At 40.5% G+C, this 87,454-nt stretch carries 81 protein-coding genes and 2 pseudogenes; 51 read left to right on the top strand and 32 right to left on the bottom strand.

The features are described from left to right. Positions 1–484: 484 nt before the first annotated feature. Positions 485–715, bottom strand: a complete 231-nt coding sequence (locus H5164_RS18625; protein ID WP_182757301.1) for a hypothetical protein — start codon at positions 713–715, stop codon at positions 485–487. 550 nt (positions 716–1,265) lie between these two features. Here H5164_RS18625 and H5164_RS18620 point away from each other — a divergent pair. After that, positions 1,266–1,712 carry an Hsp20 family protein gene (locus tag H5164_RS18620; protein ID WP_124016047.1) on the top strand — a complete coding sequence of 149 codons (447 nt, stop codon included), beginning with the start codon at positions 1,266–1,268 and terminating at the stop codon, positions 1,710–1,712. Positions 1,713–1,873: 161 nt separating this feature from the next. On the opposite strand, the gene soxR is transcribed toward H5164_RS18620, so the two are convergent. Continuing rightward, positions 1,874–2,320: a redox-sensitive transcriptional activator SoxR gene (gene soxR, locus H5164_RS18615; RefSeq protein ID WP_124016046.1), complete on the bottom strand. Its 447-nt coding sequence runs from the start codon at positions 2,318–2,320 to the stop codon at positions 1,874–1,876. A gap of 102 nt (positions 2,321–2,422) precedes the next feature. Here soxR and H5164_RS18610 point away from each other — a divergent pair, with 102 nt between their 5' ends. Continuing rightward, entirely contained in the window at positions 2,423–2,845 is a 423-nt protein-coding gene (locus H5164_RS18610) for a VOC family protein (RefSeq protein WP_124016045.1), read from the top strand. A 164-nt stretch (positions 2,846–3,009) separates the two neighbouring features. Here the strand turns inward: H5164_RS18610 and pepE are convergent, their stop codons facing one another. Continuing rightward, the gene (gene pepE / locus H5164_RS18605; RefSeq protein WP_182757300.1) at positions 3,010–3,717 is read right to left on the bottom strand and encodes a dipeptidase PepE; all 708 of its coding nucleotides are present in this window, start codon (positions 3,715–3,717) and stop codon (positions 3,010–3,012) included. Positions 3,718–3,984: 267 nt separating this feature from the next. Here pepE and htpX point away from each other — a divergent pair, with 267 nt between their 5' ends. The 7 genes from htpX to H5164_RS18570 all read left to right on the top strand — a co-directional run bounded on the left by htpX (position 3,985) and on the right by H5164_RS18570 (position 12,051). After that, a complete protein-coding gene (gene htpX / locus H5164_RS18600; protein WP_124016043.1) occupies positions 3,985–4,848 on the top strand; it encodes a protease HtpX in 864 nt (287 codons plus the stop codon). Positions 4,849–5,149: 301 nt separating this feature from the next. Next, positions 5,150–7,666, top strand: coding sequence for a bifunctional diguanylate cyclase/phosphodiesterase (locus tag H5164_RS18595; RefSeq protein WP_182757299.1), 2,517 nt, complete (start codon positions 5,150–5,152; stop codon positions 7,664–7,666). A 707-nt stretch (positions 7,667–8,373) separates the two neighbouring features. Next, positions 8,374–9,246, top strand: coding sequence for a 6-carboxytetrahydropterin synthase (locus tag H5164_RS18590; RefSeq protein WP_124016041.1), 873 nt, complete (start codon positions 8,374–8,376; stop codon positions 9,244–9,246). A gap of 126 nt (positions 9,247–9,372) precedes the next feature. Further along, positions 9,373–10,197 carry a M23 family metallopeptidase gene (locus H5164_RS18585; protein WP_259396877.1) on the top strand — a complete coding sequence of 275 codons (825 nt, stop codon included), beginning with the start codon at positions 9,373–9,375 and terminating at the stop codon, positions 10,195–10,197. A gap of 145 nt (positions 10,198–10,342) precedes the next feature. After that, positions 10,343–10,744 (top strand): GFA family protein, encoded by a 402-nt coding sequence (locus tag H5164_RS18580; RefSeq protein WP_182757297.1) that lies wholly within the window; start codon positions 10,343–10,345, stop codon positions 10,742–10,744. A gap of 112 nt (positions 10,745–10,856) precedes the next feature. Next, positions 10,857–11,522: a DUF3047 domain-containing protein gene (locus H5164_RS18575; RefSeq protein ID WP_182698797.1), complete on the top strand. Its 666-nt coding sequence runs from the start codon at positions 10,857–10,859 to the stop codon at positions 11,520–11,522. 178 nt (positions 11,523–11,700) lie between these two features. Further along, on the top strand, positions 11,701–12,051 hold the full coding sequence (locus H5164_RS18570; RefSeq protein WP_259396874.1) for a hypothetical protein: 351 nt from the start codon (positions 11,701–11,703) through the stop codon (positions 12,049–12,051). A gap of 69 nt (positions 12,052–12,120) precedes the next feature. On the opposite strand, the gene cls is transcribed toward H5164_RS18570, so the two are convergent. Further along, entirely contained in the window at positions 12,121–13,575 is a 1,455-nt protein-coding gene (cls, locus tag H5164_RS18565) for a cardiolipin synthase (protein ID WP_182757296.1), read from the bottom strand. A 316-nt stretch (positions 13,576–13,891) separates the two neighbouring features. Between cls and H5164_RS18560 the strand changes: the two genes are divergently transcribed. Continuing rightward, positions 13,892–14,758: an endonuclease/exonuclease/phosphatase family protein gene (locus tag H5164_RS18560; RefSeq protein ID WP_259396873.1), complete on the top strand. Its 867-nt coding sequence runs from the start codon at positions 13,892–13,894 to the stop codon at positions 14,756–14,758. Positions 14,759–15,024: 266 nt separating this feature from the next. Here the strand turns inward: H5164_RS18560 and H5164_RS18555 are convergent, their stop codons facing one another. Then, positions 15,025–15,858: a LysR family transcriptional regulator gene (locus tag H5164_RS18555; protein WP_124016035.1), complete on the bottom strand. Its 834-nt coding sequence runs from the start codon at positions 15,856–15,858 to the stop codon at positions 15,025–15,027. Positions 15,859–15,966: 108 nt separating this feature from the next. Between H5164_RS18555 and H5164_RS18550 the strand changes: the two genes are divergently transcribed. Together H5164_RS18550 and lspA are read left to right on the top strand one after the other, a co-directional pair. After that, entirely contained in the window at positions 15,967–17,172 is a 1,206-nt protein-coding gene (locus H5164_RS18550) for a YbfB/YjiJ family MFS transporter (RefSeq protein WP_259396871.1), read from the top strand. A gap of 33 nt (positions 17,173–17,205) precedes the next feature. After that, complete coding sequence (gene lspA, locus H5164_RS18545) at positions 17,206–17,715, top strand: signal peptidase II (RefSeq protein ID WP_182757293.1); 510 nt, start codon at positions 17,206–17,208, stop codon at positions 17,713–17,715. Between the two features lie 202 nt (positions 17,716–17,917). On the opposite strand, the gene H5164_RS18540 is transcribed toward lspA, so the two are convergent. After that, positions 17,918–19,621: a diguanylate cyclase gene (locus H5164_RS18540; RefSeq protein WP_182757292.1), complete on the bottom strand. Its 1,704-nt coding sequence runs from the start codon at positions 19,619–19,621 to the stop codon at positions 17,918–17,920. A gap of 325 nt (positions 19,622–19,946) precedes the next feature. On the opposite strand from H5164_RS18540, the gene H5164_RS18535 reads away from it, so the two are divergent. Further along, the gene (locus tag H5164_RS18535; protein WP_182757291.1) at positions 19,947–20,420 is read left to right on the top strand and encodes a hypothetical protein; all 474 of its coding nucleotides are present in this window, start codon (positions 19,947–19,949) and stop codon (positions 20,418–20,420) included. A 139-nt stretch (positions 20,421–20,559) separates the two neighbouring features. Continuing rightward, positions 20,560–20,868 carry a hypothetical protein gene (locus H5164_RS18530; protein WP_182757290.1) on the top strand — a complete coding sequence of 103 codons (309 nt, stop codon included), beginning with the start codon at positions 20,560–20,562 and terminating at the stop codon, positions 20,866–20,868. A 490-nt stretch (positions 20,869–21,358) separates the two neighbouring features. Here the strand turns inward: H5164_RS18530 and H5164_RS18525 are convergent, their stop codons facing one another. Both H5164_RS18525 and H5164_RS18520 read right to left on the bottom strand, forming a co-directional pair. Further along, positions 21,359–21,964, bottom strand: coding sequence for a VOC family protein (locus tag H5164_RS18525; RefSeq protein WP_182757289.1), 606 nt, complete (start codon positions 21,962–21,964; stop codon positions 21,359–21,361). A 50-nt stretch (positions 21,965–22,014) separates the two neighbouring features. Beyond that, positions 22,015–22,497 carry a murein L,D-transpeptidase family protein gene (locus tag H5164_RS18520; protein WP_259395350.1) on the bottom strand — a complete coding sequence of 161 codons (483 nt, stop codon included), beginning with the start codon at positions 22,495–22,497 and terminating at the stop codon, positions 22,015–22,017. A gap of 209 nt (positions 22,498–22,706) precedes the next feature. Here H5164_RS18520 and H5164_RS18515 point away from each other — a divergent pair, with 209 nt between their 5' ends. Beyond that, positions 22,707–23,537, top strand: coding sequence for an ion transporter (locus H5164_RS18515; protein WP_124016027.1), 831 nt, complete (start codon positions 22,707–22,709; stop codon positions 23,535–23,537). 63 nt (positions 23,538–23,600) lie between these two features. Then, the gene (locus H5164_RS18510; RefSeq protein WP_259396870.1) at positions 23,601–25,229 is read left to right on the top strand and encodes an MATE family efflux transporter; all 1,629 of its coding nucleotides are present in this window, start codon (positions 23,601–23,603) and stop codon (positions 25,227–25,229) included. A 123-nt stretch (positions 25,230–25,352) separates the two neighbouring features. Here the strand turns inward: H5164_RS18510 and H5164_RS18505 are convergent, their stop codons facing one another. The 4 genes from H5164_RS18505 to H5164_RS18490 form a co-directional block, all read right to left on the bottom strand. Continuing rightward, positions 25,353–25,553, bottom strand: a complete 201-nt coding sequence (locus H5164_RS18505) for a DUF2986 domain-containing protein (protein ID WP_124016026.1) — start codon at positions 25,551–25,553, stop codon at positions 25,353–25,355. Positions 25,554–25,769: 216 nt separating this feature from the next. Continuing rightward, the gene (locus H5164_RS18500; RefSeq protein ID WP_182742784.1) at positions 25,770–26,219 is read right to left on the bottom strand and encodes a hypothetical protein; all 450 of its coding nucleotides are present in this window, start codon (positions 26,217–26,219) and stop codon (positions 25,770–25,772) included. Positions 26,220–26,405: 186 nt separating this feature from the next. Next, a complete protein-coding gene (locus tag H5164_RS18495; RefSeq protein ID WP_124016024.1) occupies positions 26,406–26,762 on the bottom strand; it encodes a glutathione S-transferase N-terminal domain-containing protein in 357 nt (118 codons plus the stop codon). A gap of 118 nt (positions 26,763–26,880) precedes the next feature. After that, positions 26,881–30,231: a DUF748 domain-containing protein gene (locus H5164_RS18490; RefSeq protein ID WP_182757288.1), complete on the bottom strand. Its 3,351-nt coding sequence runs from the start codon at positions 30,229–30,231 to the stop codon at positions 26,881–26,883. Positions 30,232–30,543: 312 nt separating this feature from the next. Between H5164_RS18490 and H5164_RS18485 the strand changes: the two genes are divergently transcribed. The 4 genes from H5164_RS18485 to H5164_RS18470 all read left to right on the top strand — a co-directional run bounded on the left by H5164_RS18485 (position 30,544) and on the right by H5164_RS18470 (position 32,443). Beyond that, on the top strand, positions 30,544–30,939 hold the full coding sequence (locus H5164_RS18485; protein WP_182723848.1) for a GNAT family N-acetyltransferase: 396 nt from the start codon (positions 30,544–30,546) through the stop codon (positions 30,937–30,939). Positions 30,940–31,074: 135 nt separating this feature from the next. Further along, on the top strand, positions 31,075–31,776 hold the full coding sequence (locus H5164_RS18480; protein ID WP_182723849.1) for a DUF445 domain-containing protein: 702 nt from the start codon (positions 31,075–31,077) through the stop codon (positions 31,774–31,776). Positions 31,777–31,905: 129 nt separating this feature from the next. Then, positions 31,906–32,256, top strand: coding sequence for a VOC family protein (locus tag H5164_RS18475; RefSeq protein ID WP_182698782.1), 351 nt, complete (start codon positions 31,906–31,908; stop codon positions 32,254–32,256). Next, positions 32,231–32,443 carry a DUF1289 domain-containing protein gene (locus tag H5164_RS18470; RefSeq protein WP_124016260.1) on the top strand — a complete coding sequence of 71 codons (213 nt, stop codon included), beginning with the start codon at positions 32,231–32,233 and terminating at the stop codon, positions 32,441–32,443. Before H5164_RS18475 ends, H5164_RS18470 begins: the two co-directional genes overlap by 26 nt. Before the next feature lie 41 nt (positions 32,444–32,484). On the opposite strand, the gene H5164_RS18465 is transcribed toward H5164_RS18470, so the two are convergent. Then, on the bottom strand, positions 32,485–33,003 hold the full coding sequence (locus H5164_RS18465; RefSeq protein WP_182698781.1) for a GNAT family N-acetyltransferase: 519 nt from the start codon (positions 33,001–33,003) through the stop codon (positions 32,485–32,487). A 109-nt stretch (positions 33,004–33,112) separates the two neighbouring features. Beyond that, on the bottom strand, positions 33,113–34,777 hold the full coding sequence (asnB, locus tag H5164_RS18460; RefSeq protein ID WP_182757287.1) for an asparagine synthase B: 1,665 nt from the start codon (positions 34,775–34,777) through the stop codon (positions 33,113–33,115). A gap of 529 nt (positions 34,778–35,306) precedes the next feature. On the opposite strand from asnB, the gene H5164_RS18455 reads away from it, so the two are divergent. Next, positions 35,307–35,702 (top strand): ACT domain-containing protein, encoded by a 396-nt coding sequence (locus H5164_RS18455; protein WP_182757286.1) that lies wholly within the window; start codon positions 35,307–35,309, stop codon positions 35,700–35,702. A gap of 137 nt (positions 35,703–35,839) precedes the next feature. Here H5164_RS18455 and H5164_RS18450 read toward each other — a convergent pair whose 3' ends face one another. Continuing rightward, on the bottom strand, positions 35,840–37,498 hold the full coding sequence (locus H5164_RS18450; RefSeq protein ID WP_182757285.1) for a M28 family metallopeptidase: 1,659 nt from the start codon (positions 37,496–37,498) through the stop codon (positions 35,840–35,842). Positions 37,499–37,765: 267 nt separating this feature from the next. Further along, the gene (locus H5164_RS18445; RefSeq protein ID WP_182698777.1) at positions 37,766–38,512 is read right to left on the bottom strand and encodes an HAD-IIA family hydrolase; all 747 of its coding nucleotides are present in this window, start codon (positions 38,510–38,512) and stop codon (positions 37,766–37,768) included. Positions 38,513–39,267: 755 nt separating this feature from the next. Here H5164_RS18445 and H5164_RS20125 point away from each other — a divergent pair. From H5164_RS20125 to H5164_RS18430, 3 genes are all read left to right on the top strand, one after another. Next, a complete protein-coding gene (locus tag H5164_RS20125) occupies positions 39,268–39,489 on the top strand; it encodes a hypothetical protein (protein ID WP_259396868.1) in 222 nt (73 codons plus the stop codon). Between the two features lie 117 nt (positions 39,490–39,606). Then, positions 39,607–39,906 (top strand): IS66 family insertion sequence element accessory protein TnpB, encoded by a 300-nt coding sequence (gene tnpB / locus H5164_RS20220; protein ID WP_182757284.1) that lies wholly within the window; start codon positions 39,607–39,609, stop codon positions 39,904–39,906. Positions 39,907–39,959: 53 nt separating this feature from the next. Beyond that, the gene (locus H5164_RS18430) at positions 39,960–42,206 is read left to right on the top strand and encodes a S41 family peptidase (RefSeq protein WP_182757283.1); all 2,247 of its coding nucleotides are present in this window, start codon (positions 39,960–39,962) and stop codon (positions 42,204–42,206) included. A gap of 128 nt (positions 42,207–42,334) precedes the next feature. Here the strand turns inward: H5164_RS18430 and H5164_RS20110 are convergent, their stop codons facing one another. Next, a complete protein-coding gene (locus tag H5164_RS20110) occupies positions 42,335–42,724 on the bottom strand; it encodes a transposase (protein ID WP_259395692.1) in 390 nt (129 codons plus the stop codon). A gap of 184 nt (positions 42,725–42,908) precedes the next feature. After that, positions 42,909–43,343, bottom strand: a pseudogene (locus H5164_RS20215) (diguanylate cyclase); the annotation flags it as partial. On the opposite strand from H5164_RS20215, the pseudogene H5164_RS18415 reads away from it, so the two are divergent. Next, a pseudogene (locus H5164_RS18415) lies at positions 43,344–43,568 on the top strand (transposase domain-containing protein); the annotation flags it as partial. A gap of 360 nt (positions 43,569–43,928) precedes the next feature. On the opposite strand, the gene H5164_RS18410 reads toward H5164_RS18415, so the two are convergent. Next, positions 43,929–44,276, bottom strand: a complete 348-nt coding sequence (locus H5164_RS18410) for a hypothetical protein (RefSeq protein WP_182698773.1) — start codon at positions 44,274–44,276, stop codon at positions 43,929–43,931. A 241-nt stretch (positions 44,277–44,517) separates the two neighbouring features. Here H5164_RS18410 and H5164_RS18405 point away from each other — a divergent pair, with 241 nt between their 5' ends. The 5 genes from H5164_RS18405 to H5164_RS18385 all read left to right on the top strand — a co-directional run bounded on the left by H5164_RS18405 (position 44,518) and on the right by H5164_RS18385 (position 49,181). After that, entirely contained in the window at positions 44,518–44,826 is a 309-nt protein-coding gene (locus H5164_RS18405) for a hypothetical protein (protein ID WP_182757282.1), read from the top strand. A gap of 476 nt (positions 44,827–45,302) precedes the next feature. Further along, the gene (locus tag H5164_RS18400; protein ID WP_182757281.1) at positions 45,303–46,238 is read left to right on the top strand and encodes a hypothetical protein; all 936 of its coding nucleotides are present in this window, start codon (positions 45,303–45,305) and stop codon (positions 46,236–46,238) included. Positions 46,239–46,375: 137 nt separating this feature from the next. Then, the gene (locus H5164_RS18395) at positions 46,376–46,627 is read left to right on the top strand and encodes a hypothetical protein (RefSeq protein WP_182757280.1); all 252 of its coding nucleotides are present in this window, start codon (positions 46,376–46,378) and stop codon (positions 46,625–46,627) included. 256 nt (positions 46,628–46,883) lie between these two features. Next, on the top strand, positions 46,884–47,891 hold the full coding sequence (locus H5164_RS18390; protein WP_182757279.1) for a S9 family peptidase: 1,008 nt from the start codon (positions 46,884–46,886) through the stop codon (positions 47,889–47,891). A gap of 429 nt (positions 47,892–48,320) precedes the next feature. Next, positions 48,321–49,181: a hypothetical protein gene (locus H5164_RS18385; protein WP_182757278.1), complete on the top strand. Its 861-nt coding sequence runs from the start codon at positions 48,321–48,323 to the stop codon at positions 49,179–49,181. Positions 49,182–49,345: 164 nt separating this feature from the next. Here H5164_RS18385 and H5164_RS18380 read toward each other — a convergent pair whose 3' ends face one another. The 4 genes from H5164_RS18380 to pdsR all read right to left on the bottom strand — a co-directional run bounded on the left by H5164_RS18380 (position 49,346) and on the right by pdsR (position 54,055). After that, positions 49,346–49,771: a hypothetical protein gene (locus H5164_RS18380; protein ID WP_124018427.1), complete on the bottom strand. Its 426-nt coding sequence runs from the start codon at positions 49,769–49,771 to the stop codon at positions 49,346–49,348. Between the two features lie 47 nt (positions 49,772–49,818). Further along, positions 49,819–51,027, bottom strand: coding sequence for a cystathionine beta-lyase (locus H5164_RS18375; RefSeq protein ID WP_182757277.1), 1,209 nt, complete (start codon positions 51,025–51,027; stop codon positions 49,819–49,821). Between the two features lie 163 nt (positions 51,028–51,190). Next, positions 51,191–53,362: a proteobacterial dedicated sortase system histidine kinase gene (pdsS, locus tag H5164_RS18370; protein ID WP_182757276.1), complete on the bottom strand. Its 2,172-nt coding sequence runs from the start codon at positions 53,360–53,362 to the stop codon at positions 51,191–51,193. A 3-nt stretch (positions 53,363–53,365) separates the two neighbouring features. Beyond that, complete coding sequence (gene pdsR, locus H5164_RS18365) at positions 53,366–54,055, bottom strand: proteobacterial dedicated sortase system response regulator (protein WP_124018430.1); 690 nt, start codon at positions 54,053–54,055, stop codon at positions 53,366–53,368. A gap of 247 nt (positions 54,056–54,302) precedes the next feature. On the opposite strand from pdsR, the gene pdsO reads away from it, so the two are divergent. From pdsO to H5164_RS18350, 3 genes are all read left to right on the top strand, one after another. Then, complete coding sequence (pdsO, locus tag H5164_RS18360) at positions 54,303–55,064, top strand: sortase-associated OmpA-like protein PdsO (protein ID WP_182757275.1); 762 nt, start codon at positions 54,303–54,305, stop codon at positions 55,062–55,064. Positions 55,065–55,250: 186 nt separating this feature from the next. Continuing rightward, the gene (locus tag H5164_RS18355) at positions 55,251–57,443 is read left to right on the top strand and encodes a marine proteobacterial sortase target protein (protein WP_182757274.1); all 2,193 of its coding nucleotides are present in this window, start codon (positions 55,251–55,253) and stop codon (positions 57,441–57,443) included. A gap of 11 nt (positions 57,444–57,454) precedes the next feature. Continuing rightward, positions 57,455–58,084, top strand: coding sequence for a class GN sortase (locus tag H5164_RS18350; RefSeq protein ID WP_310736206.1), 630 nt, complete (start codon positions 57,455–57,457; stop codon positions 58,082–58,084). Positions 58,085–58,268: 184 nt separating this feature from the next. Here the strand turns inward: H5164_RS18350 and ilvN are convergent, their stop codons facing one another. From ilvN to H5164_RS18335, 3 genes are all read right to left on the bottom strand, one after another. Then, the gene (gene ilvN / locus H5164_RS18345) at positions 58,269–58,763 is read right to left on the bottom strand and encodes an acetolactate synthase small subunit (RefSeq protein ID WP_182723813.1); all 495 of its coding nucleotides are present in this window, start codon (positions 58,761–58,763) and stop codon (positions 58,269–58,271) included. After that, a complete protein-coding gene (locus H5164_RS18340) occupies positions 58,763–60,481 on the bottom strand; it encodes an acetolactate synthase 3 large subunit (protein WP_182757272.1) in 1,719 nt (572 codons plus the stop codon). The genes ilvN and H5164_RS18340 overlap by 1 nt, the downstream gene beginning before the upstream one ends. A 790-nt stretch (positions 60,482–61,271) precedes the next feature. Beyond that, positions 61,272–62,438, bottom strand: coding sequence for a multidrug effflux MFS transporter (locus tag H5164_RS18335; protein ID WP_182757303.1), 1,167 nt, complete (start codon positions 62,436–62,438; stop codon positions 61,272–61,274). A gap of 305 nt (positions 62,439–62,743) precedes the next feature. Between H5164_RS18335 and H5164_RS18330 the strand changes: the two genes are divergently transcribed. The 5 genes from H5164_RS18330 (at position 62,744) to H5164_RS18310 (ending at position 68,678) form a co-directional block, all read left to right on the top strand. Beyond that, the gene (locus H5164_RS18330) at positions 62,744–64,651 is read left to right on the top strand and encodes a choice-of-anchor I family protein (RefSeq protein WP_182757271.1); all 1,908 of its coding nucleotides are present in this window, start codon (positions 62,744–62,746) and stop codon (positions 64,649–64,651) included. Between the two features lie 227 nt (positions 64,652–64,878). After that, complete coding sequence (locus H5164_RS18325; protein WP_124018443.1) at positions 64,879–66,618, top strand: SulP family inorganic anion transporter; 1,740 nt, start codon at positions 64,879–64,881, stop codon at positions 66,616–66,618. 228 nt (positions 66,619–66,846) lie between these two features. After that, positions 66,847–67,470, top strand: a complete 624-nt coding sequence (locus tag H5164_RS18320) for a 2OG-Fe(II) oxygenase (RefSeq protein WP_182723801.1) — start codon at positions 66,847–66,849, stop codon at positions 67,468–67,470. A 174-nt stretch (positions 67,471–67,644) separates the two neighbouring features. Then, positions 67,645–68,235: a GNAT family N-acetyltransferase gene (locus H5164_RS18315; protein ID WP_182757302.1), complete on the top strand. Its 591-nt coding sequence runs from the start codon at positions 67,645–67,647 to the stop codon at positions 68,233–68,235. A gap of 53 nt (positions 68,236–68,288) precedes the next feature. Next, positions 68,289–68,678 (top strand): hypothetical protein, encoded by a 390-nt coding sequence (locus tag H5164_RS18310; RefSeq protein WP_165870201.1) that lies wholly within the window; start codon positions 68,289–68,291, stop codon positions 68,676–68,678. 51 nt (positions 68,679–68,729) lie between these two features. Here H5164_RS18310 and H5164_RS18305 read toward each other — a convergent pair whose 3' ends face one another. The 5 genes from H5164_RS18305 to sbcB all read right to left on the bottom strand — a co-directional run bounded on the left by H5164_RS18305 (position 68,730) and on the right by sbcB (position 75,539). Continuing rightward, positions 68,730–69,062, bottom strand: coding sequence for a YdbL family protein (locus tag H5164_RS18305; protein WP_182698761.1), 333 nt, complete (start codon positions 69,060–69,062; stop codon positions 68,730–68,732). A 15-nt stretch (positions 69,063–69,077) separates the two neighbouring features. Then, positions 69,078–69,236: a YnbE family lipoprotein gene (locus H5164_RS18300; protein ID WP_124018445.1), complete on the bottom strand. Its 159-nt coding sequence runs from the start codon at positions 69,234–69,236 to the stop codon at positions 69,078–69,080. Between the two features lie 63 nt (positions 69,237–69,299). Further along, a complete protein-coding gene (locus H5164_RS18295) occupies positions 69,300–72,482 on the bottom strand; it encodes a YdbH domain-containing protein (RefSeq protein ID WP_182757270.1) in 3,183 nt (1,060 codons plus the stop codon). Between the two features lie 694 nt (positions 72,483–73,176). Beyond that, positions 73,177–74,073, bottom strand: a complete 897-nt coding sequence (gene cdd, locus H5164_RS18290; protein WP_124018439.1) for a cytidine deaminase — start codon at positions 74,071–74,073, stop codon at positions 73,177–73,179. Between the two features lie 44 nt (positions 74,074–74,117). Next, positions 74,118–75,539, bottom strand: coding sequence for an exodeoxyribonuclease I (gene sbcB, locus H5164_RS18285; RefSeq protein WP_182757269.1), 1,422 nt, complete (start codon positions 75,537–75,539; stop codon positions 74,118–74,120). A gap of 177 nt (positions 75,540–75,716) precedes the next feature. Between sbcB and H5164_RS18280 the strand changes: the two genes are divergently transcribed. From H5164_RS18280 to H5164_RS18260, 5 genes are all read left to right on the top strand, one after another. After that, entirely contained in the window at positions 75,717–75,839 is a 123-nt protein-coding gene (locus H5164_RS18280; RefSeq protein WP_182757268.1) for an Arm DNA-binding domain-containing protein, read from the top strand. Between the two features lie 838 nt (positions 75,840–76,677). Further along, positions 76,678–76,917, top strand: a complete 240-nt coding sequence (locus H5164_RS18275; RefSeq protein ID WP_182757267.1) for a hypothetical protein — start codon at positions 76,678–76,680, stop codon at positions 76,915–76,917. Positions 76,918–77,513: 596 nt separating this feature from the next. After that, on the top strand, positions 77,514–77,987 hold the full coding sequence (locus tag H5164_RS18270) for a hypothetical protein (protein WP_182757266.1): 474 nt from the start codon (positions 77,514–77,516) through the stop codon (positions 77,985–77,987). Positions 77,988–78,051: 64 nt separating this feature from the next. Beyond that, a complete protein-coding gene (locus tag H5164_RS18265) occupies positions 78,052–78,744 on the top strand; it encodes a hypothetical protein (protein ID WP_182757265.1) in 693 nt (230 codons plus the stop codon). A gap of 446 nt (positions 78,745–79,190) precedes the next feature. Then, positions 79,191–79,799 carry a transglutaminase-like domain-containing protein gene (locus H5164_RS18260; RefSeq protein WP_182757264.1) on the top strand — a complete coding sequence of 203 codons (609 nt, stop codon included), beginning with the start codon at positions 79,191–79,193 and terminating at the stop codon, positions 79,797–79,799. 115 nt (positions 79,800–79,914) lie between these two features. Here the strand turns inward: H5164_RS18260 and H5164_RS18255 are convergent, their stop codons facing one another. Then, positions 79,915–80,373 carry a Rha family transcriptional regulator gene (locus tag H5164_RS18255; protein ID WP_310736207.1) on the bottom strand — a complete coding sequence of 153 codons (459 nt, stop codon included), beginning with the start codon at positions 80,371–80,373 and terminating at the stop codon, positions 79,915–79,917. 370 nt (positions 80,374–80,743) lie between these two features. Between H5164_RS18255 and H5164_RS18250 the strand changes: the two genes are divergently transcribed. From H5164_RS18250 to H5164_RS18215, 8 genes are all read left to right on the top strand, one after another. Further along, on the top strand, positions 80,744–81,253 hold the full coding sequence (locus H5164_RS18250) for a hypothetical protein (protein ID WP_182757263.1): 510 nt from the start codon (positions 80,744–80,746) through the stop codon (positions 81,251–81,253). Positions 81,254–81,590: 337 nt separating this feature from the next. Beyond that, positions 81,591–82,493 carry a hypothetical protein gene (locus H5164_RS18245; RefSeq protein ID WP_182757262.1) on the top strand — a complete coding sequence of 301 codons (903 nt, stop codon included), beginning with the start codon at positions 81,591–81,593 and terminating at the stop codon, positions 82,491–82,493. 252 nt (positions 82,494–82,745) lie between these two features. Beyond that, positions 82,746–83,249 (top strand): hypothetical protein, encoded by a 504-nt coding sequence (locus H5164_RS18240; protein WP_182757261.1) that lies wholly within the window; start codon positions 82,746–82,748, stop codon positions 83,247–83,249. 105 nt (positions 83,250–83,354) lie between these two features. After that, positions 83,355–84,206 (top strand): hypothetical protein, encoded by an 852-nt coding sequence (locus H5164_RS18235; protein WP_182757260.1) that lies wholly within the window; start codon positions 83,355–83,357, stop codon positions 84,204–84,206. A gap of 401 nt (positions 84,207–84,607) precedes the next feature. Beyond that, on the top strand, positions 84,608–84,922 hold the full coding sequence (locus H5164_RS18230; protein WP_182757259.1) for a glycoside hydrolase family protein: 315 nt from the start codon (positions 84,608–84,610) through the stop codon (positions 84,920–84,922). A gap of 274 nt (positions 84,923–85,196) precedes the next feature. Beyond that, on the top strand, positions 85,197–86,000 hold the full coding sequence (locus tag H5164_RS18225) for a hypothetical protein (RefSeq protein WP_182757258.1): 804 nt from the start codon (positions 85,197–85,199) through the stop codon (positions 85,998–86,000). Between the two features lie 25 nt (positions 86,001–86,025). Further along, a complete protein-coding gene (rlmA, locus tag H5164_RS18220) occupies positions 86,026–86,847 on the top strand; it encodes a 23S rRNA (guanine(745)-N(1))-methyltransferase (protein WP_124018112.1) in 822 nt (273 codons plus the stop codon). Between the two features lie 253 nt (positions 86,848–87,100). Next, on the top strand, positions 87,101–87,307 hold the full coding sequence (locus H5164_RS18215) for a cold-shock protein (RefSeq protein ID WP_124018113.1): 207 nt from the start codon (positions 87,101–87,103) through the stop codon (positions 87,305–87,307). The last annotated feature ends 147 nt before the right edge of the window (positions 87,308–87,454 follow it).

Raw genomic sequence — 87,454 nt, 5'->3', positions numbered from 1 at the left:
AGTAGGTCATTTCCAGGCGCCAAATAAAACAGCAAGGCCACCTTAATCGGGTGGCCTTTTTGTTTTGTGCCTTAAACCTAAGCAATTGACCCGTGTGGATGATATGCCCATGCGAGAGTAGGTCATTTCCAGGCGCCAAATAAAACAGCAAGGCCACCTTAACCGAGTGGCCTTTTTGTTTTGTGTCTTAAATCTAAGCAATTAGTCAGTGTGGCCAGTATGCCCATGCGAGAGTGGGTCATTTCCAGGCGCCTAATTGACATGAAAGAGTCGTGAAACAGCCCGCTATTATGTAGGGGGCTATTTTACGTCTGTAACTTAAGATATTTAAGACTGGTAGGATACTACTGTGCGTAATTCAGAAAAATATCTGAATTTTATCTGTAAAACCAACTGACTATTAGTCTTTATAACTTATAACTGCTGCTTTGCTCGCATTAAAATAGTCTGCAATTGACTCGATGCTAATAGTGTTCAAAGCAACTTATGCATTATTAATTTTTTGTTTTAGATCGTATGCGTCTTCGGTTACAACACGCTCAAGCACTTCAATCCGTTTACGTAGGGCGCTTATTTCATCATGTAGGGCTTTATTGTTGCTTGCTTGGTCTGTTGTGGCACGAACCTGGCGCTCTCTAAGTTTCATTATGCTCACGATAAAACTGCCTAAAATAGCCAAAATTGGGATCAGTAATGCCATTGTTGCTGGGTTCATAAAATGTCCTTATTAGTCTTATTAAATAGCCTGTTACTTTGCTAACTTCGTTAAATTAACCTGCAATAGACCAGCTATTAACGCTTCAATTTGCCTTATGAGTAAAACAGATGGCTAGTTTGATAGTGGTCAACGTCTAAATTTATGATCTTTATCACCATATGCTCATCTCTTATCCCGAGTGCAGATTGATGTGTTTTGTTGTCTATTATTGTGACGACTTCAATCAAAATTACCAGTGACAAAAGTCATCATTGTGAAATCAACTTAATACCACTGATTATTATCTAAAATAGTTATTTTGTTAGTTCACTGATTTTACAATCTATTTTAAGATTTTTATGACTTAACTATTATTTTTTTCACCTGCGACACTTGTTATATTTTCAGTCATCCATATATATAATTATGTAGCAAGAATGATAAACGAAATGCTCGATAGAGGTTTCAGTAAACTTGCTAACACAGTGCCGAAAGGACTGTAAACTCGTAACACCACTAACATAAACAGTGGTCATTTTTACATATTGCTTTAGACAAGGGTATGAACATGCGTAATTTTAATATTTCTCCAGATTTAACTCCTCTTTATCGAAGTGCGATTGGTTTTGATCGTTTAGCGCAACTTGCTGAACATGCAGCAGCCAATAATGCTAACACTGGTTATCCTCCTTATAATATTGAGCTTTTAGGTGAAAACCGTTATCGGATCACTATGGCTGTTGCAGGTTTTTCTATGCCTGAATTAGATATCATGAGCGAAGGCGAAAAATTGTTAGTTAAAGGCAATAAGACTGCTAAAAGTGATGAACGAAAATATTTACATCAAGGCATTGCTGAACGAGGCTTTGAACGCACTTTCCAACTAGCTGATCATGTGCGAGTGATTGGGGCGGACTTAGAACACGGTTTACTCAATATCGATTTGATTCGTGAAATTCCAGAAGCGATGAAACCACGTAAAATTGATATTGTCGCAACAAACACGCTCGGCTAAACCTTTATTGTTAGCTTGGTGTATATGTGGCTTAAGTGTAATCTAATATTTAAGCCATATTCACAACCTTTAGTGTTATCTCCCTCCCCATTTTTAGCTCATTGCTTACGCCTAGTTTTTACACTAGGCTTTTTTGTGTTCAAAATTTATTAGTCTAATCGTTATTCTGTGTCTTGGTTGTTTAATAGCACCGGTCCTGGCCCTTGTTTAGCGAGCAAATCATCAGGATTATACAGTGGACAGTTTTTCATCGATAAACAACCACAACCAATACAACCTTCTAATAAGTCTTTTAATTTTTGCATCTTAATAATCCTTTGGGTTAGTGATTGTTTCCAAGCATTGGATAAATCAGCCCAATCTTCTTTAGTCGCTGTTCTTCCACTGGGTAGACTCGCGAAAGCGAGGTGTATTTCATCAAGTGATATCCCTAATTGCTGCGCCGCTTTAATGAGCGATATTCGCCTAATAACGTCTCGTGCATAACGACGTTGATTGCCTTGATTTCGCCAACTACTGATTAAGCCCTTTTGTTCATAGAAGTGGATAGCGGACACATTGATCCCACAACGCTTTGCAACTTGGCCAACACTTAATTCTGCTTCCATTATTATTCCAACTATTTTTTATCATTTTGGCAAAAATAACCCTTTACCTCAAGTTAACTTGAGGTATTAAGCTGTGTTGAATTATTAATAAGGAGATAAGAGATGCGATTAGAACATTTAAATTTAGTAGTGAATGACTTAGACGAGTCATTAGTATTTTATAAAGCCGCATTTCCGCATTGGCGAGTGCGTGGTGGTGGCGAATCTATTTGGCATGGTACACCAAGAAAATGGCTACATTTTGGTGATGATTATCATTATTTGTCGTTAAATGATTCGGGGACAGGGGAAGCTCGCGATCTTAAAAGTAATGCATTAGGTTTGGCACACTTTGCCTATGTAGTCGATAACATTGATGCATTAGTGGCAAGATTGGCCTTGGTCGGTTTTGAGGTGGCGATCATCGGTGGTCATGACCCCTTTTATAAAAGTCGCTACTTTATAGACCCGAACGGGTTTGAAGTCGAATTTGTTGAATACTTAACCGACATACCTAGTGAACGAAATCAGTATGATACTGAGTAACTAGTAACTGTTCATACTAAGTATTAATCAGCAAACAGCCGCCAGTAACTTTTAATGGCCAATCACTCAACATTAACTGCCATTGAGCTTATAGATAAAGCTCAATGGTTTAGGTTTAGTGGATTTTAGTAAGTTATCGATAAGTATCTGTACAGATAGCTCAATTATAAGTAATCAGATAAATCGCTATTAGCCGCTATCTCTACTTCTTGTTGCTTACCATGGAATAAGTAAGCTACTTCATTGCCAATTAACCGTAATGTTTCATCTTGACGCCATAGGGCGCTGCCTTCTTGGATTCCGATAACCGGCGTTAAAGGATCAACTAAGGTAAATTCTAACAAGCGTTGCGCGCGCGTTTCACCATTATGACCCGGCAGCTGGTAATTAGTGTAATGCGGATTTAATTGAAACGGCAGTATACCTAAGGCGGTAAATGATGGTGGTTCAACAATTGGCATATCATTGGTGGTACGAATGCTGGCTCCAGTAATGTTTGAGCCAGCACTCCAGCCAATGTACGGCATACCACTTTGTACTTGTTCACGGATTAAATGGACTAAGTCGTAACGATATAATTCGTTAAGTAATTGAAATGTATTACCACCGCCAACCAAAATTCCGGCCGCATCTTGAATTGCTTGTTTTGGGTCGGCAAATTGATGAATGCTATTAATGGTTATTGACAGAGGTTCAAGTGCAGTCTGTACTTTTGTCAAATAATCATCGTAGCTAACACTGACTCCCGCATAGGGAATAAATAGCCACTGTTGCCCAGGTTGGGTTAATGGACGAATAAGCTCGACAGCATGAGTTAAATAAGCAGAGTCACCGACGCGTGAAGCACTCAGCATTAACGCATTAATGGTCATAAAAAGTCCTTTTTGTTCATTGTTTTCGACAGTTTAACAAAGATTAACCATTGTCGACACAGAGTTTGTTTTTGGCGGTTATTTTTCAGTTTCAATTAATCAAACCTCCCTAGACTCAGCTCGCTTGAATTTCAAGTCTCTGTTTTGTCAGCTCATAAAAGAGTATAAATTTTTTTTAATACAACTAAGCTTGAATTTAAATTTTTTGGACATATTATGTCTTTAGTAACAATGAAAAATCGGCACTTTTGCCATACAGGAGCTTAAATGAAGCGTATATTTTTGTTGATCGCAACCAACTTTGCCATATTACTGGTTGCTTCAATTGTAATGTCTATTCTTGGGGTTAATACCTCAACAATGGGTGGACTGTTAGTATTTGCTGCCATTTTTGGTTTTGGTGGTTCGTTTATCAGTTTAGCCATTTCAAAATGGATGGCCAAGAAAACCATGGGTTGCGAAGTCATCACCCATCCTCGTGATAATATGGAGCGTTGGTTAGTTGAAACAGTTGCACGCCAAGCAGAAAAGTCTGGTATTAAGATGCCTGAAGTTGCTATATACCAGTCACCTGAAATGAACGCCTTTGCTACAGGCCCAAGTAAAAACAATGCCTTAGTCGCAGTGAGTTCAGGTTTGCTTTATGGCATGACTCAAGATGAAATTGAAGGCGTACTTGCACATGAAGTCAGCCATGTGGCAAACGGCGATATGGTGACTTTAACCTTAATCCAAGGCGTCGTGAACACTTTTGTTATTTTTGCTGCACGTGTTGTCGCTGGCATTATTAACAATTTTGTTTCTAGCAATGATGAAGAAGGTGAAGGCCTAGGCATGTTTGCTTATATGGCTGTGGTATTTGTGCTTGATATGTTGTTTGGCATTTTAGCTTCAATGATTGTGGCTTACTTCTCACGTATTCGTGAGTTTAAGGCCGATGAAGGGGCGGCGCGATTAGCAGGTAAAGGCAAAATGATTGCTGCGTTAGAGCGTTTACGCCAAGGTCCTGAATCTGGTGCTATGCCAGCTCAAATGTCGGCTTTTGGAATTAACGGTAAACGTTCAATGGCTGAGCTAATGATGAGCCACCCTCCATTAGAAAAACGTATTGCGGCACTGAAAAATAGCTAATATTCAGAAAATTATCGGGTTTATGTCGGTAAAATAGAAAGGGAGCCTTTGGGCTCCTTTTTTCGTTTTTTATGCATTAGGAATGATTGAATTGGGAGCCTTAATCGGTTACTTGTAGTGGGTTATTGCATTAATCACTCTAATCGATGACATATTGTTGTTTTATCACACCCAATAGGATAGTTTCAGATATGATCTGATCTCGCAATAATATTGCAAATAATGTCGATAAGCATACTCTTAATGGATACAAATATGCTTATAAGAACATGAGTCAACCAACACTATTCAGGAAATTGATATGCTGAAAAAAGCTATTTCTCAAGCGCAATTAAGAGAATGGCAGCTAGAAATAAACGATATTTCTGCCGAGTTTCGTCTTGCTATCATTTTTTATCAGGCCAATATTGAACTGAGTATTGATGTTATTTGCACAAGTCAAAATATTGATAAAAATACCCAGCAACAGCATGAGTCTAGTGTATTACAACATCTCAAAGCGACCCTCACGCATAATGTCACCACCCTCGATCAGCACTCGTGTGTCTACCACAAACTTATTCGTTCAGCCCAAGGTACTATTATTGGCGTGATAAGCTTTAGCACTCAAGAGAAGCAGCCGTCCGAAGAGGTATTAAGTCAAGCCTTATCGGCTATGCAAATACGCATAGCCGATATGCTAAGTAATGCAATCCGCTATTATATAAGCTCATTAACGATCGATTCTCATGCGAGTAAGCCAGTTTCTCTTGATGTTGATTTACAATCCTTTATTGATGCTTTTGAAGAGCATATTTGGGTAAAAGACACCAATGGGCAATATGTTTCATGTAATAAAAGTGTTGAGAGAGCTTGGAGAAAATCAAAAGAGCAAATTCTGGGGAAGACCGACTTTGATTTATTTGATCAACGCACTGCAAATGAATTTATTGAGAGCGATAAATTAGCCATCAATAGCGGAGCTTCCGTAGTGGTGTCTGAATGTGAAGAAGTCGACGTCAACTTTAATAAAGTCTGGCTCGAAACCATTAAAGCCCCAATTAGCAATGCTCAAGGCAAATTGACCGGGGTTATCGGAATGACCCGCAATATTGCCAAGCACAAAGAGGCTGAAGAACAACTTATTCTAGCCGCGAGTGTGTTTCAAAATGCTGTAGAAGGTGTAGTGATAACCAACAGTGATGGAAATATTACTGAAGTTAACCAAGCCTTTACTGATATAACGGGTTACAGTCGTGAAGAGGTATTAGGTAAAAATCCGAGATTACTTAATTCCGGTCGTCATCCAAAAAGCTTCTTTGAGCGTTTGTGGAATACGTTACTTGTTCAAGGTAAATGGCATGGTGAAATTTGGAATCGTCGCAAACATGGGGCGATATTTCCACAAAAGATCACTATTAGTGCCGTTTTAGATAAACAAAATATCATTCAGTATTATGTGGCAGTATTTGCCGATATTTCTGCTCAAAAACAAAATGAAGAGAAATTAAAAAATTTAGCCTATTTTGACCCGCTGACACAGCTCCCAAACAGAATGCAATTTATGTCATTGCTTGAGCAAGAGGTTAATCACTCTCATCGTGCTAAAAAGCAGCTGGCGATTGTATTTTTAGATATCGACTTTTTTAAGCACATTAATGACAGTCTAGGTCATGTTATTGGCGACGAAATTTTAGTTGAGTTAGCTAAACGTTTATCTTACGCCTTATCTGATTTTGATGTATTAGCCCGTCTAAGTGGCGATGAATTTGTCATCATGCTGCCTAGTATTATGGGCACTGATTCTGTCACCTCATCAATTGATCGCATTCGCAGCGTGTTTGAGCGTCCGTTTATACTGGATAATTCTCAATCTGTAAGGTTAACTGCCAGTATGGGCGTTGCTATCTACCCCAGTGATGGCGATGACCATGACAGCTTATTACGAAATGCTGACTCCGCTATGCACCGTGCTAAATTGGATGGGCGAAATAATTACGCTTTTTATACCGAGTCCATGACCAAACAAGCAGCAGAACAATTAAAACTGCAAACGGCATTGCATCAAGCATTAGTTAATGAAGATTTTTATTTAATGTATCAACCAAAGGTTAAGCTATCCGATTTAAAACCAAATGGTTTTGAAGCCCTTATTCGCTGGCACGATACGGCTTTAGGTCAAATTTCTCCTGCTGAATTTATTCCATTAGCCGAGAAGATTGGTTTGATTTGGGACATTGGTTTATGGGTATTAAAAACTGCCTGTTTGCAGGGGGTAGAGTGGTTAACACAAGGCAAAACATTTGAACGTATTTCCGTTAATGTGGCGAGCTTACAGCTACAAAGGAATGATTTTGTTGATAAAGTACGTTCTATTTTATTAGAAACGGGATTACCTGCGAAACATTTGGAATTAGAGGTCACCGAATCTTGTATGATGAATGATCCTGATGCAATTATTCGTGATTTGAAATTATTAGGTGCTATGGGAATAGCCTTGAGTATCGACGATTTTGGTACAGGTTACTCTTCTCTGAATTATCTCAAAAAGTTACCAATTGATAAGCTAAAAATCGATCAATCGTTTGTGCGAGACATTCCTCATGATACCAATAACACCGCCATAGCTAAGGCGGTAATTGCATTGGGTCATGCCCTGAATTTACAGATTATTGCAGAAGGGGTGGAAACCGTCGAACAAGCCGATTTTTTGCGGCTTAATGGCTGTGATTTGGTTCAAGGATATCTGTATAGCAAACCGCGACTACCACAAGATCTTAACGAGTTTTTACCTACGATCCGTAACAGCAATTTACCTAATGAAATTAAAGTAAAGTAACAAAAAAGCAGCTTACACAGTGTGTAAGCTGCTTTGCCATTAACATTACGACTTTTAGTACTGCATTAAGCGTAAATATCTAGGTTCACCGATGTTGAATCACTGTTGGCCATTTTGGTGTTATCACCATTATAAATACTGCTTGAAGCATCAGCTAAACGTGTTTATAGAGTAATTTTGTTGCAATTTATTAGTCTGTTAGAAGCTTGGTCTCTTTCATCCAACATTTGCGCTGCTCTGGTATATAAAATAAACCGTTTATCTCGAACAACCTGTGATCACCTGAGATAAAAAGATCCTAGTTAATGTTTTATGTAAATGCATTAATTCATTGCTCACTACATTAAAACATCCTCCTCCTTTGGGTGTCGTAATTCCCCTCGCAAGCTTTTATCTCGATTCAGGTCTATTACTACGATTAGACTAATTTATTACATTTATCTTCGATGTTTACTCGCTCATAGCTTGGCTTTTGTTTAGAATGTCGTTGATATCATTTAGAGTATCAACGTGACCTTTTACTGGCATTGAATCGATTGGCGGGTTATGACTCATTGCGAATAGCATGTGGTAATTCCCCCGTGAATATTAGACTAAGAGTTGATAGTCGGATAAATGCTGATCACGTAAGATAGACCTTCCACTGGCATGCGCCGTTAGGAATACATTTATACTGAGGTGGACTGTTTTTCTGCCTAGGAGCATTAATGCAACTGTTTGTAAAAGATTTAACTGTAATCGATTTTTCTTACCTTTGTCCTGTTCGAGGCATGGTTGGTGAAAGCTGGATTGTCGATGTGCTATTAGATGGTGGCTTGGATGAGCAAAATATGGTGCTCGATTTTGGCAAGGTTAAACGCATCATCAAAAACACCATTGATGATGTAGCCGATCATCGCCTGTTAATCCCTACTGCTTGTAGCGAAGTGCGCTGGCAGCAGAAGGGCGACCGTGTTTGGATGGATTTTAGCAGTGACAAAGGTGACATACATTTAGCCTGTCCTTCACAAGCATTTGCGCTTATTCCTTCAGAAGTGATCGACTATGAAAGCGTCAATGACTTTTTGAAGAAAGCCTTACGTGAAGTGTTACCGGAAAATGTCCAAGGCATCAGCCTCACATTACGCAGCGAAGTGCTCGATACCCCGTTTTACCATTACAGCCACGGATTACGCAAGCATGACGGCAACTGTCAGCGGATTGCCCATGGTCATCGTAGCCCAGTAACGGTATTTGAAAATGGTATTGCAGAGCCCAAATGGGACCAATATTGGGCAGAACGTTGGCATGACATTTACCTCGGCACCGAAGAGGATTTAGTGTCGGTAAAAACCCTAGAATTGTCTAAGCAGACTAAAATCAGCGACGAAACACACTATGGTTTTCATTATGTTGCGCCTCAAGGTGATTTTCAATTAGCAATGCCTAAGCATTGCTGTGACTTAATTCCTCACGACACTACTGTTGAGATGCTTGCTGAATACATGGCAAAGACATTGGCCAGTAAAGAGCCTAAAAGTCATTTTAAAGTGATTGCTTACGAAGGTATTGGCAAAGGGGCCATTGCGGTAAGGGGTTAATCAAGTATTATTAATGGGCTGCCTTAAGGTGGCCCTTTTTTTTATCTTTTTGTCGCGATTAACAAGGAATGCGTTTCGATTATGTTATTAAAAAATACCATTTTAAAATTGATATCAACTGCAGCAATGCTGGTGGTCAGCTTTTGTGGCTTAACGGCTAATTCGTTTGCCGCTGTGACCTTTCAAGGCCAGTTTGAACAAGGTGCTTTAGTGCGCGGGGCTGTGCCAGCCGGCAGTAAGGTTTTGTTGAATGATCAAGCAGTAAAAGTCACCCCAGACGGTCAGTTTGCTATAGGGTTTGATAGAGACGCGAAAAAAGACCAAGTATTTAAAGTGATCTACCCAGACGGATTAACAGAAATTAAGCCGTTAACAATAGCCGCAAGAGACTACAAAATTGATCGGGTCACCGGCATAAGCCAGAAAATAATGAAACCAGATCCCGTCGCTCAAGCGAGGGCTGCTAAAGATGCTAAACAGACTCGTGCAGCCAGAGACTTATTTAGTCAGCAAGATGCATTTATGCAAACCTTTATTTGGCCTGTAACAGGCAGAATTTCAGGGGTATATGGTAGTCAGCGCATATACAATGACGTACCCGGAAATCCACATTTTGGGGTTGATGTTGCCCGCCCAACAGGCACTGTAGTGGTTGCGCCTGCAGACGGCGTTATAACCTTAGCTGAACCCGACATGTTTTATTCTGGTGGCACTGTGATTATTGATCACGGCTATGGGGTGAGCTCAACATTTTTACATTTAAGTAAACTGTATTTAAAAGTGGGTGACAAAGTAGCGCAAGGCGATAAAGTCGCTGAAATTGGCGCGACAGGTCGAGTGACTGGGCCACATTTAGATTGGCGCTTAAACTGGTTCCAAATGCGCTTAGACCCTGTATCGATTGTGCCGTCTATGGCGACTGTGTTAGCCGCTCAGAAAGCGGCTAAGTAGTGTTTGCTGTATAGAGTCAGAGCCTTTTTGACTCTATAATCAACAGCTTTACGGGTATCTGTAGAGCATTATTTATGCCTCTTTGAGCCATAGCTTCAGCTGCGCGACTCACTATTTTCTGCTTACTGCATAAAGGAAGCTAGTTATGATAAAGCGAGTTGGCAACATCGAGATCCAACTGAAACACAAAGCGACATGTCATTGTGGTGCTGTTGAACTTGAACTTACGCTACCCAATGGTCTTGAAAATCCGAGACGATGCGATTGTTCAATTTGTCGTAGAAAGGGGGCGATTGTTGCTTCCGTTAAGCTGGATGGTATTCGAGTGGTAAAAGGTCAAGAGGTGTTGAGGCTTTATCAATTTAATACTCATACTGCAAAGCATTATTTTTGCTCACTCTGCGGTATTTACACTCATCATCAACGACGTTCAAACCCAACTGAATATGGCTTTAATATTGGGTGTTTAGAAGGTGTTAATCCATTTGAGTTAGGTCACATTGTCACTGGCGATGGTATCAATCATCCTGCCGATCGGAATGTTTAGTATTACGTCCATATTAGCCAGTAATTATCATGGATATCTCCATTGGTTATTAATGGTTATATTCGGTGAGCTTTAGACGTAATGTGACTGAGTGTTATGATAGGAGATCGCAATGCTGCGATGGTTTATATTATTGATTAGCGTCATCGTGTGTTTGAACGTGAATGCTACTATCAATCTGACGTCATTAAGTGAAAAGGGCATAGATAAGTGGCACCCTAAAGTGTTTTCCGGTAAATCAATTTACTCCATCGTTGAGTATAAAGGGCGTTTGGCACTAAAAGCACTTAGTCATAATGCCGCGTCAGGATTAGTGTTAGAACGCCAAATTGATCTTATGGTAACGCCTTACCTCAACTGGAGTTGGCTCGTCGAAAAGCAACTGCTGCAGTTAAATGAGCGCAGTAAAAAAGGCGACGACTTTGTTGCTCGAATTTATGTGGTTATTGATGGTGGTTTTATGGTGTGGAATACCAAATCATTAAACTACGTTTGGTCGAGTAATCAAGATCAGGGCTTGGTTTGGGACAACGCTTTTGCTGGCTCAAGTGTTAAAATGCTCTCTATTAGAGGTCAGGAAGCGCAGAAGGGCAGATGGTATCCACAAAAGCGCAATGTATACCAAGACTTGATTGAAACCTTTGGTGATAAAGGCAGTGATACCGCTAATCGTAAAGCCTATCAATACATCGATATCATCGCGATAATGACCGACACAGATAACAGTGGTAAACAAGCTGAATCTTATTATGCAGACATCATATTTAGTGAAGAATAGAAACTTATTAATTAGCTGTTTACATAAAATAAATTCAATAAATACAATGGTTCGCAGTGCATTATTGCTATTCATTAAGTCATTAAGTCACTTTAACGATTTTTGACAAGTATAACGTTCTGATTTACATGTTAAGGGTTAACTTATTTTAGCAAGGAAGATTGATGAACATGAAAAAATGGCTGTGGAAAATTACCGCAATATTATTTTAGGCGTATTTCTACTGCTTGGTCCTGAGTTAGCCGCTTTGGCCTTGTTTATTGATTTTGTCAGTCTTGATGTTTTCTTATTACTTATTGAAGTACAGATAGTGGCAGTGAGTGGTTATTATTTTCAAACCTGGTTTAAGCCAATATTGATGCCGATTTATCGCTTATTATTTAACTGTGATCCATATTTTTTTATTCCAACAAGGGCCCTAGTAAACAAGTATCCAATGATTTTGTGCCATACCGTTCCCTTTTTAATCTTGCCCATTATCGGTGTCACAGTTGCTAAGCCTATTATTGATATGAGTGACATTTACTAAGTTACAGTTACTGATAGCTCGTGCAGATTATATAGCCCTGATTCAACCGCAAACTTATCGTATCGACCGTTATAGCAGTGGACTAAAAAAGTAAAAAAATTGTTCCACTAATCGTTTGAACAACGGTCGTTTGCGCCACTCCCGCGCATCCATTTTAATTGAATTGGCCATATATTGATGTTGGACTTGACTGAGGGATTGAGTAAATTCTAAATTTTCTACAGAAAGCGTCACTTCGAAATTGAGCCACAAACTGCGCATATCAAGGTTAACCGTACCGATTAAGCAGTGGTGCAGATCGACTACCACTGATTTTGTATGCAAAAAACCGCCACAAAAACGATGAATATTCACCCCTGAATTGAGTAATTCACCAAAGAATGATCTGCTTGCCCATTCCACCATCAGTGAATCATTTTTATCGGGGATAATTAAGTTAACTTGCACGCCGCGCAATGAGGCAGCGGTTAATGCAAACAGTAGGTTCTCACTGGGTACAAAATAAGGGCTAGTGATGGTGATACTGTGTTTGGCTTGATAAATACTCAGTAACAACACCTGCTGGATCATGTCCTCTGGCATGCCGGGCCCAGAAGGAATAACTTGCACCATATCAGATTTTTTATGCCCATCTGGGTGATAATCTGGTGGCTCGGGTAAAATTCTTTGGTCAGTTTCAGTTTCCCAATCCCACGCAAAAATACAATTAAGCACTGGCACATTAGAACCGGTAATTCTTACCATGACATCGACCCATTCACCCACGCCAGCGCTTTGGTTAAAATATTTAGGGTCGACTAAGTTCATGGAGCCTGTATATCCGATTTGGTTATCGATCACCACTATTTTACGGTGAAGTCGCAGGTCGAGTCGGCGAAAGAACATCCGTATCGGAGAAACAGACAACGCGGAAACAATAATAATGCCGCCATCACGCATCTGTTTTGGCCACTGGCTTTTAAAAAATGTTCGACTGCCAGCGGCATCGAGCAATATTTTTACTGCAATCCCACGCTCTGCTGCATCAATCAGTGCTTGGGCAACCTGGTCTGCCAGTCCGCCTGGATACCAAATATAGAACTCGAAATGAATTGATGTCTGCGCTTGTTGGATATCTTGCAGTAAGGTCGTTAAAATTGTTTCTGGTGATGATTTAAGGGTTAGTTGGTTGTTTGACAACGTCGGAATACCAAGGCGGTTTTCGCATAACTGGCTAATGTTAATCGTATAGTCATTTACATTTTGCGGACGAAATTGATGAGTTGTAAACAGTCGACTGAACCATTTTCGATAGGGCGTGTACATTTCTTTGGCCCTGACGGCCCGCTTTTTCCCAAGGTTCATCTCACCCACGAGTAAGTAAAGCACAACGCCTAGGATGGGGATCACATAGATAAGCATCATCCAAGCTAACGAAACCCCGACGGATCGCCTTTTATAGACAATACGGGCGGTGATCCCGGCAATAATTAACCAATAGGCTAATACGCTGATTATCGTTAATATTTTGTAAAGCTCAACCATAGCTAGCCAGTAGACCAATCATGTAGAAAAAACATGCACTTATCATATCAGCTTTTTAAAAGATTTGATTTACCCTCATCCATCTGTCTAGCTGGGTATATTAAACCGTTTGTTTTATTATGGTGGGGCCTGTGTTAATGATATTAGCCTTGATTAAATCAGTAGCAATAAAATGAGCATTGTTGAAGCTCAGGTTATTTAAGTTGTTGTTAAGCAGGTTAATGTCATTCAAGCTCTTGTCGAGTTTTTAGACATTATTTCAAATCATTAGAGGGAGTTCGCAATCGCTATTTTTCGCTCAAAGTCAGCATCCCCATTGCAACCTAAGCATAAACTGCTCAGGCTTATTCTATGGAGCAGTATTGTTGTCGTCATACTTTCAATGGCGACAGCTAGCCTTATGGCACAGTTTATTCACTTGGCGACAGATCCCCGGGTGATTAACAGTCCACAAGGTTCATTTACGGCTCAATGCGTTACTGCCACTCCTGAAGCGACTTTGGATATTGATGGTCAATTGGCTGTCGCGAGCTGGAATATCTATAAACAACAAAATTCCGGCTGGCAAACGTTGTTAAGCCAGTTAGCCAGCCAGAATCAGTTATTGTTGCTGCAAGAAGTGAAGTTATCAGATGAGTTTGAGCAATGGCAGCAGCAAAGTCATCATCAATTGGCAATGGTACAAGCATTTCGTGAAGGTGAGACATCACTTGGGGTGATGAACCTGTCTGAGGTTTCTGCGAGTCAAAGTTGTGGCTATTTGACGGCCGAACCATTGATACAATTCCCCAAGTCGAGCCTGTTAAGTTATTTCCCTTTGTCTAATGGTGAGACTCTGCTGGTGGCCAATTTGCACAGTATTAACTTTGAGTATGTTCTAGACAGTTATGCGCAGCAGTTACAGCAACTTCTACCCACTTTGCAAGCTCATAAAGGGCCAATCATTTTCGGTGGTGATTTAAATACCTGGCGCCAAGCCAGATTGTCTATGTTAGCTCAAATAACCAACACATTAGGGCTTAAGGCTGTCATCCCTGTTAAAGATACTCGAACAACAGTGATGGGCTATCCCATAGATCATCTTTATTACCGAGGACTGACTTTAGAATCTGCTCGGGTAATCGATACCGAAACATCAGATCATCATCCTTTATTAGCGCAGTTTAGATTAGGCGAAAATTAACATTTTTTTAATGGCGACAAGTTTATTTGAACGTTAAACAAACCGTTTTTTGTGCATTTGGCTGTGTGATAGTTCTATCGTTCAGGAGTTAAGATCAATCCTTCCTTACTAGATTTTCAGAGCATAAGGTTGAGGACCATGGAATAGTGCAGTGATTGGTGTTACTGACTTGGTGTTTTTGGTTAAGTAATTGAGTTAAAGCATTTAATTAGTTAATTTATTTTTGAATTATCTAAGAGGCCCTTTGATTTAGGGCGGTAGCATCGCTATTTAGTTAACAGTTTTGCAAGAGTTAATATTCCAGCCTCTAATAGACTACCTTTACGATAGACAATCGACAACTGAACATGCTTTGGGCCATGGCTCACTGGCGTCATAACGAGTGACTTCTCATAGCGGCTTCCTGTCACCATATTCTTGCCAATAATAGTGTAGCCCAAACCCGCGGCAATACAACCTAAAACACCATCCGCACTGCTCATCACCATGAGCTCATCATGACCTCGCCCAGCCTTTTGTTGCCAAATAAGGGCGTGTTTTCTATAGCCACAGCCTTCATCTCTGACCAATAATACCGGATCATGTTCACTGTCTAGCGGCGTGACCATGATCAATTCTTCTTTCACTATAGGGATAACAACCAGTTTTTCATGTTTAGGTGCATTACCAATCGCGGCGCAGTCAACTTTATTGTTTAGTACCGAAAACACCAGTCTGTCGCTGGTATCGGTATAAATTTTGGTGCGAATTTGAGAATGATTAAGCTTGAGTTGTTTGAGGGCCAGAGGCATGTGAACCGCTGCGAATGTTTCTGGCATACCAACTCTTAACTCATAGCTTCCTTTATTGCGTAAGATGGCTGATGTGGCCTGATATTCTAACTGCAAAATTTGATCGGCATATTCGCAAAGCTGTTGTCCACTCGCTGTTAACTGTAACTTACGACCAATAATATTAAATAGTTTGGTATCCAGCTCTCTTTCGAGCTTTCTAATTCGGTTGGTGATATTAGATTGAACCGTATGCAGTTTATCCGCTGCGCCTTTAATACCTTCTTCATCGACTACCGCTTTGAAGGTTTTTAGTGTCAAAATTTCCATATAGTTCTCTTAATAAGAAGTATTTATTCTAAATAATTCAATTTTTAAGATTAGCAGGTTAACGTATTCTTTGTTAATTATTTATAATTCAAAGTGGTTAACATGCTAATGGCGTTAACAAAATTTCGAGTATATTTTGCCGGTATCAGTAGTTTAATTGTGACTGTTGGTGTGGCTAGATTCTCCTACAGCCTGTTATTACCGATAATGCAGGATGGTGCAGGTTTAACTGAACTCGGAGGCGGTTGGCTCGCTAGCACTAATTTTATGGGGTACATGAGTGGAGTATTGCTTGCTGCTAGCCTGCATAACATGAACTATAAATACAACTTGCACCGGCTGTATCTTATATTGAGTGTGCTCACTTCAGCAGCAATGGTAATGACCACGGATATGGTCACTTGGGCGGTATTACGATTTATTGCCGGAGTTTGCGCTTCTGGTGGCTTTATTATTGCCTCTGGTTTGATATTAAAATGGTTAGTTAAACATCATCACCGTGCTGAATTAGGGATTCACTTCTCAGGTGCTGGGCTAAGTATCATTATTACATCATTACTGGTTGAGTTCATGCTGACAATATCAGCCGAATGGCAGCAACAGTGGTTGGCATTAGCCGTTATGGCGGCAGTATTTGCCATCCCAGCATGGTTATGGATGCCACACCCTTTCATTGATGGTCAAGTAGGGGGTACGGCTAAAGATACTCCTCCAAGCAAGGTGTTTAAATCGCTGATGATGTTGGCTTATTTTTGTGCAGGTTATGGTTATGCTGTTAGCTCTACCTTTATTGTTGATATTGTCGAGAGGGTTGATGGCTTACAAGGGCAAGGGGGGGTGGCCTTTTTATTAGTTGGATTAGCAGCAACTCCAGCAGCACTTATTTGGGATCGAATTGCGCGAAGAACAGGCTATATCAAAGCGTTAATCATTGCGTATATTCTTCAGGCTATAGGGATTATTCTTCCAGCTATAAATGACAGCTTACATGTGGTGATCTTAAGTGCATTAATGTTCGGCGGGACTTTTATCGCATGCGTTAGCATGGTATTAACAATGGCGGGTAAGTTTTACCCTAGTAACCCGGCTAAGTTTATGGGGACTATGACCTTGGCTTATGGTGCGGCCCAAATTCTTGCGCCTGTATGTACCGGATATCTTACTGAAACTTTTGGCAGTTATGATATTGGGCTATATGTCTCTGCTGCGATAGTGATGATAGGCACGCTGTTCTTGTTTGGATTATTCAGGATTGAAATAAATGCTTCGGAAAAGAAAGACACCAATACACAAACTCGGTTTCTTATCGGTTAATTAGCCTATAGTCATCAATATTTTGGCGTAAACATGGACGTTAGGAAAAGACTGTTAACAATTTTTTCAGTGAGCTTTGCCTGTGTCGGCATTGATCAAGCGACTAAGTTGCTGGCATCAGAATACCTGACAAAAAATGCAATGGTCAGTTACCTTAATGACACCCTTAGAGTCGGTTTCGTTGAAAATATTGGCGCATTTCTTGGTTTGGGTAATAACATGTCGGAGCAAGCTAGGTTTTGGCTTTTTGTGGTATTGGTAGGGGCATTTTTATTAGGTTTATTGTGTTATTTGTTATCAAATAACAAGCTGAATCTACCATCTTTACTTGCACTATCACTTATTTTTTCAGGTGGTATTAGTAATTTCCATGACCGCGTGTTTAATCATGGTGCTGTGATTGATTTTCTCAATATTGGCGTTGGCAGTCTAAGAACGGGAGTTTTTAATGTCGCAGATATTGCCATTATGATAGGTGTATTTATGATTATTATTGTTCAAGGCAAAAAAGACAGCCCTGCGCTATTAACGCCTAACAAATGATCTTGCATAGCTAAGTATTGCGCTAGGCCTTGCCTGCATGTTACTTGGCTATTTTCAAGGACGCTTTGTAAGCGTTAATTAAAGACTATCAAGGTACTCAACCAAGCGGTTGAACTAAAAGACCCACTAATGAGTGTATAAGGCAATTGGATTGGTTAGTCTTAAGATTACACTTGCGCAGAGGCAGATGTCATTTAGCCAGCTAAATAGGCGTCATTTTATTAACTTCTTGGTTTTTAATGGTTTGGTTTTGTGGCATGTGACAAACAACATTACGGCCACTGTTTTTGGCTTTATACAAAGCAACATCGGCAAGTTTGATTAGGTCCTCTAATTCAGTCATTTGTTCATTGTAAACCGCGACACCAAAGCTGGCAGTTACTGATAGCGGGCCAGTGTCATGTGAAACTGTCATTTTTTGTATGTTTTTGCGAATGAGATCAGCGAGATTAATTGCATCTGATTGAGTGGTGTTAGGTAAGAAAATGATAAACTCTTCACCTCCCCAACGCGCTAAAATATCACTTTTTCTGATGTGTTGTTGCAATGTTTGAGCAATACTTTTAAGTACATCATCTCCAGCTGCATGACCATAATCATCATTTATTGTTTTAAACCAATCGATATCCAACAGGATTATTGAAAAGGCTTGTTGATCTCTTATACCTAAATTCCATAACGGGCTAACGGCTACAGTAAAAGCACGACGATTATATAATTCAGTTAAGTGATCTAATTGCGCGCTGACTTCAGCAGTAATACGAGCTTTATCTACCTTCTTTAAATTAAAGGCCAATGCTAAAGCTAAAATTGACATTTCAATTAACATACCTATTTCAATACTGTGAAATATCAGAGTGCTATAGGGAATAAAGCCCCAAGTAGTTGCTGCAGAGGTCGCCGCACCTCCAGCGCCGAGAAACACAGCAGGAATAAAAAACTTAACCGTATCGTGACCATTTTTTAAGACTAAAAACCCCAAAGATAAAAAAATAACCACTAATAGCGACGTCAGGGCGACACCTATATTAACGGCGAGTAATTGGTCTGCATTGAGAAATAGACTGGTGATTAACAGTATTAGGCCAGTATATACCCACTTTCTTATTTGATATATTTTAGGCGCAAACACTTTTAATTTAAGGAATTCAAAACAAAAGGCGATACTAAAAGCGATGTAACAATATAAAAACAATATCATTAACCATTGTTGTAACAATAAGCTATTGGGCCAAATAAATTTAAAGCCATGGCCGGTATAAGCAATATTTAAACAAAAAAATGACAATAAATACAAAGAGTAGAATACATAGCTGCTATCTTTTAAACTGATAAAAAGCGTAATGTTATAAACGAAAAGTATAAAAAATGCACCATATATAAAGCCATAAAAATAACTTGAGATAATTAGGTCATCTTGTATGACGTCGTGAGTTGTTAAGTACAATGGAATAAGCAGAGGGTCTTGTGATTCAAAGCGCATAAACACCTGAGTGGTGCCTGGCTTAAACGTATATTGCTGTGACAGCATACGGGTTTTATTTTCTCGTGCATTAAACGGTAGTGTGTCACCAATAAACGCTTTATCTTCAACCTTACCTTGACGCATAAAATAAAAATCAGCATGGTCTAGCCAAGCGGTATCGAGGTAAAGCACTTTTTTTATCTCTTTATCCGATGAATTATTGATTAACACAGATGCCCACAGCGCATCATGAATAAACCCAAAACTGGCTCTTTCATCGGCATTTAGCGTGAACTTACCTTGTTTATATTGTTTAAAAGCATTCTGGAACGACAAATCCGCACTACGGTCTTGTAGAATCGTTAAGTGTTTATTAATGAATAGTTCACTAGGAACATTCGTTAATTCAATAGGTTTGCTAATAGCACCAAGACTATACAAGCATAAAAACAACAGTAGAAAACGTATAGTAAATACTCGCAAAGGTAAGGTAATAATAGATTAGTCGCTCACATATCTTTTGTCTAACTAAAGGATGACAGCAGTTAATCATGTTATTGCTAAGAATATGACGTTGAATAGCATATTGAGTAATATTTCATCACTCAAGCATCTTTGCAAAAATGTGTGATGCTGATGTGTATAATGGCGTCGATATTTTTGTTATTACGCTTGCTTGGAGTAGTCGAAAAAGATATTCATTTATCCAAAATTCCAAAATCAGCAAGATTGCCATTTAAATGGTGCATGAAATAGGGATATAAAGATGCTTCATAAAATTGAGAAATGGATTGATCAAATCAATGTCGAATATAAACAACAACGAATTTGCTGTGCTAAATTTTTCAGTGAGTTTGAAGGTTTTTATCCTTTAGCGTTTCTTGAACAAGCTTATTTCGTTGTGGTAGACGAGATCCCAAAACCTGACTTCCCTGAGCTTCGCCAAATGGGATTCAGTAGCTTTATGGATATGCAAGCTGGTGGCATTACCTATAAGGATACCTATTACGTACTTCGCCATAATGTTTCGAGTTTGCGCTTACACTTTCATGAGTTAGTCCATGTGGCTCAATGGGCACATTTAGGCGCTCATGGTTTTATACTTCGTTACATGGATGAAATTCAAACCTTTGGCTATCACGAATCCCCTTTAGAGAAAATGGCTTACGCCTTAGATGCCAACTTCAGTGAAGGTGGGGCTAAAATTAATATACCCAGCTATGTTGTACGAAATATATAGTCATTTAATGTAAATTAGTAATAATGACATCGCAATCATATTAGACGTATTGCCTGTAGATTATTGATGTCATTACCAATGACATCAATCAAAATTGCTTGATAATTAAGCGCGCTTATACAATGGAACTGTAAAAAAAATGAATCAAACTCCAATAGATAATATTGCTGAATCAAATGAAATTGAAAGAATTAACCTATTACGCGCTAATTTAGATACATTGAGGCCTAAATCGTATAGCTGGCTTATCCAATGGGGAATTTTTGGTGCTACCATTGCCGCGATTGTCTATATTGCAGAATTTGATTTATTAGCAGAACAGAACTTTGTATGGTTCTTACTATTGCTTGTGACAGTTTGCTTTAATCGTTGCGAGGATTATTCAGCCCATAAGCGTATCGATCTCCTTATCAAACTGCTTGATAAAAGGGCATTTGATAAACAGTAATATTCTACGTACTTGATATGGCGAAGTGACGAGCTTATCGCTCGTCACACATTTCCAAGCAAACTTAACAGTTTTGAGATCCAGCAAGGTGAGGTTATCAACGATTGAAGGTTAAGCCTAATTGCCATAGTATGTTTTGCTTATGGCTAATTGAGCATAAAGCGCCAGCACTAAACTAAAAACTTAGTCATGGTGTGATATTTCGGTTTATTGTTGTGGCGGGATGAGCTTTAAAGGTGCATTTTGCCACAGTTTTGGGCAACTTTATTCACGACAGTGCTTATGCTATGTCGTTATTTCCCGTGACTAAGCAATAATGGTCTCGCTTCTTTTTATAGGATAACTTTGGTGTCAGCTAGTTACTTCAACTGGCTAGGTATCACATCTGATACCCCTGTTGAGAGTTCGCTTGAGCGGAATTTTACCTCGAAAGTTAGCCGCTACTAGTTAGTGCTAATAAGGTTAAGATAAACCATTACCAGTAAAGAGATTAGCTTGCCGATTCACTGGCTAGAATAGTTTGAATATCGTGCGGATGCACTTTAACGCAAATACCATTGGCTTTAAATGCGATGGTTGGATTTGCTAAGCGTTCGTTATCACCTTTAGGTGAACTTAGCTTTACCTTAATGTTATGCTCACTTTTACCGGTATGGGTACTTTTACCGGTATTGGCACTATCAGCGACAATAATCTCAGCTAATTGTGGGGCATGTTCCATGAGTTCTGCCACGAATGCTTCACTGGTTTTCGCTTGTGATGGAAACACTAATTCGATATGTTCCCAACCTTCAACGGGATAAACTTTGTCTGAAGGAAAGGGCAGTTCAACACACTGAATGTTCATTGCCCCCATAACTAATGGCTCAGCTAATTTAATAATTAAAATTGGCCGACCGTTAATCATGTTATTAGAGATAATGTCTCCATACTGACTAAATTCATCTGCTAGTAGCTGCGCCGTTTGGCTGTTATTCACTCGAAGAGCTGCGTGATCACAATGAAGGGATAAACCTTCTAAACCTAACTGATGTATGAATGCAATAATGCGTTGACTAAAATCTGGCCAAGTATGTTGTAAGTATTGGTAATTCATTTAATAACCCAAAAAACAAAGCAAAATGGTATGGTTGATAGCAGATCAACTTATGGCCATATCTCAATTGGCGTACCAGCATCAATCATTTGCCAAAGCTCATCCATTTCTTTGTTGGTGACAGCTATACAACCGTTGGTCCAGTTGTACTTTTGTGCTTCTTCTGGCGGTAACGATGAGCGAGGGTTTTCACCGTGGATCATGATCATACCACCGGCTCTTATGCCTAATGCGTCAGCACGCAATTTGTCTTCTTCATTAGGATATGAAATATGAATCGATTTATAAAATGCACTATCCGATTTTTTATAATCTAAGGTGTAACGACCTTGTGGAGTACGTTGATCACCTTCTTTAAGTTTATGACCACTGGGTACGTCACCCATAGCAATCAGATAACTTTTAATCACTTTTCCGTCACGCATAACAGACATGCGGGATTCAGATTTATTAACGACAACTAAATCGACTTTGGCCTTTAAAGATTGAGCTGATGATGCATTCGCCAACAAAGGGCAACAAAATATAACCATGAATAATATAGACAGCGTGCGCATGAAATCTCCGTAAACCAATGACCTTTTTATTTTTTATTGTAAAATGACCGATTGTGAATGTTAAATCTCGGCGGTCAATGTTAGATTTTAACGACATCAAGGGTTAATTGATATTAGTTGACCGAGTTATTTGCAAGTTTTTGCAAGTTTTTTGATAGATATAACCTAATACAGCGAAACCTAAAATGAATACCGAAGAAAAAGCCGACAGCCCACTAAAACAAACACTCAGAAGCGTGATATTTGGTACTGAAACGCCAGCAGGTAAACGCTTCGATATTGCACTGATGATTTGCATTGTACTGAGTGTGACACTGATTTTTATCGACACCATAGGAACTATTCATGCGCAATATGGTGATTATATTCGTATTGGAGAATGGACTTTTACGGTAATCTTTACCGTTGAGTACATATTAAGATTATATTGTTCATTGAATCGGTTACACTATGCCCGCAGTTTCTTCGGTGTAGTCGATTTAGTGTCTATTTTGCCCAGTTATTTAGGTTTGATATTCCCTGGTGCAAATTTAGCGTTAGCAATAAGAGTGTTAAGGCTATTCCGTGTATTCAGAGTGTTAAAGCTACTGCGCTATTTAAGTGACGGTAATATATTGCTCAAAGCCATGATACTGTCGAGCCGTAAAGTATTTCTGTTTTTCTTTTCGGTCAGCCTGATCATTATGGTACTGAGTGTGATTATGTATGTTGTTGAAGGCCCAGTGAATGGCTTTACTTCCATACCTAAATCAATGTATTGGACAATCGTAACGATTACCACTGTGGGTTATGGTGATATTACGCCGCAAACTACGTTAGGTCAGGGGATTGCTGCGCTAACCATGCTTATTGGTTATTCGATTATTGCCATTCCAACCGGCATTTTAACCGCTGAGATCTCAAATGAAATGGTCAGAACCCGTGATTTACGTAAATGTAATAATTGCGGTAAAAAAGGCCATGATAATGATGCCGAGTACTGTAATCATTGTGGCAGCGAGTTAGAAAAGCTGTAGTTTTACCTTTATTCATCGTCCAGTGACAATCTTGCGCAGGGTGATTTCATCTCAAGGATACCAATGACCACAGCTAAATTTGTCGAAGGCCCCATTTTACGCCACATCTTAGTGATGAGCTCGACCGCTGCGGTCGGTATTTCGGCGTTATTTGTTGTCGATTTACTCGACATTTTCTTCTTAAGCTTGCTCGGCGAAGTTGAGCTTGCCGCTGCGGCAGGTTATGCCAGCACCATTTCATTTTTTACCACTTCTATTGGTATCGGCTTATCCATTGCCCTTGGTGCCTTAGTGTCAAAAGCTGTGGGTGCTAAGAATATTAAGTTAGCGAAAAGATTATTCTTAAACAGTGCCATAGTCACATTAGTGACCAGTGTGTTGGTGGCTGCAGTGGTGATTACGTTTGTTCCAGAGCTGCTCGCATTAATCGGTGCAACAGGGCGTACTGCAGAGCTAGCCCAAAGCTATTTGTATATTCTACTGCCATCGTTACCGTTTATTTGTTTAGCCATGGCATTGGGGGGCGCTTTACGTGCCGTGGGTGATGCAAAATTGTCGATGATGTCAACACTCGCTGGTGGCGGTGTTAATGCGGTGTTGGATCCTATCTTTATTTTTTCTCTATCAATGGGCATCGAAGGTGCAGCGGCGGCGTCAGTTCTTGCTCGTATCGCAGTATTCATTATCTCCGCGCGCGGTGTGGTGATAAAACATAAGTTGTTAGGTCGATTCTCATTTGACGAGTTTAAACAAGATCTCAGGGTAATATTTGCCATTGCCGCCCCAGCAATGCTCACCAATGTGGCCACCCCAATTGGTAATGCCGTGGTTACGCGTGCCATAGCCGATTTTGGTGACAGTTATGTGGCCGGTTGGGCGGTATTAGGCCGCTTGATCCCTGTAACGTTTGGGATGATTTTTGCTCTGTCTGGCGCCGTTGGGCCGATTGTGGGACAAAACTTTGGCGCCAATGAAATAGAGCGTGTGAGATTAAGTTTGACCAACGCTATTCAGTTTTGTGTGGCTTACGTATTAGTGATGTCGCTAGGGCTGTATTTATTGCGTAATGTGATTGTCAGTAGTTTTGATATGGAAGGTGATGCTGCCGAGTTGATTTTGTTTTTCTGCCAATATATCGCGGTGTTCTTTATCTTTTCGGGTATCTTATTTATTGCCAATGCGTCATTTAATAATTTAGGTAAAGCCAAATATTCAACCTTTTTTAACGTCGGTAAAGCCACCATTGGCACTATCCCCTTTGTGTATTTTGGTGCGCAGTGGGGCGGGGTATTTGGGGTGCTCATTGGCCAGGTGATTGGATCAATTATCTTTGGTGTGATTGGTATTTTTTGCGCATATCGATTAGTGGATAAAATTAGTCGTCAAGGCTTAGTGTCCGCAGCAGCCAATCAACAAGTGTTAGAAAACGATGTGATTAACATTGATATGGTCGCGGCACCGTCACCTATGTCTGGGCGTACTCAGATGGCGCAATTGGATGAAGAGCCCTTGTGTAAACAGTTCGCCGAGCAGGCTCCTGTCGATAAAGAGAATACCGATAAGGACGACATTAACACCAGCTATGCAGAGCAATCTATTCCAGCATCATCGATTAAAGATCAAACCATTGACGATAAAACTCGTGCAAATAACGTTAATACTGACAATAGGCCTACAGACACAAGCAAATAATGGCATCAGGTTATTCCAATAACGGTTTAATCCCTATTGAGTCTATATTGAACAGCTAATAAAAAGCCCCTATTTTGGTTTGACCAAGATAGGGGCTTTTTGTTACTAACAGCTTAATAGGTGTTAGTCTTTGTCAGTTTCCGGGTTACTTGTCTCTGTGGCAGCAATTTGTTCTGCCGCTTCAGCTAACGCAATTTTTTCGCGTTCAGCTTTAGAAATATAACGCTCAACTGGCTTATTACTTGGATTCGCTGGCACGACTTTGTTCTGACGAGCCTTAGCTCGTTTTGCCAACTTTTTGATCATCTCTTGCTTTCTGTTCATCTGATTTCTTACTTTATAAACGATAAACTATTTATATCTTTGTAGACAATAAATAGCATATCAAAGCGTGATGACACTGGTCTTGGAGCCAACGGCACCATCACGAGAAAATTTGGAGGCTAATTTTAACTTAATTGCTTAGCTGGATATAGTGTTTTATCTAACTGTCGCATTATTAGTACTTTCAGTAGACTAAAAACATCACCGGATTAACGACTAATTAGCGAATTTTTTGATATCTTCAGCAGTAGCGCCATCGTTACATTCGCCACGAATTTCACCGCGTTCGGCTTCAACATAACGACTTAATTCAATAAAGCCAGCCTGACAATAACCGTTCATTTCGATGGTTTTTCTGACACCAATATCGATTTGTTGGTTCCATAGTTCGAGACGGTTTTCAGCATTACGTTGCTCAATGAGATAGCTTTGTGCATCTTGTGTACTGCGACGTATTATTCTGTCTTGCGGCGGATCACTGGGTATACTGCGATCAAGTGCGGTAGCCAACTTTGCCTTATAGACAAATAACTTAATCCCGTTGCCTTTAATTTCCGTGCTAAATGCATCGCGAAATTGGCCAACAAAATCCATTGGATCTGGTTCGCTCGCGCTACACGCGCTTAGCAGTATGATACTGCAGACGATTAAGCCGAATTTTGACACACATAACCTCATTAATTCTTGGTTAAAAAATTTTGGCATAAACGCTGCCAATCTCATATTCACCATTGATTAATAGCCCAATAACATGAGTAGCAAAGAGATCCGCAGACGTTTATTCGCCACAGTGTTGTGATGCACTGTGGCTACATATTCGCTAGGTTGTCGCTAATTTAAGCGGATAACGCTTTAAGCGAAACGTTCGTTAAGGTAACTCGTAATGGCTTTAGACTCATATAACCATTGGGTTTTACCGTCTTGCTCAATACGTAAACAAGGCACTTGTAGTTTGCCGCCTTGGCTAGTTAACACGCTTTTGTGTTGCTCTTGTTTAGCATCAACTAAATTAATGCTTAGGTTTTGACGACGCATTTCACGACGCACTTTGACGCAAAAAGGGCAGGCTGCGTATTGATACAAAGCCAGTGATTGAGTCTGTTGATCGACAGTCGCTTGTTGCTCTTGCGGACGTTGGCGCTTTTTAGGGGCAAACACAAAATTTAACAACAAAATAATTCGACCTAAAATCCAGCGAACGATAAACATAGATAACCTCAATCTTAGCTATTAATAATATGACATGATTGCAAACGCTTGTTATGACTCGTTTGCAATGTATGCGCAGTCTACCCGATGTCGATAGCGGTTAACAGCTAACAACAGGTTATTTTACTTGTAGTTCAAGCGATGCTTCAGCGGCATCTTCAGCTGTGTTGATACGGCTCTCAAGTACAAATACTTTACCCGCATCAATACCGGCTTGATCGATTAAATAGGCTTTTACGGCCTTCGCACGCTGTTGTGCTAATTCGCCTAAGTCATCACGAGTAGATTGCTGTTGGTTTTTAAGCATATTGTACAAGCCTATATGCCAGCGAGTGATCAATTCGGCTTCTGTGATTTCTGGTGTTTGCTGTTTGAGCGTTTGCTTGATGTCCTGTGGTGGTTGTGACAATTCTTGCTCCGCCAGTTGGTAGAGTGCATCAGCTATCGGCCCTGTTGCAGGAAACTGGCTAGCAGATAAACTTTTTGGGAAATCTTTGAATTTAATGCCCGCCGTTTTAGCCAGCTTTTTATGCAGTTGAGATTCAGCTAACGCTTGTTGGTCGTTAATTAAGTCGACACTGCCTTTGATATTAAGATTAAGTAGCGGTCGGTCAATTAACGCTTTAGCCAGCTTGTCTAATGTGGTTTTTTGTTTAAGCGTAATCGTGCTTAGTCCATAATCGAAACTGATTTTATCCATTTCTTCATCATCACCCACAAGACCTGCTAAAAACGAAAAAGGTGAGGTGACAACCTTGGTAATAACATTGCCTAACGCATTAATTATTATGCTACCAAAGCTAAAGCTTGGAGAATCAATGTCTCCAGAAACATCAACGCCCAAATCAATCACGCCGTTGCGATCTTGCAACAACGCAACGGCTAGCGTAACCGGTAGGCTGGTGGCTAGGCTGCTATTACTGGGTTTACCTAGCTTGAGTTGATCAATCACAACGTGATTACTACCGACCAAGGCATTATTTTTAAGTTGGTAGTTGAGGTCTAATGACAACAGGCCTTTATCAATATAATAGCCTGCATAAGTACCTGAATAAGGGTTAACCGAGGTCAGTTCAACTTTGTCAAAGTTTAAGTTAAGGTCGAGGTAAGGCTGCGCGAGTAACGGATTAACATCGCCTTTAAGGGTTACGGGTGCATATTTGTCTATTTTACCCGTTAAATCAACGGATGCTGTAGTTTCAGGATTCGATGATAAGTTGGTAATTTGGCCGTTAAGCATTTCAATGCCGGAAGCAAAATTAGGTGTTAAGGAGTTATCTGCAAAGAAGGCTGAGCTGTCCTTAAAACCAATTTTATTAATATTAAGCTGCATTTGTGCGGGCTTGGCTGTGGCGGGTGACTCATTGCCAGCCGATAATACAGCAGCTTCATCGGCGGGTGTCGCTCTGGCATTACTGGGTTCAACGCCAACTTGCTTAGGGGGGGGGGCAGAGTCAGTTGTGTTGATTAATGCACTGATATTGGTAGTGCGGTCAGCGGAAATAATCAGGCGACTAAATAGGGTATCGAAGTTTATTTCATCGATATCAATTTTAGCTTGTTGACGATCAAACGCTAATTGGTTGATGTCCATGGTTTCCCATGTCAGCAAAGGCTGTTTTAAGACATTATCGTTAATGTGTAATTGGCTGATGTTTGCGCTACCTGAGTAGGTCAGCATGTCCTTGGCATCGGCATGCAAACGGCCCTTAGTTGAAAACATCCCGTCTTCTATGGTCATATTTATGTACGGGGCGATATAGGGTTGTAAGCGTGATAACAACATGTTGCTAAAATCGATGTCCGCATCGACAGTTTGCGCGACGGCATCAATTTGCCCAACAGAGGTTAATAAGCTCTGAGCATTGATGCCTGCTGAAAGTTGATAATCAATTGGAGTTGATAGATCAGATTTCACTATACCGGTACTGATATCTATTGGGCCAATTTGCCATAGGATAATGTTATCACTGGCAATACCTTCACCCAGATCGACTAAATATTCTGCAATAGCGATTTTGTTGAGCGTCACGAGCCAAGGTGCGTCAGCGTCAACTGCTTTAGATACCGTTTGCGATTGAGGGGTTACTGAGGTCGTTTCTGCTGTAGACGCAGATAACGCTGTTGTTTCAGAGCCAAGAGAGGCTTGCGTGTGTTGGCTAGTGCTATTGACCATAATATCGTCAGCATCTGTAGTCTGTTCAGTGGCAACCTCTGTAGTGAGCTTGTTGACTACCGCAACCGCCTTGTCTGTCACAGGATCAGCTGGCTCTGAAGTGCTCGCTTTTGTGGTATCGCTATTTAATGCTTCTGATGGTGCGTCATCTGTGCGAGTGTTATTTACGGTATCAACCTCAGTCGTCAGCTCAGTATTTTTAGGTAACAACAACGCAACGAGATCAGCGCCTGTCGGGGTGATCTTGAGTTTGATTTTACCATTTTCAGTGTGGAACTCATCAATATTCACGCGTTTTTTAAGGCTATCAAGATTGATGTTTTTTAACGCTAACACATCAATCGCAATTTTCTCATCTTGTTGATACAAGGCTTTAAAACGATCAATTGTTATCTGCCCCTTGGTGACTTTTATATCAGTGATTGGGGCTAAGTTTTTATCTTGTAATATCACCTTGTATTGGCCGTTTAGGCTCAACATACCTTCCGCTAAATTCATGGCAAACAGTTGATCGACAACCGACCAATAGCGCGATAAATCAATGCCTGTAACATTAAGATCGCCTTCAATGGCCAATGGCGCTAATTGGAATTGTCCTTGAAGTGTCACTGAAGCTTTAAATTGATCTTCTATGCTTAAATTATAACGATTTACTTGCTCTTGCTTGTCGTTTAACGCGCTACTTAGGCTATTGAATTGGGCTAATGACACATTGATATTTGGATAATTAATGTGGGTATCTGTGACGTTGTCGTCTAGGGTAAATTCGCCTTGTTGGATCTGAATATTAGCAATGCTTATCGCGGGGATAACACTTGGTTCAGTACTGGTTGGCGTTGGCTGAGTATTTTGGCTCAGGCGGGTCATAATATCGCTAAAGTTAAACACCACTTGCTGATCAGCTGCTTGCGAACGCGCCACCTTAATGGTGGGTTTCATTAAGCGGATATCTTCAATCACCAATGACCAAGACGTAATGGATTCCCATAACTGGATATTGGCATACACATTAGCTAATGACGCAAATGTTTGTTGGCTATTAAATTCATTAATCACCAAGCCAGAGATGTTGAGTTCTAAGGTAAATGGATTGATTCGAACGTCTTGCAAGGTCACGCTTCTGCCTAACTGCTCGGCTAATATTGCGGGTGCTTGTTGTTTGGCTATGTACGGAATGACGCCACCAAGAACAGCACAGCCTAATAGATAAAGAGTTAATCCATAAAGAGCTAATTTTTGTATACGAAAGCGAGAATTAATCGCTGAGCGCATCTGAGAGAAATACGAGGTCATATGAGATAATCTTGATGTGAAACAGTGTCGACAGTGGTTTATTTTAGCAAAAAAACGATCTTAACGAATGATTATTTTGTGAGTAAAACGGATTAATTTACATTTGTGGACATAGATGTTAGATTTATATTTAAGTTAATGTAATTGATAGGTTTTATGCTTTTCTCATTTAAGAATGTTAAGCGCAAATGCCCTGTTAATGACTTGTGTCGATATAATGTTGTTAACCTTGATGTTGTGATTTCATCATTTAACTCACATTATAATGGCGATATCTAAGGTGATATTGAACCCTACTTTCAAGGATGATAAATGCAAATCCGTCTTGCCTCGAGCATTGATTTAGAACCGCTTAGCCTGTTATTTGATCAATATCGGCAGCAATTACAACAATCCGCTGACTATCCCGCGTGTCATTCATTTTTGAAAAACCGCTTGGCCGAAAACGATTCGATGATTTTTGTTGCCCTCATAGATGACAATATTGTGGGCTTTATTCAATTATATCCATCATTCTCCTCAGTGCGCCTGGCACCCGTATGGCATTTAGAAGATGTATTTGTCCTGCCAGACTATCAGCAACATAATGTGGTGAGTCAAATGCATACAAAGGCCCAATTACTGGCACACAGCATGGGAGTATTATTGATTAACCGTCACGATGACGAAGCCTTCGGCGAGTCTGAATCGGATAGTTGCTTGGTGTAAAGCTGATCAGTTAAACAGTGGGGTATTCAAGTCTTTGACGACATGAACGATGAATTATGTAGACCTCAGTTATTTTCTGGTAAAATAGCGCAGGTTTTTTATTTATTAATCATCATCTACGTTAAGGAAAAGAGATTGAATAAGAGCGTATTAACCAACCTTATTGCCGCCATTCTTATGGTGGTCGGGTATGTGTTACAGCAACACATTGTGATGACAATAGGTTTATTTGCATTGTCGGGCGCGTTAACAAACTGGTTAGCTATCCACATGTTGTTTGAAAAAGTCCCTGGATTGTATGGCTCTGGCGTGGTTCCGTCACGATTTGAAGAGTTTAAAGCGGGCATTAAACATCTCATGATGAAGCAATTTTTTACTCAAGAGAATATTGATCGCTTTTTGACAACCAGCAGTGCTAGCAGTATTGATTTAACACCTGTGATTGAAAAAATTGATTTAGCGCCATCATTTGATGCATTGGTGTCGACCATTGAAAAGTCATCGTTTGGTGGTATGTTAGCCATGTTTGGTGGCACCGAGGCGTTAATTCCGTTAAAAGAACCATTCATTGAAAAAATGAAGCTGTCTTTAGTGGAACTGGCCCAAAGTGAAGAGTTCAATGCAATTTTAGTTAATGAGCTTGAAAAACCGGATGTTATCGCCGATATGCAGGCGAAAGTGGCCAATATCGTTGACCAGCGTTTAAATGAGCTTACGCCAGAATTAGTCAAACAAATCATTCAAGACATGATTAAAACCCATTTAGGTTGGTTAGTGGTATGGGGCGGTGTATTTGGTGGCATTATTGGTGCCGTAGCGGCATTGCTACAACAATAGTATCAAACCACGCATTGTTTCATTAGCAGAGTGACCAGTCCGATTAAGCCATCCTTCTATATGGACGCTACAGGTTAATTGGTGCTAAGCGACTGAACTAAATTAAAAAGTGCAATAACAGAGGTGAGCATGAGTCAGCATCATAGTATCAATTATTTAGAAATACCTGTGAAAGACATTATTGCCACTAAAGCCTTTTTTACTCAGGTGTTTGCTTGGCAGTTTCAAGATTATGGACCGCAATACAGCTGTTTTTTACGAGTCGGTATTGACGGTGGCTTTTATCAAGCTGACAGTCAATTTACCTTGGCAAAGGGCAGCCCGTTAATCGTTATTTATAGCCAAGATTTATCGGCTACAGAAGCTAAAATTATTCAGTCCGGTGGACAGATAACCAAAGCGATATTCAGTTTTCCTGGCGGTAGACGGTTTCATTTCACTGACATTAATGGCAATGAATATGGCGTCTGGTCAGAATAAAAATAACAGCAATAACAACATTGCCTCACCGTGTGTGAGGCAATGTTGTTTAGATGAACAGGATGTCTGCTTAGGCTGCCATCGTACTCTCGATGAAATTTTAGCCTGGCATGCGATGAACGATCAGCAAAAAAGTGCCTTACTTGCTACATTACAACAACGCGCTAATGCAGGTAAAAAACGTTAGCTGAGTTAGTGTTGAGTCAGTGCTTCACTCATTGGGTTGACTCAGTCTGCAGTTATTTGATTGGTTCTTGGTTCAGTGTCGGTTCTAAACAGGCTAAATCCACGAGCTTGATAGTTTTGCAATGCACTAGGGTGATCTAAGGTGCAAGTGTGTACCCACACTCTACGAGTATTGGGTAATGCCCATGCTTTTTCAATTGCTTGGGTCAATAAATAGCCGCCAAACCCTTTACCAATAAAGCGTTCTCCTAAGCCAAAATACACAATCTCTACATTAGCCTCATCTTGTTGCTGCAGCTCAAAATATCCCGCGGGTGCGCCATCTTTATACGCCACAAACGAGTGTAAATTATCCGCTTCGCTATATGCCTGCCATTGGCTATTGGTCCACGGTAGTCTATCTGTCCATTCCCATCCAGCACCGACAAACTCATACAGAAAACGGTTGAATTGATATTGTTTTATTTGTACTTCAACCACGGTTAACCCGTTGGCATCATGCTTAGGCTTCAATTGGCTGCGGTCGGTCATTTCAAGATTAAAAATACTGATGTCTGTCATACAAAGCCTTATTATTTTTTATTATCTTCATAGAGTAAGGTTCAATATTACAAGATAGTGCTAAAAAAAAACACCACCCGATTGGGTGGTGTTTTTGTGTGGTTAAAGGTTAATACGCGCTAGCGTGAACGTTTTTAACCGCACGACCAGATGGGTCGTTAATGCCTTGTAAGCTAGCATCCCATAACAGTGCTTCTGGTGTTGAACATGCTACTGTTTTTCCACCAGGCACGGTTTCAGCTGCGGTGGTTAATGGGAAAAACTCTTCAAAGAAGCTGCGGTAGAAATAGGCTTCTTTCGATTCTGGCGTGTTGTATGGGAAACGGAATTTTGCGTTGGCAAATTGTACGTCATCCACGTTTGCCGCCGCGTGTGCCTTTAATCCGTCAATCCAAGAGTAGCCAACGCCATCACTGAACTGCTCTTTTTGACGCCATACCACTTCCTTTGGCAACTTGTGCTCAAATGCCTGACGTAAAATATGCTTTTCGATACGACCATCTTTGGACATTTTGGCTTCTGGATTGATGCGCATTGCAACGTCGATAAACTCTTTATCTAAGAAAGGCACCCGAGCTTCAAGTCCCCATGCTGCCATGGCTTTGTTGGCTCGCAAGCAATCAAATAAGTGCAGTTTATCTAGCTTTCGCACTAATTCTTCATGAAATGCCTGAGCGTTAGGCGCTTTATGGAAATACAAGTAACCACCAAATAACTCGTCAGCTCCTTCGCCAGATAACACCATTTTAATGCCCATGGCTTTAATTTTACGTGCCATTAGATACATTGGTGTTGCCGCACGAATGGTGGTGACGTCGTATGTTTCCAAATGGTAAATCACTTCTTTAATTGCATCTAGACCTTCTTGGAAGGTATACACAATAGGGTGGTGAATAGTGCCAATGGCATCGGCCACTTTTTGCGCCGCGACTAAGTCTGGAGACTCGGCTAACCCAACAGCAAATGAATGCAGTTGTGGCCACCATGCGCCGGTTTCGCCGTCGTTTTCAATACGGTGCTTTGCATATGTTTGTGTAATAGCAGAAATCACTGACGAATCTAAGCCACCAGAGAGTAATACACCATAAGGTACATCAGACATTAACTGGCGTTTTACTGCAGCTTCTAATGCTTCACGTAATTCTTCAATGCTGGCTGGGTTGTCTTTAACCGCATCAAAATCACGCCAATCACGCTGATAATACTGTGTTGGCTTACCATCGGCAGAATATAAGTATTGGCCAGGGTAGAACTCAGCAACTGTTTTACACACAGGCATTAATGCTTTCATTTCTGAGGCAACATAGAAGTTACCCGACGCATCATGACCGGTATAAAGCGGGATAATTCCCATATGGTCACGACCGATTAAGTAAGTGCCTTTGGCTTTGTCATACAGTACAAATGCAAAGATGCCGTTAAGTTTATCTAAAAAATCACAACCGTATTCTTGGTAAAGTGACAAGATCACTTCGCAATCTGAGTTGGTTTTATATTGGTATTTTTCACCTAGCTGTGCTTTTAACTGCTTGTGGTTATAAATTTCACCGTTTACGGCTAACACTAAGTTGCCATCAAAACTGATAAGTGGTTGTGCTCCATGGTCAACGTCAACAATTGATAAACGTTCATGAGCTAAAATAGCTTGGTCATCAGCATACACACCAGACCAATCTGGACCACGGTGACGCAGTAGTTTTGACATTTCTAACGCCACTTGGCGCAGTTGGCTTGCATCAGTTTTGATGTCTAAAATCGAAAATATTGAACACATAATACGGCTCCAGCAGCGTTGGCTAATCTTTATCTGGTTCCTACTCTGCCAGCATTTTCGTTAACTGCCAAGCTTGTTTTTTAAGATAACGTCATAAAAATGTCTATTTTAGTGATTTTATCTCTTTAAAATATCTTTTTAATTGATAAATATTTATTAAAAATGCTTTTTTGTTGATGTATATTTATTTTATTGGCTATTGTGGCTATTTTTTTTAAGATTTCACAATCAAATACCACTAAACACGATTATTGCACTAAGCTAGTGCGCTTGCTGTTTATTTGTGCAATAAAGGTCTAAGTTGTCCTTTCTGTTGCTTAATTTTATTGGTAAAAACGCCGCTTAGGATGTTTTATGATCTATATTACCCCTCTAGATTGAGCCTTTATGGTAATCATTCAGATCAATATCAGTGTCTAATAAGACTAAGCTGAGCGACACAAGATTAACAGCTGAATATATGAGTATGGCATTCGTTTGAACGTTTTGTTGTTAACGTAAGTTGAGTGATGGTTTTGAGGAGAATACCGTGGTTGGTGAAACAGATTTAGCTAAGTTACTGGCATCAATGTCGCCGATATTATTAGCAGATGAATACATTTTTTGTTCGGTACCGGGTCAATATGGTGATTATCAAACTTTATCGCCGCTGGCAACGTTTCGTGAAACGGAAGGGTTGACTTTAGTGCTAACCAAAGCGGCTGCTATTGCTGGTGGCTTAGCATTTGAATCCGTGTTTAAAGGTATTACCTTAACGGTGCACTCTAGTCTTGATGCCGTTGGATTAACGGCAGCGGTAGCCCATAAACTCTCAGAAAAGGGCATTAGTGCTAACGTGATTGCGGCCTACTATCACGACCATATTTTTGTGCAAACAGAAAAGGCCGCTTTAGCTATTGAGGCATTAAATGAGTTTGCTGTTTAGGGCTTTTATCTGATTGATGACCTTTGTTTTAAGTAGGTTAATAACAAAATAAGAATCATCATAAAAACCAGCATAAAAAAGCCCATCAAATAGATGATGGGCTAATCCTTTGGGGGGAAGGAACTGGGGTTATAGGCTTAATCTGCTGGGCGTAACTGATTAAATTCAGAAGCTGCAAAGTATCCTGGCCAATCTTGGTTATTGGCTAATTCAGCTGCAGCTTGGTAATACACACCTAAATCTTGTAACGCACCGGATAAATCCCATTCAGGGTGATAATAATCACACACGTTGTGGTAACAGCCTTTCATTTTCACCATCATTGACGCTTTGTATTGTGCCGTTGCATCATCAAGGGGATCATTTCCTCCTCCGGCAAACACGGCAGGTACACCTAACTTGGCAAAACTGAAGTGGTCTGAACGGAAAAAACCGCCTGATGCAGGGTTAAGTTCGCCTTGGCTGATGCGATTTTGTTTAGCAACGGCGCTGTCTAAATAGTTTTCTAATTCTGACTGGCCTTTACCGACGATAGTGTAATCTTTGGTTTTGCCGTAAACATTTGTGCTGTCGAGATTAAATACTGCCACCGTTTTATCAATAGGATAAATCGGGTTGGCCGCATAGTAGCGTGAGCCTAATAAGCCTTGTTCTTCACCAGTAGTGGCAATAAAGGTTAATGAGCGGGCTAAGCCTTGACCTTGTTTGGCGCGCTGGGCAAATTGGCGGGCGATTTCTAAAATACCTGCAGTACCGGAAGCGTTATCTAATGCACCGTTGTAAATTTGGTCACCGTCTTTGGTGTCATCTTTACCTAGGTGATCCCAGTGAGCGGTGAATAAAATCTGTTCATCGGTTTGAGTGGTGCCAGGTAAGGTAGCAACCACATTATAACTGTCGGCGAACTCCGCTTTATTAGCAAATTCAATACTAGCTGTTTGAGCTAAATCGACATTAAGTGAACTGTTGGCCGCACGATCCATTAACGAGGTTAACGACAGGCCTGCTTTGTCAAATAAGGCTGTTGCGCTGTCTAAGGTTAGCCAACCTTCAACTTGAATGCGCTGATCTTGCTCCGCCTGGCTCAATACTAGATCTTGTTGTGGACCGGTCCAGCTATTTTCGACAACCGACCAAGGGTAAGAGGCCGGTTCAGTTTCATGGATAATGATTGCGCCTAATGCACCTTGGCGACTGGCTTCTTCAAACTTATAACTCCAACGGCCATAGTAAGTCATCGCTTTACCATTAAACTTGGCCCCTTCAGGATGTGCAAAACCAGGGTCATTGACCAAAATGATGGCGATTTTGCCTTTCATATCGAGATCTTGGTAATCATTCCAGCCATATTCAGGCGCATTAATACCGTAACCAACAAACACCAATGGCGCATCTTTAATGCTCACTTGCTGGTTATTGTGACGACTGCTAAGCACAATATCCTGACGATATTGCATCTTAATACCTGCTAAATTAACCTGCTGTTTTTCGCTGGCGGTATAACTCACCATAGGCACAGGTTGCAGAAAACTGCCTTTATAAGCGCCTTTAAGGCCCATTTGGGTGAAAGCTGCAGATAAATACTCTAGGGTCAGTTTTTCGCCTTGAGTTGTGGGAGCACGGCCTTCAAATTTATCAGAGGATAATGTTTCGATATCCGTTCTAAAGCGTTGTTCATCGAAGGTAACAGCAGCGGTTTGGGTTGCGCTGACTTGCTCAGTCGAAGCGTGTTTAACATCTTCACTGTTACATGCTGTTAGTAAGGCAATGGCGCAAAAAGGAAACAATCGTTTCATGCTATGTCCTGTTATTATTTTTAGTTTTATTTCAGACATGCATAATGAGCCAAGCCAGTGCTTGAAAACAAGGTCACTGGCTTGGAAATATGTTACCTAATGTAAATTGTGATGACAGCAAGTCAGCTTATTAACTAATTGATCTTATTGGACTGGATCAAAAGTTTCTCGTGATAAGTCGCATAGATTAGTGATGAGAGATGTAGGCTTCTTGTCATTAAACATATGCTTAGACATGTGAGACGCAATCTTATAAATCAATTGTCACTAAACGATATCAATATCACCAGCACATGCAAACACATGATTTGGTCTGAAAGGTTCTTTATCAATATCACTCATTTGGCTTACACCACTGGTAACCAAAATGGTTTCTAGACCCGCTTGAAAGCCTGCTAAAATATCGGTGCGCATATTGTCGCCAATAATGACAGTGTTTTCAGAGTGTCCCTGAATATGATTTAACGCAGAGCGGATAATCCACGAGCTAGGTTTACCCACATAAAATGGCATTTTACCTGTAATACGCTCAATGGCTGCACACAAGGCGCCACAAGCAGGGCTAAATGCTGGGCCGTGGGTGTCTGGATTAGTGGCAATAAAGCGGGCACCGCCAGCAACAAAACGCGATGCTTTATGGATCATGTCCCAGTTGTACGAGCGAGTTTCACCGACTATGACAAAGTCTGGGTTAATATCGGTTATAGTGAAACCTGCATTATACAACTCATGGGTCAGCGCACCTTCACCGATCACATAGGCTTTGCTGCCATTTTGGTGTTTCAAAAAGTCGGCCGTGGCCATCGCTGAGGTATAAAAACAGGTTTCTGGTACATTAATACCTGCAGCGCCAAGTCGGTTTTGTAAGTCTTTACCCGTTTGAACGGGATAATTAGTGAGAATAACCAGCGGATTGCCTTGTTCAAGTACGCGATGAATAAACTTGTCGCTTCCAGGAATTAGCTTGTTGTCGTGCAGTAACACACCATCAATATCGCAAATAATATTTTTCATTCAGTCATTTCTTCCTTCAAATACAACCTGCTTACATCTAATGCTAATTCAATTAAGAAAACAACGATTAAATACAAAAAGTACCTGTTTGGTGATTGATTTACTGTGTTGTGAGTAGGGGAATAGATTATCGTATAGGAGGGGATTAGGCTTTTTGTTACACACTCGGCTAGCTGTTGATGGATATGGTCTGCGACCACTAACATAGTGATTTTCACTCAAACCAGAGCAAAAGGAAACCAACGGCTGTTATCTCTTTACTGTTTATAAAAGAATTAGCCCAGCCGCCCCGCAACATTTCTCAATTACTTAAATATTAGATGCGAAAAGGTCGTCATGGGGATTGATCCAGTTTTTTACTTCGTTTGAATCCTGCCTCGGTCCATCTTGTAATAAATAGTGAAAATGATAACGCTTCCGATAGTACATTCTGTAACGCGAAAGCTAGCTGGCCGTCCATGGCCAGTTCTCGTCATTTTCTTCAACGGCCTCAAGTTCAGAGTTGATGCTGAACATTTCATAGTCAAGATAACTAAATCGTTTTCTCAAAGTGAGTCAGCAAGGTATATCAGGGAGGCAATTACCGAGCAAAGATAAAGATAAAAACCATAAACTGACCTTAAAAGGTATAATCAAACAGGTAATTAGCCGAAAGGTTGTATAAAAAACAACGTATCCGTCTAGCGAACCACACCTCGCATAGTTAATCTGACTATCTGAAAATACCTGCTCAATGATTAAATTCGGAGCAGGTGATGAAAACTTACAGGACAAGTACACAGTGGCTTGAACTACTTCAGCAACGCAGCAATTTCAAAGGCACTAATATTGAATTCTGCCAACACCATAAAGTCGCTATTACCACTTACTATAAACAGCGTGCTTTACAGGCTGAGAACCAGCAAAGCCCAACCTTATTAAAGCCAGGCTTCTGCGCTACATCATCACGCTTTATTCAGATAAAAAACCACCACTGAAGGCAGCTCGCAAACTCATCAACATCCCTTACAGTTTGATACGCGTACGGGCCAACTCACATTTCCTGCCGATCTAGCAACGACCGATATCGTTGCCATCATTAAAGGGCTGATTGCATGAAGATGTTTGTTGATGTACCCACCGTTTATTTATGTGCCGATATGGTCGATTTTCGTAAATCCATTAATGGATTGGCAGCGTTGGTGGTAGCAGAGCTTGAACTGCCTGTGCTCAGTGGCGCGCTATTTGTCTTTTGTAATAAAGGCCGTGATAAGCTCAAACTGCTTTACAGCATTGTCGAAACCGCAAAGGTAAATGGTTTAATCTCATTTGATTACATCATGGCTTGCCTTAATGAACTGTGCCAACCAGCACCGGATATCGACAGCCTGTTACCATGGAATTTTAAAAAGTAGGTGTAGTTGCCCAGACGCTTACGAAGAAGTAAAGGATTCAGGAAGTTAATAAAATGGAAAAAAATATACGTATCATGGTTTTGCTGCTTTCTTTGTTAGCGGCTTTCGGAGGGATGGCTAAGCCTCGTTTACCTGACCTAGATTTCGAAACCTACGATAAGTTCCCCAGTAGTGGGTGGAGGGTATCTGGAGGGGAGGCTGGGTATAGCTTTTCGGTTGATGATAAGGTTTTTCAACGTGGGCAGCGATCAGTTTCGGTTGAGTTTAAAGGAAGTAAACCTAACGCTGGCTCCTTTGGTTATTGGTTGGCGCTCCAAGCGAAGGGGCAAAACATTAAGTTGAGGGGGGCTGTGAAAACTGAGGGTATTACTGATGGATGGGTGGGGTTGATGCTTAATGTTCACCCTGATCAAGCCTCGAGTAATATGCGAGAGCAGAAATTATTCGGTGACAATGATTGGAGGGATTTTGAGATTAGTTTGGATGTTGAACTCAAAAATGCCTCTGCGATTACAGTTGGTGGTGTGTTATCGGGTAATGGGAAAGTTTGGTTCGATGATCTTCAGATACTGATAGACGATAAACCATTAACAAGTTCTCAACTACGTGAGACTCCTCGCGCATATAAGGATGACGAATTTGATTCTGGTTCAATGTTGGTTTTGTCTGGGGTGGATGAGGCAACACTAATAAACTTAGACCTTTTAGGGAGGGTGTGGGGGTTTCTGAAATATCACCATCCAAATGTGGGAGGGGGAGATTATAATTTGGATTATGAATTGTTTAGGTTTCTTCCAGATTATCTTTCAGTTATGGATGTTCAGGAGAGAGACAAGAGTCTGGTAGGTTGGATCGATCGGTTAGGTAAGGTGACTCCGTGTATTGATTGTAAGGTGACAAATCAGAAGTCTGTTCTGAAGCCAGATCATAGATGGTTTTATGAATTCGGTCTATCAAAAGAACTAATCAAAAAATTGAACTCGGTTTATGAGGGGCGGAGACAAGGCGCGAGCTTTTATGTAACCACAAACAGTAGGCGGAGGGTCATTTTTTCAAATGAAAAAGCTTATTCTAATATGCCGTATCCAGATGATGGGTTTAGATTATTAGCTTTATACCGGTACTGGAACTTGGTTCAATATTTTTTTCCGTATAAGCATTTGACTGATAAGGAGTGGAGTAGTGTTCTCGCTGAATATATTCCATTGTTTCTAGGGGCAAAAAATCGGTTAGATTATGAAAAAGTGGCGCTATCTTTAATGGGTGAGCTTAAGGATACGCATGCTAATTTATGGGCTGGTCGCGGTGAAGTTGAAAAAATGCGAGGTGAATTTTACCCACCAGTTTTCACAAGGTTTGTTGAGGGTGAGCTTGTTGTGGTGGATTTTTACACGGAAAACAAGCGTGATATCAGCGATATGTCCCGCCTGAGCGGCCTGTCTATAGGCGATGTTATTACAGAGATCGATGGTGTCGCCGTGGAAGAGTTGGTTAGGGATAAGCTGCGTTATTACCCTGCATCAAATGAAGCTTCAAGGCTAAGAGATATTGCTCCTGATTTGTTGAGGTCGAATAAGGCTAAAATAGATATAAGCTTTAGGCGCGACAAGTTAATGGGTAATACGTCGCTAAAATTATTCAAAAAGGAAGAGTTGCACGTTTTCCAGTTGTATCGCAAACCTAAGGGTGAAAAAAGCTATAAAACTATCGATGGGGATATTGGTTACGTTACGTTGGCCACCATTGAAAAAAAGGATGTGGATTCTATAAAAAATCAATTCAAGGATGCGGCAGGCATTATAATTGATATTCGAAATTATCCTAACACTCCATCAATGTATAGTTTGGGTTCATTTTTCGTGGAAGATAAAAGAGCATTCGCGAAATTCACTTATCCAAACATAAATAACCCGGGTGAGTTTGGCGTTGGTAATGTAGCGGTTCTTAAACCGTCGGAAGTGACTTTTAAAGGAAAGCTAGTTGTCTTAGTGAATGAAAACACGCAAAGTCAAGCTGAGTTTACTGCGATGGCATTTAGGGCGGGTAGAGACACTGCGATAATAGGGAGTAAAACGTCAGGTGCAGATGGCAACATTGTGAGCTTTGCTCTGCCGGGTCTATTAAGGACGACTTTTTCCGGTCTTGGAGTTTATTATCCTGACGGTGGAGAAACTCAAAGAGTAGGTATTATTCCTGATTTAGAGGTGAAGCAAACCATAGAAGGAGTGAAAGAAGGTAGGGATGAGTTAGTGGAAAAGGCTATTGAGGTAATTAGAACTAGGGAAGCTGCGATTAAGTAGTCAGATTCTCCCTACATGAGCCCCAAGGCCATCATCATCGACGTCCTGTGGCTCTATTTTCCTATTTTCAGCTAAAAATCGTCTCTATGAGGCTGATTTTGGACCTGTTTTAGGTCGATTTTCCCATTTTAGGTAGATCTCGCCTGTGCGCTTATTAATTGGTCGACTCCCACTAGGTTCGCCAAGTTGAATAACATCATCAGCTGACTGTCGTTTTTAGCCAGTTCCTTGTACCTGGCTTTGACGAAACCAAACTGACATTTAACTATCCAAAATGGATGTTCAACCTTGGCTTGGATACAGGCCTTCAGGTATTCGTAACGGATGGTCAGCTTGTTCTTGCGTGGGAGCTTCTTCAACTCATTCACCTTGTCGGGGCCGTAGCGTTTAATCCAAGCATAAAGACTATGAGTGGTAGTCCCTAAACGCTGAGCAACGTCAGCAACGGAATGACCGGCAACAGTAACTTGCTTAACGGCTTCTTCTTTAAATTCTGGGGTATATCGTTGTCCGCTCATAAACATATCTCCTATGCAAAAAGCTTAGGTGAAATTTGTCCATAAGACTCGGGGCCGTCCATATCTAACTAAAAGGAGCCTAGGAAATCAGTGGCGATTCAGTCACTTCACAGTTTTATATCTTTGATAAAACTTAGGACAAAGAATTAGATTAAAGGGTATCACCATACTTTGATACGTGAATTCAAAACGGTGAACTAAAAGTTGAAACTACTTTTCCCTGAAACCACCGAGTAACTCAAATGACAGTGTTGCCGTAGGGCGTGAGCGTTCTATCGATACCAACTCTGTCAGATGTGATGGAATTTGCTCATCGAAGTAGGTGCTTCCTAATTTAAGTTCACTTATTGTAGTTGGTGGAATGTCTTTCGATAGCAAAGAAAGGGGCTTAACAAGGTCTTGTGTAACGTCAGCGTCTATAGATTGCCTAAATATCACTGGAATGTCAGGTATCTCTTCAGCTATGCGGTTTGCAAACTCGACAAGCTTCGGTGCGGCGAAGGTGTATAACCAGGCTTCTTGATTTTTGCTTCTATTTTTACGCAATACTCTGACTAAAATAGAGCTCTGTTTTGACTCTGCTCAGGTGACAACATACCGGTAGACGCGGGATGTCAGTGCAGAGCGGGCGGTGAAACCGTTTGTGATAGGCCGAAAGAATTGGTTATTTAGTCAAACGGCTAACGGTGCACATGCCAGCGCCACACTTTACAGCATTGCCGAAACCGCATAGGTAAATGGTTTAATCCCATTTGATTACATAATGGCTTGCCTTAATGAACTGTACCAACCAGCACCGAATATCGACAGCCTGTTACCATGGAATTTTAAAAAGTACGTGTAGTTGCCCAGACGCTTACAAAACAACTGCAAAAAAGCCAATTCCTATATCATCTAAATTGAGTAAGAAGAATGTTGATTACAGCAAAAGGGAAAACTAATAACGGGTGTTATCTGTTTTTTTAATGTTTGTTGGTACTTAATAAGTGAACATGGCCAAGACAGTTGGCTCCATCTTAATATCAATCAAGCAGCGAATGATGCTTTAAATCTAGCGTATTGCTCATCATTTTTTCATATGGAGCTCAGTTCTTTGATAATTTGCATCCAATTTATAGATTTAAAGAGTGCAGAGGACTAACGCAATCAATGCTAAAAGCAGTTATGTTAATTTATAATAAAATGAGTAACATGCTTAAATTAGCTATTCATGCTCTTTTTTTAAACGACTAATAATAGATGCAATAGTGTAGTCATCATGAGTAAGCGGAGCTATATTTTTGTCAGAGCTGTTATTTGAGCCCTTTGACTCCGCATATTTATTACCGAATAGCATATTGATAATAGGATCGGTGATATAGAACAAAGGAATGAACACCGCGGTATGAACCCCCGCTGAAATTAGTGCACCTGGATTAATCAAGGCCACGTAATGATCTTCTAAATAAATGTAAATGTTAGGCACTAATCCGTAGGTTAAAACAGTGGCTATAAAAGTTGAAATCATAGGGCTAAGTAACACCCCTATTTTCTCCATATTGATTTTTTTCACGCTAAAATCCCTTTAAGTGTCTCAAGTTCAACAAGTACCTTGAATAGCCGATCTTACAAGTTTATAAAACAGATAACTAGCCTATTGTAAAATGAGTGGCATGTTTAATCGATCGACGTGTTAGGTGATTTATGAATAATCAAATAATACTAGTATCAGTATTAACGGCTATTTTTGCTGTTATTTATTATCTAGCTAAATCAAGAATAGTACGACGGAAAGCAAGGTTAGTGACACAGAGATGCATCCCAAAAAGTACTCAACACAACAAGCGGTTGGTGATAGATGGAAACGTCAATACATTGTTATCAAGAAGGTGAAAGAGGGGCGGAGTGAAATGGCTGTGGTTAAGAGCCAAATCGGTACATTGCACTCTCATATTGACGACATTAAAGCTACTCAGAAAGAGATGAATGGAAAGCTTGATGAGCTATATAACTACTATCCGAGCTTGGTTATTTGGGATTTTTTACAAACTAAGAGAATGCTTTGCATAATAGAAGCGTTGTTAACGCTAGTAGGGATAGATCCACAAAAATTGCAAACCTAAGTTTAATATTAATAAAGCGCAGAGTAATATAATGGTGATGAAAACAACCAAGTTTTTGTAAAATACGATGTCGTTAAGAGCATTCATTTCCATTATGTTTATCTGAGTTGTGGCAAACCAGATTCCCGCAGGCAAAGAGAGTAGATTGGTTGCCATCGTGTCGAATACTGAATGAATTTTTGATATATACTCTGTACGTTTTTCTAAATATTCTTTTTTCACCTTGTCAAAAGTATAACTTTCAACGTAACTTTGATAGCTAAGTAAAACGTTAAAAATTAATGAGCTCATGCGTCTGAGTTAACAGATAAGCTTTTGTTTTATCGTAGTATATTTAGATAACCTAACAGTCTATCTACACCCCCTTGCACACCTCAACAAAGCTTGAACAACTGCATCAAATTTCACACAATTTCAGTTAGCTATCATGAAGAGAGCTTTAATTGTTGTAATAACATGGAATGGAGTTATCCGAAATGAAAAAAGTTTTGTATAGCACACTTTTGCTGTGCGGCCTCTTGTCTTTCTCCTCTCAAAGTCTGGCAATCACTAAAACTGAAGTCTGTAATGGTTGTAGTCACTCCGAAATGGAGCAAAAAGCAACTTTTGCACAAGTAAAATTTGGCACAAGGCATGTGGTTGTTGTGGATTTTGTTCATAAATATTCTAGGAAGTTCACCGTTGTCAACGACGAAGATGATCGTGGAGAACCAATCAGATATGCATATGAAAGCAGCCTCAGTAGTGGAGAAAGAGCAAGCGTCGCTTCCCTATTTGAATATAGAGGGCTTTTAGTCGAAACAGTAAAGCAGGCTGAGGAAATTAATAAGAAACTGTACCCTAATTATGTTTATGCTGCGCCACAAAAAGTTAGTATCCAATACTCATCGGAAGATAAGGCCAATGAAAGCCGCCTTTATGTTGGTGAAATTAAAACTAAAGGTGATCCTTATGATTTTTTAACTTTTAGTTCTATAAGAAATACGGTGTTTGACCGCCACATTCAAACAAATTCAGGCATATTGCAAGCTACTGCAAACAATGTGTTAAACACAATTAGCATCCCAAAAATACTGGACTTAGGTGTCTTTATAGATGTTAAGCTTTACTCAGATGATCTTGGCGAGCAACCTAACGGTGTTGTTCAAGTTGGCATTAATGCATTGGAGCTAGGCTTTGTCCCTGTATCTGGTAAAGATGCCAATAATAATGATATCCCTATGACTGCAAGCCAGGTGTTAGGTGGCGGTTTTTCATTAGGTGGGTCAGGTAATATTAAAGAAAAATTCGAACGGTATTCAAGTACGCTAGTGTACGGTTCGACTGCCGGCGTCTCTAGAGGTTGTCGCTTATACGTTAAAGAGACAATAGTAATCGACGGTAGATCCTACTTTATATACGCTTGCAAATAATACCATTCAGGGCCAATGTCTATCTTTGGCCCTCTTATCTATACAAACTTTTATAATGCTCTCTATCATAATGTTGTTTAAACCCCGTTTAAATCTATCCAGAAACACTTGACCATTACAGGACGAGGAAATTCCTTATGAACAATAAAAATGATATTGGATTTCTAATGCAAAAATATCAAAAGTTTTTAACTGCTAGCAGGTACAGAGCATTTCTAAATTCAGAAGATACTGATTTAAAAGATGATTGGTTAGAGGCTAATTGGGAACTTATTGTTGAATCACACTTCAATCTGGGTAACAAAAGAGTTAACTTGTCCCTCTATGGGGCTGGTGCTGAAAGAAAGTTTGATAGAGGAATTTATAGGAATTTAGTGGGGGCAGTGTGACTTGACCATTACAAATATAGTGGCCGGATTTTATTTGCCACTACACACCGTAATTAAATGGTATTGCGATTACCCAGAAAATATTCAATTGATGAGATTACTGCACTACTCCCCCTTAAACACAGTATCCGCAAAGCTTTAAAACTGGAATCCAAGTTTAATTCTCATACACAAAATTAACACTTGGATTAGTTGGGTATACAGCAATTGGATAGAGTCTATAAATTAATAATATAATCATGATATAAGGAAATTTATGAAATATTTAGTATTGATATTTTTATCAATTATAGGCACAACCCTTAGCGCCAACGAAGTTGAGCAAAATGGCAAGATATACAATGAGAGGGATTGTTTCTCAGGACCATTTACCAGTTATGATAATTGGATAAGTTTCATGGAGAGAAAATTTTCTAGAAAGATTAAAACTCCCGAGTTATTAAAAAATAAAATGGATGGCTTCAAGAAGCAATTTGATAAGGATGAATTTAATACCTACAGCAACAACCTTTCATGTACTAATTTTACATACAATGTCGACGGGACAGATGTTCTTGGTTTTGTCATAAGACCTAAAGAGTCAACTACTGACCTACCTGTAATAGTTTACAATAGGGGCGGGAATGGTAATTACGGTGGCGTTGTATTTGGTGCAATGATGAATAATCTTTTTCCTATAGCCATTAAGGGTTTTGTGATTGTAGGTAGCCAGTATCGAGGCACATTTGGTTCACCTGATAAAGGTGAACAAGATCAATTTGGTGGTACTGATGTCCAAGATGTTGTTGAACTAGTTAATTTGATTGCAGAGTTTGACGGAGCTGATACAAGTAAAATAGGTATGCTTGGAGCTAGTCGAGGTGGCATGCAATCATTTCTTGCACTAAAACAACTTAATAATATAAAAGCAGTTGCAACGATTGCACTAAATGCTGACCTAAATGCCGATTTAGCAATGAGACCTGAAATGGAAAAAGTGTATGAACACCGAATTCCAGATTACAAAGGAAACGAAAACAAAAAACTCGCTGAAAGGTCGGTTATCAATTGGGTGGACAAACTCCCTTCTAATGTTCCAATTTTATTAATTCATGGCGAAAATGATGTCCGAGTCTCGGCTTCTCACTCTAAAACATTTGCAACAGCACTAAAAGAAACTGAGATTGAGCATAAATTAGTAATTTATGATGACAATCACTTCATTTCATCTAACACCGCAAAAGCCCACAACGAAATTACCAAATGGTTTACAGAAAACCTGTAAAATCACGTGATCAATATGGTGTTAAAGTAATCTTCTTCCCAGTTTAGTGGACGCCTCCTCATAACACTGAGGAAGGCTAAAGTGCCTAAATATACCCAACCAAGAAAAACATTGTTTAACCTATTAACTTCAAAATCAAAGAATCATAGGATAGAGCCATAAACTAACTCACTTCTGTCCAAAAACGATTTAGACAGTAATCATATCGTCAGCCGCTGGTGAGTCGTGCTGACCAAACCGTAACCAATTAACGGCCTAATAGTTGAGCGGCTTCTAGTATGTTAAATTCAACTTTTTAATATCTGTTAATAACCATAGTGACTATTCAAAATAGTCTTTTTATTAATAACTTGTTATTGTTCGGTAGGGTTTTAAGGTTCCTTTATCGCTCATTGTAAAGGGCATTTTTATAAAAGATGTGGATAGCAAATGATTGATGCGGTTTGTACTTATGGTGGTGAAAGGCACACTTTCTCAATTTTGAAATTTCAGGTGTTACCTGAATCAGAGATTGAACAATTCAGGCAATTTTTAGAATGCCCTGAGTGCAAAGGGAAGGCGTATTATCGTAAGACAAGCTCAGACGGTAAAGCGGCCTGTTTTGGCTCTAGATACCATATTGCAGGATGTGACGAAGGCCATCCTTCAACTCAGCGAGACCGAGAGACTCGACATGCCGTTGAAGTGAATCAATTCATTGCAGATACGAATATTATCAGTATTGATTTCAGGTTATTAACCACCAAAAAGCCCATTTTAGAGGTGAAAACTGTCGCCTCTGGAGCAAACCTAATCCCAAGCCGCGCCCCAAAAATCGATAATGCCAGTCGCAAACCCGCTGGCAACAATCAACAACCCAAGGTCAAAGTATTGGGGCTGGAGAAAATTCTCAATAGCCTAATGCGTGGTAGCGACTTAGCCCAGTCGAGTACCTTGATTGAGCTTGATACTGGTTATCAATTCAAAGCGAAGAATTTATTTGTTAACTTTGCCGAGGCTGAGCCCAGTGCTAATGCCAAAGAGGCAAAGCCTAAAATGTATTGGGGGACGATTTCACACCTAGACAAAGCGCTTGATTGGTTAAACCCATCTGATTGTACTGATGTTGGTATTCCTATCGCTAAATATAAGTCGATATTATTAGAGCGTTTTAAAGTATCAGAAGGGCGTCAGTTAGAAGGTGCGGGGATTATTCTGTTTGGAAAATGTTTTTGGAACGCCAAGAAGACTCGCAAAATAATAGAACTGTGGAATGCAGACCGAATTTTCATTTCAGTACTAGAGGATTAATAACCTCATTATGGTTTGCGGATGCTAGTGTGATTGTGAGTTGCAGTGGTGGTAGACATTGCACTAAGGCTCATAGGCATTAACAAGCCCTGGGTCGATTATGACTCAGGGCTTTGTTAATCCTAACTGTTAACTGGGCTGCTATTTTGTATGCTTACTTTGGGCTAGACACGTGCCATACGTTTAAGCAGCATCAACCACAGAATAGGTAGCAGCAAGATATAGAAAAACAGCACTTTTGCACCGATATCACCGTAAAACAAGGTGTTGTTTACAAACCTGACGATGCCCATCGGATCCCATGGCATGTAATGCATATTACCGTGCAATAACATGGCAGCTAAAATCATAATGGTAATGGCAATCCATTGTCTTGCAGGCTCGTAACTTCTGATTATAAACGCAGGAATTAACGCTGCTATGCCGATACCAACAAAGTTCTGTGCAAGGTGCGCCAGCATTGGATATTCACTGCTATTAAACCACCACAATAAGTTGCCGGCAGCAGACTGGCCAATTGCCACGATAGTTAATGCATAATAGCCAATGCTAATGCACAGGCTGAGAATGACTAATTTGATGATATTCATTGATTTCCCTGTAGTTTGAACATTCCGTAAACGTTTTTTGCAAAGCGTTACAGCCACGAGTAGAGGCTATTTTGTAGTATTGCATTATATCGGCTAAATGCCGCATCAAGATCGGCAATTAAATCGTCGGCATCTTCAAGTCCAATGTGTAAGCGTATTAATGGCTTGCTGTTGTCCCATTGGGTAGCCGTGCGGATATTGTTAATACCAAATACCCCTAAAATTAAGCTTTCGAAACCGCCCCATGAAAAGCCCATTTTAAAATGGTCCATATTTTCAACAAAAGCCGTCACCGATGCTAAGTCGCCTTGCTTAAGCACAAACGAGAATAAGCCATTACCGCTGCTAAAGTCGCGTTTAAAAAATTCGTGACCCGGGCAAGTATCAAACGCTGGGTGACGCACATGATCGACTTCTGCACGAGTCGCCAACCAATTAGCCACTTTTAAGGCATTTTTATTATGCTGTGCCATACGCACCCCTAAGGTACGTAAGCCTCGCGCGGCTAAATACACGTCATCAGGCGAGGTGGTTTGGCCCATTAAGTAACTGTTTTCGCGCAGTTGCTCCCAATGCTGTTCATTGGCAGTAGCCGTGCCCATCATCACATCAGAATGGCCGACAATGTATTTGGTGGCTGCTTGAATTGAGATGTCGACACCCATATCAAATGGGCGAGAATTAATCGGTGAGGCCCAAGTATTATCCAGCATCACAATAACGTTATGTTCGTGGGCGATACGACTGAGCGTTGGAACATCCTGCACTTCCATGGTGATAGAACCTGGTGATTCCAAAAATAACACCTTGGTGTTTGGACGAATTAACTCACGAATGCCATCGCCAATCATTGGGTCGTAATAGGTGGTTTCGATACCAAAACCCGCGAGCATTTTATTGCATAAGTCGCGTGTCGGTTCATAGGCGGTGTCGACCATTAATAAGTGGTCACCACTTTTTAAAAATGCCAACAAAGCGCTGCTGATCGCGCCTGCACCAGAAGGGTATAATGCAGTACCCGCGCCGCCTTCAAGTTCGCATATGGCTTGTTGAAATGCAAAGTGAGTTGGGGTGCCGCGACGACCATAAAACATTTCACCGTTGGTTTTGTTTTTAATCGCAAAACGCATCTCGTCCATGGTGTCGAACACCACTGTAGAGGCTCTAAATACGGGTGGATTGATAATGCCTTTGGTGAATTTTTTTTCGCGACCAACGCTAACAATTTGGGTGGCGAGTTTATCGTCTTTGCTCATGTTGTTACTTCCATTATGTGTAGAGTCCACGGTTTATGCTTTAGCTAATTTTTATTAGAAAATATCAATGACATGGATAAATGCGCTACGGTGAGTGATATACCAAAGTTGATTATCCTAGCACCTACAAACGTAAATAAAAGCGCTTAAATGCTGTGGTTGACTATTTTTCATCACTTAATGGTAGCGTCAGGCATATTTCGACGCCTTCAATACCATTTTCTATCATGTTGCTAGCTTTAATCGTGCCATGATGGAAGTCGGTGACCAAACGAGCAATATACAAGCCTAAACCTAGATGTGGCTTGCCGTTTATACCTTGCGGCCTAATTGACACCATGGATTCAAAAATTTGGCTATTCATGTCTTTAGGCAATAAAGGACCAATATTACTGACTTTCAATATCGCCTGTTTATTGTATTGAGTCAGGCTGACAGTAATCGCGCTGGCGGGCTCATGAAACTCAATTGCGTTGTTGATCAGTTTATCCATTAATTGAGCAATATATTCCGGAACACCGTCGCAAAACAGGGTTTTATCTTCAATATGCACGGTAAATACTTGATCTGGATAGGTGATTTGATAGCCTTGCATGCAACCACTGATGACCTTCTTTAATGAAAAGTGGCAGCTTTCTGCTTGGGTTAAACTGGCTTCTAAGCGGGTAGCTTCGCTTAGGTTATTTAAAATAAGATGCAAGCGACTGACGCCTTCTTGAGCGCGATTAACATATTTTTGCGATTGATCATCAAGTTGTTGTAAACCCAAATGCTCAAGCGAACTGCGAACCACGGCAACTGGGGTGCGCAGTTCATGCGATAAGCGCGATGACATATTTTCCAAATAATGTGTGTACTGACCTAAACGACTGACAATACTCGAAAAGCTGCGAGACAAGTCACCGATTTCATCACGATTTTTTGAAGCGACAATTTGCTGCCTTACCCGGCCTTGGCTGTCGATGGCGAGTTCAGCCTGATCACGCAGACGACGGATGCGACTTGAAATACTGGAAGCAAAGATAAACAAGGCTAATGTGCCCATGCTCATAATGGTCAAGATAACGTTAAACAGCTTTTCTAATGCGCGGTTACGTAGGCTGCGAATACCGTGAGTGGTTTCCTCTGCTATTACTACGCCCATGACTTTATCGTCAATCCATATTGGGCTGGCTGCGGCCAGTACCACCGCTTTATTATCTGGGGTGAGGCGCCATGTTGAACCTTGCTTACCGCTTAAGGCTTTTTCAATGTGGCTGCCGGTGAGTTCGGTAGAGTCTTGCAGCGAATCGATAAAGTCTTGCGGTGGACGGGTTAATATTTTGTAGTACAGCGGCAATATATATTGCTGCTTGACGTGCTGCCAAAACGAGTCTGCTTGATTGACGTCTAGGTCATCCGCCCACGTATTGGATGATGAACGAATATCGCCAGATTTAGCCAGTACTCGGCCATGATTATCGACCACCCAAATGCGTGAGCTATTATGGCTCATGCCTTTAATAATGCTTTCAATTTCAGGTGAGGGCACAAGTACAGTGCCTAAACTGGCGACGGAATCGGTGGCTGATGTGCCGATGATATTCACTAATTGCCGGGTTTTGGCATCGTTGACATTATGAATCGCAAAACCTAGTTTACTGCCGACCATTTCCAGCGGCAGCCTGAATTCAATATTGTAACCTTGCTCTGTCTTGAGCCATTGTCCTTGAATACGCACTTCTGGACTGACGGGCATAGATTGGCTGGGATCAGCGGGTAATTCAAATGCACTTAACCAGCCACTTTGAGTGTTGGCAATAATATAACGCCTGAACTGACCATCGGGCGATTGAGTGGCCATGACTAAATGATCGTTTCTGTCGATGCGCAAACTTTTACGGCTACGAAAAATGACATGTTGATCAGTGACATTAAAAAATCCATACAGGTAACCGCCGTATTTACCCACCATATGGTTAAAGCTGATGTCAATTTGCTCGGATTTATTACGTTGATAAAGCACATGTTCATCAGAGTAGTTTAAGGTACGGTGTTGGTATAAGTCCCAATCTGTGAGTTTGCCATCAAGTTGGATCGGGCCCGCTAACGGGTATGCGTATAAGTCGCGACCTTCTTCAACTTGGTTTAAAAAGCTGGCTTGGTTGTCAAATAATTTAGGTCGCTCATGTAAGGCGGTGGCAAGTGCCTGAGTGGTACCTTCCAACGTTTTTTCTTGGCCATAGCGCAAGTACTTTTCCATTTCCCACACATATTCATACCCAAGCCAAGGTAGGCAGAGCAAAAACAGTGACAAAATGACAACTTTGGCGCGCAGTCCTATAGGTAAATTCATCGGTTAAATATTGTCCCAGCGATAACCCATACCATACACGGTATCGATACAGTCAAACTCGGAGTCGATAGCAATAAACTTTTTACGAATGCGTTTCACATGTGAGGTGATAGTACTGTCGTCTACGTAAATTTTGGCTTCTTGCATTAGATCTTGGCGACTGCGCACATGACCTGGATGTTTTGCCATAGCGTGTACCATCCAAAATTCGGTCACCGTCAGCTCTATTGGCAGCGATTTCCAATAAACCTGAATACGGTTGCCATCAATGGTGAGGTGACCACGCTCGAGTAAGTTGTCTTCAATGGGGCTTGAGCCTATGAGTTCAGAACGGCGAAACAGTGCTGCAATACGCGCCAATAAATGAGGAAAACTGACATCTTTGGTTAAGTAGTCGTCAGCGCCCAAACGTAGGCCACAAACGGTATCAAAGTCGCTGTCTCTGGCGGTTAAAAAGATAATCGGTAAGCTACTCGACATCGCCCGAAGTGACTGGCATAGGGTAAAACCACCATCAATTTCATGTTCCAAACCTATATCAATAATGGCTAGGTCAGGTAAACGACCATTAAAGGCGAGCATAGCTGCGGGGCGGTTTGCATAAGCTTGCACGCTATATCCTTGCTGTTGCAGGACATCTTTATAGTTTTCGCGGATAGCGGCTTCGTCTTCAACAATGGCAATTCGTTTCATGGGATGATTTCAATTAATGAGCTGATAAATAGATACAGTGCTGACTATACAGGATTTTATCAACCAAAAAAGCCGTCTACGGCAATTGCCATATTGTTGCCACATTTGATCGCCACATTGCCATTTTTGCTCCCCAATAAAGCCATCTATGAGGTGTTTAATAGCGACATAGCGTTAATCCGCAACGCATTAAATGATGCATTGATGATAACGAACGTTTTTCAAACAACCGCTAAAGGGATTCTTTATGAAAAAGCAACTTATTGCCGCAACGATGATCACTACCATGATGGTATCAAATGTCAGCTGGGCCAATGACACTGATATTACCGATGAACGCGAACATACCGAAGAGCTAGTGGGTTTGAGCTCTGGGATTTTACTCGGCGCTGTGATTGGTGGGCCTGTTGGGGCCATTATTGGTGCATTTACCGGTACTTTTATTGGTAAGTCGGTTGGTGATGATGCTGAGCTTACCGTGCAGAAACAGCAACTGGTAAAGCAAGAACAGCAATTGGCTCAAACCAATGAGCAATTAATGGCTCTGAATGCCAAGCAGCAATCCTTGGAGCAAGTGTCTGAAAAGTATTATCAATTACAGTCTAATTTAACCGAACAACAAGCCAACCAATTGCAGACGCTTAATGAGCTCACCATAGGTATGAACGTGCAGTTTAAAACCGGATCGAGCCACATTGAACCGCTATTTGAACAACAGCTAGATAATGTGGCTTATATGATGAACCTATCACCTGAATTAACCATTGATCTAACCGGTTATGCCGATCGCCGTGGTGATAATGATTTTAACCAAGCCTTGTCTGAGCAGCGCTTAGCTGAAGTGACGCAATACTTGGTGATACAAGGTATAGCACGTGACCGTTTGCATGGACAAGCTTATGGCGCGACATCGCCAATGCATCAAGAACAAAATTTTGAAAATGACTTTTTTGATCGTCGAGTAACGCTCAAGTTAATGGCGCCGGGTGCTGAACTCGCGGCCAACTAAACGCCGAGCACGGTTTTGCATATCTGTTTGCAAAACGCAGTGCCAAACAACGTAACTAAGTCGATTTTTCTTTTTGTTTTAATGATTACTCATGTCGGCGCAAACAATGATGTTGGCGCTTATACCCAAGCCTCCTGAAGTCAATATGAGCAGGTTGTTTGGGTATCTAAGGGTAAGGAGCTACTTATGCGCCCGTTTTTTTTGATGCCACATTTTTCTGTAAAGCATGTCTATAAATTACTGTGTTTCGGTTTGTTATTTGTCATTTATGCCTGTGTTACCAGGGCATTTGCCTCACCGTCTGGATATCAAGATAACGATATCAGCCAAGGAACCTTAGTCTATTCTACCCAAAACCAAGTTATACAAGCCTTAGCGCTGGATACACAAGTGAGCATGGATGTGTCGGGTTTGCTTAATCGTGTTACGGTTAAGCAAGTGTTTATCAATGATTCAGATCAATGGGTTAACGGGCGATATGTCTTTCCGCTACCCGAAAATGCCGCCGTTGATAGCATGCAGTTACGCATAGGTGACAAGATTATAGCGGGTAAAATCCAACCTAAAAAGCAAGCATTACAGACGTTTGAGACCGCTAAAAAACAAGGTAAACAAGCCAGTTTATTACAGCAACAGCGTCGTAACTTATTTTCATCAGATGTGGCCAATCTTGCTCCGCATGAGCAGTTAATTGTTGAGATCAGTTACCAGCAACGGGTTGAATACCGCGATGGGATGTTTAGTTTACGTTTTCCATTAGCGATTACGCCGCGTTATAACCCGCAAGGGGATCATAATAGCGAGCCGCAACAGCAAACCATGCCGTCTAGCCATAATGAGGTGAAGCCTATAGTTCAAGCCCATTCTCAACTGATGGTTAATATGCAAGTAAACATAGATGCAGGGTTTGAATTGAACTCGCTAAACAGTCTGTATCATCCAATTAAACAGTCAAGTCATGGTCATTATTACAATGTGAGCTTTGCAGGTAAACAAATTGCCGACCGTGATTTTGTGCTGCAATGGCAAGCCAATATTGGCGCATTACCGCAAGCGGCGACATTTTATCAAACCGGTAAAACCCATGTGACAGATAATAGCAACGACTTTACGGATGCTAAAAATGTTGCAGGGGCAGAGCAAAGACAAGCCAATCCCGTAGATAATAATTTGTACTCGTTAGTGATGTTAATGCCGCCCAGTGTCGAGGTGAGTGAGCAACATCTTATCGCCAGAGAACTGATTTTAGTTATCGACACCTCTGGGTCTATGTCTGGTCAATCGATTATTCAGGCCAAACAAGCATTACAATTTGCCCTCGCTGGGCTGCGTGATATCGACAGTTTTAATATCATTGAATTTAACAGTGACGTCAGTATGTTATCGGCAACACCATTGCCTGCCAATAGTCGTAATATCAATCGAGCAAATCGGTTTATTCAATCATTAGACGCTAATGGTGGCACCGAAATGCGCGGTGCATTACAAACCGCGCTGGTGGACAGTGTCCAAGCACAACAAAATGATCAAACTGCTAAGCATAACGAGTCCATGTTGCGTCAGGTTATTTTTATGACAGATGGTGCTGTGGGTAATGAACATGAACTGTACCAATTGATTAGTAATCAATTAGGTGACAGTCGATTATTTACTGTTGGCATTGGCTCTGCACCGAATTCAGACTTTATGCGCCGAGCTGCCACTATGGGCCGTGGCACATTTACCTATATTGGTGATGAGGCTGAAGTGCAGCAAAAAATTGAGCAGTTGTTACATAAAATTGAGCAACCTGTGCTTACCAATATTGGCTTGTATTACCTTGATGGCAGCGTACCGGATTACTGGCCGACAACCATTAGCGACCTGTACCAAAACGAACCACTTTGGGTCAGCATTAAATCGGCATCACACCAGCAGCAACCGATTATTGTCTCAGGTAATATCAATGGTCAGTATTGGCAACAACAGCTTGATTTTGATGATAATCAAGCAGCAAAAGGCATTGATCTATTGTGGGCGAATGCGCAAATCACCTCACTCGAATTGTATAAAGACAGTAGTAATCGTCAACGTGTTGATAAACAAGTGGAAGCGTTAGGCATGTTATATCACCTAGTGACCAGCCAAACCAGCTTAGTTGCAGTGGACGTGACACCGGTAAATCCATTAATTGATAGCCCTATTGACGTGCAATTACAGAATCATCTGCCACATGGTTTGCAAGCGGCACCATCGTCGCAAGTGCTGCCTCAAACGGGAACCGCCAGTCGCTTATGGTTATTAATCGGTTTTAGCTTATTAGGCTTGGGCTTACTGCACTATTTATGGTTAAGACAACGTTTACCAGGGCAGGTGTTAGTGATTGAATCAGATGATTAAACGGGAGCTAAATGATGCAGCGAACTATATCACCGACCAAACACTGGATTGTGATTGTGCTGATGAGCGTGCTGGGATGCGGACTATTAATACAGGGAGGTTATATGCAAGCTAAAGCCCATTTTGCGCAATTTTTGATTGAACGAGCCTTTGAGCAAACCTTAGTGGATAATCAACCACATAAACCCTGGTCGTGGGCCGACACTCATCCCGTGGCGAAAATGCGCGTATTGCAACAGCAAACTGATGGTTTTCAGCCCTTAGGTAGCGATCTGTATGTACTCGCTGGGGCCTCAGGGCGTAATTTGGCTTTTGGGCCAGGTTTGATGCTAGGCGGTGCTGGGTTAGGGGAGCAGGGGAATACCATTATAGCGGGTCATCGTGACAGTCACTTTATGCGTTTACAATATGTAAAATTGGGCGACATCATCGAGCTATACAGTACCGAGGGTGAACGAGTGTTATATCAAATAACGGCCACCGAAGTGGTGCATGAGACTGACATGAAGGTGCTTGCTCCTACGGCAGAAAAACACTTAACCTTGATCACCTGTTATCCGTTTGATCAACTTTCTGGTAATGCCGAATATCGTTATATTGTTGAAGCTAAACCTATCAATGCGCAGCCGTTATATAGCTAAGCTATTACCGTTTATAAGCTTATGGTCAAGATTGGCAAGCTTGACCCTCATGCAATGGTGATGAGTGTTAAATCTAAACTTGAGTCAGTAAGCTGTTGGGAGTATCTGGCTTTATCGCCCAAAAAAAAGCAGAGTCCACTATATATTATTAGTGACTCTGCTTTTTACTTCAGACAAGCTGCGGTTAGGCTCTCATGGATTTTTCACCACGGGCTAAACCTACTACACCAGAACGTGATATTTCAATCACCTTGGTCATGTCGGTGAGCGCGTGGATAAATGCATCAATTTTATCGCTGGTACCAACCATCTGCACGGTATAGATATTGGAAGTTACATCGACAATTTGACCACGAAAAATATCTGCAGTGCGTTTGACTTCTTCGCGTTGATCGCCTTGAGCTTTCACTTTTACTAAGGCAATTTCACGTTCAATGTGGGGTGACTCAGTAATGTTAGCCACTTTCAAAATATCAATAAGCTTGTGCAATTGCTTTTCAATTTGCTCGAGAATATTGGCATCTGCAATCACGGTAATATTTAAACGTGACAAGGTTGTATCTTCAGTTGGCGCTACAGTTAAGCTTTCAATGTTGTAACCGCGCTGAGAAAATAAACCTACCACTCGTGATAATGCGCCTGGTTGGTTTTCAAGTAATACAGAAATAATACGACGCATTAGCTTTTCTCCGTCTTGGTTAGCCACATTTCGTTCATTGCACCGCCACGAATGAGCATTGGGTATACGTGTTCAGTCTCGTCGACACTGATATCAACAAAGACTAATTTATCTTTCATTGCCAATGCTTCAGCTAGTTTTGATTCTAATTCATCAGGGTGATTGATATTCATACCAACATGGCCATAAGCTTCGGCAATTTTGGCGAAATTAGGCACAGAGTCCATATAAGATTGTGAATGACGACCGGAATAAATCATGTCTTGCCATTGTTTTACCATGCCAAGAAAGCGGTTGTTTAAGTTAATAATTTTCACCGGAGTGTCATATTGCAGTGCGGTAGAAAGCTCCTGAATATTCATTTGGATGGAACCATCACCTGTGACGCATACTACCGTTTCCTCAGGAAACGCCATTTTAACGCCCATTGCCGCAGGCAAACCAAAGCCCATAGTGCCTAATCCCCCCGAGTTAATCCAACGGCGAGGTTTATCAAAAGGGTAATACAAGGCAGCAAACATTTGATGTTGGCCGACATCTGACGCCACATAAGCATCGCCATTAGTCAGTTTGTATAAGGTTTCAATCACTTGCTGTGGTTTGATTCTGTCGCTGGTGCGATCAAATTCTAAACTTTGGCGTGAGCGCCAAATTTCAATATCGCTCCACCAAGCAGCCATAGCGGTCGCATCATTGGTGTCGTTCGTTTCATCGAGTAAATCTAACATAGCGTCTAGAATATTATCGGCAGAACCCACAATCGGAATATCGACCCGAACCGTTTTAGAAATAGATGATGGATCAATATCGATGTGTAAAATGGTTGCGTTTGGGCAATATTTTTCAACATTGTTGGTGGTGCGGTCGTCAAAACGGACCCCAATACCAAAGATTAAATCGGTATTATGCATTGCCATATTGGCTTCATATAAACCATGCATCCCCAACATGCCTAAACTTTGCTTGTGGGTGCCAGGAAATGCACCTAAGCCCATTAGGGTACTGACCACAGGGATGTTCAAGCGCTCTGCAAGCGCCAGAATTTGCGCGTCACAACCCGAAATTATCGCGCCACCACCGACATATAACACAGGTTTTTTAGCCACTAATAAAGCTTGCAAGCCGCGACGGATCTGGCCTTTATGACCAACAGTTGTTGGATTGTATGAGCGCATTTTTACGCTGTCGGGATAAATATAATCATGCAGTATATCTGGGCTTAAGCAGTCTTTTGGCAAGTCAATTACCACTGGGCCTGGGCGACCTGTTGCTGCAATAAAGAAGGCTTTTTTGACTGTTTCAGGAATGTCTTTAGCGTCGGTTATTAAAAAGCTGTGTTTTACGATAGGGCGTGAAATACCAATCATGTCACATTCTTGGAAGGCATCATTACCAATCAAATTACTCGGTACTTGACCAGACAGCACTACTAGCGGAATTGAATCCATGTACGCGGTGGCAATCCCGGTAATTGCGTTGGTCGCACCAGGGCCTGAGGTCACAAGTACCACGCCGACTTTTCCGGTAGCGCGTGCGTAGCCATCAGCCATGTGCACGGCAGCTTGCTCATGACGTACTAAGATGTGTTCGATACCGGATATTTTGTGCAGAGAATCGTAAATGTCTAACACCGAACCGCCGGGGTAACCGAAGATATGGCTGACACCTTCATCAATTAATGAGCGCACGATCATACTCGCGCCAGAAAGCTTTTCCATGAAATACATCCTTATTAAGTTACCGTATGGTAAACAGTATCTTGTATACAACGACGGTAATCGTTTTATCAATAAGCTTGAAGGATAATTCAAACTCGAAGATTGAATATTGCTGTCGTAATATTCAATGGCTGGTTTTATCGTTACTGAAGCAGTAACTTGCCTCCATCTTATGTAAATTTATTTTTACTGCAACCCATTTAGTTAATTATTTTTGTTTGTTGAAATAGTTTCATGTTTATGATTTTTATTTTGGGCTTGAAAGCAGTGGGTGTTTATCAATAAAGCGCTGCACTATTTATACTGAAGTTAACAGCTAAATATTAGCGACTTAGCAACCTAATTAGCGGTCGAATATGGCATTGCAGGCATGCACTTAAGTGTATGGAGATGAAGATCGAGTTCAACTGAGTTTCAATTCATATGTGAAAATAGCGTGTTTGATTTGCTTTACTTTTGCCGTGGTCATAACGATTTTGCTTGGTGCAGTCATTTAATCGTTGCTGAGCCAGGGATTGGTGAATCAAGATTACACACTTGAATGATGGCTATATATTGGGTGGTTTTTTTATTACTAGCTGGATGAGTGCTGCGATTTTCTTTGCTGTTTATTGATGAATATGTGCTAAACAACAAGGCAGAGAGTCACTGGGAAGTTGCCAGATTAGTACCTTGTTCTGATCATTATTAATCAATGAGTTAAGCGAAGGGGAGGGTTGACTGTTTTGGCACTCTCATAAGAATAAAGCCACCGATATCGATGACTTTATTTGTGGTAATACTTTATTGATTAAAGGGTCTTATTTTTCGATAAGGTACTTTGAAAAAACTGACATAGCCCGACTAATAAAATAGCGCCAAGCATCAAGGCTGCAAAAGGCACAGCGCTACCGTCATAAAAATACGCCAGCAGTGGCCCCGCGACGGCGCCAAAACCAAAGCGTAGCGTACCAATCACTGCGGTGGCAGTACCGGTTTCTTGCTTGAATTTCATTAATACGATGGCGTCGGCATTGACTGACATCACCCCTAGCGAGCCCATTAAAGGAATAAGCATTAACACGGTAAAGTGATAACTTAAATCGAGTAAATTAACGGCTAGCAAGCCAGTTGCGGCAATGACTCCGAAGAAAGTTGACACATGTAACATCCGTTTGGAGCCGAATCGGCTAACCACTCTAGAGTTGACAATGTTGGCGAGCATCAAGGCTCCCACATTGGTGCTAAATAAAATCGCAAACAGCGATTTATCTAAATTAAACACTTCCATATAGATAAAAGGCGAAGCGGTTAAGTAACAAAAGAAAGCAAATGAAGTTAATACGCCGCTGGATAAATTCAGTTTGACGCCATTGCGAGCAAAGACTGTGTAGTAGCCGCCTAAAAAGGTCTTTTGACTGCGACTGCCTAGGTCTTTATCGCTGGGCATTTTTAGTTTAAATAATACTAAGACTAATAATGTGATGGCATAACAACTTTGGCTTAAGAAGATAAGATGCCAATCGCCGAGTTCCATTATTAAACTGCCCAAAGTAGGTGCAAGTAATGGCGCTAACATCATAATAAGGCTGACATAAGACATGCCTTTGGCGGTATTGTCGCCATAAATCTCTTTAATGTAGCCCGGCACCACAACCGTGGCAGCAGCACCAATCAGAGCTTGTGCAAAACGCAATATCAAAAACTGTTCAATACTGGTACTTAATGCAATAAGTAAGCTGATAATCGTGAAGCCTAATAAGCCAAATATGACCAGTGGACGTCGGCCTATCTTATCGGCCAATGGGCCAAATATCAGCATGCCTAATGCATAGCCCGCCAGATAAATACTCAGCGATTGTTGCACTGTCGTGATGTCGGTATCAAACCCTAAGGCCAATGTAGACATCGCTGGTAAGTACATGTCGATGGCTAAAGGAGTGATGGCGACAATCGCGGCAAGCATAGGTATTAACATCGCTAAGTGGGGAATACCCGCTGATACTGGAAATGAGTTGGACTTTGATGGCGATACCACGGGAACCTCATGTGCTTTGTGCGTTTTTGCTGAAAATGGCGAAAAATTTTCGTTAGTTTACCACGCTATGGCGCATTTTCTGAGCCTGAATTTGTAATGAATAATTTAGCTAAATAGCATTTACATTAAGGCAATAGAGTGAATTCAAATAGAACAAAAATGCAACATTTTTGTCATTAAAACTTCACCTTGATTGTCTAAGTTGTTGGCATTATTTTGCATAACTTAATTCGGAACTTTAGTTTATGAAACGCTTCCCTCAAGGTAAAACGGCACTACTGGTTTCTTCAATCATGGCCACTATGTTGCTAACGGCATGCAATGGTGACGATGGACAAGCGGGGGCTCAGGGCATGGATGGCACCAATGGAGACGTTGGGTTGTCAGCCCTGGTTGCGTTAACCTCGCTTGCTGTCGGCGATGCACAATGCCCATTTGGCGGCCAGCAAATTGAAACCGGAGTAGACATCAATAGTGATGGTGTTTTAGATGCAAGTGAAGTTGATGCGACGCAAACACAAATAATGTGTAATCAAGCCCATAATACTCTGAGCGCTGATTTAGTGGGGCGTTATCAATCAGGTGTTTATGGTCTTAGTGCCGCAGAAATTGTTGATTATCATCCGGCAAGCCAAAGCGCATTTGTCGTTAATGCTCAAAGTGGCAAAGTCGATGTCGTTGATTTATCGATGTTAACTCAAGCGCCGGTTTACGCTGAAGCAGGTTACAGTTTAAATAATCTCAGCAAAAAAACGGACTTAAATATCAGTGTCGATACTGGCTTAACTTTATTAGGTGCAGTTAACAGCGTCAGTGTATCGGGTAATTTACTCGCCGCTGCCGTTGAACGAGCAGACGCATTAGGTAATGCGACCCAGGGTAATGGCATTGTTGCATTTTATCGTTTATCAGACAGTGAGTTACCCCAGTACTTGTCATTTGTTGACGTTGGAGCATTACCCGACAATGTCGTGTTCAGCCCTGACGGTAGCATGTTATTAGTCGCCAACGAAGGTGAGCCAAATAGTGCTTATGATATCGACCCTGAAGGTTCTATCGCGTTAATTGCAATCACTAATGGTGTGCCTGCCACAACCGCTACCCTAGTCGGTTTCAATGATTTTAATGTTGGTGGTTCACGTAATGCAGAACTGAGTCCATTGATTAAGATCAATGGCCCTGGAGCGAGTGTCGCGCAAGATTTAGAGCCTGAATATATTGCCGTGTCGCCAGACAGCCAAACAGCTTACGTCAGTTTACAAGAAAATAACGCCATTGCAGTGATTGATATCAAGGCGGCAGTGGTAAAAAGTATTATTGCTTTAGGGCTTAAAGACTTTGGCTTAGACGCCAATAAAATCGATGCCAGTGATAAAGATGATGCCATAAATATACAGGCTTACGCTGGGGTGTATGGTATGTATCAGCCAGATACGATAGCCAGTTATCGCTGGAATAATACTGATTTTATTGTCACCGCCAATGAGGGGGATTCACGAGATTACGCCGGTTTTTCCGAAGAGGCTCGTGCTGCAGATCTAAGCTTAGATCCAAACCATCCACAATTTGCCGCAGCGCAAGATAAAACACAGCTTGGGCGCTTAAAAGTCACCACCAGTATGGGTGATGACAACAATGATGGCTTAATGGATAAAATTGTTGCTTATGGCGGGCGTTCATTTTCGATTTGGACTGCAGATGGCCAGCAAGTATTTGACAGCGCTGGTGATTTTGAACGAATTACGGCTGCGATATTGGCAATGAACTTCAATAATAATAACGATGAAAACAAAGGTGATAGCCGCAGTGACGATAAAGGTCCAGAGCCAGAGGCACTCGCTCTTGGCCAAATAGGCTCACGTACTTATGCCTTTATTGGTTTAGAGCGTACCTCTGGATTTATGATTTACGATATTACTAATCCATTTGCCGTATCGTTTGTCGATTATGTCAGCAACCGTAACTTTGATGCTGATTATGTCATTGATACCGATACTGGTGAGGTTGAAGGTGATGCGACATTAGCAGGTGATTTAGGCCCCGAAGGGATGAAGTTTATTGCCAGCCAATATAGCCCGACAGGCTTGCCATTGTTACTGATTGGTAATGAAGTTAGCGGCACCACAACTGTGTATCAACTAAAATTACAGTGATGCATTGATGCTTTTTTATCGCCAAAGCGAATGACCGTGAAGCGATTGTGAGTATCTAACAAGCCGAGCATAATATGCTCGGCTTTTTTTGCTGCGTATGTCCCGTCCCGAAATATGTTTATTTATCGCAGGTGAATATGTCGTAATTAATTTGAAATAAAACTATGATAACAACCTAGATTATAAGTATTGAGGTTGTTGTGGTACTGAGTCGTTTGTATGATTTTATGCCAGGTTTAGAGACCTTCTCTCGTTACGAGCGAAGCTGGCTCAAGGATGATGTTCGCGCCGGTTTGTCTGTTGCCGCGGTTGCGTTACCTGTGGCAATTGCTTATGCGCAATTAACCGGAGTGAATGCCGCGGTGGGGTTGTACTCTTGCGTGTTACCTATGATCATCTACGCTTTATTTGGCACCTCAAGACAACTTATTGTTGGTCCCGATGCGGCAACTTGTGCGGTTATTGCTGCGGTAGTGACACCTTTAGCGGCCGGCGACAGCCTTAAACATTGGCAATTAGTAATGACCATGACCGTGATGACCGGTTTTTGGTGTTTAATCGCCAGTCGATTTAAATTAGGTGTATTAGCGGACTTTTTATCAAAACCTATTCTAATGGGACTACTCAATGGTGTCGCCATTACCATTATTGTCGGCCAATTTTCAAAAATATTCGGTTTTACCTTTGATGAAAAATACTTACTTGAACGCTTAGGTGGTGCGCCAAGCTATTTGTCGCAAACCCATATTCCGACGCTATTGATGGCCATCCTTACCGTGATTGTCTACTTTGCAATGAAACGCTTTAAACCGACTTGGCCTGCGTCGATGTTTGCTATTGCTGTTGGCGCCGCTTTAGTGTGGCTTTTCCACTTAACCGACTATGATATTGCGGTGATTGGAAGCGTGGCAGGAGGAATGCCATCATTTCAAACACCAGTGTTTAATATCGGTATCGCTCGTGAGTTAGTCATGCCGGCGCTCAATTTAGCGATGGTGAGTTTTGTCAGTATGATGCTTACCGCACGCAGCTTTGCTGCTAAAAATGGTTATGACATTGATGCCGATAAAGAGTTTAAAGCCTTAGGTTTAGCCAATATTGCTTCTGCTCTCTCGCAAGGTTTTGCCGTTAGTGGCGCAGATTCTCGTACGGCTGTAAATGATGCTAATGGCGGAAAAACTCAATTGGTGTCCGTGATTGCGGCGGTATTGATCGCCATTGTGGCGGTGTTTTTGACCACGCCGTTAGAGTTTATTCCCAGTGCAGCATTGGGCGTTGTGTTAGTGATAGCCTCAATACATCTTATCGATCTGAAAGCGCTGTGGGGATTACGTTTACGCGATCGCCAAGCATTTTATTTGGCCTTAACAACTTTCTTTGCTGTTCTGTTTATTGGCGTTATTCCCGGAATTACCCTTGCGGTGCTATTGGGATTATTTCAGTTTTTACGAACGGTCATGCGACCAACAGATCAAGTGCTCGGGCTTGATGCCAAAGGGATTATTCGTAGTGTTGATAGCAGTGATAAAGCCGCATCTGTGCCAGGTGTGTTCATTTATCGATTTAATTCTCCACTGACTTATTTTAATGCTACCTACTTTAAACGACGTTTACTTGAACGATTTGCTCGTCAGAATCAACAAGAAACCATTGAGTGCGTGATTATCGATGCGGTGCCATGTTTTACCCATTTAGATTTGAGCGTAATGGCCATGTTGACCGACATCAATGCGTTATTGCGTAAACGCGGAGTGAGTTTGGTATTGGCAGGGCGTAAACGACAATTAATTAGTTGGTTTGAACAAACCGATATGGTGTCTGGAGAAGAAGGCATTACAATTCATTCAGACTTATATCTCGCGTTAAAGATGCACCAAAGTCATGTTGCTGCTTATGAGTCTCAACGATTAGATGATGCTGATCAGGATGGTTCGACAGAGGTGATACTGTCACATAGCCAAATTTAACCATTAGGGTTCGCTGTTGTTGTGTGTTAGGTTTGATTAAGTTAATGAATTTAAATGCTTTTAATAAGTGTTGTTCAGAGCGTATTTATTATATAAAATCGCCAAAAATAACCAAGGTATGGCAATCATACCTTGTAATGACGCCCCCTCGAAAATCAGGCCCTTAATTTCCTTCCCGGGCCCTTGAGTAAAGTAAAAAGCGTAGTCTTTCTGTTGGATGTGGCATGTATGGTTTCGCAAGTAAGTGAAGCAATGCTGGATGTGATCGCAGATGCGTTAGTCGATAAAGGGTATATCCTCTTATCAGATATCATTCCTGATTATGTAAGTCTGGCCTTGCTTGAAAAAGTGCAAGCTCAGCGCGATATTGATTTTAAAAAAGCCGCCGTTGGTCGAGGTCTTGAGCAACAAATTAATCCTGATATTCGTTCGGATAAAATTAGCTGGCTAGACAATCAAGACCCTATTGACCGTGAATATTTGTCGATGATGAGTCAACTTAAAGATGGCCTTAATCGTCGTTTGTTTATGGGGCTATTTGACTTTGAAAGTCATTACGCAGTTTATGAGCCGGGGGCATTTTATAAAAAACACCTCGATGCGCTGCACGGCAGCCAAAACCGCATTTTATCGACAGTCTTTTTCTTAAATTCTGACTGGCAGGAAAACGACGGTGGTGAGTTGATTATTTATGATGAATCTGATTTAGCTCTAGAAGTGGTTAATCCTAAAATTGGAACCTTGGTGCTGTTTTTAAGTGAACGTTTCCCTCATGAAGTGAGACCGACAATGAAAACTCGCAACAGCATTGCCGGATGGTTTAGGGTTAGTCACGCTAATCATGGCTTTTAATCATATCGCTGTCAGCCTGGTGCTGTGATAAGCCCTTTTTAAGATAATCTTTTAGTCACAACAGAAAACAATGTTTTTAGAATATCAATAAAAACATTGTTGCCGTTGGCTGTATATCTATATGCAGTTAAGGTAATGTAACCTATCAACAACAGGAGCATTAACTTGAGCTGGATTAATAGACAAGATTGCTTAATTGGCGAGCATGTTATTTTAGAACCATTATCATTAGACCATGTTCCTGGTTTAATTTTAGCTGCTAACGACGGTGAATTGTGGACCTTATGGTACACAAACATCCCCGATGCTTCGGGAATGAAAGCGTATGTCGAGTTTGCACAAGCCTGTGAAAACCGAGGTGAAGCCGTTGCATTTGCCGTGCGTGATAAAGTGTCTGGTAACATTGTTGGTAGCACTAGAATTTGTCATTGGGATCAACCCAATCGCAGACTTGAAGTTGGCTACACTTGGTATGCTAAATCCTATCAGCGTACGGCCATAAATACCGAATCTAAATTATTAATACTCCGTTATGCTTTTAATACCTTAGACGCCATAGCAGTTGAATTTAGAACTCACAGGCATAATCTTGCCTCACGAAATGCGATTGAACGACTCGGTGCCAAGCAAGATGGCATATTACGCAATCATAAAATCCTAGCTGATGGTACTATTCGTGACACGGTCGTGTTTTCGATTCTTGAAACCGAATGGCCTCTAGTGGAACCGTTTTTAACATCTCGTTTAACGCATTATCAATCTTAACATTACCGACTAATTTCTAAACATGAAGGGAAAGAACCATGAATAAATCTGCTATGTGGATTTTTACTGTATCGGCACTTTGCGCCAGCATGACCGCACGTGCAGAAGATGCTGCAGAAAAGGCATTTACTGATGAGTTAATCGAATGTGCAGCTTATTATCAAATTAGCTCTGAAGCGATTGGTGCGATGAATGCACCACAAATGAAAGCAGTCGGAGACCGTTTAAAAACGTCCGCAGTTGATGCGGTTGCTATTGCGGGAAAGTATCGCGCGCCTGCGCAAGTTGAAAAAGATGTGATTGCCGCTAAACAACAGCAAATCGATAAATTAGCTGGCTCGAATAACTTAGGTGGACTGATGGCAAAGTACAAAGATTCTTGTAAATCCATTGTCACTGAACCACAAAAACGCTTAGATTATTGGACTATGGCGACCATGTAATGGCGTCATATTAAGTGAATATAAATAACCACGTATAGTTTTCTATCGTGGTTATTTTTTTAGCCATTGCCCTTGTGGCGTTTGGATCATATGCCCAGGTTCTGCTGCTTCAATGGCTTTTTGCGCCGCGAGTGTCGCGACTTCATCAATGCTCACGCTATGTCGTTTGGCGATCGATTGATAATAGTATTTCCGTTTAGCATTAACGGATAATACTAGCTGTTTTGCCTCAGGAGTGTCGATAATTAACCCTAAATAACCATTCGGTTGCTCACCCACTATTCTTGCTGCTTTAGCCTCTTGCAATGTCATTGACCACGCACTAGCACTCCATAATAAACTGGTTAAGCATAGTGCTGTAGCGAAAGTGAAAGTTGATTTCATCTTGATCACCTCTGCTTAAAATAACTCATCATTTTCGAGTAAATTATTGAGTTCTTTATCCACTCTAATTTTAATTTCATGCTCAATTTTTACATTTAAGTTAATCACGATAGGCTTATCGGGCGGTTCTATTTTTACTGTTGGCGTACAAGCTGATAGGCATAACGATGCCATTATGGTGCTGATACTGATTAAATATAGCGATGAATATTTCACGTAGACGATCCTTTTATGCTGCTATTGGATTTTTGTTTCAATCTTGTTTTGTAGTTGATTGCCAATCTGGGTGCTTTTGTATAATTGAATCAGGTTCTCTTGATGAGTGTAATTGAGGTGGACAGGTCGCTCAATTCCGCGGCTGTTACCTTTAACACCCAAGTTAAGCACGGCATCTCCATTGGGCGTCATGTCAAATGTGCTCGCCAACTCAGTGTAGTTAAGATGCTCAAGTGCGGTAAATACCAATCCAAGATAGGGTTGAGATAATTCTAGTCTATCTATGGCAGGATTTCCGGCTACTTCAATTAATCCTCCAGGCTTACGCGCTGCAAGTTTGCCACCGGATATTGTCACTTTGCCATCTGTTAATTCTGCTGGAAGTACGCCATCAAATAAGCCATTGGCTTTAACCCCTACTTGGGGTTGTTCTTCTAAAAACTTATCCAAACTAAGACCTTGTAATAACAAGTATCCATAAGATTTATCATGCAGTTTAAGCACAAATTCAGGTAATAGAAAACGTCCATCTAACATGTCGCCACTGGCGGTAAGATTAATGTTAGTCTCACTTAATCCGGTGACCTGTTGTAACCAGTTTGTCGGCAGTTTATTGCCATCTTTATTGAGTTCAATATTGGCATTAACATTTAAATTAGTGAGCGATAAGCCGATTTTAGCTTGCTGTAAACTGATTGCCGTTTGTGGACAGACAAGCTTACTGTGAGCAAAGTGTTTTGCATCTGCGGCCGTATTCGGCGCATCGTAAGTTTGTTGCCAGTTAAATTGGCATTGAGCAAAAACTTCACCGCCGTTAAATGTTTTATCTTGCCATTGCCCAGATAAAGACGATAACTGCTGTTCAATCTTCATCTCAAATTGACTGCTATTGTCTATTTCGCTTAAGGCAAAGCCTGCAATAAGTTTACTGTGGCCCTGTATAGTAAAGTCATTCGGCAAGGGTTGGACTTTTTTCAATGTATTTAGTGCGGTTTCAATGTCGGTATCGAATGTCCATTGTCCTGCTAGTGATAAGGGGCTTTTCTTATCCGCAAATTTAAGCAAGTGATAGCTGCTTAAGGTAAGAGTATCGAGTTGCCATTGCTCATTACCGATTAATAGTCCGTTGGATAAGTTAAGTTGTTGAATGACATTTAACTGGTTTAGCGCAAGCAAAGGTTGGCGGCGATTGTTGCCGATCTGTTTGGTGATATCGAGTTGATTGACACGCCATGCTATGTCGTTAGTCGCTGGGGTTTGTAACCACTTGTCCAATGACGTTTGTAAAGAGTCATCTCTATGTAATCCAAGGGATAACTTTTGGTTAAACGCCACCTCAGCTTTATTAATCACTCCCTCTATGGTCGATAATCCGTTTTTGCCTGCATGCGTTGCTTGCTGGCCGATAAGCTGACCAATTTGAATCTTGAAAGGGGCCAGATCAATTTGAGTCGTGTCTGGTTTGAACACTATGGTAGAGGTGTCATTGACCGTAAGCCCAAATGTCTCCCATTGCGCCGACGTTGTTTGGGTTTGTTTAGTTTGCTGCTGATTCACACTGGTTACACTGCGTGAAATACTACTGTGATTAATGGCAAAGCTAGAGCTTGAATCTAACGATAGCGCGAGTTGATCTTGTTGTTGCGATATTTTACCGACTAAGTGTAGTTTAGCCTCTGACAATAACAGCTGATCTAAAGCAATTTGCGGAAATAAAGCTTTAATATCAATAGTACTTGGAGCTGAAGGCGATGCTTTCAAGGCTGCCTTTTGATTTGTGCCAGTTATGGGATCTGTTATCCCAGAGTCGTCAGTGGCGAGTGTTACTGCTTGCTGTTGTTCGGTTTGGTTTATGGCGGCATGCGATGATAAAGCCATATCCAAGTCAAAATCACTGCTAAATTGTTGGTGACTATTCAATGTGGTATGGGCCAAGGTTAGCTGACTTTGCAGTAGTAATCCCTCTATGCTCAGCTTCAAGTCCGGCAGTGTTATTTGTAACGGTAACATATCATTTTGTAAGGGAATAACCGCTTCGATAGGGGAGTCCATGTGCACATCAATATGGGCCTGCTGAGAAGCCAATTTAGGCGTAAGTTGATCAATAGCATGTATTATTTGATTATCATGATCACCGGCAAATAATCTAATCAGCTTATTTCTGTCTTGTTCTGTTGGTGACAGTTGATAGTTAATGGGCTCTATGTTGAGTTTAATCGCGAACGCGTTAGTGGTTTTGTTGTCGGTTAAGGTTGTTGATATTGGGTAGTTACCTATATTTAGCATTAATTTAATTGGCTGCTGCGGCGCAAAATATACACTTGGCCACAGTGGAGAGTGCAAGGATAGTCCATCAATTGATTGTTGGCTGCTGATCTCACCGCTCATTAAGTCAACTTTACTATGGGCTGTCCACTGGCCTTTCACTGTGAGTTGTTGCTGACGGATGGGTTGCAGTATTTGTGATAACTGTTGCTGTAAGCCATTAAGCATATTATTAGCTTGTGCTTGTTGTGACTGCTGCTTGCTGTTTAATAAATGTAAATATTGATCTAATGACTCAAGCCCCTGATAACTTAAGCCCAAATCAACCAGCGTATTAAATTGCCACGCTTGTTTATCTAAGGTGGCATCAAGACTAAATAATGGAAAATCATTAAAGCGCCACAAGGTATTTAACTGACCTTCTGGGGTTAATGTGAGCTTGTCCATTTTTAACGTATTGTGCTGTGGAGCATCTTTATCCAGAAGTGGCAGCTTAATATTAATCTCGCCTAATTCAATCATGGGTAATTTAGCCAAGTTGAGCTGCATTGACGCCGGCGATTCTTCTGTTTGTTGAGACTGACGAATAAAAAAACTGTCGCCTAAATCGACATAAACACTGTGTGTTTTGATACTAATAATATCGTCAGCACTGATTTGTTGATTTTTAAGAATTTGCAGGCTATCTCGCAGCTCAAGGTTAAATTCTTGGATAGCGATATGACTGTCTTCCACTTTCAATACTAATCTAGGAATATAAATATGGTTAAACGACACATATTCGGCATCAAAGTTAAGCACTTCGATATGATTGTCGGCGAGTAAATTATTGAGTATTTTGACTGTAATGGGTTTGGCATTTTCGAAAATGATCCACACTAAGGCCACTGTACAAAACAGCACAAAGAGTAAGATCTTGTTAACGGTCAAAATGCGCAATAGTGACTCACTTTACGTTTGCTTGGTTAAGGGCGTATGTGTTTGTTGGTCATGTATTTTTACATGACCTTGACTGTGATTACTCATCGCGACACCTTGTTGATTATAAGACATTTAGCGACATAAATTGGCTCATAAATGCTATTGCCAAAAAGAGGCTATTTAACGGTATAGCGATTAAAAAGTGAATTAGTTTAGCATGTTATTAGCAGTAGATTATTAAAATATAACACATTATTAATCTGTGGGCAGTTCAACTTTTAAGACGTATTTAGCTGCAGGTCGTGACAATTTGATGCCAGACAGAGTTTGCCAAGTGTCATGATGCATCGAGTGTGAGCGATAATGCACGAGTAAGTAACCACAAATACTGCCGCAAGCGGCGGTTAAATAATCTTGCTTATTTGATAGAAGAAGTCTTTATCAGGAGTGGAGTTATTTAGCGACGGTGTCTCTAAAAACGGTGTCTCTAAAAACTGTGTTTCTATAACGGTGTCTCTAAAAACTGTGTTTCTATAACGGTGTCTCTTAGGCTTGTGCTGCATTTGCTCAATCAAGTGTTGAGCCGTTTATCTCGAATAAATGTTCACCATAAAAGTTAAACTGTATCTGAGTTTCATGTGGTATTTAATTCAATAAAAAAGGCGCATATGAGCGCCTTTTTATTGCCGATTAAGATGGCAAACTTATGCGTTTAGCCTATCAAAGGTTCAACAACCATGTGTTGTAGTTCAATTGGGGCTATGGCATGTAGAGCATCCATTGCAGCACCCACTAAAGTAATTTTTCCTACCGATGATTCAACTAATACAGCACGCTTAATCTCGCTATATTGGCGGTTATTACGGATCAGATTTGATAACGCCATTTGCATAGGCTGCATTGATGGATTAAATGCTGCACTTTCAGCATAGCGACCACAGAAAGTGGCGCCATCCTTGGTTTCAAGAACTACAGCGGCATTATTGTTGGTGTATGGCGCATAACTTAGGCCCATTTGATCAATGGCTTCGATGATCATTGGGTCATCAGAATCACAATTAAACTCTTGCTGACGTTTACTTAATAGCGGCATGGTGACATCTAAGTCAGCAGGGCCAAACGCATAAGGCAAATAGTGTGCTAGTGTTTTAGTTTCTTGCTCTGGCAAATGAATTCTAATCTTACTGCCATTGACTAGTTCATTCATAAATTGGCGGCAGTGGCCACAAGGGCTGAAGTTGACAATAATATCAACAATTTCTGTTTCACCGGCCAGCCAAGCGTGGCTGATTGCACTTTGTTCAGCGTGTACGCTGTGAAATAGCGCTTCACCGGGTAATTCTAAATTAGCCCCCATGTACAAGTCGCCACTGGCACCTTTTGCGATAGCGCCTACGTAGAATTCGCTGATAGGAGGGTTAGCCAGTGCAGCTGCAATAGGTAATAAATCCATTAGCACTTGTTGTTCTGGTTTGCCGCTTGCTTTTACAAGCTCTGCAAATTGAATCGCATCAATATGACCACAAAATTGCTCATGAAGTATTGGCACAAGTGCGGTAGCCAAAGGCTTGTCTAGTTGAGTAATGCTCTCTAAAAATCGATTTTGCATTCCCTTATCCTTAGATGAAATAAATTGTGTAAAGTGAAAGTTCACTATAATGATTGTAAATATTGGTATAGGGCTTTTAATAGCTTTTGTTTGTGTTCATTCTCGCTGGTTTCTTCGACCAGATTTTCGAGTTTTATCACATAATCAGCATTCGATAATCGTTGTTGACAGAAATCACGCCATTTACGAGCTTCACTGTCGCTTAATGTTTCTGGGTAATTACGGGCCCTAAAGCGAAACAACATTTCATTGATACGAGGATCATCAAACTGCAATGCTAATGCGGCTAAATTATGGGGTGCTGTATGGCAAATAATGTCCATTTTCGTTTTATCGGCATGGCTGAAAAAACCACCGCTGTAGAGCATTAAATCAGGATCAGTAATCGGTTTACGGTCTGATTCAAGTTCAAAGACTTGGTTCAGTTTTTCACGCAATTCTGGGTGATTTTTCAGGCGTTTATATTGCTCGCGTGCAAATGCTTTATCAAACTGTAATTTTTCTGTTACCTCATCGTCAAGTAATTTTGGTGAACCGATAAACGGGCACTTGTTCAGATGAATTTGTTTAAGTGGTATCGCCAGCTCGTTTTCGGCCAGATTTTGACGCGAGGTGTACATACGGTCGCTGATTTCTTGGGCCGACAAGGTTAACAAGGGAGAAATGTCCATCGCCAAATTAACGCAGATCACTGCATTTTTATTCGTTGGATGATAGGCCACTGGTGCAATCAATGTGGTACAGCCTTGCAGCGCACTAATTTTTGAACTGACATGAACCAATGGCTGCATTTTTAGCACATCAATATGATCCGCAACCGCTTGTTTACGTCTTAAGTTAAAATAATATTCATACAGCTTAGGCTGTTTTTGCTTGATTAATTTAGCCATAGCGATGGTGGCATAAACATCTGACATAGCATCATGAGCTTTTTCATGACTTAAGCCATTGGCTTGAGTGAGAAATTCGAGCTTAAAACTCGGTGAGCCATCTTCTTTCATGGGCCAATTAATTCCGTCGGGACGAAATGCATAGCAAGCACGAACTAAATCAATAATGTCCCATCTCGAATTACCGTTTTGCCACTCGCGTGCGTAAGGGTCAATAAAGTTACGATAAAAACCATAACGACTGACTTCATCATCAAAACGTAGTGAGTTGTAGCCTACAACACAGGTGTTTGGTTGACTAAATAAGCCATTGATACGTTTCATAAACTCAGCTTCAGGTATACCTTTAAGGTTAGCCAGTTGCGGGGTTATACCTGTAATGAGTATGGCTTCGGCGGCGGGTAAATAATCTGGTGCAAGTTTACAATAAAAGGTTTCAGGCTCACCAATAATGTTCAATTCTAGATCGGTTCGAATACCTGCAAATTGTGATGGTCGATCTTTACTTGGATTCGCCCCAAATGTTTCGTAATCGTGCCAAAATAGGGATGGTTGATTATCATGATTTATGTTCATTTATTTTTACTCATTTTTCTATTTAACATCATGTAAATCATGATTAATTCCATTTTAAACCACTTTATTCAATTCAATTCAATTGAATTTGCTTTGCTATTAGGGCATCTGTGTACATATTTTTAATGTGTCATAAACTCGATATATCAATACTAAATATGTACGCAGGCTCTAAAAATGTCTTTATCTGACACAATGTTACGCTCTATAAACGGCAAACCATATTCAGGTAAATCTGAGCTTTCAGACCGCGATGGTTTAAGTGTGCGCATCAGTCATGCTGGAACCATTACCTGGTAGTATCGCTTTCGATTTCCCTCGTCGCCAGCGCGTTTAACCTTAGGTCGATACCCCGATGTCAAAATGGCTGAAGCCCGAAAATAGATACCAGAACTTAGAAACTCATTAGCGAATGATACAGATCCAAGAGTGTATTGGAAACAACGCAATACCCGAAGAAGCAGATCAACCGTTAGATGCTGTTGTGAACAATTCCTATTAAAGCAAAGTAATTCTTTAAAGCCTGGTACTGTAGCAACATATGGGTCATGTTTTAAAGTTCATCTGTTTGCTTGGTTTGAAGACCGGTTAGTAGAAGATATTACTCTGGGTGAATGGATTGATTTCTTTGATCAAAAGTCGAAGAAGAATAGGGTAACATCCGGTGCAATTCTCAAACAGTTGAAAACAGTTTTAAATTGGTCTGTTCGGCGTCAGTTGATCCCCAACGTTGATGTGCTCCAATTAAGAGTATCTGATATTGGTTCTGCTTCAACATTAGGCTCAATAGTCCTAACTATTTTAGAGTGCGGTAAAATAAATGGGTCCTTCTGGCTCGGTGCACTGCGGGGGGGGACAAGCGCAGTGCTTCACTACATATGAAAAATTTAGGGGGTTGTGTTGTTGTTTTATAGGCTTGATCTCTGCTATTCAATTTCACCTAAAAAATAAGCCCATTAAGTGAATGAATTAATGGGTTACCCTACATTTGATGATGCACAATTCCACTCAACTTTTGATCGTCTTAAACCGCAACTTTTGATCGCCTAAAACTTTGTTTCTATCACTTCAGTTTGATGTTATTTTTAATGGGCTGGTTAAATTGATGTAAATACTAGTTCACTAGTTAAGGATGACTATGAGTAACACTGCAGAATTGTATTGTATTGAATCGACCTCTGAGACGTCGATCATCGAAGAGATAATTCAAAATGAGTTGAAAAGGGCCGACGGCTTACCCCAAGAGTTAGCGGTAAAAGTTTTTGCCAAGGACAATAGTATATGCTGGGATTTCGATGATTCTATTGCCATTTCTTTTGAGCAACAAAAAGTATTAGTAAAAATCGTGCACAATGCATTTGACTCAGTAAAGCGATAACTTACTAAATATATTAAAAATACAGATATATAGACGTTGGATTGTGATGAATGTCTTAATATGTTTATCTTCACGCTAGTATGCTGTTGAACTAAGCTGCTGTACGGCGCCAACAGTGGTTTCAATTGAGTGTATAACCCTCAGTGAATCAACCAAGCTTAAAAATGTATGTTAGAAAAATACGAAGAAAAGGAATTTCAATGAAAAGCTTACCCACTACTCGATACCAATTGACTCAAAACAGCTCTGCAGCTCAGAGCCAGCCTCAAAAAAAGCAAATTTCTATAGCATGAAGTCTACCCATTAACCTGGACTCGGCATCGGCCTAATCCAAAAAGCGGTTTATGCCATGCAAACAGCGCAGCGCATAAATATTAAAATGTTATGCATTGGCTGGAGAATTTATGTCGTCCTTAATATTTTATTCTGATGCAGAGCAGGCTCTTATTGCAACAGATACCCTTGCTGTGAAGCCTGAAGGAGATCCTCTTTTATTTTGTTCAAAAGCAATTCACCTACCTCACTTGAATACGGTGATTGCTTGAACTGGTCAAGGTGGTTTTGCCACTCGTTGGGCCATGCACGTTAATGACAGAATGGTAATTAATGGAATCAATAATTTAGATTTTCATACACCTCAGGGGTTGCGTAACCTTTGGGATACTTATTGTGAAGAGTTTAATATTACTGGTCATGCTACAACGACAGTGTATCAATTTGGGTATTGCCAAGAAACAGATAAAATGATGGCGATAGCTTATCGTTCAAAAAATAATTTTGAATCTGAGCCTAGGCCATATGGATTGGCAGCTAAGCCAGAATGCACATTTCCGGACGGGGATTATGACATCCCAGCTATATTTGTCGATATGATGAATGAACAAAGACAGATTCAGAGTAATATTGATGTAAATGAGAGAATATATATTGGTGGCAGGATCCATGTGTTACATGTAACTAAGACAGGCTGTTCTTCTTTTATGCTGCATGAGTTTTCTGACTACCAACAATATGAAAGTCAGTTGTTCGCTAATCATGTAAAAAAATGCCCATCAGGCAATCAAACGTAACTAAAATTGAAAAATAATGTCAGTATAAAGCTTAGTATTAAGCTTTATTAAATAAGGGTTTTGAATGAGATTAGTAAAAATACTTTCTGTGATGCTTTTTACTTCGACAATGTTCGGGTGTTCAACAATAAATTATAATTATGAAGCGAAGATAGACTACTTCTCTAAACCTGCATTAAACGAAGTTGTGGAAGTTTATGTTGGTGATTACATGATAGATCAGGGGAAATCAGTAACGCTGGACTTTCTAACATTAAATAGAACAATAGATGGGGCATTATACGATATACATAAAGGTTCATATTCACGTGTTGGGGAGCACAAAGGCTCATCGTATTTTTCTCCAACAACAAGTAAAGGGCTACCCATATCTTATGCGGCTGGATTGGTCGATACACCTGTAGCTCTTCATATAAATAATGAAAATGAAGTATGTGTTACATCTGTTTCTTACCAAGCTGCTGCATGTTATGAAGGGAGTTTCAAAATAGAAGCGAAAACGGTTGTCGATAGTCAGGCATTTCAACAAACGCTCATATATAACGGTTCTGTAGATCAAAAAATAAATATATCTTATCGTGAATTTTCTAATGACTCAGCGAGAAACGCTTTCACTAATAATGTTGAATATGATATGAAAAAATCTAATTTCATAAATTACAAAGGTGCTCGTATTGAAGTGATTAGCTATGATAATACTTCAATAAAATTTAGAGTAATAAAGCACTTTCGTGATGATCAGTCTATAGAATTATAAATTGAGAGTCGCATAATAAGTTTTTGAAACGGAATAAAAACATTTGGCCATCGCTTCGAAATACATGGTCACATATAATTACTGTTGGCATTATCTGAATGTTTATCGGATTCACGCTAATACGCCGTTGAACTAAGCCGTAGTGCGGAGCCAAATGCTGACTCTATTGAGTATATTATCCTCATTGAATCAGCTAGACTTAAAAAAGATGTGATGGAACACCACAATGACAAGGGAATTGCAATTGAACACATACAAATCAAGCCTCATAATCAATTCAACATTGCTTTGCAGCCCAGAGCTAGCATCAAAAAAAGTAAATTCCTATAGCATAAAGCGTACCCATTAACCTGGACTCGGCAACGGCCAACCCCAACAAGCGATTTATACGCTGCAAACAGCGCAACGCACAAATATTAAAACGTTATAGCTCAGAAGGAGATCGTGTGAAGTATTTAATAATTATGTTTATAACTATTTTTTTAGCAGGTTGCGGCAATAATGAGTTAGTTGCATGCTTAGATGATCCCAATAAAGCAAAGGAGCAGCTATCTCTCTATTCTGATGACAGTATAAAAGAAGTTATTGACGCAGTCAGAACCGATCAAAAATATGGACAATGCTTCATTGAAAAACTGGACATTCCCAAAGAAGCGAGTTTAAGAGAAAAAGCCCAGGTTGTATTGGATTTTACTTCACAGGTGATTGAATATGCTCCCGATAAAGAAAAAGCAAAACTAACAGACATTGATAGACCAGGCACTAGATTACCATCTAGAACAGTTGCAGATGGTAAAGGTGACTGTGAAGATAAGGCTGCCCTCTCAGCTGTTATGCTAAGAGAGCTAGGGCTGAAAACGTATGTGATTGTTCGTCCGCCTGAATTTGATGGTATTGGCCATGTTTTTCTTGGTGTAAAAGCAAATTTTGAGACCAAATTGAGGTGTGGAAATGAGTACGTTATTGCATTTGATCCAACGTTAAGCAACGCTAAAATTGGAGATGAAGAGTACGGGTTGTCAGACGTTAAAAATGTAAGTTGTACTTCAATATAGCTATAACAAAGCGTTGCACCGGACAAGCCGGTGAACGCGGCGTTATACCCTATGAGTTTTCATATAAAAATGGCTACTTGGTGTAGCCATTTTTATGGGCGTTTAGCGGTGGTTTTTAGCGTAAACGGGCTTGTTTCTCTGCCAATCTTGCTAATGTCGCTATTTGTTGGTTTGCGGCTTCGCTGATTTCTAGCAATTGCTCAAGAGATAAAAAGCGGGGTTCGCGCATGTACTGCACTAATTTATCGCGGCTGGTGAAAAACTGGTCATCTTGTATCGGTTGCGAGCTGACTATTTTGCCGCCTTCCCATGTAAACATCATGCGCTGACGCTCAAACGGATGTGTAGTGCGGCTAAGTCGTTTTTGGGCTTCGTTAAAGGCATTAATGAAGTTGATCTTAAGTTCGGCAGCTTTGGCACCGGTAAAGCCCATCACTAAAAACATAAAACCGTCTTTGGTCAGGTGGTAACACTTTAAATCGCGTTGACTGGTGCCAACCTGTTGATTTTGCACGTTGACGCAAAAATGCGTTGACGTAAATTCACTTGGGACATCGATTAGAATGCGGTCAATTTTACTTATGAGTTATCGGTTAACTGAGTTATCGATAACCGTTCAGCCATTTTATAAAGCTAACATGGTGTAATCGAGAACCTTAGATCACACGGCTATTTGCTGCCTAAAGCACAGCGTATTTGTTTTAAAGACTTAACAAAAATGGGGCAATAATTAGCGGTTATGTAGACTTCCGCTTTCGCCTAGACTAAAGAGTGATTGATTGGCGGTGTTTGAACTGATAAGTTACTAAAAATATTGGTAATTAAAGTGATATAGATGCTGGGTTTTGATTGGCATTCTGTGAATGTTTATCGGATTCACGCTCATACGCTGTTATGTGTATCACCGAAGTGTGCAACTAGATCAAAATTGAGAAATAAATAATATGGTTAATTGGTTTTTTGAAACATTTTCCAGTTCAGTAGAACAGGCTAAATTATTTGCAATCGTCTTATCTGCAATATTAGCCATTTGCTTATTACTAACTAATCAATGGTTTATTGCTAGAAAATCTAAGAAAGAATTAATTATTTCAAAAATTGAAGAGTTACTTACGAATGTGTACGCCTACGAAAGGCTTACTTTAGATATATTATCGAGGTTGTTTAATGAAGGTGTTAATGATCAAGGGACTTTAGATAAAATGGTTGAAAGTGCAGAGGTTTCGGATAAAATTGAAATGTTGTGTGCTTTATACTTTTCTAAAATATCATTCGATGCTGAACATACCCAAAGTATAGTGTTAAAGGTTTTTAATCAATTTGATGCTGTCGAAATGGGTAATGATTATCCCAAGGATAAATATGCTTCATATCAACAGAGTTGTTTGGAATTAAAAGAAATACTAACTCCTTTAAAAAAATCATCGAAGATTTTAATGAGTAGCCACACATAACTAATTAAGGATAGGTTGCGCGAAGTCGCGTCTTTACCCCAAGTCTTGAACAAGCCCTAAAACGTGATATTTGACTCTTTATTATGTGAATATTAGATCGAGAAAACGCGCTGTTTGAATTGATGGTTATCAAAAAATGGCCTACCAAGATTATTTCTGCATTTGACGTTGACACTTTTAACGTGCAATTTAAGTTTTTTATTTGAGGTGTAATAGCCATTAAATTGCTTTACTTCAGATGTATAGGAAATGTAGGATGATATTAATCAATAACTTAAACAGGCGACTATATCGGTCGAGCAGTTCAGTAAGCTGTTATGCCTAAATAGAGTCAGTCATGAGCAATCAGAAAATATCACCAGAAAAAATAACAAAACCAATTCAGTTGCTTGGTGCATGGTTAGCAGGGCTAATAATAGTTAATGGTTCCTTTTTGGGCGCGGCTGTATCAATTAATACACAAGGGTGGGCAGTTGAGGTTCTAATAATAGCAAGTGTGCTAAATGTGCCTTTATTCTTGATTTGTATATTTTTACTGCAGACAAAATATCGACCTGAAATGCAAGAAGATTCATATTACTCTAAGTACCTCGAGTTAAGCACGGGGGTAGTCATGATTAGAAAAAAAGAGGATGTAGAATCCGATAAGATAAAAGAAACAATTGAAGCATCGAACAGACTTAATGTCACATTGATTTCAAATCTTGAAGAAAGCATCAAAGCAATAGCAGAACAGGTTAAATATATTTCGGAGCCAATAGGTCTCACAGAGCAACAAAAAGAGGATATTAAAAAGTTAGAAAAAACTATTCAAAATTCTGAAAAGTCTATTGCTTTAGCTAAGCAGATGTCGAAGAAGAATGTTGATATATGGGTTAACGATTTATTAGAAAATTACCAAAGTGTTGTTAGCGTTTTAGCTGAAAGTGGGTTAAAAGTGAATTCAACATTTGGTAGCACTTCAACAGATCCAGAAATACCAAAAAAGAAAATGGTTGGTTTTGGAAACAGCGTTCCAATTGAAGACCTTCGCATCCTTTCTAAAATAGCTAAAAGGTGTGGGTTTAATCATATACATTTCACTGAAAGAAATAATGATGAAAGAGTTGTATTCGGTTCATATATTTACCAATCAGAAGAATTGAACCAAGGGGTGGAATTGACGGATGATGTTTATGAATTAATTCAAGATGAAAACTCTACACTGTTCGATATTGTGAAGGTTATATCCGGAATATAGCATAACGTAACTAAAACAGTTGGTTAGGTTACGCTTCGCTCCACATTATAACCAACAATTTTTTATCCGCTTAGCAAGGCGTTGAAGCTGTAGAATTACTCACTTTAAAGAAAAACAACCTGTTTTATGAGTTCCAAATGCATTACCTAGTGTCTTAAAAGAGCTTAGGATTGATTTCAGAAGCTCGTTTTTTTAATTGAATTTGGCTGCTAGAGTTATTCTACAGCTTAGTTATAACGATGGGTAAATACTATGGCATCAGATATTATGATAATTGTAAGTTCGGTGGTTACCGGTTTATTTACATTAAGTGCTGTATTTTTAACTAATAAAATTAACTCATCTAATAGTGAAAAGCTGTTAGCCCAAGCTAATCACATAGATCGTAATAAATCTAAATTGTTAAAGCTTGAGGAGCTATACATAAAATTTGATAAATGGTCAGGATCATTCAACAATGTTTGTTTTAAATACCTACATTTAGTTGGAACTTTAGATAACACTGAAATATTAGAGGCGGTACTTGATGGCAATTCTAATGTAAAAAACGATTTCATAGAGTTAAAAATGTTGGTTTCAATTTATTTTCCTGAACATGAAAACGCTTTATCTTTAGTTTTCGAGTCTAGAGATAAATGTGCAAACTATTTTGGACATGTTGAAAGATGTCATGATTTAGAGGCTGCAATGAAACAATTTGGGATTAAAAGTGAATCCTTTAAGAAATCCATAGGAAATTTAGCGAAGTCGTTATAACAAGACAATTAAACTAGGACTAAAAACAGCTGACTATGCGCTGAACTCTATTTAGCCCACATTTTTTTACCCATTAATCGGGCATTAAGCCCCTATCGGTGAAGCATGGAAGATAGCATTGAAAATTTTTATAAGAAGCTAGATGGCTGCTCAGCAAGAAGCCTGAGTCGAATTGAGTATGCATTCTATTTAGCTATTAGTCTCGAAGGTCTATGCAAAAATTTCTTTGAGTATCTGCCGAACACTGATATTCGAAACAAGCTTCTTCGCCATATAAAAAATAGAGGTCAGAGTGGAGATAGCAATATTCCCTCTTGGTTTCTTGAAAGGCTGCTGAGTGAGTTCTCTTCGTCTGAAGGGCGCCGTCGAATATCACTCGGGACAGCCATAAAGGAGCTGTGTCATTACTTCAGCTCAGACAATCTAAGGGAATTTTTCCGCTGGCAAATATTTTCAGAAGGCATCTCCGATAGAAAAAGGGCCTATCATATAGCAGAGATGTGCTACTGCGACAATGTTGAGGACTTACTGGTCAAAGCTTGGAAAGAGTTTGGTGATGAAGGTTCTGTATCCATCTTGGTTAAGGTTGGATCAACTGGAAAGGTTGTTGATCTTTTCAAAGAAATATGGAATTCCAATAGTATAAAATTTTACATTAAGAATCAGGCTCTCAAGAGAGTGGCGTGCTTTGATTTTAGTCGGGTTAGTTTCATGGAAGAAGAGAGCCCTGTTTCGTACTTATCTGCTTGTGTCGCTGCTCGCAAGGATATTAGTGACGATTTCATAATAGATGTTGCTAGATCGGCTACTTCTATCAATGACCTTGGTTATGTGGTGTGGTGCACTGGAAAACTCGCAAAAAGAAATGTGCTTGACCGTTTAGTTGACGAGATTGAAGCAATCGAGTCTAAACTCCCTGTAGAGTACTGGGAGCCGGAGTTCTATGGGATCACTTAACAATGCTAAGCACCACGACGGCTTTTTCGTTACGGCTGTCCTTCACTACAAAGTCGTGCGTGTTAGCGATGTTAATCACATTTACTATATTCACACAATTTGATTCAGCGTGTAAAAGCGCTATTGTCCAGATTCTTATTTGCAGCAACTCACTAAACCGATAACTTTTAAATCAAATTTAAAAAATATCGGTTTTACATATCACACAAATCCCATTCGCCCAACGCCATATGTGGCGTAAAACACGCCATATATGGCGTATTTTTACCCCTGAAAACCGCTACAGTTTATATAAGCTTGATACCACTGCGTAACTGGCTTTGCTTCCTTTCTCGTTACATTCTCGCCATTGGGCTCCTGTATTGGAGCCCTTTTTTTTGTTCATATTTACCAGGAGCAGCATGAATATTAAAACAAGGCTTATGGCGCTTGGGTTTACTGGCGCCATTCTTACTGGCGGTGTGTTAGTTGCTACGGGTGAAGGAGAAGTATTGCGCACCTATGTTGACCCTGCCGGTATTGAAACAGCCTGCTTTGGCCAAACTGGCCGTAACATTAAACTTGGCTTGGTGTTCACGAACCAGCAGTGCTTAGACATGCTGGCTACTAGCCTGAAAACCTTTGACCGTGAATTGCTTACACTCACCCCGCCATTAAGCGAGGGTGAGCACATTGACAGCCTATTACGTTTGCGAACACTGCGGTTGCTGCATTGAAAACAATCAACTGCACCACATGGAATAGCACCCAAGCGCTTTATGGATATGCGACAAAACGGGCGTGTACACCTCAAAATAGGGACGGTTGAATTGCGTTAGCCATAGTAAATATAAGATCCTTTTCCCGAGTAAAATCATGTTAATATTTATCAGCATAAAAAAATGATGATGAGTTAATCTACAATTAAATTAATTCTAATATTGACTCGTTTACTCGTGACTAATGAGGGTTTGCTGATTAAAATTCAATAACGTAATAAAGGGATATTCTATGCATCATGTATTTACTCAACCCTGTGTGAGTGAAATAGTTCAACCGACTGCGTTGACGCTTCACTTACCTGATACTGTGAGTGACTTATTAGTGTTATCAGCGATGAGTAGTCCTTTGGTTGAGTTTGTGGTTAGCCAAGTTAGTCATACTCAAGCGACTCTCATCACCCGAATTCAGCCGTTCTTGAGTTTTGCTTTTGAAACGATGCTGCCGACTGCCAACACTCCACAGCAAAGACGTAGTGTGGGGCAGGGGATAAAGTTATATCCTTTAACAGGCGTGGCGCCTCGGGTGTGTATTGAACAGCTAAGACGTGGCGTAACGGTTAGCATTAACATCGATGCGGGTGTTTATTTTAGTTTATCTACCGAAACTCGTTTCGAATTAGTAACCTTAGAGAATGATTTACGGATTTTGAGCGAACCTCAAGTTCTCGTTATGGCTAAAGCGATATTAGGCCGTAAGTTTGATCATGATGAGCCCTCTAACATGCTTGCTGTTCATATTAGTGAATTGGAGCAAGTACGACGAGAGTTACGTGACTATTTGCGGGGTGAGTCGGGGAAAATCCACCCTGGTGTATCAACCGAGCTATTAAAACTTGATCATTTATTGCAAAATAAGCACCAATGGTTGTTACGCACCTATCATCAGTCATTAGAGCGTACCAACTTAGGATATTCATCAAATGAACAGATTGTTAGTAATGAACAACTACAACGTAAATTAGATTGTTTTGAACTATTAGCCCCTAAAGACGTGTCGGAAATGGTCAATAAGCTGTGTGAAGACGATCTTTAATTTTTCAGTAACTCTAGAGTCCAACATGTCTTATATTTGCCCTATTTGTAATGCCCCATTAGTACAAAATCAAAAATCATTGCAATGTGAACAACGCCATCAATTTGATTTTGCAAAAGAAGGTTACGTTAATTTATTACCAGTACAGAAGAAGAAAACCAAAGATCCTGGTGATAACAAAGAAATGATGTTTGCTAGGCGGGAGTTTCTTAATCAAGGTTTTTATCAACCACTAAGTGACAAGGTAAATCAGTTAGCGCTTGAATATACCACTGATGTAAACAAAATCCTTGATATAGGCTGTGGTGAGGGATATTACAGTCATAGGTTGTTTGAAACACTACAATCTGCCACGCAATCCGATATTGAACTTTTCGGGCTGGATATTTCTAAGTTTGCCATTCGTTATGCCGCAAAACGCTATTCAACAATGAATTTTTGCGTTGCGAGTGCATTTGAAATGCCTTTTGCAGACGACAGTTTTGATTTAGCCATCCGTATTTATGCGCCCTCTAAAATTGAAGAGTTACAAAGGGTGATAAAACCAGGAGGAATACTCATTACTGTGTCACCAGGCCCTATGCATCACTATGCGTTAAAGAAGAAGATCTACAGTGAACCCAAACTACACTCTGAGGAGTCGATAGTATTAGCAGGATTTACTTATTTAGCACATGAAGAGCTTGGTTATTCGTTGTCACTGACGCGTACAGAAGATATTGATCATTTTCTTAATATGACGCCTTACGCCTGGAAGCTGAGTGACTCACAAAAGTCTCAAATAATAGAGCAAGGGCTCGAATGTGAGATAGACTTTAAAATCGAAATTCATCAACGCGAACAATAAACAATCAGATAATTGATATAAATAACTATTTGATGCTCAAAGATAAACCGTTTTGTGATGGCATTAAATAAATAGGGTTGTTTTGCCGATGTTTGTTGACTTATTTCTAAAATGGTTTATAGTTTACTCAGCTTGAAGGTTGGGCTTATATTTATCAATACGAACAGTTTCGTCCTGTAAACATAAGTAATACCGGCATTTTCCAGCTTTACCGCCGTTAAGGCTTTAACTATTTTTTTACAGGATTTATATTATGTCTCAAGTTACTGGTGTTGTTAAGTGGTTTAACTCTGATAAAGGTTTCGGATTTATTGAGCAAGAGTCTGGTCCAGACGTATTCGTTCACTTCCGTGCTATCAATTCAGACGGTTTCAAAACTCTTGACGAAGGTCAGAAAGTTTCTTTCACTGTGACTCAAGGTCAGAAAGGTCCTCAAGCTGAGAACGTTTCAGTAGTTTAATATTTAGCTCGAGCTAAATGTTAGGACTTTAAAGCTGTAGCAATTTATTGCTGCAGTTTTTTTTATTTTAAATGTTTACTCTTTACACTCTTGTTGTATTGTCGCCATACCCATACCCATACCCATACCCATACCCATACCCATACC

This window comes from Shewanella sp. SG41-3 (genome assembly GCF_014164545.1).
Classification (GTDB): domain Bacteria; phylum Pseudomonadota; class Gammaproteobacteria; order Enterobacterales; family Shewanellaceae; genus Shewanella; species Shewanella vesiculosa.
The sequence above is the reverse complement of the archived record's forward strand: the minus strand, read 5'-3'. Positions and strand labels throughout refer to the sequence as shown.

What these genes read in the sequence shown, in the direction of transcription:
- H5164_RS18330 (WP_182757271.1), top strand. Translation starts at nt 62,744, where the DNA reads ATGAAACGCTTCCCTCAAGGTAAAACGGCACTACTGGTTTCTTCAATC.
- H5164_RS18320 (WP_182723801.1), top strand. Translation starts at nt 66,847, where the DNA reads ATGGTTTCGCAAGTAAGTGAAGCAATGCTGGATGTGATCGCAGATGCG.
- H5164_RS18550 (WP_259396871.1), top strand. Translation starts at nt 15,967, where the DNA reads ATGGCGTTAACAAAATTTCGAGTATATTTTGCCGGTATCAGTAGTTTA.
- sbcB (WP_182757269.1), bottom strand. Translation starts at nt 75,539, where the DNA reads ATGAACATAAATCATGATAATCAACCATCCCTATTTTGGCACGATTAC.
- H5164_RS18595 (WP_182757299.1), top strand. Translation starts at nt 5,150, where the DNA reads ATGCTGAAAAAAGCTATTTCTCAAGCGCAATTAAGAGAATGGCAGCTA.
- H5164_RS18225 (WP_182757258.1), top strand. Translation starts at nt 85,197, where the DNA reads ATGCATCATGTATTTACTCAACCCTGTGTGAGTGAAATAGTTCAACCG.
- H5164_RS18475 (WP_182698782.1), top strand. Translation starts at nt 31,906, where the DNA reads ATGAGTCAGCATCATAGTATCAATTATTTAGAAATACCTGTGAAAGAC.
- H5164_RS18395 (WP_182757280.1), top strand. Translation starts at nt 46,376, where the DNA reads ATGAACAATAAAAATGATATTGGATTTCTAATGCAAAAATATCAAAAG.
- H5164_RS18240 (WP_182757261.1), top strand. Translation starts at nt 82,746, where the DNA reads ATGGCATCAGATATTATGATAATTGTAAGTTCGGTGGTTACCGGTTTA.
- htpX (WP_124016043.1), top strand. Translation starts at nt 3,985, where the DNA reads ATGAAGCGTATATTTTTGTTGATCGCAACCAACTTTGCCATATTACTG.
- cdd (WP_124018439.1), bottom strand. Translation starts at nt 74,073, where the DNA reads ATGCAAAATCGATTTTTAGAGAGCATTACTCAACTAGACAAGCCTTTG.
- H5164_RS18275 (WP_182757267.1), top strand. Translation starts at nt 76,678, where the DNA reads ATGAGTAACACTGCAGAATTGTATTGTATTGAATCGACCTCTGAGACG.
- H5164_RS18530 (WP_182757290.1), top strand. Translation starts at nt 20,560, where the DNA reads ATGAATCAAACTCCAATAGATAATATTGCTGAATCAAATGAAATTGAA.
- H5164_RS18215 (WP_124018113.1), top strand. Translation starts at nt 87,101, where the DNA reads ATGTCTCAAGTTACTGGTGTTGTTAAGTGGTTTAACTCTGATAAAGGT.
- H5164_RS18495 (WP_124016024.1), bottom strand. Translation starts at nt 26,762, where the DNA reads ATGTTTATCGTTCGCTGGATTTTAGGTCGAATTATTTTGTTGTTAAAT.
- H5164_RS18470 (WP_124016260.1), top strand. Translation starts at nt 32,231, where the DNA reads ATGAATATGGCGTCTGGTCAGAATAAAAATAACAGCAATAACAACATT.
- H5164_RS18300 (WP_124018445.1), bottom strand. Translation starts at nt 69,236, where the DNA reads ATGGCATCGTTATGCCTATCAGCTTGTACGCCAACAGTAAAAATAGAA.
- H5164_RS18270 (WP_182757266.1), top strand. Translation starts at nt 77,514, where the DNA reads ATGGTAATTAATGGAATCAATAATTTAGATTTTCATACACCTCAGGGG.
- H5164_RS18250 (WP_182757263.1), top strand. Translation starts at nt 80,744, where the DNA reads ATGGTTAATTGGTTTTTTGAAACATTTTCCAGTTCAGTAGAACAGGCT.
- H5164_RS18230 (WP_182757259.1), top strand. Translation starts at nt 84,608, where the DNA reads ATGAATATTAAAACAAGGCTTATGGCGCTTGGGTTTACTGGCGCCATT.
- H5164_RS18570 (WP_259396874.1), top strand. Translation starts at nt 11,701, where the DNA reads ATGGCTGTGGAAAATTACCGCAATATTATTTTAGGCGTATTTCTACTG.
- H5164_RS18265 (WP_182757265.1), top strand. Translation starts at nt 78,052, where the DNA reads ATGAGATTAGTAAAAATACTTTCTGTGATGCTTTTTACTTCGACAATG.
- H5164_RS18590 (WP_124016041.1), top strand. Translation starts at nt 8,374, where the DNA reads ATGCAACTGTTTGTAAAAGATTTAACTGTAATCGATTTTTCTTACCTT.
- H5164_RS18375 (WP_182757277.1), bottom strand. Translation starts at nt 51,027, where the DNA reads ATGAGCAAAGACGATAAACTCGCCACCCAAATTGTTAGCGTTGGTCGC.
- H5164_RS18385 (WP_182757278.1), top strand. Translation starts at nt 48,321, where the DNA reads ATGATTGATGCGGTTTGTACTTATGGTGGTGAAAGGCACACTTTCTCA.
- pdsS (WP_182757276.1), bottom strand. Translation starts at nt 53,362, where the DNA reads ATGAATTTACCTATAGGACTGCGCGCCAAAGTTGTCATTTTGTCACTG.
- pdsR (WP_124018430.1), bottom strand. Translation starts at nt 54,055, where the DNA reads ATGAAACGAATTGCCATTGTTGAAGACGAAGCCGCTATCCGCGAAAAC.
- pepE (WP_182757300.1), bottom strand. Translation starts at nt 3,717, where the DNA reads ATGACCATTAATGCGTTAATGCTGAGTGCTTCACGCGTCGGTGACTCT.
- H5164_RS18610 (WP_124016045.1), top strand. Translation starts at nt 2,423, where the DNA reads ATGCGATTAGAACATTTAAATTTAGTAGTGAATGACTTAGACGAGTCA.
- H5164_RS20125 (WP_259396868.1), top strand. Translation starts at nt 39,268, where the DNA reads ATGAAAACTTACAGGACAAGTACACAGTGGCTTGAACTACTTCAGCAA.
- H5164_RS18580 (WP_182757297.1), top strand. Translation starts at nt 10,343, where the DNA reads ATGATAAAGCGAGTTGGCAACATCGAGATCCAACTGAAACACAAAGCG.
- H5164_RS18280 (WP_182757268.1), top strand. Translation starts at nt 75,717, where the DNA reads ATGTCTTTATCTGACACAATGTTACGCTCTATAAACGGCAAACCATAT.
- H5164_RS18445 (WP_182698777.1), bottom strand. Translation starts at nt 38,512, where the DNA reads ATGAAAAATATTATTTGCGATATTGATGGTGTGTTACTGCACGACAAC.
- H5164_RS18400 (WP_182757281.1), top strand. Translation starts at nt 45,303, where the DNA reads ATGAAAAAAGTTTTGTATAGCACACTTTTGCTGTGCGGCCTCTTGTCT.
- H5164_RS18450 (WP_182757285.1), bottom strand. Translation starts at nt 37,498, where the DNA reads ATGAAACGATTGTTTCCTTTTTGCGCCATTGCCTTACTAACAGCATGT.
- H5164_RS18485 (WP_182723848.1), top strand. Translation starts at nt 30,544, where the DNA reads ATGCAAATCCGTCTTGCCTCGAGCATTGATTTAGAACCGCTTAGCCTG.
- H5164_RS18245 (WP_182757262.1), top strand. Translation starts at nt 81,591, where the DNA reads ATGAGCAATCAGAAAATATCACCAGAAAAAATAACAAAACCAATTCAG.
- H5164_RS18625 (WP_182757301.1), bottom strand. Translation starts at nt 715, where the DNA reads ATGAACCCAGCAACAATGGCATTACTGATCCCAATTTTGGCTATTTTA.
- H5164_RS18520 (WP_259395350.1), bottom strand. Translation starts at nt 22,497, where the DNA reads ATGGTTATATTTTGTTGCCCTTTGTTGGCGAATGCATCATCAGCTCAA.
- soxR (WP_124016046.1), bottom strand. Translation starts at nt 2,320, where the DNA reads ATGGAAGCAGAATTAAGTGTTGGCCAAGTTGCAAAGCGTTGTGGGATC.
- pdsO (WP_182757275.1), top strand. Translation starts at nt 54,303, where the DNA reads ATGAAAAAGCAACTTATTGCCGCAACGATGATCACTACCATGATGGTA.
- H5164_RS18310 (WP_165870201.1), top strand. Translation starts at nt 68,289, where the DNA reads ATGTGGATTTTTACTGTATCGGCACTTTGCGCCAGCATGACCGCACGT.
- H5164_RS18390 (WP_182757279.1), top strand. Translation starts at nt 46,884, where the DNA reads ATGAAATATTTAGTATTGATATTTTTATCAATTATAGGCACAACCCTT.
- H5164_RS18380 (WP_124018427.1), bottom strand. Translation starts at nt 49,771, where the DNA reads ATGAATATCATCAAATTAGTCATTCTCAGCCTGTGCATTAGCATTGGC.
- H5164_RS18555 (WP_124016035.1), bottom strand. Translation starts at nt 15,858, where the DNA reads ATGGAAATTTTGACACTAAAAACCTTCAAAGCGGTAGTCGATGAAGAA.
- H5164_RS18430 (WP_182757283.1), top strand. Translation starts at nt 39,960, where the DNA reads ATGGAAAAAAATATACGTATCATGGTTTTGCTGCTTTCTTTGTTAGCG.
- H5164_RS18335 (WP_182757303.1), bottom strand. Translation starts at nt 62,438, where the DNA reads ATGTTAATACCTATGCTTGCCGCGATTGTCGCCATCACTCCTTTAGCC.
- asnB (WP_182757287.1), bottom strand. Translation starts at nt 34,777, where the DNA reads ATGTGTTCAATATTTTCGATTTTAGACATCAAAACTGATGCAAGCCAA.
- H5164_RS18505 (WP_124016026.1), bottom strand. Translation starts at nt 25,553, where the DNA reads ATGAACAGAAAGCAAGAGATGATCAAAAAGTTGGCAAAACGAGCTAAG.
- H5164_RS18465 (WP_182698781.1), bottom strand. Translation starts at nt 33,003, where the DNA reads ATGACAGACATCAGTATTTTTAATCTTGAAATGACCGACCGCAGCCAA.
- H5164_RS18350 (WP_310736206.1), top strand. Translation starts at nt 57,455, where the DNA reads ATGATGCAGCGAACTATATCACCGACCAAACACTGGATTGTGATTGTG.
- rlmA (WP_124018112.1), top strand. Translation starts at nt 86,026, where the DNA reads ATGTCTTATATTTGCCCTATTTGTAATGCCCCATTAGTACAAAATCAA.
- H5164_RS20110 (WP_259395692.1), bottom strand. Translation starts at nt 42,724, where the DNA reads ATGAGCGGACAACGATATACCCCAGAATTTAAAGAAGAAGCCGTTAAG.
- H5164_RS18355 (WP_182757274.1), top strand. Translation starts at nt 55,251, where the DNA reads ATGCGCCCGTTTTTTTTGATGCCACATTTTTCTGTAAAGCATGTCTAT.
- cls (WP_182757296.1), bottom strand. Translation starts at nt 13,575, where the DNA reads ATGGTTGAGCTTTACAAAATATTAACGATAATCAGCGTATTAGCCTAT.
- tnpB (WP_182757284.1), top strand. Translation starts at nt 39,607, where the DNA reads ATGAAGATGTTTGTTGATGTACCCACCGTTTATTTATGTGCCGATATG.
- H5164_RS18305 (WP_182698761.1), bottom strand. Translation starts at nt 69,062, where the DNA reads ATGAAATCAACTTTCACTTTCGCTACAGCACTATGCTTAACCAGTTTA.
- H5164_RS18525 (WP_182757289.1), bottom strand. Translation starts at nt 21,964, where the DNA reads ATGAATTACCAATACTTACAACATACTTGGCCAGATTTTAGTCAACGC.
- H5164_RS18340 (WP_182757272.1), bottom strand. Translation starts at nt 60,481, where the DNA reads ATGGAAAAGCTTTCTGGCGCGAGTATGATCGTGCGCTCATTAATTGAT.
- H5164_RS18515 (WP_124016027.1), top strand. Translation starts at nt 22,707, where the DNA reads ATGAATACCGAAGAAAAAGCCGACAGCCCACTAAAACAAACACTCAGA.
- H5164_RS18405 (WP_182757282.1), top strand. Translation starts at nt 44,518, where the DNA reads ATGCATCCCAAAAAGTACTCAACACAACAAGCGGTTGGTGATAGATGG.
- H5164_RS18325 (WP_124018443.1), top strand. Translation starts at nt 64,879, where the DNA reads ATGCCAGGTTTAGAGACCTTCTCTCGTTACGAGCGAAGCTGGCTCAAG.
- lspA (WP_182757293.1), top strand. Translation starts at nt 17,206, where the DNA reads ATGGACGTTAGGAAAAGACTGTTAACAATTTTTTCAGTGAGCTTTGCC.
- H5164_RS18620 (WP_124016047.1), top strand. Translation starts at nt 1,266, where the DNA reads ATGCGTAATTTTAATATTTCTCCAGATTTAACTCCTCTTTATCGAAGT.
- H5164_RS18585 (WP_259396877.1), top strand. Translation starts at nt 9,373, where the DNA reads ATGCTGGTGGTCAGCTTTTGTGGCTTAACGGCTAATTCGTTTGCCGCT.
- ilvN (WP_182723813.1), bottom strand. Translation starts at nt 58,763, where the DNA reads ATGCGTCGTATTATTTCTGTATTACTTGAAAACCAACCAGGCGCATTA.
- H5164_RS18535 (WP_182757291.1), top strand. Translation starts at nt 19,947, where the DNA reads ATGCTTCATAAAATTGAGAAATGGATTGATCAAATCAATGTCGAATAT.
- H5164_RS18575 (WP_182698797.1), top strand. Translation starts at nt 10,857, where the DNA reads ATGCTGCGATGGTTTATATTATTGATTAGCGTCATCGTGTGTTTGAAC.
- H5164_RS18490 (WP_182757288.1), bottom strand. Translation starts at nt 30,231, where the DNA reads ATGACCTCGTATTTCTCTCAGATGCGCTCAGCGATTAATTCTCGCTTT.
- H5164_RS18510 (WP_259396870.1), top strand. Translation starts at nt 23,601, where the DNA reads ATGACCACAGCTAAATTTGTCGAAGGCCCCATTTTACGCCACATCTTA.
- H5164_RS18235 (WP_182757260.1), top strand. Translation starts at nt 83,355, where the DNA reads ATGGAAGATAGCATTGAAAATTTTTATAAGAAGCTAGATGGCTGCTCA.